The sequence below is a fragment of the Ureibacillus chungkukjangi genome (assembly GCF_003217295.1).
GTDB classification, from domain to species: Bacteria; Bacillota; Bacilli; order Bacillales_A; family Planococcaceae; genus Ureibacillus; species Ureibacillus chungkukjangi.
On sequence record NZ_QJTJ01000014.1, the window covers coordinates 1 to 92,438 of the forward strand.

Genomic DNA, 92,438 nt, shown 5'->3' on the forward strand with positions numbered 1-92,438 from the left:
ATTTAAAAAAGCTGCCGCCTGCAAAATACAGACAGCAGCTTCAACAAGTTGCCTAGGCTCTTTTTCAAAATGTCCTTTACAAAGGGTACACTTTAAATTGGAGCGGTTCTTTTCTTGTGAATTTATTCTAAAATCTCTTTATTTTTAAAGATTTGAATAGTGAAGTAGAGAATAAGGACAATTAAAGCAACAGTTAGAAGTACAGTCGCTAGGAAATTCGGCTGAACGTCTCCTGATTGCAACAAATAACCTGTATGTCCAGTTAACGTTGCCGGACTCCACTTCATTTTTTCATTAAATATAGAAGTAACTATTGAAATAGTAGCGATGATTAAGATTGATATGAAGGCAACACTTCCGCTCCCCTTCATAACCGTGCTAAAGAACAATGTCAAAGTCACTACAAATACTAACCATAAACCATAGATAGCAAAGCTTTGAAAAATACGGTCAGGTGTTACTGAGCCAATCAGTAAATTCGTATAGTACCATGAAGCAAGATAACCGATAAAAAATGACAATAATGTTATCGTTACTAATCCTGCCCACTTCGATAAAATATAAGAAGAATACGGAACTGGTTTACTCATGACCATTCCCGCTACCCCATTTTGTCTTTCAACTGAAACAATTCCCATTGCACTCAGTACAAGAATTAGAATCCCTAGCATTCCATAATTTGAAATAACACTCATCAATGCTTCCGCTCCTGTAGGAAGTGGCATCTCAATTATTGTGCCTTCCGGTAAACCTCCGAGAGTATCTAACATTTTCGGCATATAATAGGAGCTAATTGGCTGCATTACACCGAGTAATATAAAAACTAGAGGAATCCATAATAGTTTAAAATTCCTTATCATTTCCATTAGTTCTTTGCGATAAAGTACCCTCCATTGTGTCATGCCTTCACCACCTTCATAAATAAATCCTCTAATGTTGTTTGTGCCAGCTCAAACTTTCTAATAGGTAGATTTTGATTTACGATTTCATTTAAAAGAATGTGTCTCCCCTTCGCCATATCAGTCACACTAATATTCGCTACATTCCCTTGAATATTTACCTCTGATACAAAGCTATAACTTTCGACTTCTTTTATCCATGAAGAAGCATCAGAATCAAATTCAATTTGAATAATTGGTTGTCTGTACTGCTCTATCACATTTTCTAATTCCCCTGAAATTGCGATATCTCCCTCATTGATGATAATAATGTCGTCGCTAATTTCTTGTGCATCGTGAAGTACATGGGTGGAGAAAATAACGGTTGTTTCTTGTTTTATCTCCCGCATCATGTCCAGTACCTCTCTTCTCCCTAGTGGATCAAGTGCAGAAACAGGTTCATCTAATATTAGTAATTTAGGACGATGAATAAGTGCTTGTGCTAAACCGAGTCGTTGCTTCATGCCACCTGAATATCCGCCGATTTTTCTTTTCTTCGCATCCAGTAGGCCAACACGTTCCAGTAATTCTTCACTTCTTTCTTCTGCTTCTTTTCGATTTAATTTCGCTAGCTCAGCAGTAAAAACAAGAAATTCCTTACCGCTCATCCAATTGAAAAAAGAGGGGTATTGGGGCAAGTAACCAATGTATTGTCTAATGTCCTTTTGCTTAGTTCCCTGAAACGAAATACTTCCGGAGGTTGGCTCGAGTAAACCCGAAAGCATTTTCAACGTTGTGGTTTTTCCGGCTCCATTAGCTCCAAGTAGTGAAACACATCTACCTTCATCAATATGAAAGGAAAGCCCATTTACTGCATTTGTAGAGCCATATTTTTTGACCAAGTTGGTTACCCTCAGCAATTCCATTAATCATTTCTCCTTCCAATGACAAAGTAAAGGACAGGTCCTATAATGTTTATGAATAGAATAACAAGGATCCATAACCATTTCGGTCCGTTTGTCTTTTCCGCTCTTATACATGAGGTTAACGCAATTATTACCAGTAATAACTGAATTACAAGAATTGGAGCGATTACTCCCCATGGAATCCCGTTTAATATTTCGTTCATATTTCTCCTCCATTTTGTCTAATGATAGGTTTTTTCATTTACAAAAATGAAATGACTAAAAAAACAGTCAGTGGTACTAAGATAATTACAAGCCCGATCGGATTGGCAAAATTCAGTGTCCAACCAACACCAAAACGCTTTTCAACAAAAATAGAAGGATCATTTTTATTGAAGTAGAAGAGTCCACCCTTCCAATATTTATCTTCGTCTAAATCCATAATTTTAGCTTCTACTGTAGTCTCCATCACTTTATCGGAACGCCCTACTTTTATGGCAAAGATAAGTGTTCCTATTAATACTAAAATAAGAAAAGAAAATGGAATTATCAGTTTTACAAACCCTTCACCAATTTCCGGATGAATCGTCATTAGCTGGAAATAGCTCATTAACATCGTTATTCCCAACAACACAACAAATAACAGCCAGCTTGAATATTTTCTTAAAGATAATTGGCGATTACGTGATGATTCTAGAGAAGTAGCACTCAGCTTGATTCCTGATTTCTTTGTTGCTATATGGATTCCCAAAAACATTAATTGCATCATTAACAAGCCCAGTGACAGTTTGATCGCTGAGAATGAAGTTTTATCTGTAAATGCGTCAGCCTCCCCACTCGGTCCCCAATGAGTAGGAATTTGATTTGGAAGGATATCATAATTCATCAAAGTGTAAATCATTAAACCAATTGTCGAAATAATCGGCAGTAAATATAAATACCAAGGCAACATTTCATCCTGACTGCGAATTGACAAATCCGTTACTTTCATAGGTTTTAAATTCTCAGCCCAGTTGTTTTGCTGCTTTAGCTGTTTTGTTTTCGCATGATAATACAAATAGAATGTGATACTTATAAAAATTAACGCAAATTCAATAACGGCACCAGTCAAAGCAACCTGATTGTCTAAGCGCTCATTGCTTAATACCCATACAAGATAGGAGACTAAAATGACAATCGATAACAATGCCACACTTAAGGAATAATACTTTTTATATTTTTTGATTGTTTTGTCCTCAATATATTGCTCCGGTACCATAACACCGAAAACAACCGTTCGATTCACTAAGTACGGAATCGCTGTCTGTATCACTGCGATAAATAGCGTAATAATGAAAAATATTATAAACGACATACTTCTTCCCCCTTTACCTTTCTTTCATTTGATTTAACATACCACTCACTAATTCCTCTATTTCTTTTTTGCTCATACCTAATACGAATGCTTCAGCAATTACTGGTTTAAAACCAGCCTCAATCAGCTGTTTTTTCTCTTCTGTCATTTGCTCTATGGATGAGATTATTGCGCCTGATTTCGGAACAATTTTGATAATCCCTTTTTTCTCTAGCTCATGATAGCTTTTATTGACCGTATGCATATTAACGCCAAGATCTGCTGCAAAGGCTCTAACTGAAGGCAACGAATCGCCAGGAGCTATTTCTCCCCGTGCAATACCTTCAATGATTTGATTTGTAAGTTGTGTATAGATTGGTATATCTGATTCGGCCTCAATATGAATAATCACAAAATCCCTCCAATCTGTTCTACATATATTAGAACAAAACTGTTATACAATCAATATAACACCTTTGTTCTATAAATGGTAGAACAAAATTGATTTATTTTTATGTTCTCAAAAAAACATGTTAATAATTTCTGCATTTTTGTTTACCCTAAAAGCAAATGGGAATACGTAAATTGTTCAGATAATTCTTTTCTTTTCCTATTTAAATAGTTCAAGAATTAGTTATGATTTTTACTACGGATAACATTTGCTAGAATTAACACATTTTTTGTCGAAAAATGATTGCTACAGAAAAAATATTTCTGTATAATCTGTCTTATTGTTCAACTTTAGTTTAGTGCTAAAGTTGATAGCTCAGGTTTGTTTCACTAGGTTCTTCCGTGTTTTTTACTGTAGAATGTAGAATGGTTACTTGCCCTGACACAAGTAATTTATTATGATGCCGCGCTCAGTTAGAAACTAAGCGTACAGGCTTAAATTTTAGGGGGTTATAAAGAATTGGGTAAAGCATTGATTATTGGTGCTGGCGGTGTTGCTAGCGTTGTCGTACACAAATGTGTACAAAACTCAGAAGTATTCGAAGAGATTATGATCGCAAGTCGAACAAAATCTAAGTGTGATGCTTTAAAAGAAAAATTAGACGGTGGAAAAACGATTATCCATACTGCGCAAGTGGATGCGGATAATACAGACGAGCTAATTGAATTAATCAATGGATTTAAACCAGATGTGGTAATTAACGTAGCTTTACCATATCAAGACTTAACAATTATGGATGCATGTTTAGCTACAGGTGTGCATTACGTTGATACTGCTAACTATGAGCCACCTGAAACAGCTAAGTTTGAATATAAATGGCAATGGGCTTACAAAGAGAAATTCGAAAAAGCTGGTTTAACAGCTCTTTTAGGTAGTGGATTTGACCCAGGTGTAACAGGCGTATTCTCTGCATATGCATTAAAGCATTATTTCGATGAAATTCATTACATCGATATCTTAGATGCAAACGCTGGTGATCACGGGTATCCGTTCGCTACAAATTTCAACCCAGAAATCAACATCCGTGAAATTACAGCAAACGGACGTTACTGGAAAGACGGCGAGTGGGTAGAAACAGCACCACTTGAGCATAAAGAAGTTTATAACTTCCCAGAGATAGGTCCTAAAGATATGTACCTTCTATACCATGAAGAATTAGAATCTTTAGCGAAAAACATTACAGGAATTAAACAAATTCGTTTCTGGATGACTTTCTCACAAAAATATATCACACACTTAAACGTACTTGAAAATGTAGGAATGACTTCAATTGAACCTATCGAATACGAAGGTCAAATGATTCAACCACTACAATTCCTAAAAGCAGTATTACCAGATCCAGCTTCTTTAGGACCACGTACAAAAGGTAAAACAAATATCGGGATCATCGCTCGTGGTATTAAAGATGGCGAAGAGAAAACTTACTATGTATATAACGTGTGTGACCATGAAGAGTGCTACCGTGAAGTTGGCTCTCAAGCAATTTCATACACAACAGGTGTACCAGCTATGATCGGTGCAATGCTTGTAATGAACGGCACTTGGCAAAAACCAGGCGTATATAATGTAGAAGAGTTCAATCCAGATCCATTCATGGAAGCTTTAAATAAATGGGGTCTTCCATGGCAAGAAAGCTTTAATCCTGAACTGATTGATCTTAACTTTGACGAAAAAGAGGCAAAGTAAATGAAAGCAATCGATTGGAAAGCAGCTCCGTCTCCTAGTTATGTAGTGGACGAGCGTTTGCTATTACGTAATTTTGAAATTTTAAAGTCTGTTCAAGATCGCACAGGCTGTGATATCTTACTTGCCCTTAAAGGGTTCTCAATGTTCTCGACATTCCCTATGGCGCGTAATTACCTAAAAGGAATTACATCAAGTTCTTTATTTGAGGCACGCCTTGGCTACGAGGAATTCGGTAAAGAGGTTCACGCTTATGCACCTGCATATGCAGAGCATGAAATTGATGAGTATTTAAAGTATGTGGATCATATTGTATTCAACTCTTTTGACCAATTACACAAGTACAAAGAGAAAGTACAAAGTGTTGAAGGGAAGCATGTTTCTATTGGATTACGTGTTAACCCTGGTTATTCAGAAGTAGAAACACCTTTATATGACCCATGCTACATCAATTCTCGCTTAGGAATTCCTGTGGATTCATTCCGTCCTGATGAGCTTGAGGGTGTTGAAGGTATTCACTTCCACGCAATGTGTGAGCAAGGTTCAGATGTTCTTGAACGTATTTTAGTTCACTTTGAAGAAAAATACGGCAAGTACCTACACCAAATGAAATGGATTAACTTCGGTGGTGGTCATCATGTTACTCGTGAGGATTACGACGTAGAGAAGCTTGTTTCATTGATTAACTACATGCAAGACAAGTACGATGTAAAGGTTATTTTGGAGCCAGGTGAAGCAATCGCTTTAAATACCGGGTACTTAGTAACTACTGTACTGGATATTGTGAAAAATGGTATGGAGATTGCTATTCTAGATACATCTGCAACATGTCATATGCCAGACGTATTAGAAATGCCTTACCGACCACAGATTATCGGTGCAAGTACACCAAATGATAAGCCATACACATATCGTCTAGGCGGTATGACGTGTCTAGCTGGAGACGTTATCGGTGACTATTCATTCGATCAGCCTCTAAAAGCTGGAGACAAAATCGTATTTACAGATATGGCACACTACACAATGGTAAAAAACCATATGTTCAACGGTGTCAACCTACCAAGCATCTGTCTATACAACGAAGAAGAAGGCGTAAAAGTAATCCGCCAATTCGGCTACGAAGACTACCGAAACAGATTGTCTTAGTGTGTACCAGGTACACAAACAATTCAGAAACAATTCTGATAATTGAACTTAAAACAAAAGCTTTGCAGGAGACTTTTTCCCTGCAAAGCTTTTTTAGTTATTCTGCACTTGGTGTGGATTTGGGTAGTGTTAGTTTCCCGAATAGGAGAATGATGAGATATATCAAAAATAGCATTATGGCAATAAACAGTAAAAAGCTGATAGAGTCTACTAGTTCTAAGTAAAGTCCACCTATAAATGGACCTGTTAAGCTGCCTAGACTAAAGAATATTCCACATAGCAGGTTACCTGTAGGGAGTAATTCTTTTGGTGTTAAATCTGCCATATAGGTAATGCCTAATGAGAACAATGACCCGAGGAACATACCTGATACTAAGAAAATACAAAGAACCCACACTTGAGAATGCTCCAGCTGGCTTCCTAGCGCGAAAAGCACTGCCCCACTGAAAATCCCTATTAAGATAACTTTTCTTCTTCCAATTTTATCACCAATTATTCCAATTGGTATCTGAGTTATAATTGCCCCTATCGAGAAGGCGGCTAAAATCATAGAAATCATTGAATCTTTAAAGTCCATACGAAGAGCGTAAACTGGAAATAATGCATTTAAAGAGGTTTCTAATACACCATAAACAAAGGACGGCAAGAAAGCGACCCAGGCGTATTTGAATGACATTTTATAGCGTGAAAGACCATTTGCTTCCACGTTATCCCCTTTTAAAGCTTCTGGCTTTTCATTACGAATAAAGAACACAAACGACCAAGCTATTAAACAAAGTATAGATGAAACAACAAACGGCAGTGTTTCTGAAATGCCTACTAAATTTAACATCAATGGACCCGCTGCAAACCCTACGCCAAATGACAAACCGTAGATGGACATACTTTTCCCAAGATTCCCTTCTGGTGCAGATGTAGTTAACCAGGTTTGGGTAGAAAAGTGTAGACAGTGATCTCCTATTCCAATTAGCAAGCGTAAAATAAACCAAAACATAATATTTTCCCAAAACGGAAACATTAACAATGATAGAAAAACAATAGCTCCCCCGACAATAATAATCGGTTTATAACCGAACCTTCTTAAAGGCTGTTCGATAAATGGAGAGATCAATAAAGTTCCTATGTATAGCCCAGTCGCATTTAAGCCGTTTAACGTAGAGGATACGCCATCTGTTTCAAAAATAACTGATATAACCGGTAATAACATCCCTTGCGAAAAGCCTGAAATCGATACAATGATGATTAACGTCCAAAACCTTCGCCGTTCATAATGATTTGCTGATAACATATATGTCCTCCAACCTTAAACATATCGATAATACCGTATATATTAACATATCATTATTAAAATAGCTTTAATATTTCGCATATTAAAAACCCTAGCATTCAACAATAGTTGGACGCTAGGGTTTACACTTCGATTTCCTCCATTTGTAATTGCATAAACATTATTACGGCTTTACCTGACAGCCGAAAACTTGTTTAAACTCCCTCCTTCTTTTTTGTAGAGTGAGTATCATCTTTTCGACCATCTCCCTTCGATTTGATATATTCAATTTATCATATTATTTCAATTTTGTAAATATTCAAAAAATATATTTTTTCTAAAATTATTCCTTTGTCTTCACACCTCTATTTTCACATATTATTTGAACTCTATTTATAAATTCGCTATGATGGTCATGACGAAAGAGGTGTAATAATGTCGAACTCTATTACAGATAAAAACAAACAAGTGAATTACTTAAAAGAACGCCTTCAAATTTTTGTTGAAGTTTTAGATGCAATTGATCCAGAAACTGCTGATGTTGAAGATATCGACAAACTGATTCAGATGCTTGATGATGTAGAAGACAAAATGGACCAATTTAAAGGCCGCGACGACCTAACAAAAGAATAAAATTCCCAAAGAGATGTCTCCAATTTTTCAGTTGGAGACATCTCTTTTTTCAATGCCTCCCCCCCACGCTATTTTAAAAAGCTTTTATTTATTTGATATATTTCTATGACTCTTTTTTTCATGAAATTAAAAAGGTATAATAAGTGATGGAAAATAAAATATTCTGGGGGGAATATCCATGTCTCAAGTTGCTACTTCTTATTTACAAACACTAGAGAAAAGTCTATATGACTTAGTAAGCGAAACTTCAACGAACTTACCAAAAGATGTTCGTCGTGCAATTAAAAAAGCAAAAGATGCTGAAAACGCTGGCACTCGTGCAGCTATGAGTTTAGACACAATTGCTAACAATATCGTAATGGCTGAAGACAATGTATCACCAATCTGTCAAGATACTGGTCTACCAACCTTCAAAGTAAAAACTCCAGTTGGCGTAAACCAACTAGAAATTAAGGCTGCTATTAAAAATGCAATAGTACAAGCAACACAGGATGCAAAATTACGTCCAAACTCAGTTGATTCTTTAACTGGGAAAAACAGTGGCGATAACCTAGGCGATGGTCTTCCAGTTGTGAAGTTTGAGCAATGGGAAAAAGACTATATCGAAGTTAAGTTAATCCTTAAAGGTGGCGGCTGCGAAAACAAAAATATCCAATACAGCTTACCTTGCGAATTAGAAGGTCTTGGTCGTGCTGGTCGTGACTTAGATGGTATCCGTAAATGTATTTTACACTCTGTATGGCAGTCTCAAGGACAAGGCTGTTCTGCTGGCTTCATCGGTGTAGGTATTGGTGGAGATCGTTCTTCAGGCTATGATCTTGCGAAAGAGCAATTATTCCGTCACGTTGATGATGTAAATCCAAATGAAGACCTTGCGAAATTAGAAGAGTACATCGTTGAGAAAGCGAATACATTCGGTATCGGTACTATGGGCTTCGGCGGTGAAGCAACTTTACTAGGCTGTAAAATTGGCGTTATGCACCGTATCCCTGCTTCATTCTACGTTTCTGTCGCTTATAACTGTTGGGCTTACCGTCGTATGGCTATCGACATTGACGTGAATTCAGGTGAAATCACAAACTGGCATTACCAAGATGGTGAAAAAATCACTTTCCGTGACGAGCCAAAAACAGAAGTACAATCAGAAAGCAAAGTGGTTGAACTGACTGCTCCTATTACTGAAGAGCAAATTCGCGAACTTAAAGTTGGTGACGTTGTTAAAATCAACGGTCGTATGTACACTGGCCGTGACGCAATCCACCATCACTTAATGAGCCATGATGCTCCAGTAGATTTAAATGGACAAGTTATCTATCACTGTGGTCCTGTTATGGCAAAAGACGAAGAAGGCAATTGGACAGTAAAAGCTGCTGGACCAACTACTTCTATTCGTGAGGAGCCATACCAAGGCGATATCATGAAAAAATTCGGTATTCGTGCTGTCATCGGTAAAGGCGGTATGGGTCCAAAAACTCTTGCTGCACTTAAAGATCACGGCGGCGTTTACTTAAACGCAATCGGTGGAGCTGCACAATACTATGCTGATTGTATTAAGAGTGTAGATGGTGTTGATTTACAAGAGTTCGGTATTCCAGAAGCAATGTGGCATTTAAATGTTGAAGGCTTCACAGCTGTTGTAACAATGGATTCACACGGCAACTCTTTACACGCTGATGTTGAGAAATCATCATTAGAGAAGCTTTCCCAATTCGCTGAACGTGTTTTCTAATTAACTTTGTGCACCAACCCCCTGTATGGATCATTGATTCTTACAGGGGGTTTTTTGTTATTCATCATATAGGCACTAGTGCCCTCCTATTTAGTAACACTTTATTCTCCTTTTACATATTTAGAATTGTAGTGCATTTACAATTCTAACACTCTATATTATAATGATTATAAATTAATAATTATTATTTAGAATTTATAAGCTAATTGATAACAATTATCAAGTCGATATTTATTACTATTTTGATAGTGATATTCATTATCAAAAGGAGGCCAGTATGAAACAATCTAATCGAGAAAGCGAATATCTAATTGAGAAAATTAAAGAACATGGTGAGCTGATTGCAGCTATTGCATCAGGCCTCATAATATTACTTGCGTGGCGAATGGAATCAACTGGTTTATCGACAGCTTCAGTTATTGCCTATCTAAGTGCCTTTGTAATTGGTGGTTACGCAAAAGCAAAGGAAGGTATTTTAGATACTATCCAAAACAAAAATTTAAACGTTGAATTATTGATGATACTAGCAGCTATCGGTTCAGCTATTATTGGTTACTGGACAGAGGGTGCTATCCTTATCTTTATCTTTGCACTAAGTGGTGCTCTTGAAACCTATGCCATGAATAAAAGTCATCGTGAAATCTCTGCCTTAATGAATTTACAGCCAGAAGAAGCTTGGCTTGTTCGAGGTGGATTTGAGCCAATCAAGGTAGCTGTTACATCCTTAAAAGTAGGCGATCATTTATTAATTAAGCCCGGTGAAAGAGTCCCTGTAGATGGTCAAATTCTTAAAGGCACCTCTTCAATTGATGAATCTGCAATCAGCGGAGAATCTATGCCTGTTACAAAGGGTTCAGGGGAAGATGTCTATGCTGGGACTGTAAATTTAAACGGTACTTTAACAGTCAACATGACCAAACCAAATTCAGAAACTCTTTTCCAGAAAATTATTACCCTTGTCCAATCAGCACAAAGTGAAAAATCCCCTTCTCAGCAATTCATTGAACGCTTCGAGGGGACTTACGTAAAATTTGTTCTATTAACAGTACTTTTAATGCTATTTATTCCCCACTATTTACTTGGATGGGACTGGACTACAACCTTTTACAGAGCAATGGTATTGTTAGTAGTAGCATCTCCATGTGCTTTGGTAGCTTCAATAATGCCGGCAACTCTAGCGACTATATCAAATGGCGCTAAAAACGGAATTCTCTTTAAAGGTGGCGTGCATTTAGAGCATTTAAGTGTTTTAAAATTGTTAGCTGTTGATAAAACAGGTACTCTTACTGTTGGTACTCCTGTAGTGACTGATGTAATTGTAAGAGATTCATTAAATGAAAGAGAAACAATTGCAACCCTGGCTTCTATCGAATCTCAATCAAATCATCCGTTGGCACAAGCAATCGCTAAATATGCAAAAGAGCAAGACATCCAGCCAACTCAGGGAATTGAAATAGAAGACGTTCCAGGATGGGGTTTAAAAGCCAATATTCAAAATTCTACTTACCTGGTTGGTAAACCTGATTTCGTGGGAAAAGCTGAGGCTGCACAATTTGCTAATTATGCAGCGGAAAATTTGGCCGCAGAAGGAAAAACGGTAATATTCTTAAAGGACGAAGAAGGAATTGCAGCCTTGGTAGCCATGAAGGATACAGTGCGTGATGAGGCTAAACACGCTGTGAAGCTATTAAAGGACCTTGGGATTCAAGTGACTATGCTTACTGGTGATAACGAAAAAACAGCAAAAACTATCGCCTCTGAAGCAGGTGTAAATGAGTATATTGCTGAATGCTTACCTGAAACGAAAGTAAATCATATTAAAGACTACTTTATTAAATACAAAAATGTAGGCATGGTCGGAGACGGCATTAACGATGCACCGGCACTTGCTACAGCAACTGTTGGGATTGCCATGGGTGGCGGTACAGATGTCGCTTTAGAAACTGCTGATGTTGTATTAATGAAAAATGATTTATCCAAAATTGCTTACGCAGTATCTTTATCTAAAAAAATGCAAAGAATCGTTAAACAAAATATTATTTTCTCCATTGCTGTCATTGCCCTATTAATCATTTCAAACTTCCTGCAAATCGTCGATCTACCCTTTGGTGTAATTGGACATGAAGGAAGCACCATTCTAGTTATTCTTAATGGGCTAAGAATGCTTAAGTCATAAGGTTAAGGAGGTGTCTCACCAGTCATGAGACACCTCCTTTTTACGCTATAAGGCTTTAGCGACAATCGTAAAAAGAGCTTTTGCTCTATAGTAGCAAAAGCTCTTTTCAATTTATTCCTTATACCCCTTCTTAACTAAGCTTCTTTTATGCATGGTCGCATTTAGGAGACCACCAAATATGAGAATCATACCTGTAAAATAGAGCCATAGCATAAGAATGATTACCCCTGCGATACTTCCATAGGTTGAAGCATAGTTTCCGAAATTATTAACGTAATATGAAAAACCATATATTAGTGTAACCCATGCTATTGAAGAAAATAGTGCACCAGGAAGTACACTAATAATACGTAGTCGTGGGTCTGTATTTGGGATTATCCAATAGATTAAATTTAACACCAAGAATATTAAGACTGGTGGAATAATCCAACGGACAAGCTGCCAAAAGTCCTTGAAGGTTTCCTCTACCCCTAGATAGTTAAACAGTGAATAAGCAAAATGCTCTCCTAAAATAGGAATGACTAAGGCAATTATAATAATGACAACTAATGCAATAGTAAAGACTAATGACAATGATCGATTAATTAACCCTGATTTCGGCTCAGTTTCATAAGCACCGTTTAATGTTTTGATTAGTGCATTAACCCCTCTTGATGCCGACCAGATTGTCCCTAACACCCCGACAGATAATAGTCCACCACCACTATGCGTCGTTAAAATTTCTGTTAGCGTACCCTGTGTTAATAAGAACACTTCTGACGGAACTACCGTTTGAAGGAAATCAAATACATAATCCACATCTAAATCTAAATAAGGTAATAATGTCACAATAAAAATTAATAAAGGAAAAAATGATAATAAGAAGAAGTACGCTAATTGCGCTCCCATACCTGATATATCAACATCTCGCATACGTACAAATAAATCTTGTATAAACCCTTTTCCTGTTGTTATATCTATTTTGGACTCGTCTGGGTCAAAAAAGGATTTAACTGATGCTACTACTCCATTATTTTGTTTTTTCTTCTCTTCCTTCAAAGCTTTCCCACTCCCCCTTGTTTCACTTTTAGTTCAAATGCTCAGGTTTGTTTAGTTCACTCTTTGTCTCTTTTACTATAGTTTGAACACTGTCTGGAATTTCTTTAACTTCTTCAATTTTACTTACAATTGTATTAATATTTTCTGAGGCATTCACATATATTTTTTGTGCTGCTTCTACTTTTTGATCAATAATTTGCTGAAGCTCTTCACGATTGTTTGCGTAATATACAACCCTTTCCTTCACCTTTTTCGTTGCTTCTATTGTATGTTCTCTCGTTTTGCGGTCAAACATACTAATAACAGCACCAGCAATTGCACCAATTGCAATTGCTTTAAATAATTTACTTTCACTCATCATATTTACCTCCTGTCTAAAGTTAAAACAATAATCAAACTGGTAATTTTTTCTTTACCCTATCATTTTATTAGAAAGCATAGATATCGCCAAGAAATTTAGCCTCGTGATTGTGTTTTACCAGCGTGCAAATTAGGGTTCATTTAGTAAGTATCCTTTAATGCAAAATTGGAAACATGAACTGAGTGACAAATGTTATTGACAAAGAAGGGCATTGAGTGGAATGATTAAAAGGATACTTTGAAAGGTGGGGACAAAATGGATTTGACTAAACCATCAAAAGAAAATGTTTTTTATATGATCGAGCAAATTAAAGAAAAACTACGTATGGTAAATGTTGACGCTATGAAATCAGAACATTTCACAGATGAGCATTATGAAGATATATTGTATCTTTACGAAATGGTTATGAAACGCAACACATTCAGTCCAAGTGAAATGCAGGCTATTGTATCCGAACTTGGTACATTAAGAAAATAAGCTTATTGCCATTATAGTAAAAAAGTTTCCAACGCTAGACTCATGTCTTCTTGGCGTTGGAAACTTCTTTTATATACAAGACTATTTATTTTCGTTTAGTGCAACAGCGATAGCTGCACCAACCTTTGCATTGTTTTTAACAAGAGCGATATTTGCTTCTAAAGATTTTCCTTCTGTTAATTCTTTAACTTTACCTAGTAGGAATGGCGTTACGTCTTTTCCTTTAATGCCCTTTTCTTCAGCTTCAACTAATGCTTTTTCAATAATTCCGTTTATGAAGCTTACTTCTAGTGCATCTTCTACTGGTATTGGATTAGCAATCACAGCTCCACCTTGTAATCCTAAATCCCATTTAGCTCGCATCATATCAGCTACTTCTTTAGCCGAATCTACACGGAAGCTTACTGAGAATTCACTTTCACGTGTATAAAATGCTGGCAACATATCTGTTTCAAATCCCACTACTGGAACCCCTTTTGTTTCTAAGTATTCTAGAGTTAACCCAATATCCAGAATCGATTTTGCCCCTGCACATACAACTGCTACATTCGTTTGAGAAAGCTCCTCTAAGTCCGCAGATATATCCATTGTTTCTTCGGCACCTCTATGCACTCCACCAATACCGCCAGTTACAAATAGTTCGATTCCAGCAAGCTCAGCCGCAATCATAGTTGCTGCTACAGTTGTAGCTCCAAGTTTTTTTGTAGCTACTAAATAACCAAGGTCCCGGCGAGAAGTTTTGGCTACATTGTCTGCATTACCGAACATTTCAAGCTCTTCATCCGTTAAACCGATTTTAATTTTGCCATCGATAATTGCAATAGTTGCTGGTACGGCACCATTGTCACGAATAATTTGTTCCACTTCTCTAGCTGTTTGTACATTTTGTGGGTAAGGCATCCCGTGTGAGATTATTGTAGACTCTAACGCTACAATCGGTAGCCCCTTTTCCTTTGCTTCTAGCACTTCATGTGAATAAGATAAGTATTTTTCCATGTTAGTTGTTCCTCCAATAGTTTAATTCATCTGTTGTAATATTTTGTCTAACTGTTTTATCTGACTGTAAGGTTTTCGTTGCATTCAAGTGACCAAATTTCACGGCGCTCATAAAGGATTCGTCATTTAAAATACCATGTATAAATCCACCAACAAAAGCATCTCCAGCACCTGTTACATCAATAATGTCCTTTACCTTTTCCGCTTTCAAATAAAAGACACCTTCCATGTTGCCAACCATAGCTCCTTGGTCGCCCAAGGTTAAAATAACATTGCTTGCCCCTTTTTCTAAGAGCATTTTGACAGCATTTGAATAATCGTGGTCGTTCAGAATTCGAATATTGAGATACGCCTCAGCTTCGTCTTGATTACAAATAAAATAAGTTACTCCGATTAAATCATCTGGCATATTTTTAATTTTAGGTGCTGATACAGGAATAATTGCAAAAGGAATATTTCTTACGCTTACAAGGCTTTGTAGATATTGTACAGTTTCTTTTGGACAGTTTAGGTCGACAATAATACATTTCGCATTACTTAAAATTGCTTCGTGTTTTTTTAAGATTGATGGCTGCAAGGAATCATAGATTGTCATATCTGCCATTGCCAGTATTAATTCGCCATTTTGATCCAATACTGCACTATACGAGCCTGTCTTTACATTCGGTAATATCTCGGCATAGTCAAGATTTATATAGCCCTGACTTTCTTTGTCGATATATTTAGCACCCTGATCCTGACCCATTAAGGTAATTAGCTTTACTTCATTTCCAAAGCGCCCTAAATTTTCAGCTATATTTCTTGCAACTCCACCTACACTTTCAGTAACCCTTGAGGGATTAGAGGTTCCATATTGTACATGTCCATCAATATAGAACTTTCGGTCAACATTGGCTCCTCCGATAGCAAAAATAGCATTTCTTTCAGGCAACACATAGGCACGACCGACGATCTTCCCTTTTTTAATAAGGCCAGAAATTATATTAGCAAGAGTTGGGCGTGACATATTTAGTGCCTCAGCCATTTCCTGTTGGGATAAAAAAGGATTGTTCTTGATAGCTTGGAGAACTAGCTGCTCTTTTTCATTCAATCCACATTCCACCTCGATTAATAAACATTTGTTTCAAATTATAAACTTTTGTTCGCGCTTAGTCAAAGGAAAATAATTTAATTAGAAAATTGGGCTAGGGACTAAGCCTTTTAGCAATTATCCTTTAGTTAGTTGCACTTATGTGGATAGGAAAAATTTTCTTTCTTATTCATCAAAAAAACCCGAAAGCATAATGGCTTCCGAGTTTTCGTTTAAATTAATTTAGTTCAGGAACTTTACTACCGTCTTCTTGTACTAATTGTTGAATAAGTACTTCAACACGGCGATTTTGTGCTCGACCACCTGCAGTTTCGTTTGATGCTATCGGGTTAAACTCACCGTAGCCCTTCGCACTGAAATATTTTGGATCTAGCGCGGGATTACTATCAATAATCAACTTCATCAGGTTAACCGCACGCATTACGGATAATTCCCAGTTTGAGCTAAACTCAGCTGTGTTTTGTGGAACGTTATCTGTATGTCCGGTAACAACAATATGTCTTGCAGGGTCTAATTGTAGAATTGTTGATAATTCATCAGCAATTGTCACATAATCTTGCTTTACATCAGCTTTACCCGGATCAAATAAAATACTATCTCGGATTGTTATTAATAACCCTGCATCGGTCATTTTAGTAGCGAATGTACTCTCTAATTCATTAACTGCGATAAAATTATCTAATTGCTCTTGAATTTCCTGTAGCTCTCTTTGATCTTGAAGGTATGCGGCCTCCTCTGCAGATATTCCATCTACAACGGTATCAGGTTTTTCTACCACAGAGGTATGATCCATAATGCCAGAACCACCATCTAAAATCTCATTAAAAACATTGGACATCTTATTGAGCTTCTCTTGGTCAATCGAACTTGAAGCAAAGAGTACTATAAACAGAGCTAAGAGCAGGGTCATTAAGTCCGAATAAGGTAAAAGCCATGATTCATCAACATGCTCATCATGCTTTTTCTTTTTAGCTTTCTTTGCCATTATCACCCGCCCCGCTTTCGTCTGTGATTTTACGGCGTTCCTCCGTCGGTAAGTAAGATGCTAGTTTTTGTTCTATAACTCGAGGTGCTTCACCTTCTAATACAGATAAAATCCCTTCGATCATTAATGTTTTTTGTTTTACTTCAACTGCAGATTTACGTTTTAACTTATTGGCAAATGGATTCCATAGTACATACCCAGTAAAGATACCAAGTAATGTGGCAACGAATGCACCTGTAATGGCATGTCCTAATTTATCGATATCGTTCATATCCCCTAACGCAGCCATTAAACCTACAACGGCACCAAGAACCCCTAATGTAGGAGCATAAGTACCTGCTTGTGAGAAAATCTGTGCGCCACTTGCATGTCTTTCTTCAAGTGCTTCTACTTCTTCTGTCAGTACATCGCGAATATAATCAGCATTTTGACCGTCGATTGCTAATGTTAACCCATTTTTTAAAAATGGATCTTCCACTTCACTCGCTTTACTTTCTAGCGCTAACAAACCTTCACGGCGAGCTAAATCTGCCCAACTTGAAAACATTTTTATGATTTCAACTTCACTTGTAAGCTTTTGTTCTTTAAAAAGGATTTTAAATAGCTTCGGTACTCTTTTTAACTCACTCATTGGAAATGCAACTGAAACTGAAGCTATTGTCCCTACAATAATAATTAAAAAGGCAGCAGGGTTAATTAAAACACTTAAGCTTGCACCTTTTACAACCATTCCGACAAATACAGCAATAATTCCGAGTATGACTCCGACTAACGTTGATATATCCATATATGTTCCTCCAAATCTTCTACTATTCTTTTTTTCGACAAAAAATCTATTTTTTTTACAGTCATATGACAGAATGATTAAAACAAGTTAAAAATATTTCAAAATATCTACAAACTTTTTGCTAGCTTTAATCACAATGATGTTTTTATTAGGTAGCATTTAATATCATTTCTATATATTATGAAGTCTTCTCAGTATTTTTTTGAATAGGTTATTCCTTCATAAACCTTCATGAAATTGCCAACATATTTTTTCGTACAACGATACAATTCATAAAAGATATATAGTATAATAAGTTTCAAGACACAAGTGTTAATTAAGAAGGGAGTCTTTCAACATGGGTATGTTTATTTCAACTGTAACTGGCTTTTTCGTTGTGTTAATGATCGCTATGGCAATGTTCATTCACTATTTACGCGTTGGATTAGATTCTAAATCTTCAGTAAGAATTGATTCAAAACCAACTGAAAAATTCTAAAATATTAAGTCAGTAAAACTCTCAAATGAGTTTTGCTGACTTTTTTCGTATATAATATATTTTGTATGAATGATGAATAGGAGTTGTAGAATAATGGGATCTTCTTTAAATGAAATTCTTAGCTTTAATGATTCTTTTGTTAAATTTAAACAGTACGAGCCTTACATCACATCCAAATACCCTGACAAAAAGTCAGTTATTTTAACTTGTATGGATACTCGTCTAGTTGAATTGCTTCCAAAAGCCATGAACATGAGAAATGGTGATGTGAAAATTGTAAAAAGCGCAGGAGCACAGGTCAGCCATCCTTTCGGAGCGATTATGCGTAGCTTGTTAGTTGCTGTATATGCATTAAAAGCTGATGAAGTTTATGTAATTGGCCATCATGATTGTGGCATGAGTGCTATTGACCCAGAGGTAATGCTCTCTAGTATGCTTGAACGTGGTATCAGTGAAGATATCATTAATACTGTAAAATATTCTGGTATCGATTTGGATGAATGGCTTCGTGGCTTTGGTGATGTATCGACAAGTGTTATTAAGAGTGTCGATATTATTCGCAATCATCCTCTAATGCCAAAAATGACACCTGTCCACGGACTTGTCATTGACCCCAACACAGGTAAATTGGATTTACTAGAAGATGGCAATGCCTATTTAGCAGAAAAAGGCGTGCAAGCTGAAGTTTAAAATCTTAAAATATAAAGAGGGCTATCCTACATAAATACATTAGCTGCAAGCCAATTGCATTTTTAGGATAGCCCCATTCTATTTTCTAAAATCATCTTGAAGTAAAGAGTATAGATAATGATCTTCCCAGCTTCCATTGATGTACAAAAGCTCCCTTAATAGACCTTCTCGTACAAAGTGGGCTTTTTCCAGTACTTTGATGGATCCCTCGTTCTTAGGTGATACATAGGCTTCGATTCGATGCAATTTCACATGTCGAAATGCAAACTTAATCACTTCATTTACCGCCTCAGTCGCAATACCCTTTCTTGTGTATCGTTCATCGATCGAATAACCGATAAAGGCACTGTTGTATGGAAGCCTTTTAATAGCATACAAGGAAATATGTCCAATCAATACATTGCTTCCTTTAGGATAGATTCCAAAAGAAAATTCACGATTTGCACGTAATAAATGGATACTTTCTAATATTTTTTTAAATTGTGCCTCTTCCGTGTAGAATTCTTCTTCATGAAGCGGCTCATGAACGGACCAAAAAAATTTATTTCTCCTCATGAGCTCAGCCAAGCTTTTAGCATCCGACTCCACAAAGGTCCGTAATAATAAGCGATCCCCCTCAATCTTTACCAACTTATCACCCTTTTTATGTAATAAATTAAAAAACTTTTTCACCATGACAAAAGTACCCTCAAGCCTTTCTTGAAGTATCTTACAGTTAATCACGCTTCCATTATTTTGCACATCATCTATTTCTTTAATTCAAGCTGTTTTTGTTAAATCCTTCTTTTAAATTTAATAAAAGGGAATTGTTAGTCCTCTTTGTTCCGCTATTGCCTTTACGCGACTAATTGTTTCCTTTAATACATTTATGCGAGCATATTGCTTATTATTTCCTGAAATTAAAACCCATGGCGCATTTATGTTATCCGTTTTTTCGAACATTTCGTTTGCACAAGCTACATACTCATCAAACTTTTCCCGATTACGCCAGTCTTCATCTGTTAGCTTCCATGCTTTCATCGGATTGGTTTGACGTTCTTTGAAACGGGCTAATTGTTGATCTTTATCGATATGAATCCAAAACTTTAAGACAATGTATTGATCATCAGTTAACGTCTTTTCAAAATGAATAATTTCATCATAGGCCCTTTCCCATTCCTCGTTATTTGCAAACCCCTCAATTCTTTCTACTAAGACTCTGCCGTACCATGAACGATCGAATATTCCGATTTGGCCATATTGAGGTAATTTACGCCAAAATCGATGTAAGTAGTGGTATCTTTTTTCATGAGGCTTTGGTGCCGAAATGGGATGTACTAGAACCCCGCGCGGATCAAGATTTTGTGTTAGTCTTTTAATAGCTCCACCTTTGCCGGCAGCATCCATGCCTTCGAAGGCAATTATTAGCCCTATTTTATTATTAAAGAGAAATTGTTGAATATTTAACATTTCATATTGAAGCTTTTCTAATTCCTTTTTGTATTCTTTTTTACCGATAGCTAATTCTAAGTCTAGCGCTTCTAATCTTTTCATGACTAACACTCCTAATCGTCTTATTTAAATATTTTATAATAAGTTATGTTATTGGAAAATGTTGTTCAAAGCTTTGTTAATGTATATAATTTTATAGAAGGGAGCGGAATGAATGAGTCGCCTAATATTATTATTTACTTCGGTCATTGTAGCCACACTCTTTACAATCAATGCATTTTGGCTACAATTAAACGGGCATTCAACTATTGAAATCATAAATCGTTTGCCGTTATTATTTGCACCCGCAAATTATGTTTACTACATATGGATTATTATTTTCATATTTCTTTTCCTTTGGATTTATAACTATATCAAGTTACAACGGACTGATCTCTTTATAACGAAATTACAAACGATATTGTTCATTGTCATAGTGTTTATTCATATTGGCTCTCTTTGGAGCTGGCATAGTGAATACTTTGTTTTATCAACTGTGATTTTACTGATACAGGTTATTATGTTATTCGGACTTTATTTTTCGTATCCATTGAAAAAAGAATGGTTTACATTAAGAATACCCATTTCCATTTACTTTAGTTGGTCAACCTTCTTATTGATTTTACATTGTTGCTACCTTTTAGTGGACTATCAATGGTCTGGCTTTGGAATTAGCAATGCACTTTGGGCGGTTATCGTGATGACTGTTGGAACGGCTATTGCACTCCATTTAAGATATCATCACTTTGACGTCGCCTACCCAATCGTTTTTGTATGGTGCTATATAGGAATTGCCGTACAAAATGGATTTGATGAGCTATTAGTAACAACAGCAGCATTATTCTTGGCTGGTGTGATGATAGTAGGTGTTTTCCTAATTAAAAAGAATCCTGAACACTTGAAATAGCTTCAAGTGCCAGGATTCTTTTTTTAGTCTTCAATTTGTGTAAGAAGAATTGGTTTGTCTTTTGTTACAACAATTGTATGTTCAATTTGCGCAACAAGTGATTGATCTGGAGTAATAAATGTCCAACCGTCTCCAGCTTCTACAATATGCTCTGCTTTTGCTGAAATGAACGGCTCTACTGCCAATACCATTCCCTCTTTCAAAATTGTTGTATCCCAAGCATCAAAATAGTTTAAAACATGGTCTGGTTTTTCGTGTAGAGCACGCCCAACGCCATGTCCAGTCAGGTTCATAATTACCGTTAACCCATTGTCTTTTGCTTCGCGTTCAACTGCTTTACCAATTTGGTTTAGCTTCGAACCAGCTTTAACCTTTGTCATAGCACGGTCAAATGCTGACTTTGCAACATTACAAAGTTTTTCTTTTTCAGGATATCCATCACCGACAACAAAAGAAATTCCTGTATCAGCAAAGTATCCATCCAATGAGCCCGATACATCAATATTAACAATGTCGCCTTCATTAATCACTCGAGAGCCTGGAATCCCGTGGGCTACTTCGTGGTTTACACTGATACAAGTATAGCCTGGGAAGTCATATTCCCCTTTTGGCCCCGAAATTGCACCCGCTTCTTCAAACATATGGCCACCGATTTCGTCTAATTCCTTTGTAGTAATACCAGGTTTTGTCGCAGCTCTCATAGCATCGCGGATTTCAGCACAGATGCGCCCAATCTTTTTTAATGCTTCTAGCTCTTCTTTAGTTTGTACTATCATTTGAAATGTTCCTTCTTCCTATTTACATATCTCTATATAATATACCACAATCCTAACAATTTATTGGGCATGTAAACTTGGTGAAGGGGGCTTTTTTAATAACAAAGAATTTGATGAAATGTGAATTGAGTGACACGTGCGAAGTTTGTGGGATGAATAAGTAGCTCTAGGGAACTAGGGATTAGGAATGCATTTTAATATGCGTATGAAACGTGTTTTGTGCTTATAATTCTTCGTAATGCGTTTCATTCTCTTTATGAAATGCACCACTCTCTCATTTTCACTTCACGATGCAGTTCAGCCATCTAATCCAATTAAAAAAGACGACCAAAAAAACTCGCTGGTCGTCTTTGTACTTTATTTCGTTTGTAATAGTCGTGGTGCTGCTGTGAAGATGAGTATACCTACTATTGCAGTAAGGATGATTGCTGGGATCATGTATGTGCCGTTGTAGATTAGTGTGTAAAGCCATACATTTTGGTCGCCTGCGTACTCGCTGAAGAAGACTGCACCAGCAAGAGCATGAGCTGCGTAACGTAATAAGCCACCCGCTACTATTCCTAATGTAATATACCAAGCTATACTTTTCTTATTGATATCCTTGGCTGCTTGTAAAATTTGTTTACGGAATACACCAGCTAATCCGACAACTGTGAATGCTACTAAGTAATCTAGTAGCCCTTGTACCCAGTGTACAATAAACGGGAAGAACGTCATTTGTAATAACCCAATTATTAGACCGGTTGTCATTCCGGCTAATAATCCCCACCGTATAGCCATAATCAGAATCGGTAGCATTACAAAGCTTATGGAACCACCTTGTGGCCATAATCTAAAGGAAATTTGGTCTAATACTAGACCGATGCCCGCAAATATTGCAATCTCAACGAGCATTAATAGTTTTTTATTGTTCATAACAAGTCTCCTCTCTTCTTATCCAATGTGGAACCTAAGAGAAGGATAGAAATCGTAAAATACAAAGGTTTGATTTCTCCAAAATAAAAATGGCATCAGGACAGAGCCTAAACGCCATTTGGAGTCGGTTTCTATCCACATCCCTACGCAAGTACTAACTTACAGGTTCATAGAGTTAGTGCAATAAGTGCACAATCTCAGCTGACTTCATCAGCTCCCCTTGTGGTAAATAAATTTTGTTTAATTGTTAGAACATTACTAATTGTATCAAACTATATGTTTTTTTCAACTAGAATATGAATACGAATCCCTTTTGTTGTCAATCACTTCCATATATAATTTTTTTGAGGTGAAATATGGAAAATAATAAAATGATATCGGCACTGTGTTATGTTAGCCTATTGTTCGCTCCTTTTTTGCTGCCAATTATCGTTTACTTCGTCATTAAGGATAAAAGGGTAAAGTATCATGCAAAGCGTGCATTGCTGTCACATTCCATTCCTACTGTCCTTTCGCTACTTTTAGTGTTTTTTGGATTTATAGGTGTATTCTCTATGGATTACGATAATATGAATGGATTCATTGTGAAAATGTTTGTTTTGATGGGGATTTACTTTGCCATCACTATTGGCGTTATCATATGGAATTTAGTTCAGGCCTATCGAGTTTTCAGAGTAGGTTTCTAAAGTCACTTCTAAGGGTATTATTAATATAAAGATGAAGGAGTGCATTTCTATGAAATTGGGAAAAACCATTAAAACAATTATGAAGGTAGCACCGATTGTCTATCCAATCGTTAAAAAAGCGATGGATAAGAAAAAAGCATCTAGGACTGGCTATAGAATAAACGGCAGAGACTATTAAGGTCTCCGCCGTTTTTTTACTTAAGTAGGAAGGAAGTTTTACTATAGCCTTCTTTTAATTTTTCCACCTGTAAAATTGCAGGCATTGCTGCTTTCAATTCGGATACGTGAGAGATTACACCAATTATTCTCCCAGATTTCTGAAGATCGATCAGTGTATCAATTGCTTTCATTAGTGATTCTTCATCTAATGAGCCGAACCCTTCATCGATAAACATCGTATCGATTTTCACATTACCCTGGAAGCTTTGAATAACATCAGCCATCCCTAAAGCTAGACATAATGATGCGTTAAATTTCTCCCCACCAGATAATGATTTCACATCACGTGACTGCCCTGTGTAAGTGTCATAGACATCTAGGCTTAAACCGCTTTGGCGACCATGAGATTCCTGTCTATCTGAGCATTGTAAATAGTATTGTCCATTTGATAGATTTTTCAAGCGGATATTGGCAGCCTCTGTAATTTGCTCTAAATACCCCATTTGTACATAGCGTTCAAAGGAGATTTTCTTACTATTTTGACCGCGTAATAGGTTGTGTAAATCAATAATTTGACTTGAAATCTCCTCAAGCTGATAGATTTTATCTGCTACGTGGTCTAGCTTCTCAGAGAAATCAATGGCATGACCTTCATATTGTACCGAGCGATTCAGTATATGAAGTGCATTTTCGTATTCTAACTTTAGCGCATTTAATGCCTCTTCAATAAGTGTTAAATCTACTTTTTCTTTTCCTTCTAATTCTTCACTATCTTGTTGTACTTGCGTTGTAATTGTATGAAGAGCCTTAGAAAACTCCATATATTGATTTTGCAGATGATTGACTTGGAAATCATCGCGAATAGATGACTCAAAATGCTTGTAGTTTTCAAAGCCTGCATCTACCAACGATTGCTTAAACTCATCTTTTGCACGAACTAGCTTTGCTTCTAGGTCAGTAATTTGCTGTGTTGTTTGTTTTACCACCTCTTCTGTTGTTGCAACATACTTCTCAACTTCATGTAAATGCTTTTGTACTCTTTCCCATTGAGTAAATAGAGTCTGCTTATGGAGCTGTGCATCAGCAATTGCCTTTTGTAATTGTGAAATATGCTGTAATTCACTCGGAATTTCCTTTTGTTGTTCTGTTAAAACTGTACTTTCCTTTAAAAGCTGTTCTTTCGTTTGATAATGGTTAGCCTCAAGCTGCTTTTGTCTTCCTTCTAATTGCTCCACCACTGATTTCAATTGTTTAAGATTTTTTTTATAGGAAACTAGCTTTGCTTCATCATTTTTTAATTGCTCAATTTTTAAATTCAGCTCATTAAATTGGTGTATAATTTGCTGTTCTTTCTCAATAGGTGCATTTAATCTTTCAAGCTCTTGTTCACACTGTGTGACTTGCGCTATTTGGCTATTCATTTTCGCTTCAGCTCTATATTTCGTTTGCTCAACCTCTGCTAAATTTGCCTTTAGCTTTTTAATAGTTGTTTCATCAACCATTTCTGTATGCTGACTACTAATCTGCCCGTGCTCAATACTTCCACAAACCGGACAAGGCGAGCCTGGAACTAAACTAGCTGCTAGTCGCGATGCCTGATTCGTTAGCCATTTTCCTTCTTCTACCTCGTAAATCTGTTTTGCAGACTGATATTCCTTCTCCACAGTATTTACATTCAGCTGTAAGCCCTGTAATTCGTGCTTTAACTGATTAAAATTTGAGAAAAGATTAATCACTTGTTTTAAGTAGCTTTGTTGTTCTAATAGCTCATTATAATTTTCTGTCTTTTCTTCAAGTTGTTCGATTAGTTGATTAAGCTGAACAACTTTTTCCTTTTCCACATTCAGCTGCTGCTCGATCGTAACTAAAGAATTTCGTGCTTCCTTTTCAGACACCTGCAAGGATTGAACTCTTTTACTTAATACTTCGATTTGTTCATAACGAGGTAATAATTTTTGAAGATTATTTAAGTGTTCGGAAGCACTTTCACGTTCTTGTTCTTTCGTATACTCTTCCTCAAATGTTTTATTGGCCTTTTCCAAATCTTTTTTAGCCTGCTCTAATTTTTCCGTAACATTTGCTAATTGGTTTTGCTTTTCTACCTTTTCTTTGTGTAAAGCATGGCACTGTTGATTTAAAGGCTGAATTTTACTTGCTCGTATGGCAGCTTCATACTCATTTTTCATCTGTTCGTAAGTAGGTTTTTGCTGTTCTAGCTCTTGAAGCTTTTGTTTTCTATTTTCGAAGTTATCAATTCGGTCATTGATAGCTTTATCTTGCACAAATCTGTTATGTTGATCATCATGCTTCTTTTTTGCTTCTTCATAGAGCTTTTTGTCTTCTTTTATTTTTACTTTATAGTACTTAACTTCTTCATCAAGTGCCTCTTGAATTTGATAGACATTTGACTCTTGTGCAAGAACAGCAAACAATAGAGAATCCCGTTTTGGCAGAGCACCCTCGATTTGAGAAATATAGCTATTTTTTAACGTACGTGCTCGATCTAATTCTGTCTCTGCCTTTCGTTTCTTCTCGTCCAGTTTTTGAGTCATTTCACCATAGCGATTTGTTTTAAAAATTTTGCGTAAAATCTCTTCTTTATTATCAGATTGAGAGGTTAATAGCTTACGAAATTCCCCTTGTGGGAGCATGACGATTTGATTGAATTGGTCATAGGATAACCCAATCAGCTCTTCAATTTTCTGGTTAATATCTGTTACTCTTTGTCTTTCAACGGATGGCAATTCCTGTCCGTCCTCTTGAATTTCAAACAGCTCGTACTTTTCTCCTGTAGCTGTTTTTCGACCTTCCTTCACATGAGAGAGCTGACGTAAAACCCGGTAGGTCTTTCCATGGATTTCAAACAGTAGTTCAACTGCGGTATGAACTGCATCCTCTGCAAAATCGCTTCGTAGCGTTTTTGTTTCTTTACGGTCTTGTCCACTACCAAAACCATATAAGGCAAAGCAGATGCCATCAAATATTGTTGTTTTTCCTGCTCCTGTTGAACCTGAAATCACAAATAAGCGGTTGTCTTTTAGCTCATTGAAATCAATTACTTCTTCACTTTTATATGGCCCGAAAGCCTTCATCGTTAGTTTAATTGGCTTCATTTCACTACCACCTCTTTCGTTGTTTCACGTTCTTCACTTAGCATTTCTTGTAATACCTCTTCAAACAGCTGCTCGGCAATTTCACTTGGCTCTTGCCCCAAAATTTCCTTATGGAATGCCTTAAATAGGCTAAAATCGTCAAGCTGTTCTCTTCTAACAGCTTCCGTTTCACCTTCAAATGTTTCTCTTGGTAGTGCTTTACGCTCTACATGCATAGCGTTTGGATAGACTGTTCGAATTTGCTCCATAGCCCCTACAACAGGAGTTAAATCAGTCAACCGTACAAAAACATAATCCTCGCTGACAGGAGTTCTCAAAATCTCTTGAATTGAGCCTTCGACAATACGTAACTCTCTTCGCGGATTAAATTTTCGTTTTTCGATAGATACTTGTCCATCCTTGTCTAAATCCACAATTAGATAACCCTTTTCATGGTTTGCTTCAGAAGAGGAATACTTTAAAGGCGAGCCTGAATAACGGATTGTTTCATTTAACACATAATGCGCCTTATGCAAATGTCCAAGAGCAGTGTAATGGAAGGGGTTAAAGTATTCCGCACTTACACATTCCGATCCCCCTATTGCTAAAGGACGCTCCGAGTCACTTGTATTATCGAGTTTCTCACCATATGGCGTTACAAAGGCGTGTCCAACGAAGACATGTCGCTTAGACTTGTCCATTTTTTCTTCAATCTTTTCGATTACCTTTTTCATTGCATCGTCATGTGTATTAATAGAATTGTCCTCATATATACTTTTCACCGTTGATGGCTCAGCAAAGGGAACTAAATGAAAATGCACTTCTCCAAATTCATCATTTAGAATAATAGGTTCTAGATTCGTTATTTCTCCAGCAATGTGCAGCCCTGTTTCTTTCATTAGCTTACTACCAAACTGGAGTCTTGTAGGGCTGTCATGGTTTCCTGCGATACTTAACACGGGTACTTTTCTCTTTAACACAATTTCAGCTAATATCTCGTCCAATAAATCAACAGCTTCTACTGGAGGAAGTGCACGGTCATATAAATCCCCTGCAATAATGACTGCATCTGGTTGTTCTTCATCAATGGCTTGTAAAAATTGCTCCAATACATAGCGTTGGTCGTCCGTCATATATACACCTTGTACAAGCTTCCCTAAATGCCAATCAGCGGTATGAAATAGTTTCATTTACACTCAGTCCTCCATTTGAAATGTTTTTTTCTATTATACCATCTTTCGATAAAAAAAGACTGATTTCTACGAACAAACATTCGTAAAAATCAGTCGGAATTATGATGTAATTTTTGGGCGGTTAAACAACATTACGTTGAACGACCATTAAAATGCCCAATTCCCTTTTCGGAAAATTGGCTGTTCTGTTCCATCAGGTAGAATTCCATCGATGTCCATTTCACCACTACCAATCATGAAGTCGACATGTGTAATGGATACGTTGATGCCAAGTGCTTCTAATTGGCCTTCTTCTAGCTGTTGACCACCTTCGTAGCAGGTTGGATATGCTTCACCGATTGCTAAATGGTTAGATGCATTTTCATCAAAAAGTGTATTGTAATATAAAATGCCTGATTCTGAAATTGGCGATTTGTGTGGAACGAGGGCTACTTCTCCTAAGAAGGATGATCCTACATCTTGTGTGATTAGCTCTTGTAACAAATCATTCCCTACTTCAGCTTTCGCTTCAACAATTTTTCCTTTTTCAAAAGTTAAAGAGAAATTATCGATAATATTCCCTTGATATGCTAAAGGCTTTGTACTGCTTACAACACCATTCACCCCGTATTTTGCAGGCAATGTAAATACTTCTTCTGTTGGCATATTGGCAATAAAAGTTGTACCTTCTGGCGTTTTACTGCTTCCCGAAATCCATAAGTGTTTTTCAGGAAGCTCGATTGTTAAGTCAGTACCTGGAGCCTTATAATGCAGTTTTGAAATTTTCATATTGTTAAGTAGGGCTGCACGATCTTGCAATGTATCAATGTGTTTTAGCCAATTTTCAACTGCATTCCCTTCACCAATACGAACCGTTTTGAAAATCGCTTCCCATAAAGCTTCCATTTGCTCTGATTCAGGTAGTTCTGGGAATACCTTTGCAGCCCATTTTTTAGAAGGAACAGCAATGATAGACCAAGCAATTTCATCGTTCATAATCGCTTTACGGTAGCGAACTAATGCAGTACCTGAGGCTTTTTCCTGGGCAGAGATACGTGAAGATGGAATCCCAGCAAGTAGGTCAGGATCTTCTGCATCAATCCATAATAACGCACCTTTGCGTTCGATTAGTTCTTGTCTTTGGGCAACAGTCCATTTCGGAAACTTACTAAATTCCTCTTCTGCACCAAGCTCATAAAAAGAACGTGTAATTTCTGGATCAGTTAAGTTCACCTGCACTCTACCTGCCCCAGCCTCATACGCTTTTTTCACTACGATACGAGTATACTCAAGTGTATCTGTAGACGTATTGATTAATAAATATTGGCCCTTTTGAATATTAACGCCAACCTTAACAGCTAGTTCCGCGTACTGCTCTAATTTCTCCTCAAAAGTCATCCTAGTTCCCTCTCTTTTGTGTAACCGTTTTTGAGTTACCTTCCACTATACTACCTTTGTGCCAAACCTTTTGAACTGCTTTTACTTTCATGTCGCGTGTTAGCTTTTTATAATCTTTTTCATCTCTAAATGAAAGTAAAGTAAGTACCTCACCATCTGCACCAGCACGTCCAGTTCTACCTGAACGGTGTGTATATTGTTCAATCGTACGTGGTACATCCACATGAATTACATGTGTCAGCCCTTCGATATCTAATCCGCGAGCGGCGATATCAGTGGCAATTAAAATACGAGCGTCACCTTTTCTGAAAGCATCTAACGCCTTTTTACGCTCTTCCTTTTTCATATCGGAATGCAGTGTTACAACCTTTGCATCACGGTATTTTAATTTCGTCTCTTTCATCAGAACCTGGTCGATGTTATTGACGAATGCTAATCCACGTAAGCCTTCAATATTCGCAACTCGACGCAGCATATCTGTTTTATCACGTTCATCAACCTTGATAAATGAATGCTCTACCGTTCCTACTTGCACCATGTCTTCTGGCTTAATCTCGATAAGGATTGGCTCGAACATCAAACGGCTTGCTACAAGTTTGATTTCTTCTGTTATTGTTGCAGAAACAACTACGACTTGTCTTCCAAACGCAGCATCTTCAATAAACGATTTAACAGTTACTCGGTATTCACGACTTAATAATTGGTCACACTCATCTAGAACAACGATTTGAACTTCTTTAAGCTTAAATTTGTTCGCTCTTGCTAGTTCGTTTAAACGTCCAGGAGTTCCAACTACGATTGTAGGTTTTTTCTTTAGTTTTTCAATTTGACGAGCAGAGTTAGCTCCACCGATTAGTTGCTGCACTGTGATGTCTGTACCAGCAGTCCATTCACGAATAACCTCAACAATTTGCATTGCAAGCTCTTGTGAAGGAGCTACAATTAGAGCCTGCGTTTGTTTTTTACTACCATCTACTTTATTTAATATTGGTAGTACATATGCCAATGTTTTACCTGATCCAGTTGGAGATTCAGCTACGATGTCTTTACCTTCGAGCATCGCCGGAATCATTTCGTCCTGAACCTTCATTGTTGTTTCATATTTCCATTTGTTTTGTAATGTTTCGTTTAATAAATTGATTACGGACATGATTATTTTACCTACCTTTAGTTACTTGCGTATAGTGTACCATAGATTGAATACTTTACTCGATTTTGACACGATTTTTCTATGCTGTGTGATGGATTTTGAATGGTTTACGACGTTATGGTGTAGATTTATGCTTGGAACGGCTGAATATGGATGGCTTTGCTACATTATGGAACGGTTTTTCACTCGGATCGTCGTAATCCGGCTCGCTTTGCTACCTTGCGAACCGGTTTTCACTCGGATCGTCGCAATCCTGTTCGCTTTGCTACCTTTGCAAACCGGTTTCCACTCGGATCGTCGCAATCCGGCTCGCTTTGCTACCTTTGCGGAGCGCTTTCCACTTGGATCGTCGCAATCCTGTTCGCTTTGCTACCTTTGCAAACCGGTTTCCACTCGGATCGTCGCAATCCGCTTCTCTTTGCTACCTTTGCGAACCGGTTTCCACTCACAACGTCGCAATCCTGTTCGCTTTGCTACTTTATCGAACCGATTTTCACTAGGATTGTCGTAATCCGCTTCTCTTTGCTACCTTTCAAACCAGGTCTCCACTCACAACGTCGCAACCCGGTTCTCTTTGCTACCTTTCTAACCCGGCCTCCACTCACAACGTCGTAATCCGCTTCTCTTTGCTACCTTTCAAACCAGGTCTCCACTCACAACGTCGCAATCTAGTTCACTTTGCTACCTTTCTAACCCGGTCTCCACTCACAACGTCGCAACCCGCTTCTCTTTGCTACCTTTCTAACCCCATCTCCACTCACAACGTCTCAATCCGCCTTTTTTTACTACCTTACCGACTCCATCTCAACCTGCAACGTCGCAATCCGCCACGCGGCTCTACCTTCATCCAACTTATCATCGCCAATTCTCATAGTGAATGACTTCAGTTACTTTGAAAGCTCTTTCCTACCGAAAAAAAACCTGCCTAAAGAAAGGCAGGCTTAGATTTTCACTGGTGTTATTAGTTCATAGCCGCATGCAAGGATTGCACTTTCAGCTAAAACCATTAGCGAATCTATATATCGGTTATCTAATTTCAAGTCTTTATTTACAATTGAAAGCTCTGTACAGCCCAAGATAATTTTGTCGCAATCTAATTGCAACATGGCTTGTTCAATCACGTGCCATTGATGCTCAGAAACTTCTTTTCCAGCCTTTACATAATCATATATAACAGACATTACTTGATGCTGAATGACCATATCTGGAACAACAGGTTCGATATCTTGCTCGATTAGCGCTTGTTGATACACACCAGAAGCAAGAGTTCCATCTGTCGCTAGAACGCCAACTCGTTTTGCTCCAGTAGAAGCAGCTCTTTTGGCAGTTTCACGAATCATATGAAGCACGGGAACTGGAGAAGCTGATTGTAAATCCTCATAAAAGGTATGGGCAGTATTGCAGGGAATACAAATCAAGTCCGCGCCGGCATCTGCCAATTTTACTGCATCCTTTACTAAATAAGGTACTGGATTTTCCTTAGTTTGGTCTAGGATATAAGCTGTACGATCTGGAATCGAAGTATCATTATCTATGATTGTATGGACATGTTCCTGATCTTTGGTGGCACTCGTTCGGCGGACAATCATCTCGCCGATAAACATTGTCGCTAACGGACCGACACCACCGATAATACCTAATGTTTTTCTCATTCTTCCAAACCTTTTTTATTAAAATATTTTTTATATTTACGATAGTAATTTAAATTATTTAGAGTTATTTTAACCCAACGCTTCGGATTCATGTCCTCATTATAGAATAATGAGTTTGTCCATTTTCCTTGACGGATTAAGCTTTTTGCTTCGATTTTCATTTTTCCATTTGAAGCATATTTAAATAAAACGCCTTTTGGAATAATCATCCACAGATGCTTATTATCTGCATAAGTTAATTCTTGTTTAATGTTCAACATACGATCATCTGCTACGTATTTCATTAAGTTATAGCCAGCTGCAGTTACAAAATAGCTAGAACGACCGTTGCGAAGATTGATTTCGAATAGCTTGTACTCTCCATCACGCGCATCGTATTTCATATCGAAGTTGGCAAAGCCAGTGTAGCCGATATCCTCCAAGAAGTGACGCACTTTATCCATCAGCTTTTCATCATAAGTTGTAATGATTGCCGCGTAGCTACCAATACCATCAGGTGAATGCTCTTCAAGGATTGGATTTCCTAGACACATTAACTTCACTTTACCGTCTTGGCCAACATAGGCATTTAGAACACGCATATAGGAATCGTCACCCGGGATAAATTCCTGAACAATCATCGTATCCTGATAACTAGATGCGTAAATCGCTTTTAAAATAGCTGTTTTTTCAGCTTCATCATTGGCTACAAACACTTTCTTTTTACCTGGGAAGCTACAAGCCCAATAAGCAACTGAGTTTGATGCCTTTAAGATGATTGGATATTCAAATGGCGGTGTGAAATCGTGGTAGTTTTCAGCAGTCACTGTTGTTGTCCCAGGATATTTGAAGTCATACTTCTCACACATTTTATAGAAGTTTTCCTTTAATAGAATTTGATCCATTAAAGTTTCGTCAATATAAGGCACTGTGAAGTACTTTTCAAGTTCTGGTTTATTTTTAATAATTAGCTTTGCATAGTCATCCCCACAAGCTAATAGTAATAATTTTTTATCTGGATATTGTTTTGCGATTTTTTCTAGTGCAGGTACGAAAACCTCCTGCTCGTTCAAATTTGCTATTGCTTGGAAATTTAAAATACGGCTATCTTGAGTGGCTGTTAAATGTGAGCGACCAAGTACAAGTGGTTTTAAGCCATAAGCTTCGTAAAATGCACGAGCCATGCCGTACGCGTTCATATCAGAGCCTAATAATATCGGTAAAAATGGTTGTTCCATTATCTTTCATCTCACTTTAATTGTTATAGTATTTAAGAGATTCTATGTACACAAATTATAATCGTACATTCAAATTAAGCTTGAAAAATTATGTTAATTTTATCAGTCTAAATGTTAGTTTAACACATTTTTCTAATATGTTAATATGCATCCTTACCTAAAAATCTCTTCTTAATATTCCTGTAAAATATGAAAAAAAGAATCCTAAATTGAACAATTTGATAATTTTCTGCACTTCTTAGATATTGGGCATTGTCGTAAAACACTTCTTTAAAAATAATGTCCTCTATATTTTACCCAATTCGCTAGCTTTTCAACTTGAATTTATATAAGTTTATACGTTAAAAAAGACTTAAAAGTTCCATTTACGGAAGCTTCTAAGTCTATTAATCACTTTATTATACTGATTCGATTACTAGTGCAATACCTTGACCTCCGCCGATGCAAAGGCTTGCTACTGCGTATTTTCCCCCACGACGCTTTAATTCGTAGCTGCTTGCTAATGCGATTCGTGTACCACTTGCACCAACAGGATGTCCTAATGCAATCGCTCCACCGTTTACGTTTGTTATTTCTCGGTTTAGACCCAGCTCCTTTTCAACAGCTAGGTACTGTGCAGCGAATGCTTCGTTTACCTCAACTAAATCCATATCATCAATTGTTAGATCTGCTTTTTGTAATGCTTGCTTTATGGCAGGCACCGGCCCTATTCCCATTATTGTAGGGTCTACTCCAGCTACTCCCCATGAAACGATTCTAGCAATTGGTTTCAGATTATTTTCCTGCACGAATTTTTCGCTTGCGATTACTGCTGAAGCAGCCCCATCATTAATCCCTGAAGCATTTCCAGCAGTTACAGAGCCATCCTTTTTAAAGGCTGGTCGTAATTTGGCTAAGCCTTCAACATTACTAGTTTCTTTTATATGCTCATCCACTTCAATTGTGATTTCACCTTTTCGTGTTTTAACTGAAACAGGGACAATTTCTTCTTTAAAGTATCCAGCTTCTTGAGCTTGAGCTGCTCTATGATGGGATTGTACAGCAAATTCATCCTGTTCTTGACGAGAGATATCATAAACTTCCGCTAATTTTTCTGCTGTCATCCCCATACCAGATCCAGTATATTGATCAGTTAAAGTAGCCTGCAGCATATCAATGAATTGCAGATTTCCCATTTTAGCTCCATTAAAACGTTGATCAAAATTCGAGTATGGCGATTGAGACATATTTTCAGCCCCACCTGCTAGCACGACATCTGCTTCTCCAAGTAAAATCTGCTGTGCTGCTGTTACGATAGATTGCATACCAGAGCCACATAGTCGATTTAAAGTTAAAGCAGGGACTTCCTTTGGTACACCTGCCTTTAACCCGATATGACGTGCTAAATAAGCTGCATTTACATTACTTGCAATTACACCCCCATAAACTACATGATCCACTTGCTCTGGCGCTACATTCGCTCTCTTTAATGCTTCAATCGCTGTTTGTGTGCCAAGCTCCACTGCATCCACTGCTGCAAATGAACCGCCGAATGCTGTAAAAGCAGTTCGTGCCCCATCTACTATATATACATTCTCCACTTCTTATCCCCCTTAAATTATTGCGCCGTCTCACTTACCTGAGGTCGAAGTGTATGCTTTAACACCTTACCAGAGGCATTACGCGGCAATTCCTTCAAAAACTCTACTTCCATAGGAATCTTATATTTTGCTAATTGTGTTCCGCAATATGTTAGAACCTCTTCTTCTGTTAGCGCTTGATTTTCTTTAGCCACTACAAAGGCTTTCGGGACTTCTCCATATACCTCGTGAGGAATCCCAACAACTGCTGCCTCTAATACTTGCGGTATTTGATATAACACTTCCTCAACCTCTATCGGATAAATATTCTCGCCGCCTCGAATGATCATATCCTTCTTTCGATCAACGATATATAAAAAGCCTTCATCATCGAATTTTCCTAAGTCGCCTGAGTACAACCAACCATTTTGAATCGTCCTCGAAGTTTCTTCAGGATTACGTAGATATCCCTTCATTACTTGTGGTCCCTTTACACAAATTTCTCCTACTTCACCTAGAGGTACTTCCTCTCCTGAAGCATCTACTAATTTGATTTCCGTACGTGGCAAAGGTCTTCCAACTGATCCGATTTTCTTTAAAGCGTCCTGATCTGTTAAAGAGGATGCAGCAGGTGAATTCTCTGTCTGCCCGTAGCAATTTTGAACCTTTACCTTTGGGAATGTATCTTTTAAGCGCTTTACTAATTCATATGGCATTGGCGCTGCACCATAAACAAACATTCTTAAATGCTCAAAGTTATAGCTCTTAATCTCAGGTTTATTTAATAGAAGCGTATACATGGCAGGCACTCCAAAGAATATAGTAGCCCTTGTCTGAACGATATTTTTCAAGGTACGATCAGGCGAAAAAGCTTCTTCAATAACAATTGCCCCACCTTGGTACATGGTTGGTACCGCAAATACATGACTTCCCGCACAATGGAACAGCGGCGTACAAATATACATACGATCATTATTTGTCATTTTCATTGATTCAGACCAAATTTCTGCTGTCTCATATACATTTCTATGGGATAACTGCACCCCTTTTGGTTTTCCTGTTGTACCAGATGTATACATAACTACCGCTGTATCATTTGGTTCTAATGACAACGGCTTGAATTCAGCTGTATCCTGATTAAGGATGTCACGAATTTTTGCTACATTGATTTTTTCTATGAAGCTGTGAGTAGAATCGGCTATTGTTTGTTCAATTTTTTCATCAAAGAATAATAGCTTAGCTTCAGAATGGGAGAAAATATACTCTACTTCTGGTGAAGCAAGCTTTGTGTTTACTGGCATTATCGTAAGTCCCGCCAATTGTACGCCATAGTAAACAGCCATAAATAAATCAGAGTTCAGCATAAATTGAGCAACAATATCCCCTTTTTGATAGCCCTGTTGCTGTAAGTACGCTGCAATTTTTTGTGCATTATTATAAAGCTCACGATATGACCACTCATTGTCCTCAAAAGCGATTGCTAGTGCGTCTGGTGTTCTCGTTGCATGCTGCTTTAAAACATTTAATATAAACATACACATCCCCCTTATTTATGGTGTTATAATCTAATCCCCTTGAAAAACTACTTAATTAAAACTCCATTTATTTTAAAATCTCTTTTGCAATAATCCCCTTCATGATTTCTGTTGTTCCTGCGTAAATTGCCGCAACAGGAATATCCCTGAATCGTCTAGCAATCTCATACTCTTCCATATAGCCATAGCCTCCATGAAGCTGAAGACAGTCTGTAGCTACACGCTTAGCCATTTCGCTAATCCACCACTTAGCCATCGATACTTCTTTGACAATTTTTTCACCAGCAATATGTTTTGCAACAAGATTATTAATATAATTTCGACCAATATCTATTTCAGTAGCCATCTCTGCTAATTTAAATTGAGTATTTTGAAAGTCTGCAATGGTATGGTTAAAAGCTTTTCTAGTTTTGACATACTCTTTTGTAATTCGGAACATTTCTTCTGCTTCTATCTGTACCTCGATTGCAACCAGTAGCCTTTCCTGCTGCAGCTTCTCCATTAAATAGTAAAAGCCTCTACCTTCCTCACCAAGTAGATTTGCTGCAGGCACTTTCGCATCTTCAAAAATCAGTTCACCTGTATCAGAGGAATGCATCCCAATTTTGTTTAGTTTCTTCCCTCTTTTAAAACCAGGAGTCCCACTTTCCACTACAATTAAACTGATTCCGCGATGAGCTGGTTTTGCATTTGGGTCTGTTTTACAAACTACTACAACATAATCTGCATTGATGCCATTCGTAATAAAGGTTTTCTCACCGTTCAGAATATAATAATCGCCCTCTTTACGAGCAGTTGTCCGAATACCTGCTAAATCAGACCCAGCGCCAGGCTCAGTCATAGCTATTGCAGAAATATACTCGCCACTTACACTTTTAGGTAGCCACTTTTGTTTTTGCTCTTCTGTTCCATACTCTTCGATATATGGTACAACGATATCTGAATGCAGCACGATTCCACTCGCCGGTCCAGCACCAACACGTTCTAGCTCTTCTCCTAGAATCATAGAGTAACCAAAATCGAGACCTAAACCACCATAGGATTCACTAACCATTGGACATAGGAAGCCGTTTCCCCCTAACTTCCTCCAAAAATCCCTAGGCACTTCTTTATGTAACTCCCATTCGTCAAAGAAAGGATACGCATCCTTTTCTAGCATTTTCCGTAAAGCAACTCGAAACATTTCATGCTCATCTGTAAAGATATCCCCTAACATAAAAAATCCTCCATCCAGAACTTAGAATTTTCTGAAAATATAACTAGATTTTAACAATCACAAACATAATTATCAATAAAATACTGTTGGTTTTTTTGTTTTTAATAGAATTTTCAAGCTTCAAGTAGAAAAAATATGGTTTTTACGTTGCGTGATATCGCCCCTCCCAGACTTTAAACTCTTTTGCTCCTCTGCCATTGTCCGAACCGCAACCGATTTTTAATTTCATTAAGCACCTTACTTCTAAATCTAAATAATAAAAAAGCTATCCAAGCATCCATCACTTGAATAGCACTATTATTATAATTAGGCATTAGCCTAATTATGTCTTTTTTCGTCAGGGGATTCTTTTCTGAACACTTCTGTAATCAGCTCGTCATCCTCTGCTTTAACTCGCTTATTTAGCTCTTCTATTGGAATTGAATCAACGGTTTGCATATCCTCATGTAGGTCAAACAAACTAATATTATCTGAATCCACCATATCTGGTTTATCCTTGGCTGGTAAATCTGCAAACTCCTTTTTCGACTCGATTAATGACTCCCAATCCTTGTTCATCATTCACACACTCCTTTTGCTTTAGTGTGTGAATCGATTATCAAATTATTCTTCACTAAAAAATGGATTAGCATTACAATTCCTTAAAACTCAATATTAAACGCCTTTACAATAATTCCATCATCTAATGGAATAAAATCATTCTCTGGAACTCGTTTAAATCCAAGGCTCGTATATAGGTTCACTGCTGATTCCATGAAATCTGCTGTATGTAATCCCATTGATTTGTAGCCGTTGTTCTTAGAACGTTTCATACACTCCTGAACTAACGCTTTTGCAACACCTTTTCCTCTTGCTTTTGGAGAAACAGCAAGCATTCTTAGCTCCGGATGATTTAACTGCCCTTCAACTAGTCCTTTATATGCTTCGATTTCTGGAGAAAACAGTGCAACTGTTCCAACTAACTCTCCATCTAGTTCAGCTACCATTCGTTCGATTCCTGCTTGCTCCCCTTCATCAGAAAGAATCGATTGTTTTAAAGCATCCCAATGTGCCTCTGGTATTTTTTCTGCATGCTCTTCATATGACTGTAATCGTAATTCCTTAATCTTTTGGAGCTCTCCCTTTACTGCATCCCTTATTAACATTTCATTCTCCTTTTATTTGGATTTAATATTAAACAATCAGGAATTTCTCCTGTTTTCCACTTAACTCTTCACGGTTATGTGGTGTATTAATAATCGACATATCAGGACCCTTTGGTAATATATTAAGACTTTTTTGGTCATCGCTCGCGATATGATTCGATAGGTGATAGTGAACTTTAATTGCATTAAAGTCTGTTGTATCTCCAAAGCCTGGCGTTTGGTATAAGTCTCTTAAATACCCCCACAAATTCGGGAAATCTACAATTCGATTGCGATTTGCTTTAAAGGCAGCATAATAGGCTACATCAAAACGAACCAATGTGGCATAAAGTCGAACATCCGAATCTGTAATATAATCCCCATGTAAAAAACGGCTAGTCGCTAAACGTTTTTCCAGCTCATCTAATTGATTGAATAACGTATCATATGACTCTTCATAAGCTTCTTGAGAACGGGCAAATCCACATTTATAAACTCCATTATTTACTTCATGAAAAATCACATCATTTAAGGCATCGATTTCTTCACGTATGCTTTCAGGATACAATATTGGTGCATTTTCTTTATGCAACGGTGACCATACTGTTTCGAAATAATTCGTTAAACGGAAATAATCATTATTTACAACCTTTTTCTCTTTGATGTCTACCATAGCTGGAACTGTAGGACGGCCCTCGTAGCCAGGGTCTGCATTCAAATACACTTCACTTATATATTGAACCTCTAATACAGGATCTTTATTTCCCTCATCTAAAGAAAACTCCCAGTCTACACGCGGGATATTTGGACGCATTGGACTAGCTGTTCCTAAACTGATAACCTCTTCTAAACCAAGCACTCTACGGACAATCACAGAGCGATGTGCCCACGGACACACAGGTGACCATAACAGACGATAACGCCCTGCCTCTATTGGTAATTCTCCTGGATTATTTCCAAACGGTGTTGTAAAACGATTTTTTTGACGATTGAATTTACCGCTTTGGTCTACTTCTAACGGTTTTTCTTTTTTTAGATTGCCCATTATGTATCACCTATTCTTTCTTCTTTGTCTACAAATTTTAATATGTAAATATTCTGATTACAATTTATTTGATTTCAATTAATCGGTGACCTTATACTGCTAAGGTCACCTTTAACCTTAATGTGGATGTTGAGTTTGTTTTTTTACTTCATCTATATTTGTATCACTAAACATTTTCGTATTTTTACCACCAGTACTTGCAAGGTATTCCATTACTTCTTTATAGGACATACCAGATGCGGCATTTTTTCTTTTTACCTCTTCGATATCTGTTCCAGAAACTGTGTATTGGTTCTGTTCACTTTGCATGATTAGGCTCCTTCCCATGTATAAAAGAATATATTTTGTACAAATTAGAAAAAAATCTAAGAAAAACGCCCCTAATATAGAGGCGCTTTATAAAATCATTTTTTAAAATTTATTCTTACCTTGTTCAGCTTGTTGGTTCTGGCGTTTTACTTCTGCAATATCTGTACCAGTAACTGTTTTGCCTGCTGAAGGCTGCTGAGAAGGAACATTAAATGGCCCTGCTTCCTGAGCAATTTCTTCTTTTACCTTTTGAATGTCAGTGCCAGAAGCTGTTTTTCCTCCAAATGATTGGGATGATGCTGAAGAGAATTGGCCACTACCAAATGGACCCGCCTCCTGTGCGATCTCCTCTCGAACCTTCTGGATATCTGTACCTGATGCTGTTTTCCCTCCAAAAGACTGGGGGGCTGGACTTTGCGAAAAAGGCTTGTTAAAAGGACCCGCCTCTTGTGCAATTTCTTCTCTTACCTTTTGTGGGTTAGTACCAAAAGCTTGTGCCCCTGAAGAACCCTGTGCATTTTGTCGCTTTACTTCCTCAATATCAGTACCAGCAGATGTGAAACGTTTACCATTATTCTTTTCCATGTCAAAAACACCTCCAAAATGTTATGCCTTTATCATGTCAAAGTAAAGACGATATTATGAGTGCAATAATTTTATTTCTTTTAGTATAAATTCGTATCTATCGTAAGTATCACTAATCACCTGGGTATTTTCTTTTTTATAAAACTACATTAAAATTAAAGTAATAAATTTCCATGTGTGAAGGTGAAGAAATGAGATATGCTCTATTGGGGGATTTGCACTCAAGTATTGAAGACACAAAAGCTGTATTACAACATATACAAGAAATTGCACCCGATTCCAAAATAATCGGATTAGGAGATCTATTTGAATGTACGATTGGCAAGAAAAAAGCCTTAACCATTTCTAATGCCCCATTAAATGCGGCAGCAATCATTGAAGAGGAATTTGAAGATCTCTTAACATTTCCGTCAATTCGGGGAAATCAAGAGGAACGGATAACTAACGTTACTGGTATCAAAAGTTTTGCCGCATTACCTGAAAAAATAGTAATAGAAGGTGCCACATTAATACACGGTCATCAAATTGAGTGGGGCACACATTGGGAGCCCGTTAATATGTCTATGCTAGAAATTGACACCTCTCTTGTTTTCTTTGGTCATAGTCATCGAAGCGGTATTTATATGGACGTCAAAAAACTCCATGAGCCCATCCATTTTGGACAAGCTATTTCATTATCAAATGATGCTTATTGGGTTAATGTCGGTTCTGTTGTAGACAATAGAGAATGGGTTTTATACGATAGTGATAATCGTTCCGTTACTTTTATGAAGATAACTCAATAGATAGAAGGTTAAATAAGAGAGCACCTATTTACATTAGGTGTTTTTATTATTGTTTTTTCTAATGAATTCTTTTCTTTCAATTTCTCTGCTCTTCCATTTTATTTATAACTACCCTCTTAAATCGTTATTTTCTGCTTGATGCTTTCATAAAATGGTGCATGTCCAGTATTGTGAGGAGAATTGCATGCTATTTGTTAAGAAAGGCTTAGCAATCATTGTAGGAAGTATCTTTTTGTCCTTGGGTATCAATGTTTTTTTAACCCCCTATGAAATTTTAGACGGTGGAATCATTGGGCTTTCATTAATTATTTATTATTTGTTCAAGCTCAAAATTGGGTTAATGATTATTGTGTTAAGTATTCCGATTTTTGTCCTTGCTTGGTTTAAATATAAACCCTATTTCTTTAATAGCTTACACGGGTTACTTATTTCCTCTGTGATGATTGACCTTTTTAAGCCGTTGCGGACCTTGCTCCACATTGATCCTATGATTAGCTCCGTAATAGGTGGCATTTTTGTTGGGATTGGTATCGGCCTTATGCTGCGCTTTGAAACAAGTACTGGTGGCACAGACTTATTAGCTCAATTCATCTCAGACAAATTACTCATTAATGTAGGTATTGTCATTTTCGTCATAGACGCAGCCGTTGTTTGTTTAGGTGGAATCTTCATTTCACAGAAAACCTTACTTTTATCAATTGTCACCATTCTTTGTGTAGGTATAACGACCAGTGTACTAACAAAGCGCCATACATAATTTCTTTAAAAGCAAAAGCCGCCTTAAACCTTAAGGCGGCTCTTGTTCATGTTAATTTTTCAACACTCTTCCTTTTTAAAAAGGATAATTTAGTTTCTGAAATCATAATGGCACAAAGAATTAAAACAGCACCAACGACCATTCTTGTTGTTAAAAATTCACTTAAAAGAATTACCGAGAAAATCATTCCCCATAAGGCTTCAGTTGAAAGGATAATTGCTGTTTTTGTTTCATTTGTAAACTTTTGTGCAATCGTTTGGAATAGATACGCTAGCGTTGTTGAGAAAATAGCTAAATATAAAATGGATGATACAGCCTCAACTTCAAACGAAAAGCTTACCTCTCCCTTGAAAATTACAACAATCCACGAAAAAATTGCCGCAAAAAACATTTGTACGATCGTCAGTGTGATTGGATCTTCATCCTTTACATATTTGGCAGTATAAAAAATTTGATAGGCAAAGGCCACTGCACAAGCAAGTGTTAAAATATCCCCTACATTTATATCAGTTGAAAATTGAAGGGATAAAAAACCAATACCTACAATTGCTAAAATAGCTCCAGTTAATTCAAATTTATCGATTTTTCTTTTATAGGCGAAAAAGGCAATAAAAGGAACAATAACTACATTAATAGCTGTTAAAAAGGCATTTTTTGAAGGAGTTGTATACTGTAGCCCTACTGTTTGTAATGCAAAGGCTAAATATAGAAAGAATCCTAACACCAAGCCTTTTAGAATAATCCCCTTATTTAACACCTTTAATTTTTTATAAAAAATTAAACTTAACACAAGAAATCCTATTAAAAATCTACCTGCTAGAATCTGAAAGGGCGTGTAATGCTCAAGAGCAATTGCACTTACTACAAAGCCACTTCCCCAAATAATTGCTGTAATACACAGCATAATTTCACCAATATACTTTCGCATTACTGCCTCCCATATTATGTATGCTAGTATAATAATATATGATAATTAGAAAATTATAAATCTTTAATAGTAAACAGTTATTAGTTCGAATAGCTGTACAAAATTGTAAATTCAACATAGCTTTTTTCATTTAAAAATGTTCGCTTCTGCCATTGAAACTGCTTTTGTTATTATCTCTTTAGGATTTAATATTACCTTTCCATGGCCTGTTGCAAGAAGCTTTGGTGATAGCTGTTGAATTTTCTTGGCACTATTAAAGGATTGCTCTTTATTCCATGTTCCAAATGCTGGAAATGGAAATAGCGGTACAAGTTGACCACTTACAGCAACTTTCCCTTGGGTTTGAAAAGCATCTCCTACGATGACAGATTGATCTTTGTTATTCCAAAGAGAAATTGAACCCGGTGTATGACCAGGTGTTTCTATTACTTCAAGGGAACTAACCATATCCCCCTCTTTCAAATAGATTTCCGGCGTTAACTTTAAGTCTTTTGGTACTCCGCCTTTTATGGGTGTTTGTGGTTCTCCTTCATCTAACGATGTATCTCCTTGTAATAATCGACTATCTCGGATAGAAATCGCAACTTGTGCTTCAGGGAAAATTCTCTTAATATGTTTTAACGAACCAATATGATCGCCATGGGCATGTGTTAAAACAATCTTTTCGAGTGGCTTATTTAACTCTTTAATCAATTTTACAATTCCCGAAAAACTTGCAGGCATTCCTGCATCGATTAATACTAAATGTTTTTCTTCTTCAACAATATAACAATTTACAGGAAAGAACTTTGGCCACAGGGTTAACTGGTACAAATTATTAAATTTCGTAATTCTCAAACTCTTCCTCCTTAACCGTATATATAGATATTATAAAAGAAACGGACTACAAATATTGTAAATTATTTGTAATCCGTTTAAAGTACCTATTCATATTTTTTAAGTCCACCCTTTAATGGCAACGTCTTGGATTTTGCGTTCATGCTCATGTCTTTTAATAATTACACTAATTTTTTGATACCATTTCGAGCATTCCTTAAAAATGTCCTTATACTCATCTAGCTCTTTTGGAATTTCTTGTTCATTATCTAAAAAGACATATTCCGCAATAGGGTCTGATAAATCATCTACCACTATTTTAAGTATGAGCTTTTTAACCTCCTTTGCTTTTTCTTTCTTCTCAGGTAATTCGTCCATCTCATTTACATGGACATCTACCTTTGCTCCCCCATCTATTAGGGACCAACCATGGACACCGCCCTTTGATGTAAGAGCAACATTAGTTCCATCCTCGACAATTGCTATTTCATAGAGCTCATCAAAATCGAACTCCTTCTTATCAAAATCATCATCAGTATGTTCTCTTTCTAAAATTCTTAAAGTATTGGAGTATTCATCAAGCATTAAGGCACTCAAATAATCAGGAGAAATAATATAGCGAGTATGAGGGTGCTGTTCAACTTTTTGAACCGTTTCATTTAATAATGCTTCACTCCGTTTTTTTACATCCTTATTCAACTCATAAAGCCACCACGCACCTAAAACTATTGCAACGATTAAATATAGTGTACTTCCTGATTTAAATGCTAAAAAAAGATAGACAACTTCTAATAATAATAAAAATAATTGAAACAACCTACTCACCCCTTTTAAATAGTTTTGTAGTCAAAAAAACAAAGCTCTATTACCTAAACAAGTGAAACGATGGTTCGTCTCTCAAAACTACTTATATAAGTTTCTAGTAGTTATAAAATATTATTCGAGAAGTTCTCTTTTCATTCTCATTTTTAATAGTTTTTATATAGAATTTATATTTTCTTCAAATTCAAATCTGTGCTTTATAACTTTTCGTATAGTTCAACTTGCAACTACCTATACTTATATTTAGTAAATGTTGTTGAAAAGAGGGGTCATTTTGTCTGTTAGTAAAAGTACACTTTCTATTTTTGCTTTAGGTGGTATTAATGAAATCGGCAAAAATATGTATGTTATTGAATCTGAGAAGGATTTAGTTATCGTTGACTGTGGTGCTAAATTTGCAGATGAGTCGCTACTAGGAATTAATTTAATCATTCCTGATGTTTCCTATTTACAAGAAAACAAACATAAAATTCGTGGACTAGTTGTAACACACGGTCATGAGGATCACATTGGTGGGATTCCCTACTTCCTGAAAAAATTAAATATCCCAATCTACGCAACCAGGTTTACGCTTGGTTTAATCGAGCTAAAGCTACGGGAGCATAAAATTTTACGTGAATCTACTTTGGTTGAAATTCACTCAGAATCCAAATTAGATTTTGGTGAGATTAAAGCTAGTTTCTTCAGAACAAGTCATAGTATTCCGGACTGTTTAGGAATTGTTTTCGATACCCCTGAAGGAAAGGTTGTTCATACTGGTGACTTTAAATTTGATTTAACACCTGTTAACGACCAATATTCTGATATTCATAAAATGGCGAAGATTGGTGAAGAAGGCGTACTTACTCTTATTTCTGAAAGTACAAATGCAGAGCGACCAGGCTCAACACCATCTGAAAGTAAGGTCGGCTCACATATCGAGGAAGCCTTCTTAAACGCTACAGGAAAAATAATTATTTCGACCTTTGCTTCAAACGTGAACCGTGTACAACAAATCGTTCATGCAACGATTAAAACAAACCGAAAATTAGCCTTATTAGGCCGTAGTATGGTGAATGTTGTGAAGGTGGCTAAGGAACGAGGATATGTTGAAATTCCTGATTGGATGCTTATTGATGCTAGGGATGTGAAACAATATCCTCCTGATCGCGTAGTAGTTCTATGTACAGGAAGCCAAGGTGAACCATTAGCCGCCCTATCAAAACTATCCACCAATAATAATCGAGATGTTCGTGTGTTACCTGATGACACGGTGATTTTTGCAGCTTCACCTATTCCTGGCAATGAAAAAGGAGTTTCGAGAATTGTTGATAATCTGTTCCAATTAGGAGCAAAGGTTATTTATGGTTCTTCAAGCATCACGGGAATGCATGTATCAGGACATGGTTATCAAGAAGATTTAAAGCTTATGCTTACATTGATGAAGCCAAAATACTTTATCCCAATTCATGGCGAATACCGTATGCTTCATATACACCGATTACTTGCAGAGGCTGTAGGGGTTGAGCGTAATAATACCTTCATTATCAAAAATGGTGATGTGGTTGATATTCGTGACGGTGAAGCTCGTCAAACTCGTAAAGTAACAGCTGGAGATACTTACGTAGATAATGTTGGTGACGATGAAATTGTTGAAATTGTTCTTCGTGACCGTAAGCATCTTTCTGAAGAAGGTATGCTAGTTATCGTTGTTACAATTAGTAAATCAGACGGTAAGAGAATCTCAGATCCGGATTGTATTTCTCGAGGATTTGTCTATGCAAGGGACTCTGAAGGGTTATTACAAAATATTACTGAAGTTGTAAAAAGAACGATAGACCCATTTAAAGATCCTAATATTATGGGTATGAAGCGAGCTATAAAAAAAGAATTGGGCATTTTCTTATTTGAAAAAACAAAGAAAAAGCCAATGATTCTTCCAATTATTATTGCTATTTAATAAAAAGGGCCAATTGTTCCGTATTTATTACGTAACTATTGGCCTTTCGTATTTATTTATTCATTTATATCATTATGTGTAGAAAAGTGAGGAAGATTCGGATTAGGAATTTGACCAAGAGCTTTAGGATCTTCTAAGTAAACAAATTCACCTGAACCATCCTGCGCGGCTCCTTTAGCCCAGCGTCCATCACTAGATTGTGTCCCTTCAGATAAGTTCCAGAACTCATAAGCATGAGGTTGTGCCTCTAATTCCGCCTCTGGTGGGAATGATGCTGGCGCCACAATACCATGCTTTTCCTCTAATTCTGAAATGGCTGCCATCCATTGGTATTGGTGGTAGCGATCTCGTGCTAACATCTTACGGAAAACCGCACGCACGCTTTCGTCAGTTGTCATTTCATATACACGTGATACCTGTAATCGTCCTTGAGATTCGGCATGTAAATTAGAACGGAAATCTGCAAGTAAATTCCCACTCGCAACGATATATCCCGAATTCCAAGGAACCCCATTTGAATCTCTAGGTGTAGCTCCTAAACCACTCACTATTAAATGCTGAGGATTTGTACCACCAAGGATTGCAGCAATCATCGGGTCCTTTGCAGCCTCAATTTGTTCTGCTGGGGAGATACCATCTAGCAATTGACTAATAAGGTTACACAGCATTTCAACATGTCCAATTTCTTCAGTACCGATATCCATTAACATATCCTTGTACTTCTCTTCCCCACGGCAGTTAAAGCCTTGGAAAAGGTATTGCATCATAACACTCATTTCACCAAATTGCCCGCCAAGCAATTCTTGAACCTGTCTTGCTAATAGTGCATCTGGACGTTCAACCTTCACTTCAAACTGCAGTTCTTTTTGATGTCGAAACATTGATAACCTCCTGAGTATGATTAAATTTTACTTCGAAAAACATTAATCGAAGCTAATAATCATTATCACCAAAGTTCACTTTTTAAACACAAAAAATATTATTTCTTAAGAATACTTTTAATTTATATGGGGAATTATAGTAGCGGTTATTTCTAAATTTATAGGGATAAATTTAACTTAATCCAGATAGTGAATCGAAAGGATGATACCCATGGAAAAAGACCCTTCAAACAAAGGGAAATTTGACACAAATTATGAAGATGATGCAACATTAACCAACAGACAAGGCCATCCGATCACAAATAATCAAAATATCCGTACAGTAGGAAATCGTGGTCCTGCTACTTTAGAAAATTATGATTTCATCGAAAAGATTAGTCATTTCGATCGTGAAAAAGTACCTGAGCGTATTGTGCATGCTCGTGGTTCTGGTGCACATGGATACTTTGAAGCATACGGTACAGTTGGCGATGACCCTGCTTCAAAATATACTCGAGCAAAATTATTCCAGGAAAAAGGAAAACAAACTCCAGTATTCGTTCGTTTCTCATCAGTAGTACATGGTTTGCACTCTCCTGAGACACTACGTGATCCACGCGGGTTCGCTGTAAAATTTTATACAGAAGACGGAAACTGGGATTTAGTTGGTAACAACTTAAAAATCTTCTTTATCCGTGATGCTATGAAGTTCCCAGATATGATTCATGCCTTCCGCCCAGACCCAGTAACAAATATTCAGGATGCTCGTCGTTTCTTTGACTTCTGTGCAAATTCTCCTGAGTCTTTCCATATGGTTACATTTGTTTACTCGCCATGGGGTATTCCTGCAAACTATCGAATGATGCAGGGTTCTGGAGTTAACACCTATAAATGGGTAAACCAAGAAGGTAAAGCCGTTCTAGTAAAATACCACTGGGAGCCCAAGCAAGGTATCAAAAACTTAACTACCAAAGAAGCTGAAGAGATTCAAGGTAAAAACTTCAACCATGCTACACAGGATTTATATGAAGCAATTGAAAAAGGCGATTATCCTGAATGGGAGCTACTCGTTCAAATTATGGAGGATGGCCCACATCCTGAGCTAGATTTTGACCCACTGGATGATACAAAATTATGGCCAAATGATCAGTTCCCATGGCTGCCAGTTGGACGCATGGTATTAAATAAAAATCCTGAAAACTTCTTTAACGAAGTAGAACAGGTTGCGTTTGGTACTGGGGTACTTGTTGATGGATTAGATTTCTCTGACGATAAAATGCTACAAGGTCGTACATTCTCTTACTCAGATACGCAACGTTACCGCGTAGGAGCGAACTATCTACAATTGCCAATCAACGCTGCCAAAAAACGTGTTGCAACAAACCAAGAGGGTGGCCAATTACGTTATTATAACGATAAAGCTCCTGGTCAAAATCCTCATATTAACTATGAACCTTCTAGTATGGGTGGTTTAAAAGAAGCTGAGCAGGCTGGAAAAGAGCATACGCCTCAAGTGGAAGGCAACTTAGTCCGTGAATCGATTGACCGTAACGATAATACAAAACAAGCCGGCGAAACTTATCGCAACTTCGAGCAATGGGAGAAGGACGAGCTCCTAAGCAACTTGGTGAACGATTTAGTTATTTGTCCAAAGGATATTCAAGATAAAATGATTGCCCTTGCAGAACAAGCCGACGAAGAATATGGCCGCCGCTTACGTGAAGGCATCGTTGCAAAAACAGAAGAAATGAAAAAAGAAGATCCAAACTTTAGTCCACATCCACTTGGTGCTAAAAATGCAGATAAAGCAGTGGATGACGCTGTAAACAAAGGACACGAAGCAGATCCTTATTAATGCATAGTCAAAAGCCCGTGAATAAACAAATTCACGGGCTTTTTATATGTGTTCGTCGAATCTTAACTGACTTTTGTTATTATAATGCCTTTCTATAATTCCTTTTCCCATCGTACGTATAAAGCACTGGTTTGTTTTCCACATAGGTTTCTATATGGACTGGGCGTCCCCATAGCTGATAGATATAAGGTAATACTTGTTCTAAGTAATGCGGATCTAATTCCATCCCCTCAAAACCATGCTTTAAGTACATCTCACCGTTTCGGAGGTAGTCCCCATTATCAACAACAATATATGGGAAGCCGCCATTTACACGCATAGATATAAGCTGATCTCGTACATTTCGATAATCCTTATCAGTAATCTTGTAATCAGTACCCTTTTTTTCGAACAAGTACATATCCTCTTGGTCGACTAGCTCTTTAGTTAAATAATTTCGGATAAAGGAAATATCAGATTCGATTTCACGTACTTCAAAGATTTTTTCCCTTCCCGAGCCAGGTTTCACCCCCATTTTAATCATTTCAGGTGTAGGGTTATCGTACCGTCTTTCGATATCCTCAAAAATTTTCAACCCTAAATAATATGGATTAATGGACGTCTTAGATGGCTGCACAACGCCCGCATTTAGTTTTGCATATTCAATCGTTTCATCTGTTGTAAGATTTAATTCTCTCATAATACGTTGGTGCCAATAAGATGCCCAGCCCTCATTCATTATTTTCGTTTCAAGCTGTGGCCAGAAATATAACATTTCCTCACGCATCATCGTTAAAATATCACGTTGCCACTCTTCAAGCTCACGACTATGCATTTCTATGAAAAGAAGAATATCCTTTTCAGGCTTCGGTGGGAACTTTTTCTTTTTATAGCGAACTGGCGACCTTGGTGCCTCTTTTTTGTCTAAATCCCATAGGTCATCATAAGGAGTTTTTGCTACAACAATTTCGTTCTCATCTAATTCATCCTCGTATTCTAGCAATTTCGGTCTTACTAAGGAAGGATCAATATGTTCTTGAATAGCTAAAATTGCATCTAAAAATTGTTCAACTTCTTCTTTTCCATAGAGACGCTCATAGCTAGCAATTCGATCTGCCGTTGCCGTCATACTTTCAACCATATCTCTTCTTGTATTAGAGAAGCGCACATTATTTTTGAAAAAATCACAGTGTGCTAAAACATGAGCGATAATGAGCTTATTTTGCGTTAATGTATTCGTATCGAGTAAGAATGCATAGCAAGGATTTGAGTTAATAACCAATTCATAAATTTGGCTCAAGCCTAAATCATATTGCAGCTTCATCTTATGAAATTGCTTTCCGAAGCTCCAGTGCGAAAAACGAGTCGGCATTCCATATGCACCAATAGTATAAATAATTTCTGCTGGGCAAATTTCATAATGCATTGGAAAGAAATCTAAGCCAAACCCTATGGCAATTTCATTTATATCCTCAATCGCTTTATGAAGTTCTTTTTCCACCTTTTCTCCCCCCAATAGAAAAACACGATTTTCACCAAAAGTGAATATCGATGTTTTTCGTATACTGATTTCGGTGTCAAACATGCTACAAATACTATTCCTTAAACAGTCGTCTCATCACGCTTTTGGAAGAAGCTTTTCAGTGTATCGTACACATCCTTCTTCTGCCTTAAGACATAATGACGGAACTTTGGATTATCAATTTTCTTAAACGTTGACATCAATGAGGAATACCGATTATTTGGGTTAACCTCACCATATCCGAACATACTAGACAGCTCAATAAGTTCATTTACCAGTCTTAAGCATTTCTCATTATCTGTTGAAAAGTTCTCGCCATCTGAGAAATGTACGGGGTAAATATTGTAACGAACCGGATTATATTTTTGCTCGATAAGCTCTAAGGCCTTGGAATAAGCTGATGAACAAATTGTTCCTCCACTTTCTCCCTTTGTGAAAAACTCTTCTTCCGTTACCACTTTTGCTTCTGTATGATGCGCGATAAATTCAATTTCAACAGTTTTGTACTTTGTACGTAAAAACCTAGTCATCCAGAAGAAAAAGCTTCTTGCACAGAATTTTTCAAAATTCCCCATAGAACCACTCGTATCCATCATGGCTAGCACAACGGCTTTGGTTTCAGGCTTCTGTACTTCATCCCAGGTTTTAAAACGTAGATCATCATTATGAATAGGGGCAATTTCAGCCTTCCCTTTCATGGCATTTCTTTTAATAGCCGTTAAAATCGTTCTTTTCTTATCAATATTACCCATTAGCCCTTTTTTACGGATATCATTAAACTCAATCTTTTCTGTAGAAATATCTGCTGTTTCTTTTCTTTGTAAATTAGGCAGCTCTAATTCTTTGAATAACATACTTTGAACGTCTTCCAGGTTTACCTCTGCTTCATAGTAATCATCACCAGGCTGATCCCCAGCTTTCTTTCCTTGACCCTGTGCTTGCTGATTTCCTGGCTTTCCATCACGGGCAACCACATCACCAACTTGGCTATCGCCTTGTCCTTGACCAACATGCTTTGATTTACCATAGTTATAACGAATCTTATACTCATCTAATGAACGAATTGGTATTTTAATAACCTCTTTACCATTTGACATGATTATACTTTCTTCACTAATCAGGTCTGGCAAATTGTTTTTAATTGCATCCTTTACCTTATCCATATGCCGTTGTTGATCTTGGTACCCTTTACGATGGAGTGACCAATTTTCCTGAGAGACGACAAAGTTTCGATTCTGATTTTCACTCATGTTATCCTCACCCATCTTTGATAAAGTTTCATTATCCAATTACAAAGGAAAATCACTTTTCTTATAATATGCGAATTTTCTGACAAATTACACTGCTTTACTCAATAAATTCTTCTTTAATACAAATTATTCTAATAACCCAATATTTATCTCTTCTTACGACCAATTCTAATTAAAGATAAAAAAATGAGTGTCCTAAATTTTATGGACACTCCTTTCAATATATTCCTTCTATTAACTATCTATTTAGTAAACTTCCTACATATCTTAATAATTCGTTGGCTGAGTTGGAGTCATACCCATGCTTATCAATCAATCTTGCAACAACCTCATTTATCTTTTTAAGCTGTGACTCATCAGGTGTTGTAGAGGAAGTCGTAATTTTCACTACATCCTTTAAATCTGCAAACAGCTTTTTCTGGATGGCTTCTCTTAATCTTTCATGAGAATTATAGTCAAATCGTTTTCCTTTACGAGCAAATGCAGAAAGCCTGATTAAAATCTCTTCACGGAAGGCACGTTTCGCATTTTCAGAAATTCCGATTTGTTCCTCAATAGATCGCATCAGTTTTTCATCCGGATTCATTTCTTCTCCTGTAATCGGATCACGAAGCTTATTTTTGTTACAGAAGGCTTCAACATTATCAAGATAGTTATTCATTAAATGCTTTGCAGACTCTTCATAAGAATAAACAAAGGCTTTTTGTACTTCGTTCTTCGCAATTTCATCGTACTCTTTCCTTGCAATGGCAATGTAATTCATGTACTTTTCGCGATCTTCTTCTGATATCGATGCGTGCTGATCCAGCCCCTCTTTTAATGAACGTAAAACGTCTAACGCATTGATAGATGGGACTTCTTTACGAATAATCGCTGAGGAAATTCGATTAATGACATAACGAGGATCAATACCATTCATACCTTCGTTTTGATGCTCTTTTTTCAATTCCTCCACATCTACCGAATTAAAGCCTTCAACACTTTCTCCATCATAAAGTCGCATTTTCTTAACAAGGTCAATGCCTTGCTTTTTCGGAATTTCCAGTCTTGTTAAAACAGAGAAGATAGCAGCAGCTCGGAGTGCGTGTGGCGCAATATGAACATGTGCCATATCACTCTCACTAATCATTTTTGCGTAAATACGCTCCTCTTCACTTACCTTTAAGTTATAAGGAATCGGCATCACGATAATACGTGAATGTAATGCCTCATTCTTTTTGTTTGAAATGAATGTACGGTACTCGGTTTCGTTTGTATGGGCGACGATTAGCTCGTCTGCACTAATGAGCGCAAAACGGCCCGCTTTGAAGTTTCCTTCTTGCGTTAAGGATAGTAAATGCCATAAGAACTTTTCATCAAGCTTCAGCATTTCCTGGAACTCCATCATTCCACGGTTTGCCTTATTTAACTCCCCATCAAATCGATAAGCACGTGGATCTGATTCTGATCCATATTCAGCAATTGTCGAGAAATCAATACTACCTGTTAAATCAGCAATGTCCTGTGATTTTGGATCCGAAGGTGTAAATGTACCAATCCCAACACGTTTATCCTCTGAGAAAAAGATACGTTCAATCAAGACATCTTCAACATGACCACCATATTCTTGCTCAAGGCGCATTGTATTTAATGGAGATAAGCTTCCCTCAATACGAATTCCATACTCTTTAAAGAAGTCTTCTCTTAGGTGCTGGGGAATTAGATGAAGGGGGTCTTCATGCATTGGACAGCCTTTTATGGCATATACTGCACCCTCATCTGTCCGAGAATAATGCTCTAATCCACGCTTAAGTAAGGTAACAATTGTAGACTTCCCTCCACTTACAGGTCCCATTAATAATAAAATCCTCTTACGTACGTCTAATCTTCTAGCTGCTGGGTGGAAGTATTCCTCCACTAATCTTTCTAATGCTGTTTCAAGGCCGAAAATTTCTTTTCCAAAGAATTGGTACATTTTCTTACCGTCTCTTTCCTCTACTCCAGAACTCTTAATCATATTGTAGACACGTGAATGAGCAGTTTGAGCAACTTCTGGTCTTTCTTTAATAATACCTAGGTATTCTTCAAATGTACCTTCCCATTTCAGACTATCCACTTCTTCTTTATAACTTCTAACCCTGCTTAAAATATCGATGATTATTACCTCCATTCAGGGTGGGTTTTTATAAATGTATGAAGCGAGTCCTTCAATGATACCGAATACTTTTTATTATAATTTTATTGGTTCTAGGATATTAAATAGGAAAAGTCTTTTGAACCTTAGAAAATATAAGAACTTCGCTCCACGAAAAGCATATGCAGTATCAAAAATTAATCCTCCTCATTAGTTGTATAGTTTTCGGAATATTTTAATCATGGTACTCATACATATAGGTTGTTAGATACTAGGCTTATCGATAGCATTGTTCAACAAATAAGCCTTAGTTGTCCTTTGTAGATAAGAAGGATTACCAATCTTGTCTGCGATATTGAAAGGAGGATCTTATGTTTACTCAGTTTAAGTATTGGAAACCCTTCGTTGGCCCTTTTGATCCTTGTAAACCAATACGCGTAAAAAGTTACAGTACCCCTCCGCAACTGTATATGAATTTTCAACCACCAGGACTTCCACAATTCACACCACAAGAAGCACTAATGGCCGGTACTCTTTGGCCTCAGCTATATAGCCCATATCCAGATCCACAAAAAGGAGGCAATCCGCATGGCTAAACAAATGCCACCAGAGTATTATCAATGTCTAGAAGAAATTCAGGCGTTAGATTTTGTACTAGTGGAATTAAACCTCTATTTAGATACCCATAATCATGACTTTGATGCTATTCAACAATTTAACGAAACCGCCAAACTGAGCATGCAATTAAAAGTAGAATTCGAAAAGAAATTTCATCCATTAATGAATTTTGGACGAAGCTACTCGAATTATCCATGGAATATCGACGACTCACCCTGGCCATGGCAAGTATAGAAAAGTGGAGAACGCTCGTTCAGCTCTGACAACAACTGGAGGGGGTTTCTGTAAGGACGCTCTTTGTCATTGCAGAAGCCATCGAAGTTGTCGAAGAGCTAGCGTTCGCAACTAGACATCATGAGGAAATCAGCCTAAAAGCGCTACACACGCTCGCAAAGGCTGAGTGACCCACATCGTGTGGGCCTGAACGGGCTCGCTCAGCCGTGAAATAAACTGGCCGACAAAAGCGCCACGTCCATGTGGCGCTGTCGGCACTTAATTTGAAGGAATGTGGGGGGAGGAAAAAAGAATGTTTTATTATGAAAAGAAATTGCAATATCCTGTTAGGGTCAGCACGTGTAATCCCATGCTTGCGAAGTTTTTAATTGAACAATATGGTGGGGCTGATGGGGAATTAGCAGCCGCTCTTCGATATATGAACCAGCGTTATACAATTCCGGATAAGGTAATTGGTTTACTGAACGATATCGCTATGGAAGAATTCTCTCATCTGGAAATGATTGCTACAATGATTTATAAACTAACTAAGGATGCGACGCCAGAACAGATGGTGGCTGCCGGAATTGGCGACCATTATGTCAATCATGATAAAGCATTATTTTATCACAATGCCGCTGGTGTTCCGTGGACCGCATCTTATATCCAAGCAAAAGGTGATCCTATTGCCGATCTTTATGAAGATATTGCAGCCGAAGAAAAAGCTCGCGCAACTTATCAATGGTTAATCGATATTTCAGATGATCCGGATATCAACGACGGATTAAGGTTCTTGCGAGAAAGAGAAGTTGTACATTCCATGAGATTTAGAGAAGCGGTTGAAATCTTGAAAGACGAACAAAATCAAAAGAAATTCTTCTAATCCTTCCTCCCTCTTGCAAAATGCAGGAGGGTTTTTTTGGCTAGTAAACCTTTTAATTTGTTCTTGCTAATCTATCTAATATCATGAGAAGATAGTTTCTATTGATTCTAATAGAAAGATTGGTGAACAAGTTGAATTCAAAAGCTTTATTATTAGGGCTCTTTACTGTTCTCATCTGGGGTTCAACCTTTGCAGCGAATAGCTTTAGTCTGCAGGGTGGCTTTTCAGCAGGACATCTACTGTTATTTCGTTTTGTAGTAGCTTCATTAATTTTTGCTATTATTGCCCGTATACCTAATATGAAATTCCGTTTACCAGAGAAACAAGATATTTGGAAAATTGTACTCTTAGGAATTGTCGGCATTAGTGGCTATCATATTTGTGCAACCTTTGGACAGTTAACAATCAGTGCTGGTACATCCGGAATGTTAATCGGTTCTGGACCTATTTTCACAACAATCTTTGCAATTCTTATCCTAAAGGAACAACTTAGTAAAATGGGATGGATTGGACTAGCCTTTGGATTTGCTGGGATCTCGTTAATTGCTATCGGTTCTGGTGATACAACTTTCGGTATTGCTCCCGGTGTATTTTTAACTATACTTGCGGCTATCGCAACCTCAATCTTTTTCGTTTATCAAAAGCCTTTGTTTAAAAAATATTCAGCTGTCGAGTTAACAGCCTATTTTACTTGGGCAGGTACGATACCATTTCTTATTTTTGCACCTGGTTTACTAGAAGCAATTCAAACAGTACCCGTTGAAGTGAACATAACGGCAATCTATATCGGGGTTTTCCCAACGGCCATCGCTTATTTAACGTGGGCTTATGCATTATCCCAATCAAAAGCAAGCTCCATCTCCACAGTTCTATATCTGGAACCAGTAATTGCGATTATCGTGGCATGGATTTGGTTAAGTGAGCTTCCGAAGTCCATTTCAATCATAGGTGGAATTATTGCCATTTCTAGTGTTATCCTCGTTAACTTCTATGGTAAAAATCAACAGACTATTCAAAAGGAAATTAAGCCTACTCTATAAATATAGGTTCTCCGTTTGAGGTGAAAAAAAGTGGCGATTCTGCATAACGGAATCGCCATACTTTTTTTAATAAACGGAGCATTTTCCGCTAATGTATGGAATGGTGGCTTTAGAGCCGAAATAAGAGGAGTTTTTCCTGTTATCTCCTCAAAATAAGCCAAAATAAAAGAATTTGGTCAATATAACCGAAAAAACTTCCTTTATTTTAAAGAAAATATGGATATTTTTCGACTTAAAAGGAAATTCCTCCGTTATTTCCACTCCCGCTCCCTCCCCACACTCGAACAGCAGCAGAGCCCGAACTCTTCCCCCAATCACACCATACTATTTGGATCGATTGCCGACATTGTTTCCTTTGTTAATAGTCCCTTCTCCTTTAATACCTGCTCTAATGATTTATTTTCTTCATCTGCCTGCATGCCAATTTGAGATGCCAAATCATAGCCCATAGAAGAGCTTAACCCAGTTACTAAAGCAAGACTATTCTCCATATGCTCTCTGCATTTTTCTACATTTCCTTCAATTCCATCAATGCACTTTGTTACAAGAGTTGTTATGGCATTTGTTAGTAAATCAATTGAATGAATTAAAGTAAAAGCCATCACAGGCATCATGACATTAATCTCCAGCTGACCAGCAATTCCTGCTGTAGCCATTGCGGCTTCATAGCCAATGATTTGACAGCTCACCATATGCACCATTTCTAAAATGGCAGGATTTACTTTTCCAGGCATTATCGTAGAACCAGGCTGTACTGATGGTAATGAAATTTCTGCAAAACCTGTTCTCGGTCCTGAACTGAGTAAACGTAAATCACTTGTAATCTTAATAAGGTGCACAGCTAATTCTTTCAGTGTCAGCATTGTACGAATAGCTGCTCTAGGATTTTGTGTAAAGGCAAACATATTTTGTGGGGAACGGAATGGTAATTTTGTTCTCTTACAAACCTCATCCATTACATTAGGGATATATTTGGGATGGAGGTTAAATTCCGTTCCAATCGCTTGCCCGCCAAGTCCGATTTCATATAATGTATCTAAATTTCCCTCCAGCTGCTTTAGAGTATGTGCGATTGTTTCGGCATAACCAGAAAACTCCTGACCTAAACGAATCGGAATTGCATCATGCAAATGTGTTCGTCCAGACTTAACAATCGGCATTAATTCTTCAGACTTCTTTTTTAACGCTTCTACTAGCTTTGTAATTGCAGGGATGAGATTATTAACTAACCCTTCTGCAGCTGCCATATTAAAGGCAGAGTGAAATGTATCATTGGTCGATTGGGACATATTGACATGATCATTTGGATGAACAAGCTTTGACTCGATAGATCCTCCTAAAATTTCAGAAGCTCGATTTGCAATGACTTCATTGACATTCATATTTTGAGAAGTACCTGCACCAGCTTGATAGACGTCTACTACAAAATGATTGTCCCATTTGCCTATTGTTACTTCTTCAGCTGCTTGAATTATCGCCCTTCCCATTTCCTCATCTAACTGCCCATTTTTCATATTCGCCATTGCTGCTGAAGCTTTAATAATTCCCTGTGCCTTTATGATCGAATGCTGTAGCCTTGTCCCGCTTATCTGAAAATTATCCAAGGCTCTCTGAGTTTGAGCACCATAATACATATTTTTTGGAACCTTTACCTCACCAATTGAATCATGCTCTATACGGAATTGTTTTGAAGTATTCATATTGCCTCCCAAACCTTAGTCATTGTTTTAACTACATGGTTGCCATTGACTTGTTGTACTAAACGACAACCTACAAATCACATAAAAAAGCCCGAGAAAATTTCTTCTCGAGCTAAATTGATAGTATTCATGACCACTCACTCTATCGATCACGATGTACAATATTATTTAAAAAGAGCTTTAAAAAGGACGCATTCTGCGGAATTGACTCTAGCGCTTCAATCGCTAAACAATAATGCTCCCACATTTCATTTTTAGCACCCTCTATTCCTAGAATCGTCACAAAGGTTGAGGTTTCATTTTCTAAATCCATTCTTGCTGATTTACCTAGATTCTCAAAATTCCCTTCACTATCCAATAGGTCATCCTTTATTTGAAAGGCAATTCCTGCATGGCGAGAAAATTTCTTTAAAGCATTCATTTCTTTTTCATTTGCTTTTGCTAAAATCGCTGGCATTACAAGAGCTGCTTCAAAGCCTAGAGCTGTCTTATAAAAACACATGGTTTCAAGCTCATCCTTAGAAAATCTTCTGCCCTTTGATTCCAAATCCATGACTTGCCCCTTACAAATATTAGCAGTAACTTGCGCAGAGTAGCGAACTAATTCAAGTACAGTTTTTGAATCGAACTTTTCTAGTAAGGTCTGCTGTTCAATGGCCTTTTGCGTTAGGAATAAACCCGTCAGTTCCCCTATTGCAACATTATACATTTCATGAACAGTTGGTCGACCTCGTCTATAGGAGGCATTATCCTGTGAAGGCAAATCATCAAAAATTAGAGAGGCCGTATGCATGTATTCTAAAGACTTAAAAAGAGGAAGTAGACTCACCTCTTCTAAACCATACATTTCAACTCCGACAAACCAAGCCATAATGGGTCTTAGCCTTTTCCCCTCACCTGTCAAACTATAATTTGCCGCCTCCAAAACAAGATCCTGTTGAAACTCTGCATCTAAATCTGGGGTGATTAAAAGCTCTTGATTAACCATTTCTTTCACTATCTGTATTTTCTCTTTAAATGCTTCTTTTTCAGCTCGTTGGATTTTGAAATGGTCTACCATATGATCTCGTAGTAGCTTATCGAAGAAGTCTACATCATCGCCTTTTTCAACCATTTTTTGTAGAATGGCATTGAACTCAGGAAAGCCAGATGCAAATTGCTTCATAACCTCTTCATACTTTTTCTTACCATGCTTTTCTTTAAATCGTTTCAGTCCATTAATAGCTCTATTTAAAATTACTTCACGGGTCTCACTATGCGAATGATAGACATTATGAATCAAATTTGAAATAACTGCCCAATACATCTCAAAGGGATTAATCAAATCATTACGATGCTGCTGATGCTGAATGTAATACGTATATGGCGTTACAGCACCTACCTTTAAATCATCAAACATATCCGCAAAGTCATCTGCTAATTGGTTGTAAATTCCATATAAAAATGTTCGTTGTTCAAATCCATCGTCATCTTCAGTTTCTTGTATAACTGAACGTGCCACTAATCTTGAAGATGAGGATTTTAAGATAATCGGAACAAACAGCTCCTCATTGGTATAGGTTTTGTTGGACAGTTCCTTTTGTCGATCTATTTCTTGAGAATGAAAAAATACATAAGCTTGCTCGAAAAACTTGCTTGAGGATTGCTGAGTTTGAATATATTCAAACGCTTCTTTTAGCTCTGTATGAATATAAGCTAAAAATTGTAGTGTAGCCTCACTCCATTCACTGCCTAATGGCGGAACCTTACCTGTTAATAGTGAAGTACGAATGAGCTGGGAGAACTGTTCCTTCTCTATTTTAGACAATAAATCAGAATCAAGCAGATCATCGATAAAGGGATATGTTAAACCATAGCAGTAGCCTAGACGTATTGCTTTATCGAGCTTCTCTCTTCGTTCGCTCGGAGAAATATCCTCCTCCATCGCATCGATCGTATGCATCAATACTCCTGCAATAATTTTTATAAGCTTTCGCTGGGCATTCGCTGCATCTAACTCTTCTGGAATATTTGCAGATACTGTATTTAATTTACTTAGCATCCAATCCACTGTTAAAAGGATTTGTTCCTTCTTCCCCTTTTGAATAATCCAGTCAAAGCCAAACAATTCCTTTTTTTCATTCTTTGTCGAATCGATAAGACTTCCCTTTAAATCTCCAACTACCTGATCAATCTTAGACTGTGTGTCTTGATCTTCAAGTGTCTTACCCAAATCACGTAAATAAATATAGGAGATACTTCGTTTTAAATAATCCTCTAATTTATTTGTATAATCTAGCCATTTAATATAATGCATCGTTTCTTTTGAACTCGGCTTTTTCTGTTTCGAAGAAAAAAATGAAAAAAAGGAAGGATGATGGATGTGATTGACTTTCCACTTTTGAAAATCATCAACTAATTTCGGGATATAACTCTTTTTAGTCACCTGCTCATTCAGCAGCTGAAAATAGTGTCTTGCTTGTTCTTCCACTTGCTGATAGCTTTGATCAGCATTTATCACTTCTTTCATTTTTTCACCCTTGCCTTTTACTCTTTTTTAGGTAGAAGTGAAGCACTTCCCTTTCTACTGCTGACTTGCTCTGATAAATCATTATATATATGTAATTAAATAATATTCTAGTCAAGGCATCTAAATACCCTTATGTATAAACAACTAATAAAATGGATGAAATTCCAACATCATTGTATCAAAAGAAATTAATTGGTAAATATTAGATTTAAGGGAGGTGTTTATAATGGCTACAGATGTTCTTTGTGAAGTAGATAGCTGTACATATTGGGCTTCGGGTAATAAATGTGATGCAGCGAGTATCTATGTTGTTACTAGTCGTAACACTGATGAAGCATCAAAAAGTGAAGAAACAGATTGCAAGACATTTGAGAAAAAAGAAGATGATGATATTATTTCTTAAACGAAATACAAGGAGAGGCTCAAACTTATACTTGAGCCTCTTTTTATGTTATTCAAACATCTGCTAAATTTTTTCTCCAAATCATATGATGACTGTTTTCACCCCAATAATTTTCGAGAAACACGAGTGGGGTACCAAACTTCTTAGTCCAAATGATTTGTGCTTGTTGATAGCCACTGTCAAAGCAAAATTCCGAAATCCCCTTATTTCTTAAAGCTTGGTAAATTGCTTGGAGCAGCATATTTCCAATTCCTTGATTTTGATAGTGAGGGTGAACTAGCATAGAGCCTACTTCAGGTATGTGTCTGAGCTGCCCTTTAGTTACTTCAACAAGAATTGAGTTAGGCTCGCCATATGCTATCGAACCAATAATTTGATTTTCATCATAAGCAAATAAGAAAAATCGTTTTCCACCTTTGCTCGCAAAATCATCTGCTAAGAATTTTTTCTTCGTTTCTATTTCATCATTCAGCTCATCTTTTAACTCTGATAAACCTTCTTTTTGATAAGTGTGGGTGATTACTAAATTGAAAAATTCATAAATTTGATTTTGCTCATCGATTTTTGGTCTTCTTATCTCGATTTCACACATTTTTAGTGCCCTCCTACCAAGAACAATAACCTGTTATTCTATCGTAATATTGCCATTATCTGATTCTAACTGAATGATAATTTTACCATCGCCAATAACCTTATCAGTTGTAGATTGACCATAAATATTAACTTTTCCGTTATCAGTCTTCACATTATATTGTAAATTTTTAGATTCGCCTTTTGTTTTCACAAGGATTTCACCATTGTCTGTTTCCAAATCCATTGGCGCATCGATACTATCATTCATCACTGTAACGTCCCCATTATTGGTTTGACCATTGATAACTCCTGAGCTGTTTTCTATTAGGACATCTCCATTATCTGTTTCTACAGCAATTTTTCCACTTTCTACTTCTTTTATATCGATTTCTCCATTATCCGTATCAGCCAATAGTTCTTTTAATTCAATTTCTGATACCTTGATCGCTCCATTATCTGTTTCTATTTTAATTGTTCCGTATTCATTTTTTGGTAAACCAACAATGACTACAGGAGATTTAGAAAAGAAATCAAAAGAAAACCATCTAAAACCTTTTCGATTTACGTCAATTTCTAACGTTTTTCCTTTTACTTTTACATCTAAAGTATAACGATTTTTTTCATTATTCTCTAATTCTATTGAGGCATCATTATCATTTATAGACATTAAACGAACTTCCGCATTGTCACTTTCAATCTCAACATTAGAGAACTCTTTATCAATTATAATGTCTTCTTGCTTACCATTACTAAAAAGATTGAAGACAATTACTGCAATAATGGCAATTAAAGCTACCCATATAAAAACTTTCTTTTTTTCCACTTTAACACGTTCCTTTCCATAATGTTTACTTAAAACCAATGATACAGGGTATATAAGTTAAATATAATGACCCTTTAATGTAAATTACTCTAAGTCTAGAGACGTAGCTTCCACTACACTATTCATTTCGTCATTATATTTATAGCTAATTTGAACATGCTAATTGGAAATACAGATAAAATTTAAGGAGAGTTGTTCATGAAACTCTTTCAAGTTAGAAAGGGACAGTTTGTGTATTTTGAAAATGAGTTGCATAAGGTCTATGCTGTAAAGCCGATGTACAAGAAATCAGTTCATCTCATTAGACTTCGTGATTTAACTCAAGTCTTATCAAGTGCGGCAGAAATTGAAAAGTACCAGCCAAAAGAACAGGATAGCTTTATTTTCAACAAAAAGGTTTATACATTGTCTAAAGAACGAAAGGCAGAGGTTGATGATTATGTATTAATCACTAATCCTAATCCAGATATATTAGATTACTACACATTAAATTCCATTGAGGTCGTTTCTTCTGTTGAAAACAAAGGTGTAATCACTAATGATTCAAATGGCATCAAGCATAACGAATATCTACTGATGGTGCCTGGCCGAAATGAAAAAAGTAATCCAATCGAATATCGCGATCGACCTACCGTTGACAACAATGAATTCACTGATGAAGCAAATAACTTTAACGATTTACTACCTATTATTGGCGATGTCTATAAGAAAAATGACAAAGATTCTGAATTAGAAGTAATGGTTGTCGGTGTCAATGATACCATAGTCTTTCTAGGAAACGGCACCAACGTCCCTCAAGAGGAACTAATGGACACAGAAAAGTGGCTGTTTCAATATAATTTAACCGAGAAATAATAGGATTAGGTCACCCCAATGAAAAAAGCTGCTTGAGGTTTTCCTCTTAGCAGCTTCTTAAACTTATTGTGGTTTGCCTGCTGCTTCCCACCGTTGGATTTCTTCACGAACGATTGGAGCAACTTCTTTTCCTAATAGTTCGATGGATTTCATCACGTCTGCGTGGGGCATTGAGCCGACTGGGCAATGGAGCATGAAGCGTGTAATACCCACTTTTTTACGTAGTAGGATAATTTTCTCAGCTACAGTATTAACATCGCCTGTATAAAGGGCCCCCTCTATGCTACGAGCATGGTCAAAGGATTCACGAGTATATTGTCCCCATCCGCGTTCTCGTCCTAAAACGTTCATGGCTTGCTGTGTTGGCGGGAAGAATTTTTCGATTGCTTCCTCTGTTGTATCTGCTAAAAAACCATGGGAGTGGGATGCAACCGTAAGTTTAGATGGATCATGACCCGCTTCCTTTGCGGCTCTATAGTATAGGTTAACAAGTGGAGCAAATTGTAATGGACTTCCACCAATGATGGCTAAGGCTAAAGGTAAGCCTAAGTAACCTGCACGCGCTACTGATTGAGGGGTACCACCACTAGCAATCCATACAGGTAAAGTCTCTTGGACAGGTCGAGGATATACTCCACGATTTGAGATATCTGCTCGGTGCTTCCCTTTCCAGTTGATGATTTCATTTTTAGTTAACTGTAATAATAACTCTAGCTTTTCTTCATAGAGCTCATCATAATCCTTAAGGTCGTAGCCAAACAATGGGAATGATTCTATAAAAGATCCACGCCCTGCCATAATTTCAGCACGACCATTTGAAATAGCATCTACTGTTGAAAACTCTTGAAAAACACGAACTGGATCATCAGAAGACAAAACAGTAACAGCACTCGATAATCGAATGTTTTTTGTACGTGAAGCAGCTGCTGCGAGTAAGACAGCCGGAGCAGAGCATGCATAGTCTTTTCGATGATGCTCCCCAACTCCATAGACATCCAGTCCTACCTCATCAGCTAACACGATTTCCTCTATTACTTCGCGAATACGTTCTGCATGACTAATTGTTTTACCTGTTTTTACATCTGGTGTTGTTTCTACAAAGGTAGTTAGCCCAATTTCCATCTTCTACACTCCACTCCTTATTTCCTGTAATAATTACCTATTACTATGGAAATACCATATTCTATAATTATTCTCGAAATTAATGATACATGAATAGTGGAAGATGTTTCAATTTTCGTGTATTTATTTTACAACTAACGCGCCTTTTAAAAACCTCTTCTCGAATTCTTCTGTAGCACATGGTCTACCAAAATAGAATCCTTGAATATAGTGGCAATTTTGCTCAAGTAAATATTCTAACTCTTCTTTTGTTTCAACACCCTCTGCTATTACCTCTAGCTTCAAATGCTGGGCCATTTTAATCATTGCAGTTGTAATACTTGCGTTTTCTGATTCTGATGAAATGTTCTGGATAAAGGAGCGATCAATTTTAACACCATCTAGCTGGAAGGTTTTCAAATAATTGAAGGAGGAATAGCCTGTCCCAAAATCATCGATATAAATTTTTACACCTAAATCCTTTAATTCACGGATTGTTTTAAATACTGTTTCTTCATTTTTCATAATGGAGTTTTCAGTAATTTCAATTTCAAGCCATTTACCTTCTAGTTGAAATTCTCTAAGTAAATCACGAATTTCAGATGCAAATTCTTTTTGTAGGAAACGTTGTGAGCTAATATTGACACTGATTGGAACAAGTGGAATACCCGCTTCTCTCCACTCAACTAATTTTTCACAAACCTTTCGCTTCATCCATTTCCCCATTGGGATAATTAAACCCGTCTCTTCAGCAAGAGGAATGAACTCTCCAGGAGAAACTAGTCCTAACTCTGGATGCATCCATCGAATTAACGCCTCCGCACTTACTGTTTTTTGCGTTATTGCATCTACACGAGGCTGTAAATGAACAATGAATTCATCATTCATAATCGCCTTACGTAAATCTCTCTCCATAAGGAATGATTGATAACTTCTCTTATTCATCGATGGATCATAAATTTGATACATATTACGCCCTAAATCCTTTGCTTTATATAAAGCAATATCAGCATTCTTCATTAAATCAATTGCATCCATGCCACCTGTTGGGTACAGGGAGATCCCAATACTTGCAGTGATTAATAATTCGTATTCTTCAATATAAAAGGGATTTACTAATTGCTCTAGAAATTTTTCAGCTATCGTAATCACTTCTTCTTCAGCCGTGATGCCTGAGCATAGAATCAAAAATTCATCCCCTCCCATACGGCAAGCAAAGTGTTTTTCGATGTTGATGCTCGCTAATATTCGTTTACCCATTTCACTTAAAAGCTGGTCACCAATTTGATGCCCAAGTGTATCGTTAATCGATTTAAATCGGTCTAAATCAATTAATAATATTGCAAGCATTTCATCACTTTTACTATTGATTTGCTGTAAGGCTTCTCTTGTTTTTGAGGCCATCCATCTTCTATTTGGCAGCATGGTTAGCTCATCATGGTGAGCTAAATATGCATTCATATCTTGAACCTTTTTTTGCTCAGAGATATCCTTCCCAATCATATAAACCCCTTGAATCTGATTATCTATGATGACTGGCAATATCATAACATTTAGATAAATTTGATTTAAATTTTTATCTCGGAAATCAATTTCGAAATTTTGTATATTTCCTGCCAAAGCCTCTTCTAGATAACCATTAATAGAGTTTGCACACGTGTGTAATAAGATTTTTTCAATATTTTCATATGTACTTTCCTGCTCTGAAAGCTCAAAAAGTGCCAGTGCCTTCGGGTTCATATTAACTATCCTTGCGTTTTTATTGAAAACTACAAGAAAATCCTGGCTAAGCTTTACTAAGGATTCGTATTGCTCCTGATTTAATAGGAGCTCTTCTTGAGTAGATTTTAATTCAGAAATATCAAGTACTGTGCCTACGATTTCAGTAACTTCATTTCCATTCTTAATAGGCACTACATCTACATAAACATACTTTCCTTTTATATCGATTTCATAGTTTACACGTTCTCCTTGAAATGCTTTTTCATAATGAGAATGCTTTATAAACGCAATATCTTTAGGAAAAACTTCAAAGGGAGTATGATTTCTCAATCTCTCATCATATGCTCCGATATCTTCCAATAACTTTCCAATAGACATCGTATAAACAAATTGCCCGTTTTCATCTTTAGCCATTGTAAAAATACCATTTTGAAGGTTTTTAATTTTATCTATAAAATCAATTTTCTTGGCGTCGGATATGTTTTTTCTATGATTATCTGTGACCTCTGTTATAAGTAATATTTCTAATTGCTCTTGTTCTACGGTTATGTGTTGCGACTGTACCTCCAGCTTTACTTCATTTATCCCTGTAAATACAGGCCGATTGCAATGGTTTCTTACAGTACTAGTGGAAAAATCGCAAACTAACTTTGTAATCGATGTATTAAGTACATCCTTAGCCATTACATCAAACAACTTTTCAGTATTTCTATTTATATATGTAATAATTCCTGCCTGGTCCGTCACAATAATATTATCTTTTTGCAGGCTAAAAAGCTGATACAATTGTTCTCGCTTATCGAGAATCCCCTTTATATTTTTTTCCATATCTTCCTCACTCACTAAATAGTATTTTATATTTTTCATACTTAATAATAACTTATCAGCAATACGAAAGTCACATCCAACTTCCCCCATTCTAATCAATAAGTATTCGTTTTATTTTGAAAATAAAAACTACAAAAGTCCCAAAATCAAAAAGAAGGAGAAAAACAATCTCCTTCCTTCAGGTTCAAGCCATTATTTTTTCTTTACTTCTTGAATTAGATAATCAACAAATAAGTCATCTTTTACTAACGCCGCTTCAAAATTCCGCTTAACAAATGACTCGGCTGCTTCAAAATTGGAAAAGCTTTGCTTTACTTCTGTATTATTCTTTTCGACAATCCACAGCTCTTTTTTAGGGAAAATAAATAAAATATCATTTTTTCGATTTTTATATAGGGAACCAAAAGTAGAATTCTTTACGTTGTAGCGATTTCTTTTAGCATCCTCCTGTATCGATTCAAGAGGAAAAGTATCTAGAACATAGTGTTTATAGGCTTCGTCAGTTAATATACTGCCCGATGCCTTCTGATGCCCTCCCCCACCATAATGTCCCGCAATTTCAGATACGTCTACATGGTCGTGGATTGTCCTGTAGGAGATTCTTTTTCCTCCCATATTGAGTATCACTATATAATCTAGATGAGCATATTCTTTTCCTAATTCATTTCCTAGCTCGGAATGATACGATTCTGCATAAACAACACCAGCATAATGATTTCTAACTTTTGCTTGGACAATTTCTCTTTTCTTTCGACGAATATATCGTTCAATTTTATCTTCTTCCATATTCAGCAATCTTTTTTCAAACGCATCAAAATCAAAGTGCTCAGCTGATGAGAGACGTTCAATCATTGTTTCTTCAAAGTCATCTATAGAAACTAAGTAAAAAAGCGAGTTTAGTGAATGAGCTTTTTGATTCTCGTTCTTCTCCCATTCCCAAGTATCATATTGCCTTACCAGCTCAACAAATTCCGATAACGCCGTATTTGCCTCCAAAAAGTTCATGGAGACCAAATACTCATAAAACAATGAGGTAGCAGAAGTTAAATTTCCTAAAGTATCTTCTACTACTACATAGCCCCACTTACAATCATCTAAGTGCAATGCTGATTTATGGTGATCAATCAATTGGATATTCCCATGTTTTTCGTAATATTCATTTAATCTATTTACATTTTCCTCATTTGGCGATAGGTCCGTTATAAATAAATATGTTTCAGTTGAATCATTTTCAAGAAAAAATTCAATTTCTCGATTCAAGGAAGCAACGGAATTATAGCGAACTTTAACATCCGGTCCAAATGCTAGTTTAGCTAAAATACCACAGCCTACTCCATCTAAATCATTATGGGTTAATAGTTTGTACATTTCTTTCACCTCAAGCGGTAGTATGGTTTTTATTGAATAAATTAAGTCCTTTCAAAATCTTCCTCTCTTAAATTTTTATAGAGTATATATTTCTATCTTTAGGTAAAAAATTATATTGTTCAAATTTCAACTAAAGGGATGACACCAATGAGTAAACCTCAAACACGTATAAAGGAAACTAAAATTACACAGGTAATTCTTCTAGGCATTTTTTGTTTTTCCATTGTAGTTGCATTATTAGATTCTATTTCAATTCAGCCCAATGTAACGTCGATATATTTTTACCTATTATTACTAATGGTTATCGCAACTGTCTATAAACCTATTCGCTTATTTTTAGCTAAAAGTGTTTCTTTTATTTTCAAAACACTCTTTTCAAGCATTAAATCCTTATGTACAACTGCCATTTCATTTATTTTACATAAGTAGAAAATTAATATTAAATGAAAAATTGATTTGTTTACCAACTGTCACTTACCCTTTTTCATTTTTTTCATACTATACAATGAGGAGCTGAGGGGAAAGGAGGAGCATAGCATGGTAAACAGAAATCAAAGCCAAGGTCAAAATCGAAATCAAATTCAATCTCAATATCAACTGCAAACTAATGTGGACAATGCTAATTCAGTCATGAGTGAGGAAGAATTCATTGCTAAGCTCAGCACACTAGCTGGAGTGATTCAGACTGTTGGCGGGATTATGTCCACAGCAGCTTCCTTTCTAGCCCTACAGAAGTTCCAACGAGATATCATCATTGATGACGAACCACAGGGAACCGGTACTAGTGCTAACGATGATAGAATTAATGAATTAGAAAAACAAATTCAATATTTAATGAAAGAAATCGAAGACTTAAAAGGACGTCAACCTTAAACAAAAGAAAACTCCACACAGGTTTCCCTTATGTGGAGCATTGAAGAAAATAATGATTAATTAATTGAATACTTACCAAATCCATCAGTACCATCACCTAAATATTTAATAGTGCTTCCTTCTGGAATTGAGTTTACAGCCTTTTTCGATGATTCGAAAACAACATTTGCAGTTGTTGGAAGTGCAGCAAATTTCCAGTTATTATCTGCCGATGGATCGATTGTTTCGTTAGCAATAATATAATCGATAATCGCTTGACGATTCTCATCTGGATATACTTCTACATAAGATGCATTACGCACCCCAGGGAATGTACCGTTTGCACGATAGTTGTTTGTTGCTACAATGAATTCTTGTTTTAAATCAATTGGTTGACCGTTATATTGTAAATTTACAATACGTGATGAACCTTCATTTACTAAATTACCGTTCGGATCGTATTTAGCTGGTTTTGTTACGTCAATTTCATAAGTAACTCCATCAATAACGTCATAGTTATATGAACGGAAATCGGTATTGATTAATTGTTGTTCTTTAGAACTGCTTGCATCGATTTGGTTAAATTGACCTGCTGACATTTCTAACCACTCTTTAACATCAGCTCCAGTTACTTTCAGAATTGCTAATGTATTATCGTATAGGTAAAGGTCAGCTACGTTTTTGATAGCCAATTCACCCGTTGGTACATACGTATAGTACTCAGGGTCGCTGCGTGTACCTGCTTTAAATGGTGCTCCCGCAGAAAGAACTGGATGGCTATCAAATTCAGTACCTTTAATTTTATTTTCTACATAAATAGTTTGTGCATTCGTTACAATTTGAATTGAAGGATCATCTAATACTTGTGAGAAATAACTATGAATATCTGCACTTGTTTTTCCTACTGGTTGACGAACATATTCAATTGTTCCTTCATGTGCTTCTTTTACAGCAGCTGCTAAACCTGCATCTACATCCGAAGAGTCTTTAGCGATTGCACGTACTTCTCCTGTACCAGTTACTACGTCCCACTCTTCACCTTTTTGCTCTAGAGTTAGGTCAATAACACCTAAGTGGCTTCCGTATTTACCAGGCATAATGATAGGCACACCATTCATAGTACCTTTTTCAATATCAACATTTGTTAAAGAAGCGTCAACTGAACCTGGGAATACTCCGTGAGCATGTCCAGAAATTATCGCATCTACACCTTCAACCTTTGTTAGAAGGTAAGATATATCCTCTTCACCAACAGTATGTGTCGCGTCACCTAAGCCCGAATGCGAAAGAACAACAATAACATCTGCTCCGTCTTTTTGCATTTCAGGAATAAGCTTCTCTACTGCTTGTACAGAATCATCAACAGTTACTTTCCCTTCTAAATGAGACTTGTCCCAATTTAAAATTTGTGGAGGTACAATTCCTGTTACCCCAACTTTAACAGTTGAAGTATTCCCCTTTGAATCTACTACTTCTTTTTCAATAATGACAAATGGAGTATACATAAATTCGCCGCTTGATGCATTTCGAATGTTTGCATTTACATATGGGAAGTCAGCATCATCTTCAACTTCATCAAAGAAATCTAAACCATAGTTAAATTCATGGTTTCCTAGTGTTGCTGCATCATAATCTAAATACTCCATCGCTGCTACAGAAGGATGATCTTCACCTTCTACAAGTTTGTCTACAGCTTGTTTATAAGACCCAAGTGGAGTACCTTGAATCGCATCCCCATTATCGAATAATAATGAATTACTGTTTTCTTCACGAGCTTTTTTAATTAGTGTTGCTACTTTTACAAGTCCTAAACTATTAGACTCTGTATCTTTGTAATAGTCATAATTCATAATGTTTGTATGAATATCTGATGTACCTAAAATCCGTAATGATGCAGTTGTTTTATATTCTTTTAAGAACCGCTCCAGGATTAAATCTAAATGTCTATCTGCTAATACATTTTTAAGCTTTAGGGTTTTGTCTGTGTACCCACTTAATAAGCCTAATGAAACAGCTTTTGCTAGCTCATCAAGGTTTTCTTTTTTAGCAGAATTGATATCTTTGTACTGCTTTAAGATATCCTCTGAGTATGTTTTGTTATCTTTTATAACCGTTACTAGACCGACAACTGCTTCTTCACGAGTGATGTTTGCATTTGGCGCGAATCTTTTTGCTGTTTTTCCATCGATGAGTTTTAATTCAATTGCTTTTTCAACGTAAGGTTTTAATGATGCAGGAACATCATTAAATTTCACTGTTTTTCCTGTTCCTAATTCAATTCCCATTGAATCAATTACAGCTTTTACGTATTCTCCTCTTGTTACTTGATCAACTTTTGCTGCGTCTACTTCCTTTACATTTGCAAATCCTGAGACTGCAAGTGATAAGGCTAAAGCAGAGGCGGAAACTTTCTTCCACATTAAAAACTCATCTCCTAATTAACAAAATTCTAAATCAATAGAATTTTATCAAAAAACAAAATATAAATATAGCAATTTTTATATTTTTTTGAAAAAAGGGAGTTTTTTTACATATATTTAATATATTCTCCATTTAAATATGTATAAATTTAAAGGCTGACACAAAAAATAATTTTTGTATCAGCCCTCAGTCACTTGTATTGATTTATTTTAATTTTATTGACCTGAACGTCCTTTTAATTGTGCTTCCGCCATTTGAACAAGGCGTTTTGTAATCTCACCGCCAACTGATCCATTGGCACGTGCAGCATCTTCTGGTCCAAGGTTTACACCAAACTCTTGAGCAATTTCAAATTTCATTTGATTCATTGCTGCCTCAGCACCCGGGAAGAGTAATTTGTTTGAACTTCTTTCAGAAGCCATATCTCTCACCTCCTTCGTAAATTTAGAATGGTCTAGGAGGTGTCCTTAAATACGTTGCTAAACATTCCTACATAGTATCATTTTCCCTTGTATTAAAATAACAAAAAGAAAATAGCTTTGATTCCTTTACTCTATATAATGAAAAACTGCTTTCTACATACTTTATTTTATTGGATTCAGAAAGTAGTATAAGCTAAAAATTCTAAAAACTTACACAAAATGTATTGCATTTGGTTTAATAAAAGCGTATCATGTTAATTAATTAAATAATCACTTATTTCAAGAACTTTTGAAGTAAGGATAGAGGAGCAAAAACCATCAGTACACAGTAAGAGGATTATGAGATCCAAAGACGATTGTGGAAAGGGGAATTTGCCGAAGCTTTTGAGAATCTCATTATCTCACGAGCTGGTTCTGTTATTGAAGAAATGCAGAACTGTCATATAGATTTCTATATGGAGGGCTATCTTACGCAAGGAAATGAACTTTATTTCTTCGCAACAACGAACCCTCGTTGTTGCTTTTTTGCGTTTACTTATCTTAACGCCCTTCTCCCTCTATTTTCTTAGAAAGCTAATGGTTATCGAAATTTCGAAAACATTAGTTGCCTCAAAAGGAGAAAAGAAGCTTATGTCTTTCTTTTCTGCTAAAAAATAAAAGGATGTGGAGAAGTAATGAATTTCGGAAAAATTTTAACTGCTATGGTGACGCCATTTGATGCGTCCGGTGAAATTGATTGGAATGCTACAAAAAACTTAATTAACTATTTAATCGCTAATGGTAGTGATGGACTAGTTGTCTCGGGTACAACAGGAGAATCTCCTACTTTAAGTGAACAAGAAAAACTTGATCTATTTAGATTTACAGTAAAGGTAGTAGACGGTCGAGTACCTATTATTGCAGGCACTGGCTCTTATAATACGAGAGATTCAATTATTTTAACAAAACAAGCAGAAAATGCAGGTGTTGATGGCATCATGCTAGTAACACCATACTACAACAAGCCTTCACAGGAAGGAATGTACCAGCATTTTAAAGCAATTGCTGCAAGCACATCTTTGCCAATTGTACTTTATAATATTCCTGGCCGTAGTGCTGTAAATTTAACTCCTGAAACGGTAATTAGACTATCAGCTATTCATAATATTGTAGCGATTAAAGAAGCAAGTGGTAATCTGGATGCGATGGCTGAAATAATTGAGAAAACACCAGAAAACTTTTCTTTATATAGTGGTGATGACGGCTTAACTTTACCTACCCTATCGATTGGTGGTACTGGTGTAATATCTGTAGCGGCACACATTATCGGAAATGAAATGCAACAGATGATTCAAAAATTCCAAAATGGCAACTTAGCTGGAGCTGCAAGTGACCACCGTAAACTGTTACCAATCATGAAAGCTCTATTTGCAACACCAAACCCAACTTCAGTAAAAGCAGCATTAAATTCTAACGGGATTCAAGTCGGTGGCGTACGTTTACCAATGATTCCATTAAACAACGAAGAATTAGCTTCATTACAAGCAATATTAAATTCTTTCGAAGAAGTGAATATGTAATATATTTTAAACAGGATCCTTAATAATCCTGTTTTTTCATGACAAATTCAATTTGATTACTACAAAATTTCCTTAATATATAGCAAAAACCAGACAAAGAATAACTCAATGCTTTCTTTGTCTGGTTTGATATTGGCAGTACTAAAAACCTCTTTGGGTTATCTTTCCTCAAAATCCTTTGTAAATAACTCCCCTAGCTTTTTAATACCTTCTTCAATTTTTTCAGGAGTACTGGATGAGAAGTTTAAGCGTAGGTGCTTGATACCGTCATCTGGATTTTTACAGAAGTGAATTCCTGGAACAAAGGCGACTTTGGATTCTGATGTAGCTCTTTCAAATAAGGCGAGCACATCCGGTTCACCTGGGAGCTCTACCCATATAAATAGCCCACCTTCTGGCTTTGTGAATTTCGTTCCTTCTGGGAAGTACTTTTCAATACTCGTAATCATTGTATGTAATTTTTCAGCATACATTGCATTTATTTTTTTCAAATGGTCTGGTAATAGACCTTGCTCAAGGAATTCTGCACAAATGGCCTGCGTTAAAGTTGCAGTATGTGTATCTGCACCTTGTTTTGCTACAGTTAGCTTTTGAATGATTTCTGCCTCTGCTAATACTGTCCCCACACGTAATCCTGGAGAAATGATTTTAGCAAAGCTATTTAACAGTACAACGTGACCTGTTTGGTCGAACGTCTTAATAGCCGGTAACACTTCTCCTGAATATCTCAGATCACAATAAGGGTCGTCCTCTAAAACAATCACATTAAATTGTGAAGCTAATTCCGCAACTTTTTTACGACGCTCTAAAGGTAAAGTGCGACCTGTTGGATTTTGGAAAGTAGGAATCGTGTAAATCATCTTTGGATTATGTTCTTTTATCTTTGCTTCTAAATCTTCCATTACTAAACCATGCTCATCCATTTCAACAGGCACTGATTTTACAAAGTACTTATTGAATGTAGAAAATACCCCTAAAAATGTAGGTGACTCTACTAGCACTACATCCCCTGGCTCAAGAAAAGCATCTGCTAACAAATGGATTCCTTGAGAGGCACCAGTAGTCACAATTACATTCTCAACTGTCCCCTTTATTCCTTTTGGGTGAACAATATGTTTTAGATAGGCCTCTTTTAGAGGTTTCCAGCCCTCAGTAATTCCGTATTGTAGAATTTGGTGTCCGTTTTCTGATAGTAATTTGTCGGTAATCCCTTTAATTTCATCGATTGGGAAAGATTCATTTGCAGGACTTCCCCCACCAAATGAAATCATCTCTGGATCTGCCATTGCCTTAAAAATTTCTCGGACTGCACTTGAAGATACTTCCCCCATACGGTTTGCGAACTTATACATTGTAAATCTCCTTTCAAAAATCCCTTATAAATCAATACTTTCATCCTACTCATTATAACCTAAAAATTTTTTCTCTTTTTTAATTCATCGCGTCTATTCTCTAATTGATTAGTGCAGAATAGAATCGGAGGTGATAACTTATGGCAAAGCGAAATAAGCCCCTTAAGAAAGGCAAAAAAGACAAAAAAGCGAATAACCTCGAAGAGATTGCAGTAGAGCAAGATGTAAATGCTGCTGCAGCTGCACAGAAAAATGCTTCACAAAAGAAAAAAAAGAAATAGTTAAATCTAAAAATAGAAGAAATGCTTTTTCTTAAGGGTCTCTTTTGTGAAGAGTCCTTTTTTTATGTGTTGCTTATTTAATTTCGTTTAATCTTCAAAACTCCATTTACAACATAATTGGGTCTTTGCTCATTCATAACCGCTTCAACATTAGACCAAATATTTTCATGTGCTCTGAAGAACGTACTAGTCGAAATACCGCCAATATGAGGAGAAAATAAAACCTTATTTTCTGTATCAGCTGGAAGATTAACTAAAGGGTTGACCTTAGTGGTCGGTTCTGGATAAACCGTATCAAAGCCGGCACCTTGAATTTCACCTTGGATTAATGCTTCTTTCATTGCTTCATTATCTACAATTTCTCCTCTTGCTGTATTAACAAGAAAGGCCGTTTTCTTCATCTTTTTCAAAAATTCCTGGTTAACCATAGCTGTTGTTTCTTCTGTTACAGGCACATGGATGCTAATGATATCGCATGTACTTATTAGCTCTTCAAGCTCTAAGTAGGTAACCTGATGTTGATCTTCCACTTCTTTGGCAAAACGTGTTCGACTGTAATAGTAAAGATTACTCTCAAAGGAAGCTAACCTTTTCGCTACTGCCTTTGCAATATCTCCAAAGCCAATTAGACCAACTTTACAATCAGCAATTTCTGTAATACCTTCAATCATAGCTTTTTCCTTTGTTTGCAATTGTTTACCCTCACGTACACTTCGGTCTCCAGAAGCAACATTCCTTAATAATCCCAGCATCAGTAGAATTGTCTGTTCTGCAACCGCCCCTGAGTTAACTCCTTTATTATTACAAACATAAATACCGCGTTCCTTCGCCGTTTGAATATCAATAGCGTTATAGCCAACACCTTCAGAATGGATAAGGCGCAAATCTGGTAAATTTTCAATGAGGGTTTTACTGACTTGTGCAATAGCATCTGCTAATATAATTTCGGAATCTCTTCCCTTTTCGATTAGTTCTTCATCACTTGTGCCAATTGGAAAATAGAAAATTTCAGCCTTTTTAATAATTTCATTATTGGGCATATACTTTTTATATCTATCCTCATTTCCAATTACTAATACTTTCATTAAATTACCCCCCATCACAAGTAAAGTTTTACGAATTTTCTATATTCTACTATTTTATTACTTTTCCTCAAGTGAATCAATTTAACGGTCTATGCCCTAGTAATTATATGACTAAACTTACTTACCCTAGAAAAAGACTCGGTTCTAACATAATAGAACCGCGTCCCTATTCTTCCTGAATAAACTTTACTACATCATATCCACATTGGTTGCAAACCATTAGATGAGGACAAATTTGATCTTTGGCTGTATTCGGATAACCGTCTCCCATTTTAACGGTTTCTTCATCGTTATAGTGACCATAAGGATCTAAATAGTCCGATACCTTCCCTGAATCATCTAAGCGAGTATTACACTTGGGACAATCAACCTCTAGCACTTTTAGTGAATTACATAAAGGACACATTGCCATCAATACCATTCCTCCCTCTTAATTTACCAGCTTATACTATTGTCCCCCTACTTTTCCCAAGTATTTATGCTATATTTTAGGAGAATAGTTTAATGTGAAGGGATTGAGAGTTAACAATGCAAACTTATAAAATTGCGGTTATAGCTGGAGACGGCATAGGCAAAGAAGTGGTACCAGCAGCCATAGAAGTGCTTGATGAAGTTGCAAGGCTTGATGGGAGCTTCCAATTTGAATGGACTTACTTCCCATGGGGCTGTGATTACTATCTAGAGCATGGGGAAATGATGCCTGAGGATGGGCTTGAAACATTAAAGCAATTCGATCAAATCTTTTTAGGTGCAGTAGGAATGCCTGAGCTTGTCCCTGATCACATTTCACTTTGGGGATTATTGATTAAAATACGCCGTGGCTTGAAGCAGTCCATCAATGTTCGACCGGCTAAGCTTTTAGCTGGACTTGAATCACCTTTAAAAAATCCTGAGAACTTCGACATTACAGTAGTTCGTGAAAATTCAGAGGGCGAGTATTCTGATAGTGGCGGCCGGATGCATAGTGGAGCAGATGAAATCGCTATTCAAAATGCTGTTTTTACTCGAAAAGGAACTGAGCGAGCAATGCATTACGCATTTGAACTAGCGAAAAATTCTCGTCAGCATGTAACAAGTGCAACGAAATCAAATGGGCTAACATACTCTATGCCATTTTGGGATGAAGTCTTTAATGAAGTGAAAGAAAATTATCCTGATATCGATACGGCAGTAAACCATATCGATGCTTTAGCTGCATTTTTTGTCATGAAGCCACAAGCATTTGATGTAATTGTTGCTTCGAATTTATTTGGTGATATCCTAACTGATTTAGGCGGTGCAATTATGGGAAGTATCGGTATTGCCCCTGCTGCCAATTTAAATATCGAGCGGGAATATCCATCAATGTTCGAACCGGTTCATGGTTCAGCACCAGACATTGCAGGTAAAGGCATTGCCAACCCAATTGGCCAAGTTTGGACTGGTAAAATGATGCTCGACTTCCTGGGACATCAAGAAGCAGGAGCTCGCATACTAAATGCAATCGAACAATCTTTAGTAGCTGGTGTGAAAACCGGTGACTTAGGTGGAGCGTCTTCCCTTACTGAAGTGAAAAATTCAATTTTACAATCTCTATAAAAATGTAGAAGCCCAAAAATCCAATTGTGATTTTTGGGCTTTAAATTTAATTATCTTTTAAAGTTTCAATGGCATTCATGCGTATTTTGTGATTACACCTCTCGCAATAAAAAAAATTCACCTTTATTTCATCTCCACAGTCATCCGGATCAATCGAGCCACTAAAGCTGAATTTCCTTTTTTGCTTTAAGAAATTACTCTTATTTTTTCATTCACATGAATAAGCTATAGTAATCGACTAAGAAGAGAAAGGTAGGAAGAATGATAAAGGATTATGTATCTGATATTACCTTTCAAAATTTAAGTCATAAACACATGTCTTTTGAAAGGGTTTTTCGTAATATTGAACAGTTTATGGAGAAAGATCCCACCGGAAATTTCAAATTAATGTTTGGGACCGATTCGCAAGTGTTTAGTCGAGAAACAAGATTTATAACAGGCATCGTCATCCAACAAGAAAGAAAAGGTGTTTGGGCATGCTTCCGAAAAGTCACTATTCCAAGAAGAATGACCAACCTCTATGAACGAATCTCTTATGAAACTACCTTAACAGAAGAAGTAGTAGCCCTTTTCACCGATGAGAAAAAAGACAGTTTAATAGACATTGTACTTCCTAACATCTATAAAGGAGCAAGTCTTTCAATCGAAGGCCATATTGATATAGGCTCAGGAAAAAGAAACAAAACGAGTATTTTTGTAAAAGAAATGATGTCACGCATAAATACAATCGGATTGAAGCCTAAAATAAAACCAGACTCATTTGTAGCCAGCAGCTACGCAAATCGGTTTACTAAATAAGTGTAGAAAAGACTAAATCACCTGTGATGCATTTTTCATAATATTAGACACATAGTTATTAAGTTTTCATTCTATTGTGATAATATTAAGATTGAAAGAATAATATTGGGGGAATTAAATATGTTAGCAAATTTTGAGGAAAATCTACAAAAATACGCGAAGTTATTAGCTGCAAAGGGCATCAATGTTCAGCCTGGTGACTGGGTTAAAATGACTATCACGGTTGATCAAGCCCCTCTTGCACGTTTAGTGACAAAGGAAGCTTATGCATTAGGTGCCGAAAAAGTCATCATTAAATGGTCTGATGATGAAATTACGAAATTGCACTATCTAAACCAACCAACTGAAGTTTTAACAGACATTCCTCAATATGAAATCGATGAGTCTGAAGATCATGTTTTAAATCATCATGTGAGCAGACTTTCAATTGTATCGAGTGACCCTGGCTTACTAAATGAAGCAGACCCTGCAAAAATTGCTGCTTACCAAAACATTGCAGGTAAAGTATTCCATGCACAGCGTAAAGCAACACAAAATGATGATTTAAAATGGACAGTTGCAGCTGCAGCTGGAGCAGGCTGGGCAGCAAAAGTATTCCATAACCTTGCTACAAGCGAAGAACAGGTTGATGCATTATGGGATCAAATCTTTAAAGCTTGCCGAGTGTATGAAGAAGATCCAATTGCTGCTTGGGATGAGCACAAACAAATCTTAAACGAAAAAGCCAATAAGTTAAATGAAATCCAGTTCGATGCAATTCACTATACTGCTCCTGGTACAGATTTAACTTTAGGTTTACCTAAAAACCATATTTGGGCTTGTGCAGAAAGCTACAATCCAAAGGGTGATGAGTTTATTGCTAACATGCCTACAGAAGAAGTGTTCACTGCTCCTGACACACGCCGTATGGACGGTGTTGTTCGAAGCACGAAACCGCTTAGCTATGCAGGTACTTTAATCGAAGGGATTGAAGTACACTTCAAAGACGGTAAGATTACTGAAATCTCAGCTGAAAAAGGCGACGAAGCAATCAAAAAATTAGTCTTTGATAACGAAGGTGGTACTGGCTTAGGTGAAGTAGCACTTGTTCCAGATCCATCACCTATTTCACAATCTGGTATCACATTCTTCAACACTTTATTCGACGAAAATGCATCAAATCACTTAGCAATTGGTTCTGCTTACCCAACTACAATTGAAGGCGGAACAAAAATGAGCCCTGAGGAATTACGTGCAAACGGTATGAATACTTCAACAGTTCACGTAGACTTCATGATTGGTTCAGCTAACATGGATATCGATGGCATCAAAGAAGACGGTACTATTGTTCCAATCTTCCGTAATGGCGACTGGGCAATCTAATACATTATTAATATAAGCTTTAAAAGGCGCTGAATGGTCATCATTCGGCGCTTTTTTATACGAATTTGTAGGAAGGTGTCGATATATTTCCCGAGAAATGTTTTATTTTTGCGATTTAAATCGAAATAGGCATTATTCCCTTTCCAACTCTCTAAGGATTGAATCGTATCTATTACATCTCATCATTTAGTCCGTTATACAGAAACTATGACAATCCACAAAAACACGAATTTTAATTAAAAATTAAAATAAAATGTTCGGTTTTAACTAAAATTCATTATTAAAACAGAGTCTCAACACACCCTTCATTCGTCACTTTTAAATTTTCTAGTAATTTCATGTTTCTTAATCTACAAAACTATGTTACACTTTGTTCTAACAGTGTCCACTACGGAGATACATCTGTACACTCTAATAAAATAATTTACTATCACCTCGGAGGGTCATCATGAAAAACATTGTACATAAGTGGCAACAAATTAGCCTCGTTAGACGAATTTTACTTGGTATTATTATTGGTGTTTTATTAGCCCTTACCATTCCAGAGGCAACTAGCTGGGTATCAATTTTCGGTTCATTATTTGTTGGAGCATTAAAGGCAGTGGCTCCTATTTTAGTTTTGGTTTTAGTCATGAATGCAATCTCAAGCCACAAAAGTGGTAAAAAAACGAATATGAAAACTATTATTGCTCTATATGCAATTGGGACATTTTTAGCTGGAATAGTTGGCGTTGTTGCGAGCTTCTTATTCCCCGTTACTTTAACTTTGACAACTAGTACTAATGAGGTCGCTCCTCCTGAGGGAATTTTACAGGTGCTGCAAACTTTACTTTTTAACATTGTGGACAATCCAATTCATGCCTTAATGAATGCAAATTATTTAGGGATTTTAGCTTGGGCGCTTTTACTTGGATTCGCATTGAAAAAGAGCGCTGATAGTACAAAAACAATGATTGCCAACTTTTCTGACGCAATTACTAATATTGTGAAATGGGTTATCGAATTAGCTCCATTCGGGATTATGGGTCTAGTGTTTGATGCTATTTCAACAAATGGGTTAAAATCCTTAACTGAATACGGTCAGCTTTTAATATTACTACTTGGCTGTATGTTATTTGTCGCATTAGTGGTTAATCCGTTGATTTCATTTATCTTTACTCGTCAAAATCCATATCCATTAGTACTTAGAACTTTAAAAGAAAGTGGATTAACAGCATTCTTCACACGTAGCTCTGCTGCCAACATTCCGGTAAATATGGCGTTATGTGAAAAATTAGATTTAGATGAAGATACTTATTCGGTTTCCATTCCATTAGGAGCAACAATCAATATGGCAGGTGCTGCTGTGACAATCTCTGTATTAACACTTGCGGCTGCACACACTCTTGGTATTGAAGTAGATATTTGGACAGCGATTATTTTAATGGTTTTATCAGCTGTATCTGCATCTGGCGCTTCTGGTGTAGCAGGTGGTTCATTGTTACTTATCCCCCTTGCTTGTAGCTTATTCGGTATTTCAAATGATATCGCTATGCAAGTGGTTGCTGTCGGTTTCATCATCGGTGTATTACAAGACTCTTGTGAAACTGCCCTTAACTCTTCATCTGACGTATTATTTACAGCAACAGCAGATATTGCAAATAAACGCTCAAAAGGATAATCAAATAATTAGAATAGGAAAAGGAGCCGTTTCACACTCATGTGAAATAGCTCCTTTTTCTATTACTGTTGTTCTGATTCGCGATATCGCATTGTCAGCCCTTTTATAAAGTTACGCGTAAAATTATCTCCACACTCTTTATAGTTACGATGATCTGCTTTACGTAAGATTGCCCCGATTTCTCCTTTTGACACATTTAACCTTGCATCATAGAAGATTGTGATCATGTCCTCAGTCGTTAAACTTAGTGCAACCTTTACTCTCTTAATGAAAAGATTGTTTGCTGCATCCCGTTTCCCTGTTGGCTCAGGTGCTTTTGTCTGATTTGGTTTTTGCTCTTGTTTTCCACGCTTAAATGTTATAAACCCGTTTAAAAATGCTTCAAGCTTTTCATAATCACAAAGCATAAAGTTAGGGTTACTTAAGTCAATCTCACCATCTTCATCAAATTGTGGCTTAGTTAAAATTTTAAGCACTTCTTCTTTCGAAAGTTCCATACCGCCCAGTTTAAATATTTCGACCATGTCTGTATTTTTAATATCAAGTGCATAACGTAATCGAATTAGTAAATCATTATTTGTCATATTGCTCTCCTTTTACTTTCTAAAGCGAAAAATTTATGTATTCCTTAATTTATCACATCGAGGACTTTCCATCCATTAAACACTATTATTGACTACCGCTAATCTTACTTACTGATGTTACTTATTTCAATACTTCCTGTACATTAAAACATAAATGTTCTCGCTTTCTTTGACAATTAAAGCAAGTATAGCAAAATCCGCTTACATACTATACTCTCGTCGGAATTTTGCTATAATAAAAAATATTTAATAGCATATGGAGGTCTTTTAATGAGACTAAATGAAAAGGAACTAGAAATCGTAGAAATTCTAGAAAAAGATGCCCGAATCGCAACTGAGGATATCGCTAAAATGGTGGGCTTAAGTCTTGAAGAAACAACGGAGTCCATAAAAAAACTAGAGGAAAATAAAGTCATCGTTCGCTATATTTCCATTGTGGATTGGACAAAGGTTGAAGAGCACCCTGGTGTAAGAGCAATGATTGATGTAAAGGTGACACCAAAGCGTGGGGTTGGCTTTGATGAAATTGCTGAAAGAATTTATCGTTTTGACGAAGTAAATTCTGTGTACTTAATGTCGGGTACATATGATCTATCGATTATTGTGGAAGGGAAATCCATGAATGAGGTGGCAAACTTTGTATCTCAAAAGCTCTCTACCTTAGATTCTGTTATCTCAACAACGACTCACTTCATTTTGAAGAAGTATAAGCATGATGGAATCATTTTCGAACCAGATAACAAAGACAAAAGAATTGTGGTGTCACCTTAATGGAATCAACAAAACGTACGTATGTATCGAAATTGGTACATGATTTAAAGCCATCAGGAATTCGTCGCTTTTTCGATTTAGCAGCGGGAATGGAAGGTGTAATCTCTTTAGGGGTTGGGGAACCTGATTTTGTAACTCCCTGGCATATCCGTGAAGCGGCAATCACTTCCCTTGAACAGGGATATACCTCCTACACACCGAATGCAGGATTATTAGAGTTACGCGAAGAAATTGCCTATTATATGAAAAGTCAATTTAATGTAGCCTATTCCCCTGCTGATGAGATTATTGTAACTGTTGGTGCAAGCTCTGCTATCGATATTGCATTAAGAACAATTTTAGACCCGGGCGATGAAGTCATAGTTGTGGAACCATGCTTCGTATCTTATGTACCTATGGTCGAATTAGCTGGTGGTGTGGCTGTTCAAGTCCAAGCATTAAAAGAACATGATTTTAAAATTTTACCTGATCAAATCGAAGCAGTTATTACAGAAAAAACAAAAGCTATTATGCTATGCTCACCAAATAATCCTACCGGTACAATGTTAAGTAGAAGTGAATTACAGGGGCTAGCAGACTTAGCTAATAAATACGATTTATTAGTAATTGCCGATGAAATTTATGCAGAGCTAGCCTATGATGAAGAATATACAAGTATGGCAGCCATTGATGGAATGCTTGAAAGAACAATTTTAGTTTCTGGATTCTCAAAAGGCTTCGCCATGACAGGCTGGCGTCTAGGATTTGTTTGTGCTCCTGTTGAGATTTCAAATGCAATGCTGAAGGTTCACCAATATGGTTTAATGTGTGCTTCTACAATGTCACAATATGCTGCCATTGAAGCTCTGAAGCACGGTCGAGCAGATGTAGAAGAAATGGTAAAAAGCTACCGTCGACGCAGAAATTATATTGTACAGTCCTTTAACGAAATAGGATTAGAGTGTCATAAGCCTGGTGGAGCTTTCTATGCCTTCCCATCTATCCAATCAACTGGGCTAACTTCTCAGGAATTTGCCGAAAAGCTATTATTGCAAGAAGGCGTAGCCGTTGTTCCAGGGGACGTATTCGGGGAAAGCGGCGAAGGTCACATCCGCTGCTCCTACGCCTCCTCACTAGAGCAGCTACAGGAAGCAGTTAAACGAATAAAACGGTTTATTGATTCACTTTAGAGCCTCTTAGTTATCAATATAAAAAAACGAATTCCCAAAATATCAGGAATTCGTTTTTTATTTATATTATCGTTTTTCTTCTTCGTCTTCCCAACATTCAACATCACCGATATTCGGAACATTTTTCTTGTAGAAGACTGGGTCTTTGCCTTGGTTACGTTGAGCAATATAGTCCTGGATAACTGGTTTTGCCACTTTCCAAAGCATTAAGATTGCCAGTAAGTTAATGATCGCCATTATGGCCATGAAAAGGTCTGCTAAATCCCAAACAACTTGAACTTTCGCAACTGAACCAAACATAACAAAACCTACAGCTAAAATACGGAAAATTAGTAAGCTTGTTTTAGAATCTTTGATAAACCCAATATTCGTCTCACCATAGAAGTAGTTTCCAATAACCGTACTGTAAGCAAATAAGAAAATAGCAATAGCTAAGAAAATTCCAGCCCATTCTCCTAAATTAGAAACTAAAGAAGCTTGTGTTAAATTAATAGAAGCTGCATCCGATTGAAGATATACATCACTCAATAGAACGATAGCTGCAGTTGAAGTACAAACGATTAATGTATCAATAAACACACCTAATGTTTGAATTAACCCCTGTTTAACCGGGTGAGACACTTCTGCTGTAGCTGCCGCGTTCGGTGCAGACCCCATACCAGCCTCATTTGAGAATAAACCACGTTTAATCCCATTCATAATTGCTGCCCCAATCATCCCTGCAAATGCTTCTTCAAATCCAAAGGCAGATTTGAAAATTAAGGCAAACATACCTGGTAATTCTGTAATATTTAATACTACAACAACTAATGCAACAGCAATATAAGCAATCGCCATAACCGGTACGATTACTTGAGTAACGCTGACAATACGCTTTAATCCACCAAAAACAATAATGGCTGTTAAGATTGAGATGATAATACCAACTACAACACGATTTGTACCAAAGCTTTCTTCAAATGCAATAGTAATTGTGTTTGCTTGTACAGCGTTAAATACAAAACCATAAGTTAACGTAATTACTACTGCAAAAAGCACACCCATCCATCTCTTATTTAATCCTTTTTCCATATAATAAGCAGGACCACCACGGTACATGCCTGTGCTAGAATCTTTGACTTTATACACCTGAGCTAATGTACTTTCAATTAATGCTGAAGCTCCACCAATTAAGGCAATCATCCACATCCAAAATACAGCACCTGGTCCTCCTAGCGCAATGGCTGTAGCAACCCCAGCAATATTACCAGTCCCGATACGAGATGCTGCCGAAATTGTAAATGCTTGGAATGAAGAGATCCCTTTCTTCTTCCCTGATTTATCTTTTGGTGATTTTTCAGTAAGTAGCTTGAACATTTCAGGGATTAATCTAAATTGTATTAATTTCGTTTTAAACGTAAAAAATAGTCCGATTCCTACAAGTAAAACAATTAATACGTAAGAATACAAATATGTATTTACTGTTCCTAATATACTTTCAAACAAATTCATAATCCTTCCTCCTTCATTTATTTTCTACTAATTTGAGTACTTTCGAGTTAACTATTTCATATTCAATTAAGCGCTTAATTTTTTCCACATAATTCTTCATTCTAAAAATACTATTCATGCGCTTTCCTACTATTCTTAAAAAAAGAGACTATTTTCACTATAAATAAGGGTTTAACTTTTAGAATGATTGTACGAATACGAGAAAATATAAGTATTCAAACACTTTCAAATTATAACAGTATAATATTACAGAAGTAAAATATCAAAATTTTATTAATATTTCTATAATAAAACCATATAAAACAAAAGAATCAAGCGCTGCTCTACCATAAAGGGATTTAGCAGCGCTTGAAAATTTAGATCCTTAAATTTTAAATTTGTTTACTAATTCACGAAGGTTTTCCGCTAGTTTAGATAAAGAAGCAGCTGCATTTGTTACTTCCTCTGTTGCAGCAAGCTGTTCTTCTGTTACTGCTGCAATTTGACCTGCATTATCTGAGGTTACCTTTGCTAACTGTGCAACCTCCTCTATTGAAGCATTTACTTGCTGAACACTTGCTGATAACTCTTCGGAGATTGCTGAAAGCTCCTGTGTTTGCAAAGTAGAATCTCCGATAGAAGTTTTAATAACATTGAAGGTTTTACCCGTTTCTTCAGCTAAATTCACTCCGTTTGTTACCTCTTGGTTTGCTTCGTGCATCATTTGAACTGCATTTTCCGTCTCATTTTGAATTGTTTTAATGATTTCCGAAATCTGATTTGCGGAGGTTCTCGATTGTTCCGCAAGCTTACGTACTTCATCAGCTACTACTGCAAAGCCTTTTCCATGTTCACCTGCACGAGCCGACTCAATTGCTGCATTTAGTGCAAGTAAATTTGTTTGATCTGCGATACTTGTGATGACTTCTATAATATTGCCGATTTCTTTTGATTTGCTCTCTAATTCTTGTATCACTTGATTTGTTTCTGAATTAGCTTGAGAAATTGTTTTCATTTGTTCAATAACATTCAGTACATTTTTATAGCCCAATTCCGTATGGCTAGTAGACTCTATTGATGATTCTGCTACACTTGATGCATTATCTGCAATTCTTGTAATGGCTATAGTGATTTCATCGATGGCTTGTGCACTTTCCTCTGTATTTTTCCCTTGCACCTCAACATTTTTGGCTACCTCTGTAATAGAAACTGCCACCTGATTCGTTGCAGCGGTTGTTTCTTCAGAGCTTGCTAATAGTTCTTCTGCTGCATTCGAAAGCTGGATAGACGAAGTAGTCACTTCATTAATCATCATTTTTAGGTTTTGAGACATTTCATTAAAGTTTTCTGCTAAATCACTTAATTCATCGCCAGTTTTATCGTCAATAACTGCTGTAAAGTCACCCTCACCAGCCGATTGAAGAACCGTTGAAAGTCGATTTAATCGATTCTTTATTTTTCTTGTAAAGAATGATACGCCAATAATGGAAACAACGATAATAATCAATAATACGATCAAGAAAACTCTAAGTACTTTTGAAATAATACTATCGATAATATCCTGAGCTGCTCCTACGTATAGTATCCCTACAATATCACCTTGTGCATTTTTTAACGGCATATAAGCTGCTTGATAAATATTTCCTTGTACATTTGCTTCACCTAAATAATTCTCACCTTTACCAATAACAATATCTGCAACCTCTTGTGAAATTTGTGTACCAAGAACACGTTCGCCGTCCTTCATAACGTTTGTTGCAACACGTGTATCTCCTTGGAAAATTGTCACAGTATCACCAGTGTCCGCTCCGATTGCGTCTACTAGACCTGCATTTTCGTTCATCAAAGTAGCCCCTTTATATAACTGGTTATCTTTGATTTCCCAATCTCCTGGATATGTACTATCAATATAATTTAAGGATAACTTTAAATCTCCCTCTGCTTTTTGAATGGCAAATTGCTTAATGCCGGCTCGCACTTCATTATTTACTACAAGTCCAATGACAGTTGATAGTAAAAGGATAACGAGAATAACAATTATATTTATTTTAGTACCTAGCTTAAGTTTCATATAATACATCCTTATCATTTAATTTTGATTTTCAAATTTCCTATCTAGCCTTTAATACGTTCAGGTTTGTGATTGGAAGGTCCAATAATTGTTTAATATAAAGTTCACAACAGGAATCACCAGAATGGTAACTAATTCACCTATGACATAATGGAGATTGAAAAGATGAACTATGACAAACATTAATAGAAAATTTAAAAGAAACCCTATTGCTGACACAGTCGTAAAGCGAAGGGCTCTTTGTCGAGTAATGATGCTTCCAAATGTATATTTAACATTTAGAAAGAACGATACAATCGTCATAATGATAAATGAAAGTGCAGAACTCACTACAGGATCCATATACAGACCTTCAATAAAAATAAACACTGAAATAAAATAAATTAATGTACATATACAGCCGACAAAGCTATATTTCAAAAACTTTGTAAACAATGTTTTGCTTAATATCATGACTTCTCTTCCGAATCTCCTTTAAAATGCAGACTTACTATCTATTAGTAGAATCTTAACTTTCAATCAAAGACCTTCCTAGCAATATTCTTTTTTAAGATAGTATTAGGCTGTCGTTTATTTCGATTGATTAATAGAATTAATTGCAAAAAGACAATGGGTAAAAGAGATTTTTTATATGCAAGATATTTAGGCTCCCAATCTGTTGCAAATTTACCTTTAAACTCCTTCAAGCCTTTAAAATTATATTTTTTATTTCCATAACGATAGACATACTGAAGTAACTTTTCACTAATAAATGAATCCTCGCAATTGCCTACATTGGCTAACGGCGCCATACCCAAGCTGCACTTATGGAAGCCTGACTCTTTTGCCCATAGAATTATATTTGTAAATAAAACATCCATTGTCCCATGTGGACTTTGTTTACAATTTCTCATTAAGTCAATAGTGACCGTCTGCTTATAATTTGTTGGTAACGTGGCAAAAGCGATAATTTTTCCTTGTGGATCCTGCATTAGTGCAATCGGGAAACGGGAAACATAATCCTCATAAAAAGAAACCACCGAAAAACCCTTCTCCTTTTCAGTTCCAAGCCAGCATTGTGAAATGCTCTTTATATCGGAAATATGCTGTGGAGAATGTGGTGGTTGTAGAACCCTAAATGTAAAGCCATTTCGGGTAAATTTATTTAATCTAGTTCGTAGCTTTGCTCCCCTTTTCCCATCTAAAGAAAAAGAGTTTAGCTCAATAAGTGCTTCTTCACCTAACTTCATAAATCGAAAACCCGCATCATGATAGAGTTGCATATAACGGGGATTTACCTGATAGTAAATCGGCTTTACCCTGTTTTTTTTACAAAACTCATTGAATTCTTTTATAGCCTTGTGGAAATTCGATTCTGTGCCTAAAGGATCGCCCAGTACTACATATTTATCGAAAATTTTCTTATACACAATCAACACATTCAAGTCTTTTGTCCAAAACTGTTTTTTATCTTTTAAAAAGATTAAATGTGATACATGGTTACCCCCGTTCTTTTTAAAAAAAGTGAGCAAATCATCATACTGAACGTGTACCTGATTTTCTGATAAACCTCTCTTCATAAGCTTTTTTTGAGAGTTAGAAATAGAAATGAGGCTTTTCATTGAAACCATGGGTATTTCCTCCTGTTAATATAACAACATTATCTTTTCTGATAATATCACATAGTAAGTTGTATGGATAGATAGCAATTTTTAACTATAAATTCTAAAAATATTAACATTAATAATTGGAATATATTAGTCACAAAAAAACTAAAGTCCTAGTATTAACAATCACATTTATTTATCGATATAACCATATGAAGATGATTTATAAAAATCTATCAACCATGAATAACAACAAAGGAGAAAAACATCATGAAGTGGATCAAAAATTTAAAACTAAACCAGAAGTTTACAATGCTTTTGGTTGTTACATTAGTTAGCCTTTTATTAATTGGCAGCATCAGCTTTTTCCAATTTAAAAAAATGGGCGATTCGTTGGAGGATATGTATGATAATAAACTTCTGCCGATAGAGACAGTGACTCAAATGAAAAACAATTCACAATATGTACGTTTGGCATTAATTGAGTTAATGATTAATACAGAAGCAAATCGCAACGAGGAGCTACTAACGGCAGTTGGAGATAGACTTGATGCTAACAAAGAGTTAAGAGCGTCTTATCAAACAGATAATCCTGAAGAGCTTGAAATATTGACATCAATCGAAGTATTAATTACTGAATTCAATAAATATAAAGATGAACTGCTTGATTTAGCCAATAAAAATCAAAATGCTGAAGGTTATGCACTTTATGTAGCAAAGGTCGCTCCGATTTTCAATGATTTAGATGATAATTATACTAAGATTATTGATATAAATAGTAACGATGCTAAATTAGTTAACGATGAAAACGAAAAAGAAATCCAAGCATCAAATATCCTATTACTAGTAGTTATCGCGATAGCACTAGCTTTATATGTAGGGATCAGCTGGATTATTGCTCAAGCGATTTCTAAGCCAACTCAAGAAATGGAAAAGCTAATGATCAAAGCAGCGCAAGGAGATTTAACAGTTCAGAGTACATATGTATCTAAAGATGAAATTGGTTCACTTTCACATTCATTTAACGATATGCTTACTCAATTAAAGCAGCTCATTATGAATGTACGTGAATCTTCTGACCAAGTAGCAGCTTCTTCAGAGCAATTAATCGCAAGTGCTGAAGAAACTAGTAATGCATCTCAACACATTGCAGAAGCTAGTACTTATTTAGCTGCTGGTTCTGAAAGTGCTGTGAAGCATACAGATGAAATTTCTATTTCTACACAAGAAACAGCGATGAGTATTAGCCATATCGCTAATTCCATTTCACTAGTTTCTGAAGAGTCAAATGCAACAACTGAAGAATCAGAACGTGGAAATATAGCATTAAATAAAACCATCGAGCAAATGAAATCTATCAATAGTACTGTATTAGCTTCATCAAATGTTATTAAGGATCTTGGCAGTCGCTCATCTGAGATTGAGAAAATTGTAGGGGTTATCTCTGGTATTTCAGAGCAAACAAATTTATTAGCTTTAAATGCAGCAATCGAGGCAGCACGAGCTGGTGAAAACGGTAAAGGATTCGCTGTTGTAGCCGAAGAAGTTAGAAAGCTTGCTGAAGAATCAAGACGTTCTGCTGAACAGATTACTCACCTAATTTTAGATATTCAAAACAGCACAATGGAAGCTGTTGCTTCAATGGAACAATGTACATCAGAAGTAGAGACAGGTCTTCATTTAATCAATGAAACAGGGGAATCCTTCGGAAAAATCCTGCTTTCTGCTACAGATGTATCAAAAAAATCAGAAGAAGTATCTGCTACATCCGAGCAAATTGCAGCTTCTGTTGAAGAAATGAGCAGTAAAATCTTGAATGTTTCAAAGAGTGCTGAAGAAGCATCTTCAAATTCACAAACTGTAGCAGCTGGTGCTGAGGAACAGCTTGCATCTATGCAGGAAATTACAGCCTCTGCCCACGCCCTTGCAAAAATGGCCGAAGACTTACGCAGCGTTGTGAACACATTTAAAATCTAGAAGTTAGTAAGACATCGAGTAGGAGGGAGTGATTAACTCCCGACCTCTCACACCACCGTACGTACGGTTCCGTATACGGCGGTTCAATTAAGATGAATAACGCAAAGT

86 protein-coding genes and 2 riboswitches are annotated in these 92,438 nt (G+C 36.6%); of the genes, 32 read left to right on the forward strand and 54 right to left on the reverse strand.

From position 1 onward, the window contains the following. Positions 1-122: 122 nt before the first annotated feature. Genes BJ095_RS11085 through BJ095_RS11105 form a run of 5 tightly spaced genes read right to left on the reverse strand, consistent with a single transcriptional unit; the run spans position 123 to position 3,528 of the window. Positions 123-902 carry an ABC transporter permease gene (locus BJ095_RS11085; protein WP_107935222.1) on the reverse strand — a complete coding sequence of 260 codons (780 nt, stop codon included), beginning with the start codon at positions 900-902 and terminating at the stop codon, positions 123-125. Beyond that, entirely contained in the window at positions 899-1,804 is a 906-nt protein-coding gene (locus tag BJ095_RS11090) for an ABC transporter ATP-binding protein (RefSeq protein ID WP_107935223.1), read from the reverse strand. The genes BJ095_RS11085 and BJ095_RS11090 overlap by 4 nt, the downstream gene beginning before the upstream one ends. Continuing rightward, on the reverse strand, positions 1,804-2,007 hold the full coding sequence (locus BJ095_RS11095) for a PLD nuclease N-terminal domain-containing protein (RefSeq protein ID WP_107935224.1): 204 nt from the start codon (positions 2,005-2,007) through the stop codon (positions 1,804-1,806). Before BJ095_RS11095 ends, BJ095_RS11090 begins: the two co-directional genes overlap by 1 nt. A 38-nt stretch (positions 2,008-2,045) precedes the next feature. Beyond that, positions 2,046-3,137: a DUF1648 domain-containing protein gene (locus BJ095_RS11100; RefSeq protein WP_107935225.1), complete on the reverse strand. Its 1,092-nt coding sequence runs from the start codon at positions 3,135-3,137 to the stop codon at positions 2,046-2,048. Positions 3,138-3,150: 13 nt separating this feature from the next. Continuing rightward, a complete protein-coding gene (locus tag BJ095_RS11105) occupies positions 3,151-3,528 on the reverse strand; it encodes a GntR family transcriptional regulator (RefSeq protein WP_107935226.1) in 378 nt (125 codons plus the stop codon). A gap of 498 nt (positions 3,529-4,026) precedes the next feature. Here BJ095_RS11105 and BJ095_RS11110 point away from each other — a divergent pair, with 498 nt between their 5' ends. Continuing rightward, positions 4,027-5,253, forward strand: coding sequence for a saccharopine dehydrogenase family protein (locus tag BJ095_RS11110; RefSeq protein WP_107935227.1), 1,227 nt, complete (start codon positions 4,027-4,029; stop codon positions 5,251-5,253). Beyond that, positions 5,254-6,396, forward strand: coding sequence for a carboxynorspermidine decarboxylase (gene nspC, locus BJ095_RS11115; protein WP_107935228.1), 1,143 nt, complete (start codon positions 5,254-5,256; stop codon positions 6,394-6,396). It begins immediately after the preceding gene. Between the two features lie 97 nt (positions 6,397-6,493). Here nspC and BJ095_RS11120 read toward each other — a convergent pair whose 3' ends face one another. Continuing rightward, positions 6,494-7,684, reverse strand: coding sequence for an MFS transporter (locus tag BJ095_RS11120; RefSeq protein ID WP_107935229.1), 1,191 nt, complete (start codon positions 7,682-7,684; stop codon positions 6,494-6,496). 414 nt (positions 7,685-8,098) lie between these two features. Between BJ095_RS11120 and BJ095_RS11125 the strand changes: the two genes are divergently transcribed. The 3 genes from BJ095_RS11125 to BJ095_RS11135 all read left to right on the forward strand — a co-directional run bounded on the left by BJ095_RS11125 (position 8,099) and on the right by BJ095_RS11135 (position 12,201). Further along, entirely contained in the window at positions 8,099-8,296 is a 198-nt protein-coding gene (locus BJ095_RS11125) for an SE1561 family protein (RefSeq protein ID WP_107935230.1), read from the forward strand. Between the two features lie 178 nt (positions 8,297-8,474). Beyond that, entirely contained in the window at positions 8,475-10,025 is a 1,551-nt protein-coding gene (locus tag BJ095_RS11130) for a fumarate hydratase (RefSeq protein WP_107935231.1), read from the forward strand. Positions 10,026-10,302: 277 nt separating this feature from the next. Continuing rightward, positions 10,303-12,201: a heavy metal translocating P-type ATPase gene (locus tag BJ095_RS11135; RefSeq protein WP_107935232.1), complete on the forward strand. Its 1,899-nt coding sequence runs from the start codon at positions 10,303-10,305 to the stop codon at positions 12,199-12,201. Between the two features lie 111 nt (positions 12,202-12,312). Here BJ095_RS11135 and BJ095_RS11140 read toward each other — a convergent pair whose 3' ends face one another. Beyond that, complete coding sequence (locus tag BJ095_RS11140; protein WP_235867645.1) at positions 12,313-13,239, reverse strand: YihY/virulence factor BrkB family protein; 927 nt, start codon at positions 13,237-13,239, stop codon at positions 12,313-12,315. Between the two features lie 28 nt (positions 13,240-13,267). Next, entirely contained in the window at positions 13,268-13,597 is a 330-nt protein-coding gene (locus BJ095_RS11145; RefSeq protein ID WP_107935233.1) for a recombination mediator protein UvsY, read from the reverse strand. A gap of 258 nt (positions 13,598-13,855) precedes the next feature. Between BJ095_RS11145 and BJ095_RS11150 the strand changes: the two genes are divergently transcribed. Further along, the gene (locus tag BJ095_RS11150) at positions 13,856-14,077 is read left to right on the forward strand and encodes a DUF1128 domain-containing protein (RefSeq protein WP_107935234.1); all 222 of its coding nucleotides are present in this window, start codon (positions 13,856-13,858) and stop codon (positions 14,075-14,077) included. 81 nt (positions 14,078-14,158) lie between these two features. Here BJ095_RS11150 and BJ095_RS11155 read toward each other — a convergent pair whose 3' ends face one another. The 4 genes from BJ095_RS11155 to motA form a co-directional block, all read right to left on the reverse strand. Then, positions 14,159-15,073: a pseudouridine-5'-phosphate glycosidase gene (locus BJ095_RS11155; RefSeq protein ID WP_107935235.1), complete on the reverse strand. Its 915-nt coding sequence runs from the start codon at positions 15,071-15,073 to the stop codon at positions 14,159-14,161. Position 15,074: 1 nt separating this feature from the next. Next, entirely contained in the window at positions 15,075-16,163 is a 1,089-nt protein-coding gene (locus BJ095_RS11160) for a carbohydrate kinase (RefSeq protein WP_107935236.1), read from the reverse strand. Positions 16,164-16,380: 217 nt separating this feature from the next. Next, positions 16,381-17,148 (reverse strand): flagellar motor protein MotB, encoded by a 768-nt coding sequence (gene motB / locus BJ095_RS11165; protein ID WP_107935237.1) that lies wholly within the window; start codon positions 17,146-17,148, stop codon positions 16,381-16,383. Beyond that, positions 17,132-17,935, reverse strand: coding sequence for a flagellar motor stator protein MotA (gene motA, locus BJ095_RS11170; protein WP_107935238.1), 804 nt, complete (start codon positions 17,933-17,935; stop codon positions 17,132-17,134). Before motA ends, motB begins: the two co-directional genes overlap by 17 nt. 337 nt (positions 17,936-18,272) lie before the next feature. Here motA and BJ095_RS19065 point away from each other — a divergent pair, with 337 nt between their 5' ends. Next, a complete protein-coding gene (locus tag BJ095_RS19065) occupies positions 18,273-18,413 on the forward strand; it encodes a hypothetical protein (RefSeq protein WP_181418052.1) in 141 nt (46 codons plus the stop codon). A gap of 93 nt (positions 18,414-18,506) precedes the next feature. Continuing rightward, the gene (locus BJ095_RS11175; RefSeq protein ID WP_107935239.1) at positions 18,507-19,103 is read left to right on the forward strand and encodes a beta-class carbonic anhydrase; all 597 of its coding nucleotides are present in this window, start codon (positions 18,507-18,509) and stop codon (positions 19,101-19,103) included. 78 nt (positions 19,104-19,181) lie between these two features. On the opposite strand, the gene BJ095_RS11180 is transcribed toward BJ095_RS11175, so the two are convergent. Beyond that, entirely contained in the window at positions 19,182-19,733 is a 552-nt protein-coding gene (locus tag BJ095_RS11180) for a GNAT family N-acetyltransferase (protein ID WP_107935303.1), read from the reverse strand. Between the two features lie 162 nt (positions 19,734-19,895). Then, complete coding sequence (locus BJ095_RS11185; RefSeq protein ID WP_107935240.1) at positions 19,896-20,636, reverse strand: polyphosphate kinase 2 family protein; 741 nt, start codon at positions 20,634-20,636, stop codon at positions 19,896-19,898. A gap of 112 nt (positions 20,637-20,748) precedes the next feature. Between BJ095_RS11185 and BJ095_RS11190 the strand changes: the two genes are divergently transcribed. Further along, on the forward strand, positions 20,749-21,480 hold the full coding sequence (locus BJ095_RS11190) for a hypothetical protein (RefSeq protein WP_107935241.1): 732 nt from the start codon (positions 20,749-20,751) through the stop codon (positions 21,478-21,480). A gap of 23 nt (positions 21,481-21,503) precedes the next feature. On the opposite strand, the gene map is transcribed toward BJ095_RS11190, so the two are convergent. Continuing rightward, positions 21,504-22,256 carry a type I methionyl aminopeptidase gene (map, locus tag BJ095_RS11195; RefSeq protein ID WP_107935242.1) on the reverse strand — a complete coding sequence of 251 codons (753 nt, stop codon included), beginning with the start codon at positions 22,254-22,256 and terminating at the stop codon, positions 21,504-21,506. 357 nt (positions 22,257-22,613) lie between these two features. Beyond that, positions 22,614-23,171: an energy-coupled thiamine transporter ThiT gene (gene thiT / locus BJ095_RS11200; protein WP_107935243.1), complete on the reverse strand. Its 558-nt coding sequence runs from the start codon at positions 23,169-23,171 to the stop codon at positions 22,614-22,616. A gap of 123 nt (positions 23,172-23,294) precedes the next feature. Beyond that, positions 23,295-23,402, reverse strand: a riboswitch (TPP riboswitch). Between the two features lie 125 nt (positions 23,403-23,527). Between thiT and BJ095_RS11205 the strand changes: the two genes are divergently transcribed. Beyond that, the gene (locus BJ095_RS11205; RefSeq protein WP_107935244.1) at positions 23,528-23,857 is read left to right on the forward strand and encodes a DUF4870 domain-containing protein; all 330 of its coding nucleotides are present in this window, start codon (positions 23,528-23,530) and stop codon (positions 23,855-23,857) included. A gap of 49 nt (positions 23,858-23,906) precedes the next feature. Further along, entirely contained in the window at positions 23,907-24,035 is a 129-nt protein-coding gene (locus tag BJ095_RS19275; protein WP_235867646.1) for a hypothetical protein, read from the forward strand. Between the two features lie 16 nt (positions 24,036-24,051). Here the strand turns inward: BJ095_RS19275 and BJ095_RS11210 are convergent, their stop codons facing one another. The 14 genes from BJ095_RS11210 to BJ095_RS11275 all read right to left on the reverse strand — a co-directional run bounded on the left by BJ095_RS11210 (position 24,052) and on the right by BJ095_RS11275 (position 41,070). Further along, entirely contained in the window at positions 24,052-27,129 is a 3,078-nt protein-coding gene (locus BJ095_RS11210) for an AAA family ATPase (protein WP_107935245.1), read from the reverse strand. Then, positions 27,126-28,298: an exonuclease SbcCD subunit D gene (locus BJ095_RS11215; RefSeq protein WP_107935246.1), complete on the reverse strand. Its 1,173-nt coding sequence runs from the start codon at positions 28,296-28,298 to the stop codon at positions 27,126-27,128. Before BJ095_RS11215 ends, BJ095_RS11210 begins: the two co-directional genes overlap by 4 nt. A 150-nt stretch (positions 28,299-28,448) precedes the next feature. Beyond that, the gene (locus BJ095_RS11220) at positions 28,449-29,678 is read right to left on the reverse strand and encodes an aminopeptidase (RefSeq protein WP_107935247.1); all 1,230 of its coding nucleotides are present in this window, start codon (positions 29,676-29,678) and stop codon (positions 28,449-28,451) included. A gap of 1 nt (position 29,679) precedes the next feature. After that, a complete protein-coding gene (locus BJ095_RS11225; RefSeq protein WP_107935248.1) occupies positions 29,680-30,828 on the reverse strand; it encodes a DEAD/DEAH box helicase in 1,149 nt (382 codons plus the stop codon). A 941-nt stretch (positions 30,829-31,769) separates the two neighbouring features. Then, positions 31,770-32,480 (reverse strand): cysteate racemase, encoded by a 711-nt coding sequence (gene cuyB / locus BJ095_RS11230; protein ID WP_107935249.1) that lies wholly within the window; start codon positions 32,478-32,480, stop codon positions 31,770-31,772. Continuing rightward, positions 32,477-33,697: a carboxylate--amine ligase gene (locus tag BJ095_RS11235; RefSeq protein ID WP_107935250.1), complete on the reverse strand. Its 1,221-nt coding sequence runs from the start codon at positions 33,695-33,697 to the stop codon at positions 32,477-32,479. Before BJ095_RS11235 ends, cuyB begins: the two co-directional genes overlap by 4 nt. Before the next feature lie 398 nt (positions 33,698-34,095). Then, positions 34,096-35,277 (reverse strand): acetyl-CoA C-acetyltransferase, encoded by a 1,182-nt coding sequence (locus BJ095_RS11240; RefSeq protein WP_107935251.1) that lies wholly within the window; start codon positions 35,275-35,277, stop codon positions 34,096-34,098. A gap of 17 nt (positions 35,278-35,294) precedes the next feature. Next, complete coding sequence (locus tag BJ095_RS11245) at positions 35,295-36,791, reverse strand: class I adenylate-forming enzyme family protein (RefSeq protein WP_404427230.1); 1,497 nt, start codon at positions 36,789-36,791, stop codon at positions 35,295-35,297. Positions 36,792-36,858: 67 nt separating this feature from the next. Further along, positions 36,859-38,007 carry an acyl-CoA dehydrogenase family protein gene (locus tag BJ095_RS11250; RefSeq protein ID WP_107935253.1) on the reverse strand — a complete coding sequence of 383 codons (1,149 nt, stop codon included), beginning with the start codon at positions 38,005-38,007 and terminating at the stop codon, positions 36,859-36,861. A gap of 318 nt (positions 38,008-38,325) precedes the next feature. Continuing rightward, positions 38,326-38,568, reverse strand: coding sequence for a hypothetical protein (locus tag BJ095_RS11255; RefSeq protein WP_107935254.1), 243 nt, complete (start codon positions 38,566-38,568; stop codon positions 38,326-38,328). A gap of 80 nt (positions 38,569-38,648) precedes the next feature. Then, a complete protein-coding gene (locus BJ095_RS11260) occupies positions 38,649-39,152 on the reverse strand; it encodes a GNAT family N-acetyltransferase (RefSeq protein ID WP_107935255.1) in 504 nt (167 codons plus the stop codon). A 28-nt stretch (positions 39,153-39,180) separates the two neighbouring features. Continuing rightward, a complete protein-coding gene (locus BJ095_RS11265; protein ID WP_107935256.1) occupies positions 39,181-40,176 on the reverse strand; it encodes a glutathione S-transferase family protein in 996 nt (331 codons plus the stop codon). 117 nt (positions 40,177-40,293) lie between these two features. Further along, on the reverse strand, positions 40,294-40,485 hold the full coding sequence (locus BJ095_RS11270) for a gamma-type small acid-soluble spore protein (RefSeq protein ID WP_107935257.1): 192 nt from the start codon (positions 40,483-40,485) through the stop codon (positions 40,294-40,296). A gap of 102 nt (positions 40,486-40,587) precedes the next feature. Continuing rightward, complete coding sequence (locus tag BJ095_RS11275) at positions 40,588-41,070, reverse strand: gamma-type small acid-soluble spore protein (protein WP_107935258.1); 483 nt, start codon at positions 41,068-41,070, stop codon at positions 40,588-40,590. Positions 41,071-41,261: 191 nt separating this feature from the next. Here BJ095_RS11275 and BJ095_RS11280 point away from each other — a divergent pair, with 191 nt between their 5' ends. Together BJ095_RS11280 and BJ095_RS11285 are read left to right on the forward strand one after the other, a co-directional pair. Continuing rightward, complete coding sequence (locus BJ095_RS11280; RefSeq protein ID WP_107935259.1) at positions 41,262-41,855, forward strand: metallophosphoesterase family protein; 594 nt, start codon at positions 41,262-41,264, stop codon at positions 41,853-41,855. Positions 41,856-42,039: 184 nt separating this feature from the next. Beyond that, positions 42,040-42,612, forward strand: a complete 573-nt coding sequence (locus BJ095_RS11285) for a YitT family protein (protein ID WP_107935260.1) — start codon at positions 42,040-42,042, stop codon at positions 42,610-42,612. Between the two features lie 46 nt (positions 42,613-42,658). Here BJ095_RS11285 and BJ095_RS11290 read toward each other — a convergent pair whose 3' ends face one another. The 3 genes from BJ095_RS11290 to BJ095_RS11300 all read right to left on the reverse strand — a co-directional run bounded on the left by BJ095_RS11290 (position 42,659) and on the right by BJ095_RS11300 (position 45,172). After that, a complete protein-coding gene (locus BJ095_RS11290) occupies positions 42,659-43,540 on the reverse strand; it encodes a DMT family transporter (RefSeq protein WP_107935261.1) in 882 nt (293 codons plus the stop codon). Between the two features lie 126 nt (positions 43,541-43,666). Next, positions 43,667-44,377, reverse strand: coding sequence for an MBL fold metallo-hydrolase (locus tag BJ095_RS11295; protein WP_107935262.1), 711 nt, complete (start codon positions 44,375-44,377; stop codon positions 43,667-43,669). Positions 44,378-44,476: 99 nt separating this feature from the next. After that, positions 44,477-45,172: a hypothetical protein gene (locus tag BJ095_RS11300; RefSeq protein ID WP_107935263.1), complete on the reverse strand. Its 696-nt coding sequence runs from the start codon at positions 45,170-45,172 to the stop codon at positions 44,477-44,479. 256 nt (positions 45,173-45,428) lie between these two features. Here BJ095_RS11300 and BJ095_RS11305 point away from each other — a divergent pair, with 256 nt between their 5' ends. Beyond that, a complete protein-coding gene (locus BJ095_RS11305; RefSeq protein WP_404427232.1) occupies positions 45,429-47,117 on the forward strand; it encodes a ribonuclease J in 1,689 nt (562 codons plus the stop codon). 56 nt (positions 47,118-47,173) lie between these two features. Here the strand turns inward: BJ095_RS11305 and BJ095_RS11310 are convergent, their stop codons facing one another. Further along, complete coding sequence (locus tag BJ095_RS11310) at positions 47,174-47,998, reverse strand: manganese catalase family protein (protein WP_107935265.1); 825 nt, start codon at positions 47,996-47,998, stop codon at positions 47,174-47,176. Positions 47,999-48,209: 211 nt separating this feature from the next. Here BJ095_RS11310 and BJ095_RS11315 point away from each other — a divergent pair, with 211 nt between their 5' ends. Continuing rightward, a complete protein-coding gene (locus BJ095_RS11315) occupies positions 48,210-49,832 on the forward strand; it encodes a catalase (protein WP_107935266.1) in 1,623 nt (540 codons plus the stop codon). 79 nt (positions 49,833-49,911) lie between these two features. On the opposite strand, the gene BJ095_RS11320 is transcribed toward BJ095_RS11315, so the two are convergent. The 3 genes from BJ095_RS11320 to BJ095_RS11330 all read right to left on the reverse strand — a co-directional run bounded on the left by BJ095_RS11320 (position 49,912) and on the right by BJ095_RS11330 (position 54,732). Beyond that, positions 49,912-51,312, reverse strand: coding sequence for a SpoVR family protein (locus tag BJ095_RS11320; RefSeq protein WP_282433275.1), 1,401 nt, complete (start codon positions 51,310-51,312; stop codon positions 49,912-49,914). Between the two features lie 101 nt (positions 51,313-51,413). Next, positions 51,414-52,583 carry a sporulation protein YhbH gene (gene yhbH / locus BJ095_RS11325; protein WP_107935268.1) on the reverse strand — a complete coding sequence of 390 codons (1,170 nt, stop codon included), beginning with the start codon at positions 52,581-52,583 and terminating at the stop codon, positions 51,414-51,416. A 238-nt stretch (positions 52,584-52,821) separates the two neighbouring features. Continuing rightward, positions 52,822-54,732, reverse strand: coding sequence for a PrkA family serine protein kinase (locus BJ095_RS11330; RefSeq protein WP_282433276.1), 1,911 nt, complete (start codon positions 54,730-54,732; stop codon positions 52,822-52,824). A gap of 335 nt (positions 54,733-55,067) precedes the next feature. Between BJ095_RS11330 and BJ095_RS11335 the strand changes: the two genes are divergently transcribed. From BJ095_RS11335 to BJ095_RS11350, 4 genes are all read left to right on the forward strand, one after another. Then, the gene (locus BJ095_RS11335) at positions 55,068-55,292 is read left to right on the forward strand and encodes a spore coat associated protein CotJA (protein ID WP_107935269.1); all 225 of its coding nucleotides are present in this window, start codon (positions 55,068-55,070) and stop codon (positions 55,290-55,292) included. Next, a complete protein-coding gene (locus tag BJ095_RS11340; RefSeq protein ID WP_107935270.1) occupies positions 55,285-55,548 on the forward strand; it encodes a spore coat protein CotJB in 264 nt (87 codons plus the stop codon). The genes BJ095_RS11335 and BJ095_RS11340 overlap by 8 nt, the downstream gene beginning before the upstream one ends. 292 nt (positions 55,549-55,840) lie before the next feature. After that, positions 55,841-56,410, forward strand: coding sequence for a manganese catalase family protein (locus tag BJ095_RS11345; protein WP_107935271.1), 570 nt, complete (start codon positions 55,841-55,843; stop codon positions 56,408-56,410). Positions 56,411-56,532: 122 nt separating this feature from the next. Further along, entirely contained in the window at positions 56,533-57,450 is a 918-nt protein-coding gene (locus BJ095_RS11350; RefSeq protein ID WP_328588996.1) for a DMT family transporter, read from the forward strand. A 314-nt stretch (positions 57,451-57,764) separates the two neighbouring features. Here BJ095_RS11350 and BJ095_RS11355 read toward each other — a convergent pair whose 3' ends face one another. Next, positions 57,765-59,150 carry a class II fumarate hydratase gene (locus tag BJ095_RS11355; protein WP_107935273.1) on the reverse strand — a complete coding sequence of 462 codons (1,386 nt, stop codon included), beginning with the start codon at positions 59,148-59,150 and terminating at the stop codon, positions 57,765-57,767. A gap of 142 nt (positions 59,151-59,292) precedes the next feature. Next, positions 59,293-61,659: a polyprenyl synthetase family protein gene (locus tag BJ095_RS11360; RefSeq protein ID WP_107935274.1), complete on the reverse strand. Its 2,367-nt coding sequence runs from the start codon at positions 61,657-61,659 to the stop codon at positions 59,293-59,295. A 226-nt stretch (positions 61,660-61,885) separates the two neighbouring features. Here BJ095_RS11360 and BJ095_RS11365 point away from each other — a divergent pair, with 226 nt between their 5' ends. Further along, entirely contained in the window at positions 61,886-62,062 is a 177-nt protein-coding gene (locus BJ095_RS11365) for a DUF1540 domain-containing protein (protein ID WP_107935275.1), read from the forward strand. A 52-nt stretch (positions 62,063-62,114) separates the two neighbouring features. Here the strand turns inward: BJ095_RS11365 and BJ095_RS11370 are convergent, their stop codons facing one another. Continuing rightward, positions 62,115-62,654, reverse strand: a complete 540-nt coding sequence (locus BJ095_RS11370) for a GNAT family N-acetyltransferase (protein ID WP_107935276.1) — start codon at positions 62,652-62,654, stop codon at positions 62,115-62,117. A 33-nt stretch (positions 62,655-62,687) separates the two neighbouring features. Then, on the reverse strand, positions 62,688-63,458 hold the full coding sequence (locus tag BJ095_RS11375; protein ID WP_107935277.1) for a DUF4097 family beta strand repeat-containing protein: 771 nt from the start codon (positions 63,456-63,458) through the stop codon (positions 62,688-62,690). A 198-nt stretch (positions 63,459-63,656) separates the two neighbouring features. Between BJ095_RS11375 and BJ095_RS11380 the strand changes: the two genes are divergently transcribed. After that, positions 63,657-64,313, forward strand: a complete 657-nt coding sequence (locus BJ095_RS11380) for a hypothetical protein (RefSeq protein WP_107935278.1) — start codon at positions 63,657-63,659, stop codon at positions 64,311-64,313. 63 nt (positions 64,314-64,376) lie between these two features. Here BJ095_RS11380 and BJ095_RS11385 read toward each other — a convergent pair whose 3' ends face one another. The 3 genes from BJ095_RS11385 to BJ095_RS11395 all read right to left on the reverse strand — a co-directional run bounded on the left by BJ095_RS11385 (position 64,377) and on the right by BJ095_RS11395 (position 69,332). Next, complete coding sequence (locus tag BJ095_RS11385) at positions 64,377-65,435, reverse strand: LLM class flavin-dependent oxidoreductase (RefSeq protein WP_107935279.1); 1,059 nt, start codon at positions 65,433-65,435, stop codon at positions 64,377-64,379. 123 nt (positions 65,436-65,558) lie between these two features. Then, positions 65,559-67,964 carry an EAL domain-containing protein gene (locus tag BJ095_RS11390; protein WP_181418050.1) on the reverse strand — a complete coding sequence of 802 codons (2,406 nt, stop codon included), beginning with the start codon at positions 67,962-67,964 and terminating at the stop codon, positions 65,559-65,561. Positions 67,965-68,156: 192 nt separating this feature from the next. Continuing rightward, positions 68,157-69,332, reverse strand: a complete 1,176-nt coding sequence (locus BJ095_RS11395) for a DHH family phosphoesterase (protein ID WP_107935281.1) — start codon at positions 69,330-69,332, stop codon at positions 68,157-68,159. 147 nt (positions 69,333-69,479) lie between these two features. On the opposite strand from BJ095_RS11395, the gene BJ095_RS11400 reads away from it, so the two are divergent. Beyond that, positions 69,480-69,761, forward strand: coding sequence for a hypothetical protein (locus BJ095_RS11400; protein WP_107935282.1), 282 nt, complete (start codon positions 69,480-69,482; stop codon positions 69,759-69,761). Positions 69,762-69,869: 108 nt separating this feature from the next. Next, positions 69,870-70,205, forward strand: coding sequence for a hypothetical protein (locus tag BJ095_RS11405; RefSeq protein ID WP_107935283.1), 336 nt, complete (start codon positions 69,870-69,872; stop codon positions 70,203-70,205). A gap of 56 nt (positions 70,206-70,261) precedes the next feature. Here the strand turns inward: BJ095_RS11405 and BJ095_RS11410 are convergent, their stop codons facing one another. Together BJ095_RS11410 and BJ095_RS11415 are read right to left on the reverse strand one after the other, a co-directional pair. Continuing rightward, positions 70,262-72,604, reverse strand: coding sequence for a bifunctional 2',3'-cyclic-nucleotide 2'-phosphodiesterase/3'-nucleotidase (locus tag BJ095_RS11410; RefSeq protein ID WP_107935284.1), 2,343 nt, complete (start codon positions 72,602-72,604; stop codon positions 70,262-70,264). A gap of 216 nt (positions 72,605-72,820) precedes the next feature. Further along, positions 72,821-73,027 (reverse strand): alpha/beta-type small acid-soluble spore protein, encoded by a 207-nt coding sequence (locus BJ095_RS11415; protein ID WP_107935285.1) that lies wholly within the window; start codon positions 73,025-73,027, stop codon positions 72,821-72,823. A 293-nt stretch (positions 73,028-73,320) separates the two neighbouring features. Next, positions 73,321-73,501: riboswitch (Lysine riboswitch) on the forward strand. 200 nt (positions 73,502-73,701) lie between these two features. Here BJ095_RS11415 and dapA point away from each other — a divergent pair. Next, complete coding sequence (dapA, locus tag BJ095_RS11420; protein WP_107935286.1) at positions 73,702-74,586, forward strand: 4-hydroxy-tetrahydrodipicolinate synthase; 885 nt, start codon at positions 73,702-73,704, stop codon at positions 74,584-74,586. A gap of 158 nt (positions 74,587-74,744) precedes the next feature. Here dapA and BJ095_RS11425 read toward each other — a convergent pair whose 3' ends face one another. Then, positions 74,745-75,938, reverse strand: coding sequence for an aminotransferase-like domain-containing protein (locus tag BJ095_RS11425; RefSeq protein WP_107935287.1), 1,194 nt, complete (start codon positions 75,936-75,938; stop codon positions 74,745-74,747). Between the two features lie 140 nt (positions 75,939-76,078). On the opposite strand from BJ095_RS11425, the gene BJ095_RS19070 reads away from it, so the two are divergent. Further along, positions 76,079-76,219, forward strand: a complete 141-nt coding sequence (locus BJ095_RS19070) for a hypothetical protein (RefSeq protein WP_181418051.1) — start codon at positions 76,079-76,081, stop codon at positions 76,217-76,219. Between the two features lie 77 nt (positions 76,220-76,296). On the opposite strand, the gene BJ095_RS11430 is transcribed toward BJ095_RS19070, so the two are convergent. Together BJ095_RS11430 and BJ095_RS11435 are read right to left on the reverse strand one after the other, a co-directional pair. Continuing rightward, a complete protein-coding gene (locus BJ095_RS11430; protein WP_107935288.1) occupies positions 76,297-77,304 on the reverse strand; it encodes a 2-hydroxyacid dehydrogenase in 1,008 nt (335 codons plus the stop codon). A 166-nt stretch (positions 77,305-77,470) separates the two neighbouring features. Further along, complete coding sequence (locus tag BJ095_RS11435) at positions 77,471-77,716, reverse strand: hypothetical protein (RefSeq protein WP_107935289.1); 246 nt, start codon at positions 77,714-77,716, stop codon at positions 77,471-77,473. 116 nt (positions 77,717-77,832) lie between these two features. On the opposite strand from BJ095_RS11435, the gene BJ095_RS11440 reads away from it, so the two are divergent. From BJ095_RS11440 to sstT, 4 genes are all read left to right on the forward strand, one after another. Further along, positions 77,833-78,882, forward strand: coding sequence for a tartrate dehydrogenase (locus BJ095_RS11440; RefSeq protein WP_107935290.1), 1,050 nt, complete (start codon positions 77,833-77,835; stop codon positions 78,880-78,882). Between the two features lie 261 nt (positions 78,883-79,143). Beyond that, positions 79,144-79,680 carry a ribonuclease H-like YkuK family protein gene (locus BJ095_RS11445; RefSeq protein WP_107935291.1) on the forward strand — a complete coding sequence of 179 codons (537 nt, stop codon included), beginning with the start codon at positions 79,144-79,146 and terminating at the stop codon, positions 79,678-79,680. Between the two features lie 120 nt (positions 79,681-79,800). Further along, a complete protein-coding gene (locus BJ095_RS11450; protein ID WP_107935292.1) occupies positions 79,801-81,042 on the forward strand; it encodes an aminopeptidase in 1,242 nt (413 codons plus the stop codon). A gap of 448 nt (positions 81,043-81,490) precedes the next feature. Beyond that, positions 81,491-82,702, forward strand: coding sequence for a serine/threonine transporter SstT (sstT, locus tag BJ095_RS11455; protein WP_107935293.1), 1,212 nt, complete (start codon positions 81,491-81,493; stop codon positions 82,700-82,702). A 62-nt stretch (positions 82,703-82,764) separates the two neighbouring features. Here sstT and BJ095_RS11460 read toward each other — a convergent pair whose 3' ends face one another. Continuing rightward, a complete protein-coding gene (locus BJ095_RS11460) occupies positions 82,765-83,286 on the reverse strand; it encodes a YehS family protein (RefSeq protein ID WP_107935294.1) in 522 nt (173 codons plus the stop codon). 270 nt (positions 83,287-83,556) lie between these two features. On the opposite strand from BJ095_RS11460, the gene BJ095_RS11465 reads away from it, so the two are divergent. Together BJ095_RS11465 and BJ095_RS11470 are read left to right on the forward strand one after the other, a co-directional pair. After that, complete coding sequence (locus BJ095_RS11465; protein ID WP_107935295.1) at positions 83,557-84,057, forward strand: Lrp/AsnC family transcriptional regulator; 501 nt, start codon at positions 83,557-83,559, stop codon at positions 84,055-84,057. Beyond that, positions 84,057-85,226 carry an aminotransferase gene (locus tag BJ095_RS11470; protein ID WP_107935296.1) on the forward strand — a complete coding sequence of 390 codons (1,170 nt, stop codon included), beginning with the start codon at positions 84,057-84,059 and terminating at the stop codon, positions 85,224-85,226. The genes BJ095_RS11465 and BJ095_RS11470 overlap by 1 nt, the downstream gene beginning before the upstream one ends. Positions 85,227-85,292: 66 nt before the next feature. Here the strand turns inward: BJ095_RS11470 and BJ095_RS11475 are convergent, their stop codons facing one another. The 4 genes from BJ095_RS11475 to BJ095_RS11490 all read right to left on the reverse strand — a co-directional run bounded on the left by BJ095_RS11475 (position 85,293) and on the right by BJ095_RS11490 (position 90,377). Next, positions 85,293-86,717: an alanine/glycine:cation symporter family protein gene (locus tag BJ095_RS11475; RefSeq protein ID WP_107935297.1), complete on the reverse strand. Its 1,425-nt coding sequence runs from the start codon at positions 86,715-86,717 to the stop codon at positions 85,293-85,295. Positions 86,718-87,081: 364 nt separating this feature from the next. Continuing rightward, positions 87,082-88,767, reverse strand: a complete 1,686-nt coding sequence (locus BJ095_RS11480) for a methyl-accepting chemotaxis protein (protein WP_235867647.1) — start codon at positions 88,765-88,767, stop codon at positions 87,082-87,084. 60 nt (positions 88,768-88,827) lie between these two features. Beyond that, positions 88,828-89,220 carry a GtrA family protein gene (locus tag BJ095_RS11485; RefSeq protein WP_107935299.1) on the reverse strand — a complete coding sequence of 131 codons (393 nt, stop codon included), beginning with the start codon at positions 89,218-89,220 and terminating at the stop codon, positions 88,828-88,830. Between the two features lie 62 nt (positions 89,221-89,282). Then, positions 89,283-90,377, reverse strand: coding sequence for a phosphatidylglycerol lysyltransferase domain-containing protein (locus BJ095_RS11490; protein WP_107935300.1), 1,095 nt, complete (start codon positions 90,375-90,377; stop codon positions 89,283-89,285). Between the two features lie 246 nt (positions 90,378-90,623). Between BJ095_RS11490 and BJ095_RS11495 the strand changes: the two genes are divergently transcribed. Beyond that, positions 90,624-92,330 carry a methyl-accepting chemotaxis protein gene (locus BJ095_RS11495; RefSeq protein WP_107935301.1) on the forward strand — a complete coding sequence of 569 codons (1,707 nt, stop codon included), beginning with the start codon at positions 90,624-90,626 and terminating at the stop codon, positions 92,328-92,330. Positions 92,331-92,438 lie beyond the last annotated feature (108 nt).

Bases quoted from the DNA above. Each gene is read 5' to 3' on its own strand.
- BJ095_RS11085 (WP_107935222.1), bottom strand. From the start codon at position 902: ATGACACAATGGAGGGTACTTTATCGCAAAGAACTAATGGAAATGATA.
- BJ095_RS11090 (WP_107935223.1), bottom strand. From the start codon at position 1,804: ATGGAATTGCTGAGGGTAACCAACTTGGTCAAAAAATATGGCTCTACA.
- BJ095_RS11095 (WP_107935224.1), bottom strand. From the start codon at position 2,007: ATGAACGAAATATTAAACGGGATTCCATGGGGAGTAATCGCTCCAATT.
- BJ095_RS11100 (WP_107935225.1), bottom strand. From the start codon at position 3,137: ATGTCGTTTATAATATTTTTCATTATTACGCTATTTATCGCAGTGATA.
- nspC (WP_107935228.1), top strand. From the start codon at position 5,254: ATGAAAGCAATCGATTGGAAAGCAGCTCCGTCTCCTAGTTATGTAGTG.
- BJ095_RS11120 (WP_107935229.1), bottom strand. From the start codon at position 7,684: ATGTTATCAGCAAATCATTATGAACGGCGAAGGTTTTGGACGTTAATC.
- BJ095_RS11125 (WP_107935230.1), top strand. From the start codon at position 8,099: ATGTCGAACTCTATTACAGATAAAAACAAACAAGTGAATTACTTAAAA.
- BJ095_RS11130 (WP_107935231.1), top strand. From the start codon at position 8,475: ATGTCTCAAGTTGCTACTTCTTATTTACAAACACTAGAGAAAAGTCTA.
- BJ095_RS11135 (WP_107935232.1), top strand. From the start codon at position 10,303: ATGAAACAATCTAATCGAGAAAGCGAATATCTAATTGAGAAAATTAAA.
- BJ095_RS11145 (WP_107935233.1), bottom strand. From the start codon at position 13,597: ATGAGTGAAAGTAAATTATTTAAAGCAATTGCAATTGGTGCAATTGCT.
- BJ095_RS11150 (WP_107935234.1), top strand. From the start codon at position 13,856: ATGGATTTGACTAAACCATCAAAAGAAAATGTTTTTTATATGATCGAG.
- BJ095_RS11155 (WP_107935235.1), bottom strand. From the start codon at position 15,073: ATGGAAAAATACTTATCTTATTCACATGAAGTGCTAGAAGCAAAGGAA.
- motB (WP_107935237.1), bottom strand. From the start codon at position 17,148: ATGGCAAAGAAAGCTAAAAAGAAAAAGCATGATGAGCATGTTGATGAA.
- motA (WP_107935238.1), bottom strand. From the start codon at position 17,935: ATGGATATATCAACGTTAGTCGGAGTCATACTCGGAATTATTGCTGTA.
- BJ095_RS19065 (WP_181418052.1), top strand. From the start codon at position 18,273: ATGGGTATGTTTATTTCAACTGTAACTGGCTTTTTCGTTGTGTTAATG.
- BJ095_RS11175 (WP_107935239.1), top strand. From the start codon at position 18,507: ATGGGATCTTCTTTAAATGAAATTCTTAGCTTTAATGATTCTTTTGTT.
- BJ095_RS11185 (WP_107935240.1), bottom strand. From the start codon at position 20,636: ATGAAAAGATTAGAAGCGCTAGACTTAGAATTAGCTATCGGTAAAAAA.
- BJ095_RS11190 (WP_107935241.1), top strand. From the start codon at position 20,749: ATGAGTCGCCTAATATTATTATTTACTTCGGTCATTGTAGCCACACTC.
- map (WP_107935242.1), bottom strand. From the start codon at position 22,256: ATGATAGTACAAACTAAAGAAGAGCTAGAAGCATTAAAAAAGATTGGG.
- thiT (WP_107935243.1), bottom strand. From the start codon at position 23,171: ATGAACAATAAAAAACTATTAATGCTCGTTGAGATTGCAATATTTGCG.
- BJ095_RS11205 (WP_107935244.1), top strand. From the start codon at position 23,528: ATGGAAAATAATAAAATGATATCGGCACTGTGTTATGTTAGCCTATTG.
- BJ095_RS19275 (WP_235867646.1), top strand. From the start codon at position 23,907: ATGAAATTGGGAAAAACCATTAAAACAATTATGAAGGTAGCACCGATT.
- BJ095_RS11210 (WP_107935245.1), bottom strand. From the start codon at position 27,129: ATGAAGCCAATTAAACTAACGATGAAGGCTTTCGGGCCATATAAAAGT.
- BJ095_RS11215 (WP_107935246.1), bottom strand. From the start codon at position 28,298: ATGAAACTATTTCATACCGCTGATTGGCATTTAGGGAAGCTTGTACAA.
- BJ095_RS11220 (WP_107935247.1), bottom strand. From the start codon at position 29,678: ATGACTTTTGAGGAGAAATTAGAGCAGTACGCGGAACTAGCTGTTAAG.
- BJ095_RS11225 (WP_107935248.1), bottom strand. From the start codon at position 30,828: ATGTCCGTAATCAATTTATTAAACGAAACATTACAAAACAAATGGAAA.
- cuyB (WP_107935249.1), bottom strand. From the start codon at position 32,480: ATGAGAAAAACATTAGGTATTATCGGTGGTGTCGGTCCGTTAGCGACA.
- BJ095_RS11235 (WP_107935250.1), bottom strand. From the start codon at position 33,697: ATGGAACAACCATTTTTACCGATATTATTAGGCTCTGATATGAACGCG.
- BJ095_RS11245 (WP_404427230.1), bottom strand. From the start codon at position 36,791: ATGTTTATATTAAATGTTTTAAAGCAGCATGCAACGAGAACACCAGAC.
- BJ095_RS11250 (WP_107935253.1), bottom strand. From the start codon at position 38,007: ATGTTAGGGGATATCTTTACAGATGAGCATGAAATGTTTCGAGTTGCT.
- BJ095_RS11255 (WP_107935254.1), bottom strand. From the start codon at position 38,568: ATGATGAACAAGGATTGGGAGTCATTAATCGAGTCGAAAAAGGAGTTT.
- BJ095_RS11260 (WP_107935255.1), bottom strand. From the start codon at position 39,152: ATGTTAATAAGGGATGCAGTAAAGGGAGAGCTCCAAAAGATTAAGGAA.
- BJ095_RS11265 (WP_107935256.1), bottom strand. From the start codon at position 40,176: ATGGGCAATCTAAAAAAAGAAAAACCGTTAGAAGTAGACCAAAGCGGT.
- BJ095_RS11270 (WP_107935257.1), bottom strand. From the start codon at position 40,485: ATGCAAAGTGAACAGAACCAATACACAGTTTCTGGAACAGATATCGAA.
- BJ095_RS11275 (WP_107935258.1), bottom strand. From the start codon at position 41,070: ATGGAAAAGAATAATGGTAAACGTTTCACATCTGCTGGTACTGATATT.
- BJ095_RS11280 (WP_107935259.1), top strand. From the start codon at position 41,262: ATGAGATATGCTCTATTGGGGGATTTGCACTCAAGTATTGAAGACACA.
- BJ095_RS11285 (WP_107935260.1), top strand. From the start codon at position 42,040: ATGCTATTTGTTAAGAAAGGCTTAGCAATCATTGTAGGAAGTATCTTT.
- BJ095_RS11290 (WP_107935261.1), bottom strand. From the start codon at position 43,540: ATGCGAAAGTATATTGGTGAAATTATGCTGTGTATTACAGCAATTATT.
- BJ095_RS11305 (WP_404427232.1), top strand. From the start codon at position 45,429: ATGTTGTTGAAAAGAGGGGTCATTTTGTCTGTTAGTAAAAGTACACTT.
- BJ095_RS11310 (WP_107935265.1), bottom strand. From the start codon at position 47,998: ATGTTTCGACATCAAAAAGAACTGCAGTTTGAAGTGAAGGTTGAACGT.
- BJ095_RS11315 (WP_107935266.1), top strand. From the start codon at position 48,210: ATGGAAAAAGACCCTTCAAACAAAGGGAAATTTGACACAAATTATGAA.
- yhbH (WP_107935268.1), bottom strand. From the start codon at position 52,583: ATGAGTGAAAATCAGAATCGAAACTTTGTCGTCTCTCAGGAAAATTGG.
- BJ095_RS11330 (WP_282433276.1), bottom strand. From the start codon at position 54,732: ATGGAGGTAATAATCATCGATATTTTAAGCAGGGTTAGAAGTTATAAA.
- BJ095_RS11335 (WP_107935269.1), top strand. From the start codon at position 55,068: ATGTTTACTCAGTTTAAGTATTGGAAACCCTTCGTTGGCCCTTTTGAT.
- BJ095_RS11340 (WP_107935270.1), top strand. From the start codon at position 55,285: ATGGCTAAACAAATGCCACCAGAGTATTATCAATGTCTAGAAGAAATT.
- BJ095_RS11345 (WP_107935271.1), top strand. From the start codon at position 55,841: ATGTTTTATTATGAAAAGAAATTGCAATATCCTGTTAGGGTCAGCACG.
- BJ095_RS11355 (WP_107935273.1), bottom strand. From the start codon at position 59,150: ATGAATACTTCAAAACAATTCCGTATAGAGCATGATTCAATTGGTGAG.
- BJ095_RS11360 (WP_107935274.1), bottom strand. From the start codon at position 61,659: ATGAAAGAAGTGATAAATGCTGATCAAAGCTATCAGCAAGTGGAAGAA.
- BJ095_RS11365 (WP_107935275.1), top strand. From the start codon at position 61,886: ATGGCTACAGATGTTCTTTGTGAAGTAGATAGCTGTACATATTGGGCT.
- BJ095_RS11370 (WP_107935276.1), bottom strand. From the start codon at position 62,654: ATGTGTGAAATCGAGATAAGAAGACCAAAAATCGATGAGCAAAATCAA.
- BJ095_RS11380 (WP_107935278.1), top strand. From the start codon at position 63,657: ATGAAACTCTTTCAAGTTAGAAAGGGACAGTTTGTGTATTTTGAAAAT.
- BJ095_RS11385 (WP_107935279.1), bottom strand. From the start codon at position 65,435: ATGGAAATTGGGCTAACTACCTTTGTAGAAACAACACCAGATGTAAAA.
- BJ095_RS11390 (WP_181418050.1), bottom strand. From the start codon at position 67,964: ATGGAAAAAAATATAAAGGGGATTCTCGATAAGCGAGAACAATTGTAT.
- BJ095_RS11395 (WP_107935281.1), bottom strand. From the start codon at position 69,332: ATGTACAAACTATTAACCCATAATGATTTAGATGGAGTAGGCTGTGGT.
- BJ095_RS11400 (WP_107935282.1), top strand. From the start codon at position 69,480: ATGAGTAAACCTCAAACACGTATAAAGGAAACTAAAATTACACAGGTA.
- BJ095_RS11405 (WP_107935283.1), top strand. From the start codon at position 69,870: ATGGTAAACAGAAATCAAAGCCAAGGTCAAAATCGAAATCAAATTCAA.
- BJ095_RS11410 (WP_107935284.1), bottom strand. From the start codon at position 72,604: ATGTGGAAGAAAGTTTCCGCCTCTGCTTTAGCCTTATCACTTGCAGTC.
- BJ095_RS11415 (WP_107935285.1), bottom strand. From the start codon at position 73,027: ATGGCTTCTGAAAGAAGTTCAAACAAATTACTCTTCCCGGGTGCTGAG.
- dapA (WP_107935286.1), top strand. From the start codon at position 73,702: ATGAATTTCGGAAAAATTTTAACTGCTATGGTGACGCCATTTGATGCG.
- BJ095_RS11425 (WP_107935287.1), bottom strand. From the start codon at position 75,938: ATGTATAAGTTCGCAAACCGTATGGGGGAAGTATCTTCAAGTGCAGTC.
- BJ095_RS19070 (WP_181418051.1), top strand. From the start codon at position 76,079: ATGGCAAAGCGAAATAAGCCCCTTAAGAAAGGCAAAAAAGACAAAAAA.
- BJ095_RS11430 (WP_107935288.1), bottom strand. From the start codon at position 77,304: ATGAAAGTATTAGTAATTGGAAATGAGGATAGATATAAAAAGTATATG.
- BJ095_RS11435 (WP_107935289.1), bottom strand. From the start codon at position 77,716: ATGGCAATGTGTCCTTTATGTAATTCACTAAAAGTGCTAGAGGTTGAT.
- BJ095_RS11440 (WP_107935290.1), top strand. From the start codon at position 77,833: ATGCAAACTTATAAAATTGCGGTTATAGCTGGAGACGGCATAGGCAAA.
- BJ095_RS11445 (WP_107935291.1), top strand. From the start codon at position 79,144: ATGATAAAGGATTATGTATCTGATATTACCTTTCAAAATTTAAGTCAT.
- BJ095_RS11450 (WP_107935292.1), top strand. From the start codon at position 79,801: ATGTTAGCAAATTTTGAGGAAAATCTACAAAAATACGCGAAGTTATTA.
- sstT (WP_107935293.1), top strand. From the start codon at position 81,491: ATGAAAAACATTGTACATAAGTGGCAACAAATTAGCCTCGTTAGACGA.
- BJ095_RS11460 (WP_107935294.1), bottom strand. From the start codon at position 83,286: ATGACAAATAATGATTTACTAATTCGATTACGTTATGCACTTGATATT.
- BJ095_RS11465 (WP_107935295.1), top strand. From the start codon at position 83,557: ATGAGACTAAATGAAAAGGAACTAGAAATCGTAGAAATTCTAGAAAAA.
- BJ095_RS11470 (WP_107935296.1), top strand. From the start codon at position 84,057: ATGGAATCAACAAAACGTACGTATGTATCGAAATTGGTACATGATTTA.
- BJ095_RS11475 (WP_107935297.1), bottom strand. From the start codon at position 86,717: ATGAATTTGTTTGAAAGTATATTAGGAACAGTAAATACATATTTGTAT.
- BJ095_RS11480 (WP_235867647.1), bottom strand. From the start codon at position 88,767: ATGAAACTTAAGCTAGGTACTAAAATAAATATAATTGTTATTCTCGTT.
- BJ095_RS11485 (WP_107935299.1), bottom strand. From the start codon at position 89,220: ATGATATTAAGCAAAACATTGTTTACAAAGTTTTTGAAATATAGCTTT.
- BJ095_RS11490 (WP_107935300.1), bottom strand. From the start codon at position 90,377: ATGGTTTCAATGAAAAGCCTCATTTCTATTTCTAACTCTCAAAAAAAG.
- BJ095_RS11495 (WP_107935301.1), top strand. From the start codon at position 90,624: ATGAAGTGGATCAAAAATTTAAAACTAAACCAGAAGTTTACAATGCTT.